The organism is Rariglobus hedericola (assembly GCF_007559335.1).
GTDB lineage: Bacteria > Verrucomicrobiota > Verrucomicrobiia > Opitutales > Opitutaceae > Rariglobus > Rariglobus hedericola.
Genome location: NZ_VMBG01000004.1, coordinates 57,024 through 154,240 on the forward strand (window position 1 = coordinate 57,024; position 97,217 = coordinate 154,240).

The window sequence follows — 97,217 nt, forward strand, 5'->3', positions numbered from 1 at the left end:
CGTGGGCGGCCATGTATTCGCCGGCAGCAGTGTGCAGCGCTACGCGGAAAAATTTGGCCAGACGCTTCCCGCCGAGGCTCACGTATCGACGGAAGAGCAGGGGGGCGACGTGTTGTTGCGCGGCACGGTGTTCGCGCATTATCCGCAGCGGGAAAACTTCCTGATCGCCGCCGCCTGGTGGCGGAGCCACGGCCTGCGCGAGACGGCGCTCTATGCCGCCGCGCAGTCGTTCAGCCTGGGCGAACACCGTCTCGCCCGCGTCACCGTGCGCGACGGCGTGACGTGGTGGAACGACTCGAAGGCCACGAATTTCCACGCAGTCGAGGCGGCGGTGGCGGGCTTTGCCGCACCGGTGATCCTGATCGCCGGCGGCAAATCGAAGGGCGGCGATGTCGCTTCTTTCGTGCGCCGGCTTGCGCCCCAGGTGAAGCATGCTTTTTTTATCGGTGAAACGCGCAGTGTGCTGGCGACCTTTGCGGGCGCGAGCGGACTGCGTCACACCGTATGCGGTGATTTAAACGAGGCCGTCCGCCGAGCGGCGGCCCTCGCTGTCGCCGGCGATAACATTCTGCTCAGTCCGGGGTTCGCGAGTTTCGATCAGTTCAAAAACTACGAGGACCGTGGACGGCAGTTCGTTGCGCTTGTGAATAGTGTGGGCGCAACCGTCGTCTAAGTCTTATCTTCATCTCAAATTTCCAAAACCAAACTCATCTATGAAACTCGTTAAAATCTTCGGCGTAGTCATGGCCGTCCATGCCGCCGTATTCATGTTCGTCTTCGCCATTCCCGGCTGCCGTTCCACCGGAAAAAAGTCCGCCATCGCATCCGCACCCGTAACCGGTTCCGACGCTTCGCCGATCGGTGCTTCCGATAATCTCTCGCCCGTTTCCGAGCCCGCGCCGTCTTCCGATCTCGCAGCGGTGCGCTTCAGCCCGACGCGTCCCGGCTCTACCGCCGCCACGACCATTGAAACCGCTCCGGTAGAAACTCCCTCCGCGACCTACACCGTCGTCAAGGGCGACAACCTCTGGTCCATCTCGAAGAAGCACGGCGTCACCGTGAAACAGCTCACCGCCGCCAATAACATGCGCGCCGATTCGACGCTGAAGCTCGGCCAGAAGCTCACGATCCCCGGCAAGTCCGGTGCCGCGCCCTCGGCCGCCACCGCTCCCTCGGCTGCCAAGACGGTGGCTCCCGCAGCTTCCGCTCCGGCCGCTTCCGCCGCGGTCACGCATGTGGTCAAGGCCGGTGAAACCCTCGGCGCCATCGCCAAGAAATATCAGGTCAAGGTCGGCGAGATCGCCACGGCCAACAACATTGCCGATCCCACCAAGCTCCGCGTGGGCCAGTCGTTGAAGATCCCTGGCTGGCAGGCTCCCGCCGCCAAGGCCGGCGCCACCGCCAAGCCCGCTCCGGCGATCAGCGCTCCCGTGACGACTCCGACTCCCACACCCGCAGCTCCCGCTGCGCCGATCTTCAGCTCGCCGTTGCTCGAGTCTTCGCCGGCTCCCGCCGCCAGCTCGCCTTTCATGACTCCGGCTCCCGAGTCTGCCGACGCTCCGATCATTCGCGTCGAAGAATCCGGTGCGCCCAAGATCGAATAAGGCATCCGAGTCTGATTAACCCGACTATCACGCTCCACGGAATCCGCCCAGATGGCCCACGACGTTTCTGCGCCCGACCTGCATCGCGGTCGTTTCGCATTCAATCCGGCAGCCATCATCGTCGTCTGTGCCATCGGGCTGGTTTTCCTCGGACTCACGATTCTGTTTAGCGCGACGATTTCGTTTCGTGGCGGACCGTATTCGTATCTGACCAAGCAAATCATCGGGGTGGCGATGGCCGCGACTGCGGCGTTTGTGGTGAGTCGCATGGACCTCGAATACGCCCGCCGCCATGTGTGGGTGGTGGGTGGCGTGGCCATCTTCGGTCTGTTTTTGGTGCTGATTCCCCACATCGGAATCGAGGTCAAAGGCAGCCGTCGCTGGTTGGGACTGGGGCCGCTCCGCCTCCAGGTTTCCGAACTCAGCAAAGTCGCGATGGTCTTCTGTCTGGCGCATTATCTGGCGCTTAACCAGACGCGCATCGGCCATTGGAAATTCGGTTTCGCGCTACCGATCGGCATCGTGGTGGCGTTCGCGGCGCTCGTCGCGAAGGAACCCGACCTCGGCACGGCCGCGCTGATTTTCGCGGTCGGCGTCCTGATGATTTTTTTGGCGGGTGGCAGCTGGCGCTACATCGTGCCGATCGTGATCGTGGCGATGGCAGTGTTGACCGTCGTGGTGATCTTGATCCCGAACCGGCTCCAGCGTTTCACGGCCTATCTGGATGTGGAGGCCAACCGCCAATCCGGCACCTATCAGCTTTGGCAATCGTTGCTGGCCTTCGCAGTTGGCGGCAAAGACGGCGTCGGTCTGGGGCAGGGCAGACAGCAGATGAGTTTCCTGCCCGAGGCGCACACGGATTTTATTTTCGCGGTCATTGGTGAGGAACTGGGGATGGTCTTCACGCTCGGCGTGGTCGGCGTGTTCACGATCATCTTCATCGCCGGGTTTATGCACCTGCGCCGTGCACCCAACATGTTTCAATACCTGCTGGTCTCGGGTGCGATCCTGATGATCTGCCTCCAGGCGATCATCAATCTCGGTGTCGTCACCGGCGTGTTCCCGACGAAGGGCATGTCGCTGCCGTTCATCAGCGCAGGCCTCTCCAATCTGCTGCTCATGGGCGTGCTCATCGGCATCATTCTTAACACGCAACGCACGTGGTCGCGCACCGGGCTCGGCTCCGGCCGGCGGTCGATGGAGGAACTTTCTTGAGCACCTATCTCATCTCTTGCGGCGGCACGGGCGGACATCTTTCTCCGGGCATCGCGCTCGCCGAGGGCCTCGCCAGTCGTGGACACAAGGCCACGCTGCTCATCAGCCAGAAGCGTGTCGACGCGCGCCTGATCGAGAAATATCCAGACCTGAATTTCGTGCCGATTCCCGGCGCGCCTTTCACGCTTCAGCCCGGTGGCTTCGTGAAGTTCATCGTGTCGCAGACGAAAGGTTTTTTCGTCAGCATGAAACTGGTTCGCACGCTGAAGCCCGCCGGCATCGTCGGATTCGGCGGCTTCACGACGGCGGCAATCATCGTGGCCGGCCGGTTGCGCGGCGTGCCTGTCGCGTTGCATGAAGCCAATCGCGTCCCCGGTCGTGCCATTCGCACGCTCGCCCGTTTTTCGCGCCGCGTTTATCTGCCGCCCGGCATCAATCTGCCGGGTTTGCGCGAGGGTGTGATTCGTCACGCCGGTCTGCCGGTGCGCCGTGAGATCACCCGTCTGCCGCGCGAAGAGGCGTGCCGCCTGCTCGGTCTCGATCCGTCGAAAAAAGTGCTCTCGATCTTCGGCGGAAGCCAGGGTGCGACTGTGCTCAACGACTGGGCGCGTCGCGAGCTGCCGCAACTCGCGCTTGAAGGCATCCAGCTTTATTGCGTCACGGGTCTTGGGAAGGGCATGGCGGAAGTGCAGACGCTGACCGCGGCCGATCGTTCGAAAGTCACGGCGGTGTTTTCTCCCTTCTGCGATCAAGTGGCCGCGCTGCTCTCGGCCTCCGATCTCGTCATCGGTCGTGCGGGCGCGGGATCCATCGCGGAGCTGATTCGCTGTGAGACGCCGGCGATCGTGCTGCCGTATCCGCACGCAGCCGATGATCATCAACGCGCCAACGCCGTGTGGTTCGAACAGCAGGGCGCGGGACTCGTGATCGAGCAGACGAAGCTGCCCGAACTGACGGCCGCCGTGTTCTCCTTGCTACGGGATGACGCACGCCGTCAAAGCATCCGCGCCCACCTGAACCGTCTCGATCACGAAGCCACGCTGACGCTGATCCTCGATGATTTAGAAAATTTGAATGCCGGCGCCAAGCCCGCCGCATGAGCACGGTGTTGCCGCATCTTTTTGGTCATGAAGTGACCGCGATCCATTGCGCCGGCGTGGGCGGTATGGGCGTGGGGCCGCTGGCCATTTATCTGGCGCGACGCGGATTCCGCGTGAGTGGCGAAGATGACGCGATGGTCGATGCGATGCGCGTGCAGTTGCAGCGTGCCGGAGTCGTCATCACCGGCGCGGGGGAAATTCCTGCGGATTGCCACCTGGTCGCCTGTTCGTCGGCCATCGGCCCCGCTCATCCGGTGATGCTGGCGGCGAAGGCGCGCGATCTGCGCGTGGTGCGGCGCGGCGAACTGCTGGCCGAGGCGACGCGCGACCGCCGCCTCATCGCTGTGTGCGGTTCCCATGGAAAAACCACGACCACCGCGATGGTGATCGCGGCGTTTCGCTCGGCCGGTTTCCCCGCAGGTTATGTGCTCGGCGGATTGTTTGCGGATGACGCGATCGCGCCCGCCAGTGCCGGCAGCAACGACTGGGTCGTGGCCGAGATCGACGAGAGCGATGGCACGATCGCGAGCTTCTCTCCCGAAATCACGGTGGCGGTGAATCTCGATTGGGATCATCCCGATCACTACCGCACGGCGGCCGATTTGGAGAGGGCGTTTCATTTGCTCTTCACGCGCACGAAGCGCGCGGTGCTGGTGAACTCAGGCTGCGATTTTACACGCAACGCGACGCGGCAACTCAGCCAGCAAGCCATCACCTTCGGCGAAACGGGCGATTATCGTGGCGCGCTCGGTGCGGCGCTGGGTGCGCATACCGAACTCAGCTTGGGCGGAGGGTTTCCTTTTCCGGCCGCCACGGTGCAGGCCATGGGAGATTTTAATGTGTTGAACGCGACGGCTGCGCTGGCGGTCGCCCACATCGTGGGCGTCGAAGGACTTTCCGGACGGGCTCTGGCGGATTATCCGGGCGTGCGCCGGCGTCAGGCCGTGCTGCATGCGGCGAAGGATTTGACGGTGATCGAGGATTACGCGCATCACCCGGCGGAGATCCGCGCGTTGCTCGGCAGCTTGCGCACGCGCGGCGACGGCCGGCTTGTAGTTGTTTTTCAACCACACCGCTTCAGTCGCACGGCTCAATTCAAAGAGGCGTTTGCCGCCGCGCTCGCGTTGAGCGACGCGGTTTATCTGCTCGATGTATATGGTGCGGGCGAAGCTCCCATCGCCGGTGGCACGACCAGGGATCTAGAGAACGAGCTCAAGCGAACCGCGCCGGCACTGCCGGTGGTTTACCACGAAGGCGATCCTGGGGCGACGTTGTCGGCGCTGAGCGCCGGACTTAAGCCGGGTGACTTCGTGGCCTTTGTTGGCGCGGGCGACATCGATGGGATGGCGCGCGGCTGGCTTGCGGCAATCGAAGCGGCGCGCTGGGACGCAGTGGCGGCGGCGCTGCGCGAGGTGGTTTCACCGCAGACCAAGGTGAAGCGTGAAGAATCGCTCGCTCGCAAAACCACTATTGGTCTCGGCGGTGCGGCGCGCATTTATGCGGAGCCGGCGGACATGGCGGATTTGCAAGCGCTGGTGAAGACGGCGAAAGCGCGCGCGTTGCCGCTGATCATCCTCGGCCGCGGATCCAATCTGGTCGTGCCGGACGAGGGCGTGGACGGACTCGTGATCAGCCTGCGCCAGCCGGCGTGGGAAATATTTGAACCGCGGGCCGATGGGCACGTGTGGGCGGGCGCGGGACTGCGTTTGAAAAATCTCTGCGGGCTTGCGGCCAAGGCGGGCTTGGTGGGCTTCGAATTTTTGGAAGGTATTCCGGGCAATCTGGGCGGTGCGTTGCGCATGAATGCGGGAGCGATGGGCGGCTGGATGTTTGACGTGGTCGACTCAGTCTCGGTGATGACCTTCGACGGCGAAGTGCGCACCTTGAAGAAGTCGGAGATGCACGTGGACTACCGGCATTGCGCGGAGTTGCATGACGCCATTGCTCTCGGGGCGTTGCTCAAACCGGCTTCGCAATCCGAAGCCGCCTCCATCGCGAAGCAGATCGAAGCCTACAAAGAAAAGCGCCAGAAGTCGCAACCTCGCGAGCCGAGTGCGGGCTGCATTTTCAAGAACCCGCCCAATGATTCCGCCGGCCGTTTGATCGATGCCAGCGGGCTCAAAGGCGAGCGGGTGGGGGATGCGGAAGTGTCGACCATTCACGCTAATTTTATCGTCAATCGCGGTGATGCCACGGCCGGCGACGTGATTGAACTGGTGCGTCGGGTGCGCGCCCGCGTCGAGCAGGCGCAAGGCGTGACGCTCGAACCCGAGGTGCTGCTTTACGGCAAACAATGGAAGGACGTTTTATGAACATGAAAGAACCGATCATCGCCGTTTTTAGCGGCGGCACCTCATCCGAGCGCGAGGTTTCACTCGGTTCGGGCGCCGCTTCGGCCCTCGCGCTCGCCCGCAGTTTTCCCACGCGGTTGTTCTCGATCGATGCCGATGCATTGCCTGCGGGGCTCGACCCGGCCCGGCATGTGGTATTTTCCACGCTTCACGGCACGTTTGGCGAAGATGGCGGTATGCAGCGCTTGCTGGATGCGGCAGGTGTGACCTACGCCGGCTGCGATGCCGCCGGCAGTGGGTTGACCATGGACAAAGCTGCGACCAAAGCCGCCGCCGCCGCGCAAGGTGTCGGTGTGGCCAAGGGACTGACTTTTTCCGCCGCGCAAAAACCGACGGCGGACGCGGTCATCGCCGCTTTGGGTGATCAGGTCGTGGTGAAACCCAACGATCAGGGCAGCAGCGTGGGCCTCACAATGGCGACCGACCGGACTGTCTTGGCTCAGGCGCTCGACGGTATCACGGCGGGCAACTGGCTGATCGAGCAACGGCTGGTTGGACGTGAGTTGTCGGTGGGCGTTTTGAACGGCAAAGCGATGGGCGTGGTTGAGATCCGGCCGAAATCGGGCGTCTATGACTTCGCCAGCAAATACACCAAGGGCGCGACCGAGTATTTTGCCCCGGCACCGCTTTCCGATGAGCTTACCAAAACCATCCAAAAGGCCGCTGAAACTGCTTTTGCGGCGTGCGGTTGCCGCGACTATTCGCGGGTGGACTTCATCCTCTGTGAGCAAAATGTGAATAACCCCCTTTATTTGCTCGAAATCAACACGCTGCCCGGCATGAAAGAGACCAGTCTTTTGCCCATGAGCGCGCGCTGCGCCGGGCTGGATTTTACCGCGTTGGTCCGTGAATTGGTGAGTCCTGCCTTGCAGCGTTTTAGCAAGGGTGCCTGACCTTCTGTTTTTTTCATGAGCCAGTCCCATTTAAATCCTCCTTCGACCCGCTCCTGGCGCGATATTCCGCAGCCGGTGCGTCCGCGTGCGATGGGTCGGGAAGGCAAGAAGCGTCTGGTGATGGCCGTGGGCAACATCGTCGGCCTCGTGCTCGTGCTCGGTGCCGCCGGCTGGGGCGTTTTCGAAATTATTCATCTGTGGGAAACCAACCCCACGCGCATCACCGCGCCGACCAAGGGCGTGCCGGTCCGTGATTTCGCGGTGCGCACTGACGGTGTGCTCGACAAGGCCTGGGTGCAGCGGACGCTTGAGCTACCCAAGGCCTCCAGCCTGATGGAGCTCGATCTCGTGGATCTCAAGCGCCGCCTCGAGGAGAGCGGGCAGGTGAGCAAGGCGGTCATTGAGCGCAAGTTTCCCGACGTGCTCGTCGTCACCTTGCAGGAGCGCACGCCGGTTTCCCGTGTCATGGCGCGCATCGGTGATGCGGTGCCGGTCGCCTTTATGGTGGCCCGCGACGGCATGGTGTATTCGGGATTTGGATATGATCCCGTGATGACCGAGGCGCTTCCCTTTATCGATGGCGTGAAGCTCGTTCGCGAGGGTTCCGGCTTTGTGCGGATTGAGGGCATGGATGCGGTGGCCGATCTGCTCGGCACGGCCCAGGCCGCGGTGCCGGCGATCTATCACAGTTTCAAGATCGTCTCGCTTGCCCGCTTCGGACTCGACCGAACGCTCGTGGTGAAATCGACCGAGGTCGAGGTGATCACCTTCGGTTCTTCACAGGACAGTTTTTACCGCCAGCTCGCCCGGCTTGATTACATCCTCGGTGAAACCCGCCGCCAGAACGCCACCGGCCAGCTGAAGTCCGTCAACCTCGCCATCGGCGACAAGCAGGTGCCGGTTTCCTTCGACACCACGCCTGACAGCTCTGCGGGCTCCCGTTCCTCGACCGCTGCAGTGATCAGGCCCGGACAGACCTCGGGCACAGCGCTCTTCTCCCTTCCTCCTCGTAACTCTTCTCCCACGAAACGTGATTTCTAGAACCAAGTTTATCGGCGCCGTTGAAATCGGCACCTCCAAGGTCACCGTCCTCATCGGCGAGCTCACCCAGGGCCGCACGCTTCACATCATCGGAGTCGGCGAGTGCCAGTCGCGCGGCGTCATCAAGGGCGCCGTCGCCGATTTTAAGGCCGCCAGCGAGGCCACTCACAGCGCGCTCATGGCTGCCGAGCAGAGCGCCGGCACGCGCATCGACGAAGTCTATCTCGCACAGACGGGCGGACACCTTGAGGGCTTCTACAACGAGGCGGCGGTCAACGTTTCCTCGGCGGACAATCTCGTCAGCTCGCCCGACATCGACACCGTCTGCCGTCTGGCCAAGGCCAAGAATCTTCCCGAAGGCCGCATGGTGGTTCACCACCTCCGCCGTCCCTTCCGTCTCGATGGCCGCAACGTGCCCGATCCCGAGCATCTCGTCGGCCAGCGCCTTGAGGCCGGCTACTGGACTGTGCACGGTCAGGAAGGCAAAATCGCCGACAACATCCATGTCATCCGCGGCTTCAACGTCCGCGTGGCCGAGCTCATTCTCTCCAGTCTCGCCTCGGGCACCATGCTCGCCTCCGCCGAGGACAAACAGAACGGCGTGCTCGTGATCGATGTCGGCGCAGGCACCACGGATTTTGTGCTCTACCGTGATGGTTGCGCGCAACTCACCGGCGTGCTCCCGGTCGGCGGCGTCCATCTCACCAACGACCTCAGCCTCGGACTTCGCGTGACCGAAGGTCAGGCCGAGAAACTCAAGCTGCGTTTTGGCCGCGGCACGGTGGTCACCAAGGACCGCTCAGAGAAGGTCTGGCTCAACGGCGATTTCGCCATCGGCGACCGCCAGTTCCCGCGCCACGCCATCGAGCAAATCACCGCGGCCCGCACGACCGAATTGTTCGAAGTCGTTCGCAAAAAACTCGGCGCCGCTTTCTCGCCCGAAAAAACCGCCGCCGGTATCATCCTCACGGGTGGAACGTCCAAACTGCCCGGCATCGATGAAGCCGCCGCGCGCGTCTTCGGTGTGCAAGCCCGCCTCGGTGAAGCACCGGGCTGGGTTGCGGAAAATCTTCGCGATCCCGGTTTCAGCAGCGTGCTGGGCCTTCTCCAATACGGACTCAGTTCCCGAGCCGATCTCGCCGCGCCCCGCGCCGCATCACGTGCGACCGGCTGGGTTAAGAAACTCTTCGCCACCGCCTGAACCCAACCCACGAGGATCACGTCATGAATCCCAACGAACTCCCGCTCAGCCACGAAATCCTCACCGACCGCACGATTGCGATCAAGGTCGTGGGCATCGGCGGCGCCGGCGCCAACGCGGTTGACCGTCTCAAGATGGAGAACCTCGACCGCCTGCAGATGGCGGTGATTAACACCGACCACCAGGCGCTTTCGAACTCGCCGGTGCAGGACAAGATTTTCATCGGCGCGTCGATCACCCGCGGACTGGGCGCTGGCGGAGATCCCGATCTCGGCCATGATGCCGCCGAGGCTGATCGCGAAAAAATCGCCGCCGTCGTTAAAGACTGCGACATGGTTTTTCTTGTAGCCGGCATGGGCGGCGGCACCGGCAGCGGCGCGGCTCCCACCGTGGCGGAAATCGCCGCCGAGTCCGGCGCGCTGGTCATCGCGTTTGTGACGATGCCGTTCACGTTTGAAGGCGGTCGCCGCGTCAAACAGGCCGAGGAAGGTCTGGCCGCTCTTCGCAAGGTGTGTGACGCGGTTATCCCGCTGCCCAACGACATTCTTCTCCAGCAAGCCGAGGAAGGTGAAACCGCGTTGGATTCCTTCGCGCGCGCCGACGAATGGATTGGCCGCGGCGTGAAATCGATCTGGTCGATGTTGTTCCGCACGGGCCTCATCAATCTCGATTTCGCCACGCTCCGTCAGGCCTTCCACACGCGCGGCGGGAAAACGCTTTTCGGTTTGGGCTCCGGCAGTGGTGAAAACGCCGTGGCCGAGGCCATCGAAGGTGTGAAACAATGTCCGTTGCTCGCCACGCCTGAGTTCGCCCGCAAGGCCGATCGCCTCCTCGTGAACATTGTGGGCGGCACCGATCTCACGCTGCCCAAGGTGAATGAAATCATGACGGCCGTGACCGAGCAGTTCGGCCGCGATTCCCATGTGATCATGGGTGCGGTGATCGACGAAGACATGCAGGGCAAGGTTGAGGTCGTCGTGCTCGGCACGAGCGACATCGGCGGTCGTTCCGGTGGTGTGCGTCGTCCGTCGACGCTGGCCCGCCCCACGCGTGCACTCACGCCTGCCGCCGCCCGTGCGTCCGGCGAGTTGCCAATTGAAGCCGAAACATTTGCCGCAGCGCCCGTGACGGCCGGCAAGGCCCCTGCGACGACCGCGACGGCGGTTGCTTCAGTCCGGGCATCGAACGGCGAACTCCCGCTGGTGACGGCGCCGGTGGCCCAGGACGAATTCTCCTTCAACGAGGTGGAAAGCCGCGGTCATTTCGACAAGACCGACCGTAATCTTTTCGAAGGCCAGGACCTCGATGTCCCCACTTATTTGCGCAAGGGCATCAAGCTGGCGCTGTAAGCACACGGAGGGCGGGAGCGGGCAGGGGTGCTGATTTGTAAAGCACCCCTTGGCAAGCGGTCTGCTTTGTGCACCATCGCGGCTTATGTTCGTAGACGAGTGTGTAATCAAAGTTCAAGCCGGTGACGGCGGTCGTGGAGCCGTAAGCTTCCGCCGCGAAAAATACGAGCCGTGGGGCGGTCCCAACGGTGGTGACGGTGCCCGGGGTGGCGACGTCATCCTGCTCGGCGATGACGACACCAACAATCTCATCGATTATAAATACAAGCCGCACTGGAACGCCAAGGCCGGCGAACCCGGTCGCGGCTCCGACCAGTTCGGCAAGGAAGGCGAACACTGCATTCTGCGTCTCCCTCTCGGCACGGTCGTGATTGACGAGGAAACCGGCAAGGCGGTCGCCGAGCTCATCGAAGACGGTCAGCGCATCGTTCTCTGCAAAGGCGGCAACGGCGGCTGGGGCAACACGCATTTCAAGACGCCCACCAACCGTGCTCCCAAACGCGCCAACGCCGGCCAACCCGGTGAAACCGGCAAGTTCCGCCTCGTGCTTAAGAGTATTGCCGACATCGGCCTCGTCGGTTTCCCCAACGCCGGCAAGTCCTCGCTTACCGCGCGCATTACCAAGGCCCGCCCAAAGACCGCCGCGTATCCGTTTACGACGCTGCATCCGCAGATTGGCGTTATCGAGTATCCGGAAACCTTTGATCGTCTGCTGATGGCTGACGTGCCGGGTATCATCGAGGGAGCCAGTGAAAACCGGGGCCTCGGCCACCGTTTCCTGCGCCACATCGAGCGCTGCACACTGCTCATGTTCCTCATCGACATGGCCGGCACCGACGACCGCGATCCGCGCGACGACTACAAGACCCTCGTCGATGAACTGAAGCTCTACGACAAGGCGCTCCTTAAAAAGCCCCGCGTCGTCGTGGCCAACAAAATGGACGTCGCCGCCTCCGCCGCCAACTTGAAGAAATTCAAGACGAAGCATAAGGTGGACATCATCAAGATTTCCGCGCTGACCGGCACGGGGCTTGCAGAGCTCACCCAGGCGTTGCGGAAACGCGTCATCAAACACGGCGGAAAGCCCCGTCTCATCAAAAAAACCGGCGCCGTCGGATCGTCCCTTTAGTCCTTCCTTATGAGTCTGAGCCCCGAACATCGTTCGCTGTTGATGCGTGCCAACCGTCTGTTGGGAGCGAATCTCGTCGAGGCTAATCTCGTTAAGATCGACAACCTGGAGGCCGCCAACGAACGCCTGCTCGAGCTCATCTCAACCGGCGATTACAAGAAGGGCTCCGTCCTCGCCGTCCTCGCTTACGAACTTCAGGTCGTCAAAGAGAGCGACGTGCTCCAGCACGTCATGGATGAACACGGCGTGGGTCTCGTGGATTTGCGCGCTTACGAAGTGCCGGATGATTTGCGCGCGACGATCGATCTTGGCGCCTGTTGGGCGACGTGGTCCGTTCCGTTCGATCGCGAGGAGGACGTCTATTTTATCGCGACCGCTTATTACCTGAGTCCGGCGGTTCGCATGTATTGGGAGAAACAACTCGGCAGTTCGATCGTGTGGTTCGGCACGACGCTGGAGATGCTCTCTGATTATTTTGAGAAACAAGAAGCGGCCCGTTCCGGTGCCCCCGCCAATCCCTAAGCCGCCATGCCTCTCGGAAAAATCCAGACCCTGATCGTCGGCAAACTCGTGGACATGGGCCGTCTCAGCGACGGCCAGCGCGAGATACTGGTGAACAACCCCGTCGATCTGAACGGCGACGCCTTGGACAAGCTGCTGATCGACGATTATCGCGTCACGCCGTTCCAGATTTTCGTCGCCCGTGCCAAGGCGGTCGGCATGGCTCCATTCAACGTGGCGCGCTGGCGCGTGACCCCGCAGACCTTCGAGCGCATTCCGCAGGATTTCTGTCAGGAGCATCTGGTGCTTCCGGTCGGCCAGGTCGGCGAAACGCTGCTCGTCGCCTTTGCCAATCCCTTCGAGGTCTCCATCCCGGCGAAAATCCAAGAGATGACCGGCATGCGCGTGGCGCGGTTGCTGGGTCGTGAAAAAGACATCAAGGAAAAGTTCTCCAAGGAGAACCAGCCGGCCGCCGGGTTTGAAGATGTCGTCAAACAGATCGGCAAAGAGTTCGGCTCGATCGGCGCGACCGAGGCCATCGAGGTCGATAATGTCACCGAGGATTCCGGTCCGATCATCCAGCTTTCCAACCGCATTATCGAGGATGCGTATTTCGCGGGCACGTCCGACATCCATATCGAACCGTGGGAAAAAGAGGTCATCGTGCGCTACCGCATTGACGGCGTCTGCCAGGAAAAACTGCGTCTTCCCGGCAAGGTCGGCCCGTCCCTCGTCGCGCGTCTCAAGATCATGTGCAACCTCGATATCTCCGAGCGCCGGTTGCCGCAGGACGGACGTATCGTTTTCAAGCAGTTCACGAAAAAAGGCATCGATATCGACCTTCGTGTTTCGACCGCACCGCTCAATCACGGCGAGGGCGTGGTCATGCGTATTCTCGACAAGCAGAAGTCCACCCTGCCGCTCACCGCGCTCGGTTTCTCCGACGAGAATCTGGCCAAATATCGCGAAGCCATCCGTCAGCCCTACGGCATGATCCTGCACTGCGGGCCGACCGGCTCGGGTAAGTCGATGACGCTTTACTCCGCGCTCGGCGAAATCAACGCGCCCGACATCGTCATCCGCACCGCCGAGGACCCGATCGAATACACCCTTGCCGGCATCAACCAGATGCAGATGCACCGGCAGATCGGCCTCACGTTTGCCAGTGCGCTGCGTGCCTTCCTTCGTCAGGATCCCGACATCATCCTGGTGGGCGAAATTCGAGACAAGGAAACCGCCAATATTTCCGTCGAAGCGGCGCTTACCGGCCACTTGCTCATCTCGACGCTGCACACGAACGATGCGCCCAGCACGATCGCCCGTCTCACCGACATGGGCATCGAGCCATTCATGATTTCGTCGTCGATTCTCTGCGTGTGTGCGCAGCGACTCATGCGCCGCGTGTGCAAGACCTGCAAAGTGCAGACCGATCCGACTCCGCGCGAAAAGGAGCTGCTCGAAAAAGCCCTTGGCTGGAGTGGGCCGATCTACAAGGCCGCGCCCAAGGGTTGCCCCAAGTGCGGTCAATCCGGCTACAAGGGCCGCGTCGGTATTCACGAACTGATGATCACCACCGAGGAGCTGATCGAGGGCATCAACAAGGGCATGGAAACGGCGGAAATTAAAAAAATCGCCATGCGTGCCGGTATGAAAACCCTGCACCAAGATTCGCTGCTCAAGGTCAAGGAAGGCCTCACGACCATGGAAGAAGCGATCGCCAACGTGCCGCCCGACCTTTGATTTTCCCCACTATGAAGAAATTTTTCACCCTGCTGGCCTGTGCTGCTCTTTTGGTTTCCGCCGGCTGCTCGAAGAAGCCCAAGGAAGTGCCCGCGGCGATCAAGGCCGAGGCCGCCACGCTCATGAGCGAGGCCCAGTTCGCGATGCAGATCCGCGAGTATTCCCGTGCGGAAGAACTGACCCAGCGCGCACTCAAGCTGCGTGACGACGTGCCCGAGTATTGGGTGTCGCTCGGCATGGTGCGCCGCAAGCAGGACAACAAGGATGGCGCCCGCAAAGCCTACAAACACGCGCTGGAGCTGCACATTGACCGTTACAAGGCGGACAAGAAACCCGAGGAACTCGCCCAGCAGGCGTTTGTTCTTGGACTGCTCGGCAAGACCGAGGATGCGGTCAAACTCTTGGAGAAAGGGCTCAAGGAATATCCGGACAGCGACATCATGAAAAAGATGGCCGATCCGCGCGGTCTGCAACGCACGTTCAAGTCACCCGAGTTCAAAGATCTGTCGGTGTAACCGGCGGATGGGTGTTCATCGCCAGCGTCATCGCGCGAAGCTCGGTGGCGATCTTGGCGAGCTGCGTGTGGATCAAGTGAAGGCGGGCGTCGTCGCTCGTGCCTGTGATTGAATCGAGTGCGGTGATCTGGCTGCACACTTCATCCGAAGCGGATGCATCGGCCTCCACGCCTTGGGCGAGCGAGGAGAGTGCGGTGCGGATTCGGACGGACACCTGGATCAGCCCGGGCGCGGACAGGGATTGACCGTCTTGCAAGTGCAGGGTGAGCGCGGTGATGGCGCGGGTGATGCGTGTGTTGCCATGAAGCAATGCGCCGCCGCGTTCGATGTTGCTTTGCCGGCGCGCAGGCTCGCCGGCCATGCGTTGCAATGAAGCGGCGGCGATACTGTTGGCGGTTTCGGCGCGACGTTTGGCGTGCAGCGTATCGGCGTTAAATGGGTGGCCGTTCACCAAGCCGTCGATCACGGCGGCGAGGTAGTTGTCGCCGGCGCGCAATGCCCCGGCCATCGCGACTGGGAACCGATCGCGTTCCCAACTCGGCCAGAAGAGCAGGGCGGATACGAGTGCGAGCACGCCACCGGCCAGATTGCACAACAAACGGGAGATCGTGAAATCGAGGTGAACGGCGCCGGCGGTTTCCGTCAGCAACACGAGCATCAGCGTCACAAAAAACACCGCGAGCGCGTAGCGTTGTTTTTGATAATACGCGAAGCCGAAGACTGTCACGGCGATAAGTGCATCGAGCACCGGCAGCGGCATGCGCACCCACAGGAATGCGCTCGCGACCGCGCTGCCCGCGAGCGTGCCGAGGATACGCTGTCCGGCCTTTTGACGGGTCGAGCCATAATCGGGCTGGAGCACGACGATGAGCGTGAACGCGATCCAGTAGCCGCGATGAATCCCGAGGCCTTCGTAGAGTGCGATCGCGAACATCGTCATCGCCGCCATGCGCAGCGTGTGGCGCACAAGCAGCGGATCGATTTGCGCGGCGGGATTGATCCACGAGAACAGCGAGCGCGGAGACAGCGTGCTCAACTCCGGCAGACGCAGTGGAAACCCTTCCCGCACCGCGCCGCGATCCACGGTGTCGTGGAGCATGACTTTTAATCCGGCTAATAACTCGTGCAGCTGACGCAGGGTTTCGAGCAGCATGCCGGTTCCTTCCGGCGGAAGCGCGCGCACTTGTTCGGACAGACCCTCTATTAAATGCAGACACCGAGTGAGGCGAACCTCGGATGCTGAAAAATGAACGGGGCGGTGGGAGATCACCGTGAGGGCCACCGAGCGCGTGAGGTTGGTGAGGGCGAGCAGCAGGGAATCGAGCGAAGGCGCAATGCGCGCAAAACAACGATGAGATGCCAGCAGCTCGACGGATGCGTTGAGCGCGGCCGCGCGGTTGCCCAGTCGGGCTGCTTCGACGCGCAGGTCTTCCAAGTGATCCATGAGCGCCGAGGTGCGGCGTGTGCGTGCAGCGGCGAGCACGGCCTGCGTGCGATCAATCGCGGTGCGCAGATCGCGTTCACATTGCGCGAGGCGTTCGTGGCGCGCCTTGGGATCGTCGGCGGTGGGATTTTTGAGCGCGGCGAATACGTCGGATACGGACACCCAGGTTTCAGCGACGGCCTGGCGCAAGGCATGTTGCGGGCGGAACGGCCAGAGCAGGGCTTGCAAGGCCACGCCCCACAGGCCGCCCGCGAAAGTGAACGCGGCGTGGTGCCACCACGGCTGGTTTCCCGAGGGAATTGCCAGCGCCATGATAAACAGCAGGGCTGCCACGATGCCGAGGCCCGGCCCGTAATCGCCGCTCAGGTGTCGGGCGGTTCCGGCCAGCACCGCCAGTGCGGCGATGGATAAAACCGAGATCACCAGATGGCCTGATGCGAGCGTTCCCATGAGTGCGGCGGCGGTGATGGCGGCCGTGACGATGAGCAAAATGACGAAACGAAACCGGTAGGCGCCGCGCACATCGGTGAGTGCCACGACCTGTGCACCGACGGCCGCGAATGAGATTTCGGCGGGGATTTTAAAAATCTGGGCAACGATCAACGGGACGACAAAACCCACCGTCCCCCGCAGTGCTCGGGTGAGTGCGGGGTTGAGCGATTCTTGCTGAAGCAATTCGCCGGCACGGGAGGAAAGCGGGGCGGGAATCATGCGGTTCCGGTGCGGAGACCTTAAATATAGACGCCACCGCCGAGCAGGCGCTCGCCGTCGTGAATTGCGAGGATTTGGCCGCTGGCGAGTCCACGTTGTGGCTCTTCGAAACGCACGAGTGCGGTGTTGCCGCCTTCAGGAATGAACTCGATGGCGACGCGCGGATCACGGTAGCGCACGCGGCCTTCGAGCCGTTGCACTGACGTGACGGGCGAGGCGTTCCATTGGAGTGAATGCACGCGCACCTCGGTTTGAAAAAGTCCCGGTGCATCGGCGGCGTCGAAGGCGACAAGGAGCGCGTTGTCGTCGGCCCGTTTGCCCACGACGACGTAGGCTTGGTTGTCGGTGTTGGACGGGACGCCGATGCCTTTGCGCTGGCCGATCGTGTAATAGTGAAGGCCCGGGTGCCGGCCGACTTCGCGACCGTCGGTGGCTCGCAGAATGGGGCCGGGCTGATCGGGCACGTATTGGCGGAGGAAGTCCTGCATCTTCACCTCGCCGATAAAACAAATGCCCTGGCTGTCTTTTTTAGCGGCGGTGGGCAGGCCGGCCTCGGCGGCGAGGCGGCGCAAATCGGGCTTGGGAATATGGCCGATGGGAAAACGGGCGTCGGCCAGCTGGGCCTGATTAAGCAGTGTAAGGAAGTAGGACTGGTCCTTGTTTTTGTCGGCGCCTTCGATGAGGGCAAACTGACCGTCGGCGAGTTCGGTGCGGCGGGCGTAGTGGCCGGTGGCGACGGCATCGAAGCCGTGATCGCGCGCCCACTGGCGGAAGACCCCGAACTTGATCTCGCGGTTGCACATGATGTCGGGGTTGGGCGTGAGCCCGCGTTTGTAACCATCCAGCAAATACGAGACGACACGCTCACGGTAGTCTTGCATGAGGTTGACCACGCGGAATTCGATGCCGAGGCGGTCGCAGACGGCGCGGGCGTCCTCGATGTCCTGCATCCACGGACAATGACCGATCACGTTGTCCTCATTGATCCAGTTCTTCATGTAGGCGCCCACGATGTCATGGCCCTGCTGTTTGAGCAGCAGCGCGGCGACGGAGCTGTCGACTCCGCCGGACATGGCGACAAGGGTTCTGGAAGAAGCTGACACGGTGCATGACGACGTGTCCGGAGCGTGGGTTTTGTCAACCCATCGCAAGGCGTGGCGTCCCGCAACCAACGTGGAGCATAGGCACGCAACCCGCCTACATTGCGACCGGCCCGAGGGGCCCGGATCATGGAGCGACATGAAACCATCCGATCGGTCCGGTTCCTCACTCTATGACTCCGACGTTTTCCGCATGGCTTGCCGCCAATTCGACCTGGCGGCCGACCTCATTGACCTGGATCGCGACGTGCGCGAGCGCACCAAGCTGCCGAAGCGCTGCCTCACCGTCACCGTGCCGGTGAAGCACGACGACGGGGTGGTGCGTATCTACGAGGGTTACCGCGTTCAACATCACCTCTCACTGGGGCCGACGAAGGGCGGGATTCGGTTTCATCCGGGCGTAACCATCGGAGAGGTCGCGGCACTGGCGATGTGGATGAGTTGGAAATGCGCGCTGGCCGGTCTTCCTTACGGCGGGGCGAAGGGCGGCGTGGCGGTTGACCCGCATGCCTTGTCGCGGCGGGAACTGGAGGCGCTTTCGCGTCGCTACATGCAGGAGATGATTCCGTTTGTCGGCCCGAGTATCGATGTAGCCGCGCCTGACATGGGCACCAACGAGCAGGTCATGGCGTGGATGATGGACACCTATTCGAACCAAGTCGGCAACTCGGTGCCGGCGGTCGTCACGGGCAAACCCATCGCGGTCGGCGGGTCTGAAGGCCGGCGCGAGGCTACGGGGCATGGCGTGGCCTATCTTATCAAGAGGCAACTGGAGTCGATGAGCCTTCGCCCGCAGGACGCGACTGCGGTGATTCAGGGATTTGGCAACGTTGGTGCGGAGGCGGCGCTGGCATTGCGCGGCTACGGTGTGCGTATCGTGGCGATCAGCGACGTGTCGGGTGGGTTTCATAACCCGCGTGGCATCGACCTCGAAGCGGCGCTGCTGCACCAAGCCAAGCATCGCACGCTCGCGGGTTGGGCGGGGGGTGACGCGGTCTCCAACGTGGAGTTGCTGGAGTTGCCCTGCACGGTGCTGGTGCCGGCGGCGATGGAGCGCGTGATCACGGCGGATAATGCCGGCCGGCTGCGGTGCCGTGTGCTGGCCGAGGCCGCAAACGGGCCGACGACCAATGATGCCGACCTGATTCTCCAGGCTCGAGGCGACGTAGAAATCATCCCTGACATCCTCTGCAATGCGGGCGGCGTGGTCGTGTCGTATTTCGAATGGGTGCAGGACTTGCAGAGCTTGTTTTGGACGCGCGCCGAAGTGTTGGTGAAACTGTGCGCGATCCTTGACCGTGCGAGTGAGGCGGTGGAACGCCAGCGCGTGAGACTCGGTTGCCCGCGGCGCCTCGCGGCGCTGGCGCTGGGCATCGGACGGGTGGCGGAGGCCAAGGCGTCGCGAGGATTGTTTCCTTGAGGAACCACGGGCGGACCTTTGAGAGGTTGCGTGGTATTACGCCATGGAAGGGCCTTGCGCGAACGGGTGTTTGCCGATGACCTCCCTCTATGACTGCGAAGGCTGTTTCAGCGGGTGGCAGCGTCCGCTCCTTTGTTTTAATCGATGACACCGCCACTCTGCGCGAGCTGCTCAAGGATGCGCTCACCCGGCGATTCGCGCCCTGCGAGGTGCGGGATTTTGTCGATGGCAAGGACGGGCTCAAGGCCTGCATCGAACGCGCCCCCGACCTGTTGATCGTCGATCTCTACCTGCGCGATACTGATGGGCGGGATGTGATTCGCGAACTGAGGCGGCAGGGGTTGCAGTTAAAAATCATCGTGCTCACGGCGCATCCCGATGCGGGCCTGCCCGCGGAGTTGGTGGGACTGGGCGTGGCCGGTTTCGTGGACAAGAATTCCCCGCTGGAGCAGATCGAGCGTGCGGTGCAACGCGTGCTTGAAGGCGGCATGTTTTTCTCGGCGGCGGTGCCGCCACCCGTGCCGACGGTGGGCAGCGAACCGGATCTGCCGCGCATCGGCGCGGAGGCGCTCTCCGAGCGTGAAAAAGAAGTGGTGCGCATGGTGGCGCGCGGATTTTTGTCCAAGGAGGTTGCCGACAAGCTGGGCCTGAGCACGCGGACGGTGGAAAAACACCGGTCGCGCATCCTGGCCAAGCTCGGCCTGCGTGATGTGCCCTCGCTGGTGCGCTGGTGCCTGCGCAACGGGCTCGGTTAAGGTGGGGCGGGCGGTCCCCGCATGGCGGACTTCTACGCAACGACAAGGGCGCGGGATCTGCGTTATCCTAAACCATGCCAGTTCTCACCCTCAGCCCTTGGTGGCTGCTTCTTTGCGCTCCTCCCGTGCTGCTGCTGGGCGAGGCGATCCTTCGTCGCGCGCCTTGGTTGCGTCGCTATAACATTCCCGAGCCGGTGGTGGGCGGGTTGGTGGTCGGGTTGCTGGTGCTTGCGTTGAAGATCAGTGGCGTGGTGGACATCCGCTTCACCACCCAGGTGACGGCAGCGTGGTGGACCTGGCTGGTGACACCGGAGATCGAGTGGGTCACGAGGCCGGCCAAGGGCGTGAACATGCCGTTGCTGCTGGGGTTTTTCACCTGCATCGGACTCAACGCAACGTGGCGCGTGGTGCGGCAGGGCAGCTGGCAGCTGCCGCTTTTTCTGGGGCTCGCGACAGTCCTGGCGGTTTGCCAGAACGCGATCGGTGTGGTGCTCGCCAAGCTGATGGCGCAATCGCCTCTGCTCGGCCTCGTGTGCGGAAGCCTGAGCCTGACGGGCGGGCATGGCACGGCGCTGGGATTCGCCCATACGCTGGAGCAGTCGGGCTTCGCATCGGCGGCGACGCTGGGTGCCGCGGCGGCAACCTTCGGTCTCGTGTTCGGCAGTCTTATCGGAGGACCGGTGGCGACGCGGTTGATCCGCAAGCATCGGCTGGGCACGGTGACGGCATTGGAAGCGACAACGGGACATGCCACCGAGGAAATTGGCCTGTGGCCCAATGTGAAGGCCTTGGCTTCTCTTGGCACGGTGGCGGTGCGCCATCTGGTGTTGCTGGCGGTTGTGATCAAGGCGGGGGCGTGGCTGAGTTGGGCGATGCAGCTGGCCGGGGTGGTTTTCCCGGCTTACATGGGGGCGATGATCACGGGCGTCGTGTTGCGCAATGTGATCGATTTTTCAGGTGGCAACTGGATCGACAGCCGTGTGGTGGACCTGATCGGTGCGCTGCTGCTGGGCGTTTTTCTGGCGATGGCGATGATGGGGCTGAACCTCTCCGAACTCGCGGGAAGCGCCGGCCCGATGCTGGTGATTTTATCTGTGCAGGTCGTCTTCATCGCGTGTTTCACGACGTGGGTGACGTATCGCTTCATGGGACGTGACTATGATGCCGCGGTGATGGCCGGCGGGCACTGTGGTTTCGGGCTCGGAGCGACCCCGAACGCCGTGGCCAACATGGATGCGCTCGTGCGCCGTTATGGAGGCGCCCCGCGCGCCTTCGTGATCGTGCCCACGGTCGGAGCGCTGCTGATCGATCTGACCAATTCTCTTAATATCACGTGGTTTCTTAATCTTCTCAAATGATCTCATCACGTCTGCTTGTTACCTTGTTATCTTTCGTCCTGCCGCTGGCGGGACGCGGCGCAGCGGAGGTGGTGACGACCACCCGCGGCATGGTGGTCGCGGCCGAGCCGCTCGCGGCGGAGGCGGGGGCGGCGGTGTTGCGCAGCGGAGGCAACGCGGTGGACGCCGCCGTGGCGACCGCGCTCACGCTGGCGGTGACCTATCCGCGCGCGGGCAATCTTGGAGGTGGCGGCTTCATGCTGGTGCGCATGGCCGACGGCACGGCCAAGGCGATTGATTTCCGGGAGACGGCGCCGGCCGGAGCGACGCGAAACATGTATGTGGACGCCGCGGGCCAGGTGGTGGAGGGGCTTTCGACCCAGGGATACCTTGCGTCCGGAGTGCCCGGCACGGTGGCCGGTCTCGCGTTGGCGAGGCAGCGGTTCGGATCGGGTAAATTGTCCTGGTCTGATCTGGTGGAGCCGGCGCGACTTCACGCGGAGAAGGGCTTCACGGTGTCGCCGGTTTTCGCGGAGGATCTGCGCGCGAGTGCCGACCTGCTCGTAGCCAACCCGACGGCGCGGCGGATATTCCTGCGCGAGGGCCGTTATTACGAGGGAGGCGAAACGTTTAAACAGCCTGAGCTGGCCGCAACCCTGGCGCGATTGCAGGCGGAGGGGCCGGGTGAGTTTTATGCCGGACGCACGGCGGTTTTGATCGCCGACGACATGGCGGCACACGGCGGCATCATCACGCGGAAGGACCTTGCCGATTACCGTCCGGTGGAACGCGCGGTGTTGCGCGGACGTTATCGCGGTTATGATTTGCTCACCATGCCGCCGCCAAGCTCGGGCGGCATCGCGTTGCTGCAAATGCTGTCGATGCTGGAGCCGCGTGACGTGTCGTCGCTGGCGCCGACGGGCGCGGAGAAGATCCACCTGTTTGCTGAAGTTATGCGCCGGGCCTACGCGGATCGCGCGGAGTTTTTGGGCGATCCTGATTTTACAGCGATACCGGTGTCGGCGTTGTTGGATCGAGACTATCTCGCACGGCGCGCCGGAACCATCGATGAGAAGCGCGCGACGCCGAGCAGCGAGATCAAGGGCGGCCCCTTGCCCGCGAAGCCGGAGTCGATGGAGACGACGCACTTCTCGGTCATGGACGCGGCCGGCAATGCCGTGAGCTGCACCTACACCCTGAACGGTCTTTACGGCAGTGGAGTGGTCGCGAGCGGAACCGGCGTGCTCCTCAATAATGAGATGGACGATTTCTCAGCGAAACCGGGTGCGGCCAATGCCTATGGTTTGGTGCAGGGAGAGGCCAACGCGGTCCATCCGCACCAGCGTCCGCTTTCGTCGATGACGCCCACCATCGTGTTGCGCAGCGGCAAGGTGGTGATCGTCACAGGCAGTCCGGGCGGGGCGACGATCATCAACACCGTGTTACTGATCATCACCAACGTGATCGACCACGGCATGACACCGGTCGATGCGGTGGAGGGGAAACGGTTCAACCAGCAGTGGCTGCCGGACGAGATCACTCATGAGCCGGATTTTGCCTCGGCGGAGACGATGGCTGCGCTGCGTGCGAAAGGGCACAATTTGCGGGTGCGGAAACTCTATTCGAACGAACCGACGCGCTGGGCGGGCTCGCAGGGCAGCGCCGAGACGATCATGGTCGATCCGGTCACGGGTGTGCGCACCGGAGTGCCTGATCCTCGCCGGCCGGAGACCACGGCGTCGGCCGAGTAAACTGCGCCCGGTTGGAGCGGTATTACGATTGTGTCGTATCGTCGGCCAAGGGAAGCAGCACACGGAATGTGGCTCCCTGGCCGGGTTGGGATTCCACCTCGAGCAAGCCGTTATGCATGGAGACCAACTCTTGCGTGATGAAGAGCCCGAGTCCGTCGGAGCTTTCCCGAGCGGTGGGCGTGGCCGAGAGCGACTGGAACGGCTGGAACATCCGGGCGAGATCCTCGGGTTTAAGGCCGGGCCCGCTGTCGCGCACCTCGGCAAACAGCCAGCGGCCGGACTGCCCGAGGACGACTGCAACGCGTCCGCCGGACGGCGTGAACTTAAGGGCGTTGATGATGAGGTTATCCAGGATTTGGCGCAGTCGGGCGGCGTCGGCGAGGACGCACGGAAGCGGGACGCCGCCGGTGTCGGGAAGTTCGCAGGTGATGGATTGTTGCTTGGCCTCGGCGAGCGACCGGTAGGTTTCGACGGTATCGCGGGTGATCGCAGTCAGGTCCACGGGTGAGCGCTGAAGCTGAAGACGGCCGGCCTCGATGGCGGCTGAGTCCAGGAACTCGCGCACGAGCCCGCCCATGTGGGCGGCGTCGGTGCGGATGTGGCGGGCGAGATCGACGACGGCGGCGGTTTCTTCCGGACGGGTTTCGATGCGTCGTGCCGAAGCGGATACAGCGGAGAGAGGCGCCTTGAGGTCGTGCGCGGCGATCTGGAGCAGGCGGGATTTGAGACGGGCGGCCTGCTCGGCCTCGGCGCGGGCGCGTTCGTCGGCAAGGTGCGCGGCGTGTTCGGCGCGGAGACGGGCGCGCTGGGTGAAGAAGACAACCAGGCCGAGGCCAAGGACCAGGGCGAGGCCGCCGGAGAGCAGCACGGTCTGCTGGCGGCGGCGGGCGATCTCGGCCGCCTTGGCTTCCTGGTCGAGGCGCAGAAGGCGGATGTCGTTGTCGCGACGCTCGGCCTGGAAACGCGCGTCGAGTTCGATCACGCGCAGGCGGATCTGTTCACCGAGGATGGACTCGCGGGTGGAGGCGTAGCGGCGTTCGTAGTAGAGGGTGGAGCGCAATTCGCCGCGCCCCTCGTGGGAGCGGGCGAGTTCGTGGTAGATCTCGGCCAGCACGGGCGCGCTGCCGAGCGGTTCGGCGATGGCGAGGGCGATACGCAACTCGGCGATGGCCTCGTCGAGCCGGCCCAGGCGGCGCAAGGCGGCGGCGACGCGGCGATGACCGCGCGCGATCCGGCGCGGCTGGTCGATGGATTTGTAGATCGCGAGTGCTTTCTGATAGGCGACGAGCGCGGAAGCGGGGTCGCCGGTGAGTAGATCGATGGTGCCGAGATTGGTGGAACTGTCGGCCGCGCCCACGCGATCTCCGATGCTTTCGCGGATTGCTAGGGCGCGCGCATAAAGTGAGCGGGCATCGGCGTATTCACGCCGGGCGAGTTGGTTGTTGGCCGTGCCGTTGAGGACGTAGGCGATGCGGGCCTTGTCTCCCAGGATTTCGGCGTGGCGCAGGGCTTCCTGGAAGGTGCGCTCGGCGGCGTCGTAGTCCCGTGTCTGCGTGTAGGTGACACCCAAGGCATGCTGTCCCGCGGAGATGAGATCGTGGTCGCCGAGTTTTTCGGAGAGGCGCACCTGTTGCTGGAGGGTTTCAACGGCGGCGGGAAAGTCGCCCACAATCCAGTAGGTGCGGCCAAGGAGAAAAAGAAAACCGGCGTGGGCGGCGTCTTCGCCGGAGGCCGCGGCATCCTCGGCGGCGGCACGACCGTCGATCAACGCGTTGGCGTAGTCGCCGCGTTCCTGCAGCCGGAGAATGGTGGCGAAACGCCGGCCGAAATCCGCGGATGAGGGGGTTCGGGCCAGTCGTTCGCCGAGACTGCCGGCACCGGAATAGGCGATGTCGTCGCCGCGGCCGGTTTGATCGATGGAGTCGGAGTCGGCGCGGTCTTCGCTCTGTGCAAAGACGGCGGTGTGCACGAGGAGGAAAATCGTAAGAAAAGCGGAGAACGTCGTTACGCGTCGTGGGAGCACGTGGAGAAGAATCGGCCGTCGTTGTGACGGTGGCAAACCCGCGATGGGGATGGCGTAGATATACGCACTGCAGCGGCTTTGCAGTCCATGGGGAAACGCTCCATTAAAAGGGACATGAAATCACTTTTCGCGTGGGTGGGTGCGCTTGGCTTGGTGGCGACCTCGGTATTCGCGATGCCGATGCCGGTGCAAGTGGCGGAGGGCCGGAGCGGGATGGTGGCGGCGGGGCATCCCGACGCGACGGCGGCGGGGGTCGAGGTGCTGCGCTCGGGCGGAAACGCGGTGGATGCGGCGGTGGCGGTGGCGTTTGCCCTGGGCGTGACCGAGCCGTATGGCTCGGGACCGGGCGGGAAACTGGCATTGGTTTATCGCGAGGCGAAGACCGGGCGGGTGTGGGTGGTGGAGGCCTTGGACGAATCCTCCCGTCATCTGGATGCGGCGGCATTCATGGCTTTGCCGGCGGGCGAACGCCGCGCGGGAGCCCAGTCGGTGGCGGTGCCCGGGTTGGTGGCTGGTATCCTGGAAGCGCATACACGCTGGGGATCGCGTCCGCGTGCGGAACTCATGGCGCCGGCGATCAAGCTGGCCGAGGACGGTTTCGAAGTGCGCCCGGCGCAGGTGAAGTTTTTCAAAGCGCAGGAGAGCAAACTGCAGGCGAACGAGGAGCTGGGGCGGATCTACCGGCCGGATGGGAAATCGGTGGTGGCCGGGCAACGGGTGAGCAATCCTGACCTGGCGACCACGCTGCGACTGGTGGCGGAAAAAGGTGCGGACGGCTTCTACAAAGGGCCGGTGGCGGAGGCGATCGTGAAGTCCCTCGCGGATGCGGGCAGTCCGCTGCGGATGGATGATCTGGCGAGCTATCGGGCGCGAGTGACCGATCCATTGCGCGTGAAGTTCCGCGACATCGAGGTGTTTTCCGCGCCGCCGCCGGTGTCGGGAGGCGGCGTGTTTCTGCTGGCGATGAAGGCGATCGAGACGGAGCGGCTGGAGGGCGGCACGGTGTTGAAGGCGGCGTCGATGAACCGCGTCATGCGGTTGTATCTGGAGGCCGATGCGGAGAGCCGTGAGGTGTTGGGCGACCGGGATGATTCGCGCCGCGCATGGGAACGGTTGCTTGAGCCCGCACGCATGGCGGAGTTGCGGAAAGCCTCGTTGGTGGCGGCGGCCGAGCCGGTGGTTCAGGACGATAGATTCGAAGCGATGGCGGCGGAGACGACGCACTTCGTGGTGGTGGACAAGGCGGGCAATGTGGTGAGTGCCACGCAATCCCAGAGCAATCACTTCGGCTCGGGCCTGGTGCCGCACGGCACGGGAGTGGTGCTGAACAACAGCCTGAGCAATTTCAACCGCACACGGGGGAATCCGAACGAGGCGGCTCCCGGGCGGCGTCCGCGCACGACGATCGCCCCGACGGTCATTGTTAAGAACGGCCGGTTGATGGCGGGAATCGGTTTGCCGGGCGGCAGTCGTATCCCGAGTGCGATGGTGCAGGTGACGACCGACTATCTCTTCTGCGGGCGTTCGCTGGAAGAGGCGATCGCGGCGCCGCGGTTTCATCCGGTGACGCGTCGGAGCGGAGATACGGTCAACCGATTTGAGACGGAGAAGGAAACCGACTACCGCTTGTCCGATGAATTGAAGACTTCGTATGGCTGGAAGGACGGCACGGATTCGGAGACGGAGTCGTTTGGCGGCTTCAATGCGGTCGAGGTGATGCCCGACGGACGCTTGCGCGGTTACGCGGACCAACGCCGTTCGAATACGGCGATGGGGTATTGAGCGGGCTGGGATCGAACAAGGCCGTGAGCCGCGTGTGGACGCGAGACTCACGGCCTTGTTGCGTTTACAGGTAGCTTATACGGTCTGGCTGAAAGCTCTCATTATTGTTGCGCCAATGGTCTTGGATTAGGGACTGCGTGTGACTCTGCTTGCGGTGTCATTGGCATATCATGACTCGCATTGGCTTAGGCTATTCCAACGCCAGTATCGGCGCCGTGCTATGGGCACGAAAAAGCCCCGCCGGAACATCCGGACAGGGCTTAAGCGGAGCCAGTGAGCTGTCTGCTAATTAGGCGGACTGACGACGGCGGCGAAGGCTTGCACAGCCCAGTGCAACGAGTCCGGAGAGTCCGGCGAAAGTAGAAGGCTCGGGAATGGCGGAGCTGGTCACGATGAGGTCGATGGTGGTTCCTGCATTGCCGAAGGCCAGGACGACGTTGAGACCGCCCAGCGTGCCGGTGACATTGGAACCGAAGCTACCGACGACGCTCGAACTGCTGGAGAAGAGCGTGTAGGTGCCGGCGGAGTAGCCCGTCACCGTGGTGAAGACCAGGTTGCTCAAATCAAAGACCCCGTTGCTGATGTTCAGCGAACTGCTGGCTATCAGGTCGCTGGAGCCGGGGGCTGCGAGGTCGATGAGAAACGTGCCGCCGTTGATGGTAAGACCGTCGTTAAAGGTCATCGCGCCGATGGCCGCGGTCTGTGCGTTGGCGGCGTAGGTGCCGACGTTGACGGTCGAGCCTGCGGCGAATGTGGAGTTGCCGTTAAAGGTGCCCGAGCCGCGCAGAGTGGCCCCGCTGGCAACCGTGATGCCGGCCACGCTTGAGCTACCGCCGACGGTAACGCCGTTAACGGTGAGGGTGCCGGCGTTGACCAAGGTGCCTCCGGTGTAGGAGTAGGTATTACCCTCGAGTGAGAGATTGCCGAGCCCCGCTTTGGTGAGCACGCCGTTCTGGCCGGAGATGTTGCGGACCGAGTTTTGCAGGCTCAGGTCGACCCCGGAGTTTTTGACGTCGATGACGCTGGACTGGTCTCCGACGCGTATGCCGCGGTTGGCACTGTTGTTAAACGAGCCCGAGGATGCGGTGAGGCGCAGGGTGCCGTTTGCGATGACAATCGCGTCAGTGTTCGCGATGGCCACGCTACCCAGTCGCGTGGCGCTGTCGAACTCCACGGTGCCGCCGGAGATGGTCAGTCCACCGGCGAAATCGTTGGAAACCCCCGAAAGAACCAAGGTGCCTGCACCGGTTTTATTGATACCGCCGGTGCCGGTGAGCATAGCTGCCGCGTTATTGGAACCGTCGAAGGTGAGCGTGCCTCCGCCGGCGACCGAAAAGTTGGCCTGTCCGGTGTATCCGAGGTTAATGGTGAGGTTGGCGGTCGAGGTGTTGGAAATAAAGGTGACGGTGGGTGAGGAGCCGCCTTGGAACTTGATCGCGTCTATGGCAGCGGTGTTGAAGGTCAGGGTGTTGCTCGTGGGAGTGCTGAGCGTCGAATTACGGATGAACAAGCCGCCTGTGGGGAATAATCCACTGGTGTTGTCGAGCGTCAGGGAGCGGATCGTGTAGGAAGCGTTTATACCCATCATGCCGCCGATTGCGGTGGCGGAACCGCCCAATGCTCCGGTGCCGATGGAAACATCGTCACCGGTGGCGATGGCGGTATTGGGATTCCAGTTGGAGGCGGTGTCCCAGCCGCGATTGGTTCCGCTGCTGCCACCGTCCCAGACGGGCGTGGCTGCTTCGAGCGTGACAAGCGAGGCCAAGAGGATGGATCCGAGTGCTAATCCGCGGCGGACCGGAGTGCGGTAATGATTTTTCATGATGCTGATTTGGAAAGGGTGTGAAAACGCGTGAATTGTTTTTCGGCCGGGCTGTGGATTACGGATTCGCCGGGAGGTCGGCGGCTTTGCGGAGCTCGACGTGTCCGTCGAAGAAGGCGTAATTGCGGCCTCCGCCATGCGGCATGGGAACCTCATCGGCTGCGCCGGCGGCGGGGATGTAGGACGTGGAGTTGCTGTAGTTCACACTGTCCATGTCCGAGATCATCCAAATGTTGGATCGCCCGGTGTAGGTGTTCCAATAGCGGCCCGATGAGGTCTGGCCGGAGCTGGTGGCAGCGGCGGCGGCACCATTATCAATTTCGAGCAGCGTCTTGGGGCGGAGCTGTTCGGGAGTGCCCGCGTCGTTACCGAAGAAATTCTCCGGGGCGGTTTTCGAGTTGGTGGCGAATCCCTGGCCGCGGTTGTTGAGCAAGTAGCTCATGCGGTTGTTGGGTGAAGCGCCGTCCTGGGTGGTGGCATCCTGGACCGCCGTGTTGCCTGGGCAGAGCCAGATCTGGGAGCTTCGGCCGATTTCGAGGTAACGGGCGATGAAGTTAGAAAGCTGGCGGCTGGTGTCGCTGAAGGACACGGCGGCCGCACCGGGCGAGGGATCGCGAATGCCACGAACAAGACCGCTCCACGCACCCGACGACGTCCGTGCCGCGGGGAGCGTGCCGCGGTTGTCCTGCGCGTAAAGAATCACTGCGAGGGAGAGTTGGCGCAGATTGGCTGCACAGGCCGAGGTCTGCGCACTTCTGCGTGCGGAGCCGACGACTGGAATGAGGATGGCGGCCAGAATGCCGATGATGGCGATCACGGTGAGGAGCTCGACGAGCGTGAAACCGTGTGATGCATGAGGTGCGGACTTTCGTGCGTTCATTTCTGTGGTGGATATTTGCAGTCATCGTGCCCGCCGGGGGACGTAGAACTACGCCATGCGCGCGGGGCTGTGGTGAATGGGGAACGGCGCAGGTTGCTCCATCGCGCCAACATCATGGCTGGCAAATTGTTGGTTGCTTAAAAAGCGGCGACCGAAGCGTTTTAAGTGCTTCAAAAATGGTGCGTCCGATGATGAAAAAAACCAAACATTGAGCGAAATTTTCCGAGGCAAATTCATTGCGGGAAAAATTCGCGCAGACACGTGGGGTGCGACCCGCGGAACGCACAAGAAAACGCCGGTCACTGGCATCATGTTCATGATGTCGGAACGGCGATCGCGGGATCGGCGGAAGGGTAACCCTTGATGTGCTCAGGGGTGTTGAGCGCGAAGGCGAAGCCGGACATCAGGCGGACGATCTCGGGAACGGGAATTCTGAAAATACCTTCATTAACCGCGTATCCGTTGACCAAGCCCGGCGTGCCTTTGGGCGAAAAATTTTGCCCGTGAGGATCGCGAACCGTGACGAGATCGGTGGCCTCGTCGTAACCGAGAACGGCGTAGGCGTGATTGGCGGCGAGCGAGGGAACCTTGACGGTCTTCGACGAAGTGCCCGCGGTCATGAGACGCTTTTCACGAGAGGCGGAGCGAAGGAGTTCGCGGAGTTCACCGAGCTTGCGTTCCGCTTCGACGGGCGGGGTGGTGGCGGACTCGAGCCATGGTTTGCAGGAGAAGCGCCGGATGGACCGGCCGGTGAGCACGCTGAGCATGGTGCCGGCGGAACCTCCACGCGTCGCGTTGGCGTAGGGAGTGGCGGGTGACGCGACGGGCTTGGAATCGAGGCGGAGTTTGCCGACGGCTTTTTCGTAGGTGGCGGCCCAGAGACCGTTGCCGCCGGTGTCGGTGCCGAGAGCGATTTCGCCATCGGTGAGAGCAACGATCTCAACCGGGTTGTCCTGTCCGAACGTCACCGTGATGCGCGATCCGTCCGGCGAGGATTTAAAAAGCGCGGGGATGGCGGAAGGGTCGGAGTAGGCGAGCGCGGTGAGAGGCGCGAGGCAGAAGCAAGTGCCGAGGCGTCCCTGGCGAAAACGATCGAGGCGGGGTTCGCCCACAAAAAGAGCGCGGGGCCGTGCATTGATTTTTCCAAGGGCGGAATCGTAGTAACGCTCCAGGTTGGATGTCGTGGAGCGGACCGGATCGGGAGATTCCTCGGCATCGCGGGAGTCGGTAATTTTCAACGTGCTCGCGAGCCGTGGAATGTTGTCGCGGGTGAAGGCGTCGATGGGTTGCTTTTTATTACGCGCGGCCCGGGCCAGCGCGGCGGCTGCGGCGGCGGCTTCGCCTTTGACGGAAGGCGAGGCGACGGCAGTGTCCAACTCGGCAGTGGTCAGCGCGCCGTCATGGTCGGCGTCCCACGCGTCGAAGCCTGCGAGCGCAGACTCGACGAACGTCGGCGCGGTCTTGGCGAAGACGGAGCCCGATATCGTCAGCAGCAGCAGCAGGATCAGAAAATGAGGTTTCATGACGATGTAGTCGCCGGCGGATACGGATTGCGCCTGAATCCCGACGAGGCTCAGGCGCAGGGAATAAGGGAGACGGTTATTGGGCGGGCGATCCGGCGGCCCAGAGCAGGGCGCGCGGGATCATGTTTTCCAAGCCGGGGGTGTTTTCGGGGTGGGGGCTGGAGATGAAGACACGACCCTTGCCGAATGTGCTGATGGCCTGGGCGGGGCTGCCGACCTGGATGCCGGCGGGCGTGTCGTTTTCGGCGACCTCGGTCAGGAAGGTGGCCACCGTGGTGTAGCTGGGGAGGTCCTCGCGACCGGCGGGCTTGATGATGGGGCCGTTGTTGTAGCGGATCTTGAACGTGTTTTCAACGGGGCCGAACAAGGTGCGTCCATCGTCGGACATGCGCAGGTCGAGGAATCCGCGCCCGCGTCGCCATTTTCCGGATACGGTGCGGGCATTAACGATGCCGAGGCTCCAGTCGAAGTTGGTGCAGGCGAGGTAGGCGCCGGCGCAGACGCCGACATAACCGCCGCCGTTGCGGACGAATTCGCGGACTTTTTCACGTCCGACCGGGCCAATGGAATTACCCTGCTTGGAGCCGCTGCCTCCTGAAAAAACGATGACATCAAAGCGCGCGCCCAGATCTGCGGTGCTCACCTCATCGGGAGCGAGCCGGGTGACCTTGGCTCCTGGAATCTGATGCGCCCGCTCCTCGACGTTCTGAATGCCGGAATCGCCTGAGCCGGTGCCGTCGTAGATGGCGACACGGAGTGGACGGGTTTTCTCCGGAGCGGCGACGATGGTTTTGAAACCGTTTACGTCGGGCGGAATCACCGCTGACTTGCTGGAAGGCGGACTGTCGTCTTGAGCCAGCAGCGAGGGTGGGGACATGACTGCCGTTGCAAGGATGGTCGCAACGAACAGGCCTGCTCGGGAAGAGCAGCCGGAAAACATCGGGAGGAAAGGCTTCATATGAATGTGGAGAATGAGGGTTGTTGCTAGAACAGCAGCCGGACGGCCGATTGCATGGCGTGGAACTACGCCCTGTAATCGGCGAGACGGATGAGGGACGTGTGGACCTAGTTGCGTGCGCTTGGCGTGGGCCCACTATATCTGCAAACTCAGGGAGGCGGCAGGGGTGAGTTCTCCGCCGGGGTGCGGCGTAAGGTTACGCCATTGATCGGGGCGGGGTTGCTTTCGGTCTTGTGCGGGAACTGGCACGCCAAATGATGATCTGCACTGCTGCATGCCTTCCCGTGCCAAAAAAATCGCCCGCGCCTGGTTGGAATCACCGACGCAGGGTGTCATCGAACTCACCCATGACTGGCGCGCCCGCCACCTGCCTCCACTGACGTTGAGCGGCGGGGTTCATTTTGCCGCGTTGCATCGCGTGCCTGATTACACGTTTGGTTGCGAAAGCACCTACTTCGTTAATCGAAAGGACGTGATCTGGTTTTTCATTCGCCTGGACCAGCATCCGGAATTATTGGCGACCGGGGAACGGGTATATCTCGCGGGTGATTTTAACGGCTGGCACGACGGCATTTCAGGCGACGAATGGTTGCTGAAACCAGGCACGATGGATGGTAGTGCCGCGCTCATCTGGTCGGGAAGTTCGGACCGTTTTAATTCGTTCCCGCATCAACGTTATAAATTCGTGACGGACACGGGCCGGTGGCTTCCGGCCGTGGCTACCGCGCCCAATGCGGTGCGCGATAATCAGGGCAACGTGAACTACTCCATCGATCCGGAGCGCACGGGGCAGCACTTGTTCAAGTTTGAACTCTCCAAGCCGCTGAACCTTTCGGAGTCGTGGTCGGTGGTCTGGCCGGCGAGCGAGGAGGTCCAGTCGGTGCCGCTCATGCCGGGCGATTTTTTCTATCAGCTGGGGACGGATCTGCCGATGGGCGCGAGAGTGCAGGGGGGCGAAACGGTTTTCCGGTTGTTCGCGCCGCGGGCCAAATCAGTCGAATTGTGCGTGTGTGCGCAGCTGGCCGATCAGGACAACCCGCACCGCTATCCGTTGAAAAGCACGGGCGAGTCCGGTGATCCGGATGCCGGCGTGTGGGAAGTGGTGCTCGAGCAAAACCTGCACGGCTGGCTCTACTGGTATCATGTCGATGGTCCGCGTGACGCTTTCGGGTTGTTTGACCCGACGCATCGCGTGCTGGACCCTTACGCACTGGCAACGGTGACGCAGATCGGGCCGGCCATCGTGCTCGACTCCGCCTGGATGGGGCAGGCTGATCGTAGTTTTAAAACGCCCGCCTGGCAGGATCTGGTGATCGCCGAGGCGCATGTGCGCGATCTCGTGGCGCGGGCTCCGGTCGCGTTGGGCGCCGAGGAACGGCGCGGGTTCTCGGGGTTGCGCAAGTGGGTCGAGCATCCGGATTTTTATTTGCATCGTCTTGGTGTGAACTGCGTCGAGCTCCAGCCCATTCAGGAGAACGACGCAAAGACGCCCGATGAGTATCATTGGGGCTACATGACGAATAACTTCTTCGCGCCCCACAGCGGTTATTCGGTCGATCCGGAAAAGGCCAGTGGGGTAAAGGAATTCCAGGAGTTGGTGGCGGCGTTTCACGCGCGCGGCATCGCGGTGGTTCTGGATGTGGTTTACAACCATGTCGGTGAACCGGCGCACCTGATGTTTGTGGACCGGCTTTATTACTTCGAACAGGACGGCACGGGGCAGTTGTCCAACTGGAGCGGCTGCGGCAACGACCTGCGGTGCGGTGCTGCCATGACGACGCGGCTCATCATCGACAGCTGCCGCCATCTGATCGAAACGTATGGCATCGATGGATTTCGTTTCGACTTGGCGGATCTCGTGAGTGCGCCGGTGCTCAAGCAAGTCGAGATGGCGCTCAAGCGCGTGAAGCCGGATGTGATTCTCATCGCCGAGCCGTGGAGTTTTCGCGGACACATCGCGGGCGAACTGCGCGACACCGGCTGGGCGTCATGGAACGATGGATACCGGAATTTTGTGCGCGACTACGTGCGTGGCGGCGGCACCCGCGAAGGCTTTGAATATGCCTTGAAGGGATCGCCATGGTATTACGCCAAGTGGCCGGCGCAGACGGTCAATTACACCGAGTCGCACGACGACAAAACGTGGATCGACAACATTACCGAGAATTCCAACGGCAACGGCGACACGCCCACCGCCAATGATCGCCGTCGCACGCATTTGATGGCCGCCACGCTGTTCATGTCGGTCGGAATTCCGATGCTATCGTCGGGGCAGGATTTTATCCGCTCCAAGCAGGGCATCCATAATACCTACCAGATGGGCGAGGTGAACGCCCTCGATTACCGGCGGATTTACCGGTTTCCCTCCACGCACACGTATTTCGCCGACTGGATCGCGTTCCGCCGCTCGGATGCCGGGCGGCTCGTCCGCCATTTTTCACGGGCGAGTGAGTTGTTCTTCCAGTTTTATTGGGCCTACGACACGGCTGCAGCCGCGGTGATTTACAATGCGGATCTATCCCAAGGTCCAACCCAGCTGTTGTTTACGATTAATAACACGCTTAACGACGTGACGATCCACCTCGGCGAAAACGTGCCTCTGTCGGGCTGGCGGCAATTGGCGGATCACGAGCGTTTTTTCCGGGGAATCCATCGCGATACACTGGTGCAAGCGGTGACGTCGGAGCTCTTCGTGCCGGCCTTGGGCTGCGGTTTGTGGGTGCGTGAGACCATGTAGACCCGGTCGACTCGCAATAAACGCAGGGGATTTGCCCGCAGATGCACAGCCAAAACCCTTGCCAAGCCCATTGCCGCCACCTTCCATAGTCATCCCGTGTCTGCATGGCACGGTTAACCTGTAACAGTAATCAACTCATAGAAACGGATCCCTCCCATGGCAGTAAAAGTCGCAATCAACGGTTTTGGTCGTATCGGTCGTCTCGTGTTCCGCGCCCTTGTTGAACAAGGTCTGCTCGGCACCACCCTCGACGTCGTCGCTGTCGGTGACATCGTCCCGGCTGACAACCTCGCCTACCTCGTCAAATACGACTCTACCCAGGGCAAGTTCCAGGGCACCGTTTCGTCCAAGAAATCTTCCCCCGACAAGGCCGAAGACGACGTGCTCGTGATCAACGGCAAGGAGATCCTCGTGGTTTCCGCCCGCACCCCGGCCGAGCTTCCCTGGAAGGCTCTCGGCGTCGATCTCGTCATCGAGTCCACCGGTCTCTTCACCGAGGCTGACAAGGCCAAGGGCCACATCACCGCCGGCGCCAAGAAGGTCATCATCTCCGCTCCTGCGAAGGGCGAAGACATCACCGTCGTCATGGGCGTCAACGACGACAAGCTCGACCTCGCGGTCCACAACATCATCTCCAACGCCTCCTGCACCACGAACTGCCTCGCGCCGCTCGTTCACGTGCTCCTCAAGGAAGGCTTCGGCCTCGAGGAAGGTCTGATGACCACGATCCACTCCTACACCGCCACGCAGAAGACTGTGGACGGCCCGTCGAAGAAGGATTGGAAGGGTGGCCGTTCCGCCGCCATCAACATCATCCCCTCCAGCACCGGTGCCGCCAAGGCAACCGCGCTCGTTCTCCCCGAGACCAAGGGCAAGCTGACCGGTATGTCCTTCCGCGTTCCGACGCCCACCGTCTCGGTGGTCGATCTGACCTTCCGTTCCACCAAGGAAACCTCCCTCAAGGAAATCAACGCCGCCATCAAGAACGCGTCCGAGACCTACCTGAAGGGCATCCTCGGTTACACCAACGACGAGGTCGTCTCCTCCGACTTCATCCACGACAAGCAGTCCTCGATCTACGACGCCGGCTCCTCCATCGAGCTGAACTCGAAGTTCTTCAAGCTCGTGTCCTGGTATGACAACGAGTGGGGCTATTCCAACCGCGTCGTCGACCTCACCAAGGTCATCGCTTCCAAGCTCTAATCGTTCAACTCCCGAACTATCTTAACCACGGATAGCACGGATTTACACGGATGAGGTTTCATCCATCCGTGTTCATCCGTGTAATCCGTGGTTAATTTTTTCCCTCTATCATCATGGCCAAATTCAAAACCATCCGCGACCTCGACCTCGCCGGCAAACGCGTGTTCATTCGCGTCGATTTCAACGTCCCCCAGGACAAGAAGACCGGTGCCATCACCAACAACGCCCGCATCGTCGCCGCGCTGCCCACGATCCAATACGCCCTCGATAAAGGCGCGTCCGTCGTCCTCGCCAGCCACCTCGGCCGTCCGGATGGCCAGGTGATCGAGAAGTTCTCCCTCAAGCCCATCGCCGCCGAACTCGAAAAAGTTCTCGGCAAGCCCGTGGTCTTCGCCGCCGATTGCGTGGGTCCCGTCGCTGAAGCCGCTGCCGCCGCGCTCAAGCCCGGTGAGGTTCTCCTCCTTGAAAACCTCCGCTTCCACATCGAGGAAGAGGGCAAGGTCAAGAACGAGGACGGCACCTCCACCAAGGCCGATCCGGCCAAGGTCACCGAGTTCCGCGCCGGTCTCTCCAAGCTCGCCGATGTTTACGTCAACGACGCCTTCGGCACCGCCCACCGCGCCCACAGCTCCATGGTTGGCGTGACCCTGCCGATCAAAGCCGCCGGTTTCCTCATGGAGGCCGAGCTCAAGGCTTTCGCGAAGGTCCTCGAGACCCCCGATCGCCCGCTACTCGCCATCCTCGGCGGCGCCAAGATCGCGGACAAAATCCCGCTCATCAAAAACCTCATCGATAAAGCCGACAAAATCATCATCGGCGGCGGCATGGCCTACACCTTCCACAAGGTTCTCCGTGGCACGCCAATCGGCGCCAGCCTCTACGATCCCGAGGGTGCCAAGATTGTCGAAGAGCTCGTCGCCAAGGCTTTTGCCCGCAACGTCGAGCTGATCTTCCCGATCGACTTCATCTGCGGCGACAAATTCGCACCGGACGCCAACACCCAGCCCGCTGATCTCGCCACCGGTATCCCCGATGGTTGGGAAGGCATGGACGCCGGCCCGAAGTCCATCGAGCTCTACCGCAACGCCATCCTGTCCTCCAAGACGATCATCTGGAACGGACCTGCCGGCGTGTTCGAGTTCGACAAGTTCGCCGGTGCGACCAAGGCCATGGCCGATGCCATCGCCGAGGCGACCGCCAACGGCGCGACCACGATTGTCGGCGGCGGCGACACCGCCACGGCCGCCAAGAAATTCGGCGTCGCCAAGAAAGTCACCCACTGCTCCACCGGCGGCGGCGCTTCCCTCGAATACCTCGAAGGCAAAGCCCTCCCCGGCGTCGTGTTTTTGGAAAACTGAGTTTTCCAAAACACGACGAGTTGAAGTTGGAAGTTGAAGTTTAAGGCCCGCATTTCGGACTGAATTCTGCTCTTCCAACTTCAACTTAAACTTTCCTCTTAAATTTTATTACCATGTCCATTCGCAAAAAACTCATCGCCGGTAACTGGAAGATGAACAAGACCTCCGCCGACGCCGCCACGCTCGTCGCTGAGATCGTCGCCGAGGTCGGCAAACAGGCCGACGTCGATGTCGTTGTCTGTCCTCCGTTCACCTCGCTCGAGACCGCTGGCAAGGCCCTCGACGGCTCCAGCATCAAGCTCGGTGCGCAGAACCTGCACCCCGAAAAGAACGGCGCCTACACCGGCGAAATCTCCGCCGAGATGCTCCGCGCGCTCTTCGTGAACTTCGTCATCGTCGGCCACAGTGAGCGCCGCACCTACTTCGGCGACACCGATGCCTTCGTGAACCAGAAGGTCCTCGCCGCGCTGAAAAACCAACTCAAGCCCATCCTCTGCGTTGGCGAAACCCTCGCCGAACGCGAAGGCAGCCAGACCCTCAAGGTTGTGCAGACCCAGCTCGAGGCCGGTCTCGAAGGCGTCTCCAAGGAACTCGCGACCAGCGTCGTGATCGCCTACGAACCCGTCTGGGCCATCGGCACCGGCAAGGTCGCCACGACCGAGCAGGCGCAGGAAGTGCACGCGTTCATCCGCAGTCTCCTCGTGAAGCTGTTCGGCGAAGCCGTCGCGCAAAAGGTCCGCATCCTCTACGGTGGTTCCATGAAGCCCGCCAACGCTCCCGAGCTTCTCGCTCAAAAGGACATCGACGGCGGCCTCATCGGCGGCGCCGCGCTCGAGTCCCGCAGCTTTGTTGAGCTCATCAAAGCGGCCGCTGCGGCCAAGTAACCTGATACCCGGCGCGTTTATCCCGCGCTTGAGTAATTAAAAAGGCGGTCCTGAAAAGGACCGCCTTTTTTAATGTCCGCTTGGGGAATCCCCCGAGGGTTAGCGCACGGGTTCGGCGAGGTTGAGCGAGGTCCAGGCGGTGAGCGTTTCCAAGAGCGTCTGGCTTTCTTCGTTTTCGCGCAGTTTGCTTAGCAGCCGTTCGTTTTCCGGCGTGGTGCGAAGTTCTTGGGAGAAGGCGGCGATCACGCTGTCCTGGCGTTGGACCACCTTGTTTTGCTGAATGACGGCGCGGGTCAGATCTTCGCGGATGGCATCGCCGAGATTCGCTTTCAGGCTATTGCGGTAGGCTTCCACCGTGCCATTGGGTCCGAGCAGTTTATTGCGCTCATTGCCGATGACGCGGCCGGCATTTTGCAGACCGAGCGTGCTGAATTCAGGGCCGTTGCGCACACCCTTCAGTTGAGGATAGAAAGGCTTGAGTTCATTGCTCGGCTCGACGCCCACGATGGCGGGCAGCCAGCCACTGGCTTCGGCGAACAAGCGGTTGCCACGCTGGGAAGTCAGGAACTGCAGGAAGTCGACGGCGATTTCGGGATACTTGGACTGGCGCGTGAGACTGAAAGTCGCGCTGGTGGAGACACTACCTTCCGAAGGTTGCCCAAGCACGAACTCACCGTAGCCGCTCGTGCCGGGCGCGGGCACCGGCAGGTCGAATACGCCGAGATCAAATGCGGCCTGATCCTCGAAGCTGCCGTAATCCCAGCTACCGGTGTAGACCATGAGGGCACCGCCTTGGAGGAATTTAAATACGCAGTCTTCGCGGGAGATCGCTTCGTAGCCGGGCTGAAAAAGCGTGCTCACGTCGCGCATGATTTCGAGGCCGGAGACGATCTCGGGCGTGTCCATCGACCACCGGTTACGAACGTAATCCAGGCCAAACTCGTTATTGGTGACGCTATGCAGGGGGCTGCCGTAGAGTTGGGTAGTCAGCTTCTGCGTCTGGCTGCTGCTCAGGCGCTGATAGACGGCGTTGGCGTGGTAAACCGAAGAGAGAAAAGGCACGACTTTACGCGTGGACTTCTTCGCCTCGGCGGTGAAACGCTGGCACACTTCGACCAGTTCGGCGTAGGTTTTGGGCGGGGGCGTATTGCCCAGCAGCTCGCGCCACAACGTGCGGTTGTAAATGAAGCGGTTGGTGAACTGCGAGACGGGCACGCCGTAGTAATCGAGCAATTGGGGGTGGTAAGCCGCGTCGTTGTCGAGGCCGTCGATAAACGTGTTGCGCCAGGAGAAGTCGGCGATCGGGTTGCCGGCATTGTAGGGATTGGGCTTTTCGATCCAGTCCGTGAGCGGGATGAAGTAACGCGAGATGATCGCGGAATCATTGTTGCGCATCTCGATGAGATCAGGGGCAAACCCACCGACCAGACGCGTCATGAACCACTGGGCGTAAGTGCGCTCCGGCACGGCGATGATCTCAATCGTTACGCCGGGGTGTTCGGCCATGTAAACCTTGGCGATTTGCTCAAAGGCTTTGCGAACGGGGGGCTCGAGCTGCCAGTGGGCCAGACGGATGATCTGCTGGTTGGGATTGGCCTCGTTGGCCGAGCGGCGCCAGATATTGAGACTGGCGGCGGCGAAAGTGAGGATTAGCAGGCTGAAGCCTGTGATCATGAGGAGATTTTCGCGTTTCATGATTTTTTGTTCAGTTCGACGAGGAAGCCTTCGACCGTCGAGCGGCGGTCGGTGCGGGGGAATTGTTCGAGAAAGAGGGTGTAGTATTTGATCGCGACGTCCTTGCGGCCTTCGAGGCGGGCGAGATCGCCGATGCGCACGAGCACTTCGACCAACAGGCGGCGCTTGGTCACGCCGGCTTCGTAGGCGGCCAGCAGGTGGGCGAGTTCCTCGGCGTTGCCGTATTGGAGCCGACGGGCGGCTTCACCGAGCAGCAGGTGCATCTGGACCTTGATGCCGGGATCGGTGATCTGGCCGGCATCCCGGGTAAAGGCGTCGTAGCGATCACGGCGCTCGGCGGGCGAGACAGGGGCATACAGGCGGGTTACCGCGAGTTTAACCCGTGCGCGCTGGCCGACCAGTTTTTCGGGGTGGTCCCGAACCAGCTCGGAGAAAATAGCCTCGGCCTTGGCCAGATCGGGGGTGGGGCGCTGAACCTGTTCGATACGGCCCTGAAAATACCGGGATTCCATGCCGATATCATCACCGGGAGTAGCCGTGCGCAGTTCTTCCAAAATGGCGTAGGCGCGGTCGATATTCGACGAGGTGCGGGGCTGGACGTTGAGCAGCGAGACGGCCTCGCCAAAACGCAGCGAACGCAGGTCGGCACCGGGTGCTTTCTCCTCCTTGGAGAACGCGGCGTGGGCTTCGTTAAAAAGGCCAGTGGTCATCTCGTCCCAAGGTGAGGCGGCCGCAGTCAGTGCGACCGAAAAAAGCACGGCGCCCAGACTCCGGCGGGCAAGCACGCAGGCTCGCGGGTGGCGTTTAAACAGGGTAGTCATCATAATCGCGAATCAGCTAGACGAACACTTGAAACGCAGATTGCAAGCGAGAGAGTCGCGAGGGGCTCGCCAACAGCCGCAGTTCGAGTGAGCCGTATTCATCTCGTGCATTGACGCGGACTTTCGCCCGACCTTTCCTTCGACGCATGAGTGACAATCCGGTGACCAACGCGACGACCAAGTATAAACGCATCGTGCTCAAATTGAGCGGCGAAGTTCTGAGCGGGAAATCCAACAACCCCATCGATGCCGGTGTGCTCGAGCGCATCTGTGCGCAGGTGAAAGAAATCCGCGACATGGGCGTCGAGGTCTGCGTCGTGATCGGTGGCGGCAACATCTTCCGCGGCCTGCAAGGCGAGAAGCGCGGCGTCGATCGCACCACCGGCGACTACATGGGCATGCTTGCGACGGTGATCAACTCCCTCGCGCTTATGGATTGTCTCGAAAAAATGGGTGTGCCCACCCGCGTGCAGAGCGCCATCCCGATGAACCAGGTCGCCGAGCCGTTCATCCTTCGTCGTGCCATGCGCCACCTTGAAAAGGGCCGCGTTGTCATCTTCGCCGCCGGCACCGGCAATCCGTATTTCTCGACCGACACCACGGCGGCCCTGCGCGCCTCGGAGATGCATGCCGACATCATCATGAAGGCGACCAAGGTCGACGGCATCTACGACAAGGACCCCAAGAAGCACACTGATGCCGTCAAATACGACGAGATCACCTACATCGATGCGCTCCGTCAGCGTCTCAACGTGATGGATTCGACCGCGTTCTCTCTTTGCTTGGACAACAACGTGCCGATTCTCGTGTTCGACCTCAACGATCCGCATGCCATCGAGAAGGCCGTTACCGGCCAAAAGGTCGGCACGCTTGTTCACGGCTGATTTTGCGTTTCCGGCTCTCAGCTCCAGACTCTTAGCTCTTAACTTTCCGCTCCCATGTCCCATCCCGTCCTAAACGAAACTCAGGTTAAAATGAAAAAAGCCGTGGACCATACGCTCCACGAGTTTTCCAATATTCACACCGGCAAGGCCAATCCTTCCATGGTCGAAGGAATCATGGTCGAGGCTTACGGCGCGATGGTTCGCATCAAGGACTGCGCGGCCATCTCGACGCCCGATGCCCGCCAGATCTTGATCCAGCCGTGGGACAAGGGCCTCACCCAGGCCATCTCCAAGGCGATCATGATCGCCAACCTGGGCTTCAATCCTGCCGTTGACGGACAATTCGTCCGCATCCCGCTGGCCGACATGAGCCGCGAGCGCCGCCAGGAGTTCGTCAAGGTCGCCAACCGCCTCGCCGAGGAAGGCCGCGTGCATGTCCGCAACGTCCGCCGCGACGGACAGGATACGATCAAAAAAGCCAAGCTCCCCGAGGACGAAGTGAAGCGCGTGGAAAAGGAACTCCAGACGCTTACCGACAAATCCATCGAGGAAATCGCGAAGCACCTCGCTTCGAAAGAAAAGGATCTGCTCACGGTCTGAGGTCGCCGCCGGCCCCGCGTTTCGTGCCCCTGTGAAAACCACCGCGCCCAAGCGTGTCGTCATCAAGCTCGGCACCGGCGTGCTCACGTCGGGTATCGGCCAACTGAATACGGAGCGCATCGCCGCGCTCGCCGCCGGCGTGGCCGGACTGCGCGCGGCCGGCACCGAGGTGATTGTGGTTTCCTCCGGTGCGGTCGGCCTCGGCATGGGCCGTCTCGGCCTGAAGAAAAAACCCGCCGACGTTTCCAAAAAACAGGCGTGTGCCGCCATCGGCCAGTCGTTGCTCATGCAGATCTGGCAACGGGGCTTTGATCCCCATGGACTCACCGCCGCCCAGGTCCTGCTGACTCATGAAGACTTGCGGGGGCGGGATCGTCATCTCGGCGTGAAGGCGTGCATCGAGGAGCTGATCGCCTACGGCACGATTCCTGTCATCAACGAGAACGACACGGTCAGCGCCGCAGAGATCAAGTTTGGCGACAACGACACGCTTTCCGCGATGGTAGCCAGCCTCACCGGTGCGCAGCACCTGCTGATCCTTTCCACCGCTCCCGGATTGATCGACATGAAGGGCACGGGCCAGATCGTTCCCGTCGTTGAAAAAATCACGCCAGAGATCGAGGCGATGGCCGGTGGCACCACCGATATCACCGCGACCGGCGGCATGATCTCCAAGATCACCGCAGCCAAACTCGCCGTGCGCGCCGGTTGCGGCGTGTTCATCGCCAGCGGTGCCGAAACCGACATCATTGCACGTCTACTCGGCGGCACGGGGCCCGGCACGTTTTTTGTGCCGAGCGGCATTCCGCTCGATGCCAAAAAACGCTGGATCGCCTATTTTCAGCGGCCCACGGGCGGCATTCAAATCAACGCCCGCGCCGTCCCTGTGCTGATGGATGAGGGACGCAGTTTGCTCGCGATCGGTGTGACCGGCGTGACCGGTTCGTTCTCGGAAGGCGACATCGTCAACATCCTTGCCCCCGACGGTAAAATCCTCGCGCGCGGCGTGGCCACGTTTGATTCACATCAAGTGAAAGCCATTGCGGGCAAAACGAGCGATGAGGTGAAGCCGCTTTATCCCGGTCGCAAACGCTTCGAGGTCGTCCATCGCGACAATCTGGTGTTGCTGACCTGATTTCAGGAATCGTTTTCCGTGGCTTCGGGTTCGGGGCGCACGGTGACCGATATCTCCATGTCTTTAAACGCTCCGGCCTTGCCGTAGTAACTTCCGGATACAGGCATCACGCCGCGCGGGTGATTGCTCACTCCGGTGACGACATGCCGCGACGTGGTTTCCTCCCCGATCGACGGGTCGTAGCCGGACCAGCCGCGGCCGGGATGATAGATCTCCGCCCAAGCATGCGTGGACGCTTCGCCAAGAATCGCCGCATGGCATTCCAAGTAACCGCTGGCGAAACGTGCGGCGATACCCAGTGAACGCGCCGCTTCGAGCATCAACGTGGCAAGATCGCGGCAGGAACCTCCGCCGGTTTGCAGCGTTTGCGCGGGAGTGAGCACGCCTTTTTCCTCGCGACGAATATATTTCAATTCGTCGTAAATGTATTCGTTGAGGTTGCGCGCAACGTCCTCTGCGAAGTCGGGTTTTTTGATACGAAAGTTTTCCAGCCACGTTTTAACCGCAGCCGCATCCTTGGGGTAGGAAAGGCGTTGATACGGCTTTACGGCCACGCGCTCCAGCGAGTCATAAACCGGAGGCCACGGAGTGATACTGGAAAGTCGTTTACGTCGTTTGACGACCGGGGACATGCGAACCACCAGCGCATTGCTTTCGATCAGGAGCTCCTTCGAAGGCTTCTCGAATTCCACGGTGGCGACGGAGTTGCCGAACACGTCGCGGCTCCAAGTGAGGTGGGCGGCGGGTTCTATTTTAACGTTCATGGATTCGACGCGCAGGTCGTGTCCTTCACGGGGACGCAACACCAGCCGATGAGGGCCGAAATGCACTTTTTTTGAATAAAGGTAGCGGGTTTGGTGCACGATACGGAGTTTCATGGAGGAGAGCGAAAAAAGTTGAGGGTAACGGCGGTGAATCTCCGCCGCGCTGCTCCGGCGGGCGCCGGATGCCGACCGCACGCGCGGTGTGTTAGCATTAAATAGTGGCGTGTTTTCGGACGGGGTTCCGTGGCGTATGTGTGAAGCTAACTCATGGAACCATTTCGTTCGCGGCACCTCCATGCCAGTGCGTGGGCACACCACGTTCTCCCATTTTTAAAACTACCGTAATGAATACTCAAAGCTTGGTCCCTCATGATCTTACAGTCCGCGTTGGCTGCAGTCTTGCTTACGAAACCTCCGTCGAGGTGCCTTTGTTGCTCAACTTGAAGCCGCGGCGCGACCCGCACCAATCGCTTCAAGAAGAGAAATTGGTGCTAGGGCAGAATCTGCCGGCCGAAGAATTCGAGGATTCCCACGGTAACATCGTTTACCGATTTATGCTTCAGCCGGGTCTGAACGAGATCTGTCATGACGCGATCGTCAGCGTGCCGTCGGTGCCGGATAATCAGGAGTTCGCCCAACTCGGGCATTACAAGCCGGTTTCTTTGGTGGAACTGCCGCCCGAGCTGTTGCGCTATACGCTGCCGAGTCGTTACTGCGATTCCGATAAACTGCTGCAATTTGCCTGGCAGAAATTCGGTTCGCTTGAGCCAGGTCTTCCTCAGGTCGATGCGATCAGCAACTGGCTTCACACCAATATCGAATATCGATTCGGCTCGGGCCGGCCCGATATTTCCGCGTTCGAGGTGATTGAGCGTGGCTACGGGGTCTGCCGCGATTTTGCGCATACCACGATCGCGCTTTGCCGCGCGCTGAATTTGCCGGCGCGTTATGTGACCGGACACTTGCCTGACATCGGCTATCTCGATCCGGGTTCGCCGATGGATTTTCATGCTTACAGTGAAGTCTACATCGGCGGGCGTTGGTTTACCTATGATGCGCGTTACAACGTGCCGCGCATCGGTCGCGTGAAGGTCTCGTGCGGACTCGACGCGGTGGATGGCGCATTCTCGACGATCTATGGTGCAGCCCGCCTGACAAACTTCCAAGTCTGGGCCTATCAAGTCCCGCCCGGTTCAGTGCAAGTCGGCTCGCCGATCGATCTGTCGATACGTCTCGACGGCACGACGGAGATCCGCGGACTCGCCGGCTCCACCTGAAGCGCGCTTATTCGGCCGCGGCGCTTTTGCGGGACGCTTTCGACGGCCGCGCCTTCGCGGGCGCGGCTGAAATGTCGGAGGCGATGAAATCCGCAAACGGTGCGATCTGAGACGGAGGAATACGCACGTGCATGCGCACGCGGTCTTCTTCCTGTTCCTCGCTTTGCACGTGTCCGATCGCGTGCAGGCGTGCAATCAGGTCATAGCGGCTGTGCGGGATCACGAGCTCAAGGGAACCAAAGGAATCGGCGATGAGCTCGAGGCACTGGTCGATCAATGTATCGAGACCCTTGCCGGTGTGCGCACTGATGAAGATGCCGTCCGGGGTAAGCAAATGGGCGGTGTTGATCTGCGCTTCGGTGGCGGCGTCCACTTTGTTGAAGACGGTGAGGATGCGCTTGTTGTCGGCACCGAGCTCCTTGAGCACCGACAGGGTGGTCTCGTGATGGGCGGCGACATTGGGCGCGGTCACGTCGAGCACGTGTATCAGGAAGTTGGCGACAAGAGCTTCCTCGAGCGTGGCTTTGAAGGCTTCGACCAGACCGTGGGGCAGCCGGCGGATGAAACCGACGGTGTCGGTGACGAGGAGCTTCTGGTTGCCGCGCAAGAGGAGCTGGCGGGTGGTGGGGTCCAGCGTGGCGAAAAGCTTGTCCTCGGCGAGCACGGTGGCGCCGGTGAGGGCGTTGAGCAGCGATGATTTGCCGGCATTGGTGTAGCCGACGATCGCGCAGGTGGGGACGGGGACGCGCTGGCGTTTGTGACGCTGCACGCTGCGTTGTTTGCGCACGTCGACGAGTTCGCGTTTGAGACGGGTGATGCGGTCGTTAACGAGACGGCGGTCCTGTTCGAGCTGGGTTTCGCCTTCGCCACCCATGCCGGCGCCGCCACCGCCACCCTGGCGGGACAAATGCGTCCACGCACGCGTCAGGCGCGGCAGGGAATATTCCATGCGCGCCAAGGCGACCTGAATGACGGCTTCGCGGGTTTGGGCGCGGTCGGCGAACACATCCAAGATGACTTCCTGACGATCGATGACGGCGATGCCGGAGAGTTTTTCCCAGTTGCGCTGTTGAGCCGGAGAAAGGGTTTCGTCGAAGACGATCACGTCACAGTTGAGCGACTTGGCGGCTTCGATGATCTCCTCGGTCTTGCCGCTGCCGATCAACGTGGCGGGCGTGGGGGCGCGGAGGTTGACGAGATTGCGACCGACGATGCCGATGTGGAGATTCTCGACGAGTTCCTGCAACTCGTTGAGGAGTTCCTCGGCCTCGCCTGCCGCCATCTTGGAAGTCTGCACGCCCACGAGGTAGGCGCGTTCAACACGTTTCGGATCTTTTTGCGGGGTATTGTCGAGGAAGTCGGCCATCAATGAAGGGGTGGAAAGAAGCGCGGACACGACGGCGAGTCAAACGTGACGGCAAAACGTGAAATTTCGGTGGAGTTTTCGGTTGCACCGGCGGCGAACCGCTTTGCACTAACGCCCAGTGTCCTCGTCCTACCAAGTCATCGCGCGCAAGTGGCGCCCCCAGACGTTTAACGACGTCGTCGGGCAGGATCACGTGGTGCGGACGCTCAAGAACGCCATCGCGCGCAACCGTATCGCGCACGCCTATCTGTTCGTGGGGCCGCGTGGCACGGGCAAGACCTCGACCGCCCGTATTTTTGCGAAGGCTTTGAATTGCACCGACGGCCCGAAAGCGGATTTCGATCCGAAGGATCCCGCCGTGCAGTCGATCACCGAAGGCACCTCGATGGACGTGATCGAAATAGACGGTGCGTCGAACAACTCGGTCGATCAAATCCGTGATTTGCGCGACGACGTGCGTTACGCGCCGACGCAGGGTAAATACAAAATCTACATCATCGACGAGGTGCACATGCTCTCCAATCAGGCGTTCAACGCCTTGTTGAAGACCCTCGAAGAGCCGCCCGAGCACGTGAAATTCGTTTTTGCGACCACCGATGTGCAGAAGGTGTTGCCGACTATTTTGTCGCGCTGCCAGCGCTTCGACCTGAAGCCGATCCCGGCCGAGCTGATCGTGGGCCGTCTGCAAACGATCGCCGACGAGGAAAAGATCAAGGTCACGCCCGAGGCGCTGGCCTGCATCGCCCGTATGGCCGATGGCGGCATGCGTGATGCGCAGTCGATTTTTGACCAGATGATTTCGTTCTGCGGCACGGAGATTTCCGAGCCCGACGTGCTGGATGTTTACGGCCTCGTGGCCGGCGAAAAAATCACCGCGCTGGCGGGAGCCGTCGCGGCGGGAGATCACCAGAAGATCATCGCGATTGTCGATGAGTGCGATGAAAGCGGCCGTGATCTGGTGCGCTTGCTCACCGACATGCAGGCGCTGGTGCGCCAGGCATTGCTGGATGCGATTTCCAAAGGCGGCCGCAGCGACAAGCTCGGCGGAGTTTCCATGACGACGGAGCAGCTCACACGACTCCTCGACGGCCTGCGTGAAGGTGAAGGCGGCGTGAAGCTGGGACTCGCTGAGAAGATCAATTTTGAAGTAACGCTGTTGAAGGCGGTCGATGCGAGCCGCTCGCGGGCGATTGATTCGCTCATCAAAGAACTCGCCGCGCTCGCCGAAGAGGCGCCCGTGGCCGACAGCGAAAAAAAAAAGGACTGATTGACCGGTTGGAATCGCGACTGGTGCTGGCCATCGAGGTGAGTCGCGCCGCGCAACCCCTGATCGAAACCGCGGGTGATCCCGATGCTCCGGATGAAGACAGCGGCGAAGTGACGCAGGCAAATATGGCCGCGGTCGAGGTGGCGGCGATTGCGGCCGCGGCGGCAACGGCCGGGCAAACGGGGGCACCCTCATTTGACGAAGACGGTCCGGTGTGGCCGGATGAATCGGCCGAGTCGGCCATACGCGCTGAGGTGGTGGAGCGGGGAGAAACCCTGTCGTCGAAAGCGGCTCGCGAGTTGTCGGAGGCTGCGGCGGAAGCCGCTGCGGAAAAGAAAAACCTACCTTCGCTGGATGCCCTCGTGGCCAAGATTCCCGCTGATGTGCGCGAGACGTTGGAAGATCTGTTTCGTGTGAAATTCGTGAAGGTCGCCCGTGCGCCTAAAAAATCGCTGAAGGAGTAACCGCAGCTGCCGGGGCCGCGGTTTTTTATTCGGTCCACGTCGTGCCGATTACGGCACAACCCGCGGTGGCGCGTGCGTAAAGATAAGTGTGCGCAGACGCAGTTTCGGATGCGGTTGTGTTCACGAGATTGATGGGCGCACGCAGATAGAGTCCTTCGTTCACGCCCTCGAAGTCATCAAGGTGGGTGAGCGCGCGATCATCGACTTCCCAGAGTTCGCCCGTCACTCCGTCACGATCATCGGGAGCGGCGACCATCCCCGGGTAATCGCCAAGGTCATAGAGGCGATAGCCGCCGGCAGTGCGGGCCTCGCCGAGGTAGGTTTGGCCGGCGATGTGGTGGTGGTTTTTGCAACCACGCTTGAGCGTGCCGTAAACGAAAAGACGCGTCATGGCACGGCGGTCTCGCGAATCTCGATAACGACTGCGGTGGTGTTGTCGGCGCCGGAGTTTTCCACCGCTTGCTCGACGAGGCGGCGGGCGGGTTCGTGGCTGGCGACGGCGGCTTCCGGCGAGCGAACGAGTTCCTCGATGTTGTGATTCCAAAGGCCTTCGACCAGACCGTCGGAGCAGATCACAAACCGGTCGCCGGGACGGTATCCAACGGCGCCGAGATGGGGATCGATGAATTGGTTGCCCGCGCCAAGGGCTTGTTGAAGGGCATTGCGCCGGGGGTGGTTGCGGGCCTCACGCTCGTTGAGCTGGCCGGCGCGGCGCATCCAGCCGACTTGGCTGTGGTCGTGGCTGATTTGAGTGATGCCGCCGTCCTTGGGCAGATAGTAGATGCGACTGTCGCCGATGTGCGCAAAATACATCCATTGCGGCGTGAACCAGCACAAGCTGAGCGTCGCGCCCATGCCCGCGCATTCCTCGTAGGATGAGCCGAGCTTGATCAACTCGTGGTGAATGGAGGCGATCAGTTCCTCGAGCAGATCGGAGAAACCACTGGCCATGCCGTGGGCCGAGAGGCGAAAGCCCTTGGGCAGGAGCTTGGTGATCTTATCGAGGGCGATACGGCTCGCGAATTCACCTGATTTGGCGCCGCCCATGCCATCGCTCACGGCAAAAACGAAGTCCGCTTCCGAGAGCGAGGACTCGCCAATTTTGCCCAGATAGCTGACTTCGCGGCCATTGACGGTCACGCCCAGAAACGAATCTTCGTTATTGGCGCGAACTCGTCCGACATGAGTCATGCCGGACCAATGGATAAAGGGAATGGGACTGGAGTCGTCCGGGGAGCGGGGAGGGACCATCGTGTCTAAATCTAAATAAAAAGAGAAGGGGAGTGGGCGAAATTAACCACGGTTGCCTTCACCGGGCATGGGCGGGTGGTTGCTGCCATCAAGCAACGTCGCGAATTCGAAATCGATAATGCAGAACCGGCCGTCGGTGTTCCGGTAGGTGATGTTGCGCATGAATGCATCGTCATGGCGCACGCCGAATGGCTCTAATTCGGCGAAAACCTCCTTAACGCGTTCCTCGCTAATGTGATCAACGCGAGTTCCGCAGTTGTCAGTCACGATTTTCAAGGTCGCTGGATCGCACTCCAAAAGCCGGGGGACGAACGTGCAGCCATGTTTTTCAAGATGCTTAAGGACAAGCACTTCATTGTCGAAGCGCTCTTTGGCTTGGTGTCCGCGAAAGCTCTTGTGGACGCGTCCGTCGTAGCCAATGCGGACTAGGGCGCGGGCGGTGTCTTTGACCTCATGCATTGGTGTTCAGGGACCATTCCTCCGGCGGCCCCTTCTGGCAAGAGTGAGCTCGGGGTTGCGGGGTATTTGGGGTGAAAAAAATTCATCCATAGTCCAACTTCCGATTGCCAGTGGCATGACAGGTGCTCATGCAAGACTACGGTTTCGGGCTGGGCATTATTATCAAATCACCGCCTTCCAGATACCGCATTTCCAGACCCGCACAAACTACCTACTCATGGCCAAATACAAATTGGAATACATCTGGCTCGACGGCTACAAGCCCGTTGCCAGCCTCCGCAGCAAGACCCAGATCAAGGAATTCGCCAGCTTTCCCAAGCTCGAAGAACTTCCCCTTTGGGGCTTCGACGGCAGCTCGACGCAGCAGGCCGAGGGCCGCAGTTCCGACTGCGTGCTGAAGCCCGTAGCCGTCTATCCCGACAGCACCCGTAAGAACGGTGCCCTCGTGATGTGCGAAGTCATGATGCCGGACGGAAAGACCCCGCATATCTCCAATTCCCGCGCCACGATCGTGGACGACGCCGACACATGGTTCGGCTTCGAGCAGGAATATTTCCTTTATCAGGACGGTCGTCCTCTCGGCTTTCCCGAGGGTGGCTATCCCGCTCCCCAGGGCCCTTACTACACGGGCGTGGGTTACAAGAACGTGGGCGACGTCGCCCGCCAGATCGTCGAAGAGCACCTCGACCTCTGCTTGGACGCCGGCATCAACCACGAAGGCATCAACGCCGAAGTGGCCAAGGGCCAGTGGGAATTCCAGATCTTCGGCAAGGGCTCCAAGAAAGCCGCCGACGAGGTTTGGGTCGCCCGCTACATCCTCCTCCGTCTCTGCGAAAAATATCAGATCGACGTCGAATTCCACTGCAAACCGATCCTCGGCGCCTACCAGCAGGCCCTCGATTGGAACGGTTCCGGTATGCACGCCAACTTCTCCACGAAGTTCATGCGCGAAGTCGGTGGCAAAGACTACTTCGAGAAGCTCATGGCCGCGTTCAGCAAATATTGCGCTGAGCACATCGCGGTTTACGGCCCCGACAACCACCTCCGCCTCACCGGTCTTCACGAGACCCAGTCGATCGATAAGTTCTCCTACGGCCTCGCTGACCGTGGCGCTTCGGTGCGCGTGCCGCACAGCTTCGTTAACGCGGGCTACAAGGGTTACCTCGAGGATCGCCGTCCGAACTCCGCGGGTAACCCCTACGAGATCGCGTCCCGCATCCTCAAGACGATCCAGACCGTCCCGACCGCCTAAAAACCGATCCTGTCTGCGGGACTGGCCGACTCATCACGAGTCAGCCGGTTCTTTTAAGCGAAGCGGCTCCACCTTCACGGGTGGGCCGCTTTTTTTACGCTTAGGATCAGGCGTAGCTGTAGCTGAAAGTTTACGACGATTCAGCGTCTCAGGTCGGTGGTCCGGCGTGACGGGACGATGGCAACAGACGCAAAAAAATCGCGACCCCTGAAGGTCGCGGTTTTTTAAAAGGATACGGGATCCGTTGAAGAGGCTTTAGACCTTCTCGACGAGACCGGCCTTGATGGCCTTGACCGAGACGAGGACGCGCTTCGTGCCGCCGTTGGCGGTGCGGATGCGGATCTTCTGCAGGTTCGGACGGAACTTGCGCTTGGTGATCGTCGTGATGTGCGTGCCGATGCCGCCGCTCTTCTTGGACTGACCCTTGCGGTGAATGATGGAGCCCTTGGTGGGACGTTTGCCTGTGATTGCGCAGATTCTGGCCATATAAAAGGTTGTTAAAGGGTCAGAGATAAAAGTCGGCTCCGGCCCGAAGCAAGGGCAAAGTTAGGACTTTTCCCGGCGAGCATGCAGGACCTGGAATTTTTGTCCCATGTGTGATGGGTGGAGCAGTTGCATCAACGCGAGTTTGCGGGGACTTACGCGTGAAGCCTCGGCGGCCATCGCCGGTGCGAGGAAGTTGCCGGCGTGATGAATGAAGAACGACTCCTGGGATTCCACGGTGGTGCCGTGGAATCCCGCGCGATTGAGTGAATCGGCCAGCCAATCCCAACACACATGTCCGGTGAGATCCTGCTCTCCGGGACGGGCGAGTAATTCGTTGGATTGCGTATGCTGAAAATACGCCCGCGCCGTGCCGGCTGGGGTGGCGGTGGCCAGTTCGACGAGGGATTTTCCGTAATCGAATGCTACAAACAATCCGCTCCACGGCTGGACGGCGAGGGTATCGGCGAGCGTCGCGGCTGCGCGCGGTGCATCAAAAATATAACCCTCTCCGGCATCCGCTGGCAGCCAAGGCTCGGATGTTTCGGTGAGCTCCACTTCTTGCAACACGCCGTCGTGAAGGCGGACACCGAGTTCGCGCCAGGCGTCTCCACGGCAGACAAAACGCCGGAGCGGTTGCGCATCGAACAGTTCGTTGGAGAACACGATGCAGCGGCCGCCAAGTTCCAGTGGTTCACCGATGCGGATCGTGCGGGCGGATGCAAACGGATGCGTTACTCCCGCAAGCACGCCGCCGCCGGGCTCGGCGCCGATTTCGACGAAGGAGTGGTTTTTGGCCTCGGTTTCGCCACCGAGCAAGTTGACGCAGGCCGCAGTGACCATCTCGCCAAAAACAGCGCCTGAAGTGGTCGCGGTATAAAAATCGGTGCCGCGGGCGTAGCCGACGCGTGCCTTGTTTTGGCGATAGTAGCCCAATTGCGGGTGAAACAGCGCCAGATCCATGAAGTCGGCAAACGTCAGTGTGCCGTTTGCGCCGGCACGGGTCAGGAAAGCGGCGGTGAACTCAGGTGAAAGTGTGGACGATGATCCCATTTACAAAAGCGATGAGTTGGCCACAGTGCCCCAGATGCTCAAACGCATTCTCGTTATCGCCTCCGGCGTAGTCCTCGGTGTCGTGCTCTCCGTGGGCGTGGCGCGCACGGCTGCGGCGTGGGGTTGGTGGCCGAATCGCGACTTGGAGAAATCGACACGCTACGTGCGCGAAGTTCTCAAGGTTGTGAATGAGAATTACGTCGATGGCACCCAGGCCGATTTGCCCAAGCTGACCGAGGCGGCGCTGCGAGGCATCGTGGGTTCGCTGGATCCGCATTCTGAATACATGAATGCGCGCGACTATAAAACGCTGGAGGAGGAGATCAGCAGCGAGTTTGGCGGCATCGGCGTGCAGGTCGAATTGCGCAAGGGTAACATCGTGGTGATCGCTCCGCTGCCGGGCACGCCCGGTGCGCGGGCGGGCATGTTGCGCGGTGACATCATCGCGAGCATCGATGGCACCAAGCTCGATAAACCCACGCTCGACGAAACGGTCGGACGGTTGCGTGGCAAGCCGGGCACCAAAGTCACGATCGGTTTCACCCGCCCATCGAACGGGAAAGAGTTCGAGGTCACCGTCAAACGTGAGCGCATCAAAGTGGAAAGTGTGCGCGACGTGCGGATGCGCCCGGATGGCATCGGCTATGTGCAGATCACCCAATTTTCCGAACGCACGGGCGAAGAATTTATCGAGGCACTCAACACGCTCAACGGTCAGAATATGCGCGGACTCATTATCGACCTGCGCGACAATCCCGGCGGTTTGCTCAACTCCGCCGTCGAGGTGGCCGAGCCGTTTTTCAACAAGGGTGAGCTCATCGTTTATACGCAGGGTCGCAAAAAAGAAGATCGCGACGAATACCGGGCCGCCGCTCCCGAACCGCGCCTCACTATCCCGGTTGCCGTTATTATCAACGCGGGCAGCGCCAGTGCGGCCGAGATCGTTTCGGGCGCACTCAAGGATACGCGTCGCGCCGTCATCATTGGTGAGCGTTCGTTTGGCAAAGGCTCCGTGCAATCGATCCTGCCGTTGCGCGAGGGTGAGGGACTGCGCCTGACGACGGCGCGTTATTACACGCCTAGCGGAGTGACGATTCACGAGAAAGGCGTTTCCCCCGATGTCGAGGTGGTGATGTCGGCCGAAGAGGATGAGAACGTGCGTCTGCAACGCTGGCGCGACGACGTGTCCGACGCCGCGGAATTCAAAGAGCGCTTTAACCTGGATCCGACTCCCGACCGGCAACTCGAGGCGGCGGTGTCGGTGTTGCAAGCGGCATTGATTTTGGAGACGCGTGCAAATCGTTCAGTGACCGGTCCGGTCGCTGCAAAGCAGCCATGATTCTGGCGATTGAGAGTTCCTGCGATGAGACGGCTCTCGCGTTGTTTGATCCCGCAACGGGAATCACCGGCGAGTGGATTCACAGCCAGATCGCTTTGCATGGTCGTTATGGCGGCGTAGTGCCCGACCTGGCCACGCGCGAGCATCTGCGGAATTTGGGGCCGTTGCTTGAGCGTGTGCGCGAGTCGCACGGATTCGCCGGTATTGATCGCGTGGCGGTTACACATGGGCCGGGACTGGCCGGTTGTCTGGCCATTGGCGTCGCGTCGGCCAAGTCATTGGCCCTGGCCTGGCGGGTGCCGTTGGTGGGAGTGAACCATCTGCGGGGGCATGTGTTTTCGCCTTTCATCGCGATGCATGCGGAGGCGCCGGCGGAGTTTGATGCGCGGTTTGAGCAACTGCTGCCACATCTCGGCTTGGTGGTGTCGGGCGGCAACACCTTGCTCTTCATGCTTGATCGCTCACGACGCATCACCGTCATCTCGTCGACCAAAGATGATGCGGCGGGCGAGGCGCTGGACAAAGGAGCCAAGTTGCTTGGGCTCGGTTATCCGGGCGGGCCGTTGATCGAGCAACGTGCGCTCCAGGGGAATCGGGAGGCTTATGCGTTTCCGCGCGGCATCGGTCCGCGGGCAGATCTTGATTTTAGTTTTTCGGGTTTAAAAACGAGCCTGCGCTATCAGCTGGAAAAAATGACGCCCGCTGAAATCGCAGAGCGCATGGATGATTTGTGCGCGAGTTATCAGCAGGCGGTGGTTGATGCGTTGGTGCGCAAGACCACGATTGCGTTGGAGCGCGAGCGATTCCGCAGCCTGGGATTGTCGGGTGGCGTGGCCAACAACCAGACGCTGCGCGCGGCTTTGGGACGCGTGGCGAAGGAGGACGGGATTCCGTTGCTCGCGGCGCAGCCCAGGCACACCGGTGACAATGCGGGGATGATCGCGTTTGCCGCGTGGGTGGATCCGCACGTGCACGCGCTGGCTTCGCTCGGAATCGAGCCCGGGCTGGCGTTGTAAGCGAACGCGGAGACCGGGCACAAAAAAGGCCGCCTGTTAAAAGGCGGCCTTTTTTAGCGAACCAATCGAAAACCTTAGAGGGTTTCGATGTAACGACCGATGGACTTGATGGTGTAGGTTTCCTCGGACGTGCCGATTTTGACCTTCACGCTGTCGCCGGATTTTTTGCCGAGGAGGGCAAGGCCGAGCGGTGTCTTGTAGGAGAGGATGTTTTTCTCCGGAACGCTGTCCCACGCACCGAGGAGCGTGTATTTGGCGGCTTTGCCGGCGCCGACGGTGACTTCGACGATGCTGCCCACGCTGACCTGCTCGGAGGTGGCCTCCTTGAAGTCGGTGATACGCGCGCGGCTGAGTTCCTTTTCGAGCTGCGACTTCTGCGCCATGAGGATGCTTTGATCCTGCTTGGCCATCTTGTATTCGGAGTTTTCCTTCAAGTCGCCGTGTTCGCGAGCGGTCGCGATGGCCTTGGAGTTTTCCGGGATCTTCTTGGAGACGATCGTCTCGTATTCGACGCGCTTGGTCTCGTAGCTGTCGCGGGAGACGAGGAGCTGTTCCTCGTTGGACTCGGCGTCCTTGGCGACGATCGACTGGATGCCGGGGAAAATCTTGATGAAGCGGGCGAGCAGGGACTTCTTCGTGAGCTCCTCGAAACCCTGGTTGAGCATGAGGGCGTTCGCGAGGTCGCGGGCGGTCTCAGGATCGGCGGTGGAGAGGAGGTCGGCGATGAGGTCGGTGTCCTCGGAGAGGATGTCGCCGAGCGGAATACGACGGGCGCTGGCGGCCTGAAGCGCCTCGTAGTCGATCGCGAAGAAGATCGCGCTCAACAAGCGGGGGGTGATCAGGTCGTTGAGCAGCTTGGCGAATTTCTTCGAGTGGCGGTTCTTGACGATCCAAAGAAGGACGGGGGCGCGCAGGTTCTGCTCGATCTGCCAGCGCTTGAGGGCGGTGGCGAGCTCGTCGGAGTGGCCGTTCTCAACGAGGAAGTTGATGCATTCGGTGGTGAACTTGCCCTGGCTCGTCTTGAGCAGCGTGAAGGCGGCGTCGCGGTATTCGATCGGGTGCGTGTCCTTGACGAGGTCGAGGAAGCGGCCCTGAAATTGGACGGGGATCTTTTCGGCAATATCCACGAGGTCGCGGACGTTGGCGATGAGCTCGGCTTGCGAAGGGGCCAGGGTGGCGGGGTCAACGCCGACCTGCTTGGCGAGGGCGTCGCGGATGAAAGCACCGTAGAGACGCTCGGCGGCGTCGAGCTGGTTGGAGTCCTTCACGGACTCGGAGAGACCGGTGAGGATGGCATTGAGGTCACCTTTGACTTCCTTGGAGCCGGAGGCGGCCACGAGGTCTTCGGCGAGGGCAATACGGCGGCGGGCGGAACGGGTGCCGTTAAATTGTTCGATGATTTCGTCTTCAGCGGAGACGGGGGTCTCGCGGAGAATGTAGCACTCGGTCTTCTTGGCAGGGACGGCGATGCGCGGGTCCTTGGCGATGGCCTTCTTGGCGGTGGACCACCATTTTTTGAATTTTTCTTCGCCGAGGACCTGGGCGAGCGTGATCTCGATCTCGATCGCGGTGGCGGCGTTGTTGGGGTAGGACTGAAGACCTTCGACGAGGAGCTGGGCCGGGTCGTTGGCGATCAGCTTGTTGATGACCTCGGGTTCGGTCTGCTTGCGAACCAGCAGGTGGTTGGCAGGGAGAATCTGCAGCGTGCCGATACAGAACGCAGGGTCCATCGGGTGGGCCTTCTTACCAGTGAAGTCGATGATGAGCTTCTGGGAAGCTTCATCGTAGGACTTGATCTGGCCGAAACCCCAACTGCGATGGATACCGTAGGAACCGGGTTCCATGGCTTCGAGTTGGGCTTTGGATGCCTTAAGGGAGGGATTTTTAGCGATGAGCGCAGAGACGGCTTCCGAGTTCATAAATGGGTTATTCGAGTCGTGAATTGGTGAGTTGAACGCATCCAAGGCGGTTATGTCAACCAACGGGTTTGCAGGTAACCGAGGTGTGTAAACGACAAAGCCCGCTCAGGAGAACGGGCTTTGTCGCTGGTTGCGACGGACTGGTCGCGTGGCCGGCCGGTCAGTGCTTGGGGCCGAGCCCCTTTTGCAATTTATCGATTTTGGGTTTGATGACGTAAACGCAGTAACCGTCGTTGGGATTTTTGGCGAAATAGTCTTGGTGATAATCCTCGGCGGGCCAGAATTTTTTGAGCGGCACGATCTCGGTCGTGATGGGTTTGGAGAACGTCTTGGCTGCTTCGTCGCGCGATTTCTCGGCGGCGGCCTTTTGGGCCTCGTCGGCATAGAGGATGATCGAACGGTATTGTGGGCCCTGATCGTTACCCTGTCCGCCGACTTGGGTCGGATTGTGGACTTTCCAGAAAAAGGCCAGCAGCTCGGCGAGCGTGATCTTGGCCGGATCGTAGTCGATTTTGATCACCTCGGCGTGACCGGTGTGTTCGTGGCCGATTTGCTTGTAAGTCGGATTTTCGGTGAAGCCGCCTGCATAACCGCTGGTGACGGCTGTCACGCCGAGTTTGATTTCGTAGGCGGCTTCAGTGCACCAGAAGCAGCCGCCGCCCAGCACCAGCGAATCGGCGCGGGCGAGGGCGGGCAACGCGGCCAGCCCGAGAGCGGCGAGGGAAAAGAGAATGCGGGGCGACATGGTGGTCTTCTGGTTAAGAGGTGGGTGACGGTGCGGGGGCGGAGGCGGTCTTTTGTTTGGCGACCCATTCGTCGTATTCCTTGCGCGGCATGAAGCGGAGCGAGGCGGAGTTGATGCAGTAGCGTTTGTAGGTCGGCGCCGGACCGTCGCTGAACACATGGCCGAGGTGCGCGCCGTCATTGGCGACGTGGACCTCGGTGCGACTCATGCCGTAGTTGGTGTCGGTTTGCTCAACGATGAAGAGCGGTTCGATCGGCTTGGTGAAACTGGGCCAGCCGGTGCCGCTCTCGAACTTGTCCTTGCTGTCGAAGAGCGGGGTCTCGCTGCACACGGAAAAATACACGCCGTCGGCGTGGTGATTATAATACTCGTTTTGAAATGGCGGCTCGGTGCCTTGCTGGCGGGCGACCTTGAATTGGATGGGGGTGAGGATTTTTTTCCACTCGGCATCGGTGCGCTGCACCTTGGCCTTGGACATATCGATGATGACCTTGGAGGGGAGTCCGCAGGCGGACGTGCAATCGAGATCGGAGCTGGCGGCGGGCGAAGTGGTTTTCATAGGTGCTTGAGAAAAAAGGTAGGAGGCTGCGACGAGCGGGAAGCAGAGGAGTAGGGCGGGCCATTTCATATGAGGTGAGAGCAAGGAGACGACGGATTATTCCCGAGGTTCCCAACTCTGCAAAACACCGGTGATAACGCAAACGAGACGGAAGGGTTCGGGCTTGCAAGCGGGGCGCACGCCTTGAGCGTGGGGCGTTATGACAAAACCTTTCAAGCCAGGCCTATCGGTCGATGCCTGGGCCCTCGCCGTCGAATTGCTGGTGCGCTGGCTCGAAAATAACGAGCGTGTCGACGTGCTGCTCGACAGTTTGCCGCGCTCCCTGGGGCGCGCCGAGCGCGGTCGCTGCCAGCATTTGTTGTTCGGCGCGGTGCGTAATCTGGGGCGGATCGAAGCGATTTTTACCCCGATGCTGGCCCGTCCGCCCCGCACGGCGGTGAAAGCGATTCTGTTGATCGCAGGTTATGAGCTGATCGAAGGCGGCAACGACGGCCACACGGCGCGCGTGGTTCATCATGCGGTCGAGCAAACCAAGACGCTGGCAAGCCAGCCGGAAGCCAAGATGGTCAACGCCGTCGTGCGCAAGATATCCGCGGCGCTCGATGCGCAGACCGTGCCGGCGGCGCTGGCGGGTGCGACGGAACTCGCGAATTATTATTCGCACCCCGAGTGGCTGGTGCGCCGCTGGCTCGCGCAGTTTGGTGCGGCGGGTGCGCGCGAATTGTTGGAATGGAATCAAAAGCCTGCGCCTGTGTATGCGCGTTGGCGGGCCGAAGGTGCGCCAGCCGGTGAAGACGCGGCGCTGTTCGTGGCGACTCCGTGGAAAGGGTTTTATGAAGTGAAGTCCGGTTCGTGGGCACGCGTGGAAACCCTGGTGAACGACGGAACGTTGTTCTTGCAGGATCCGGCGACGCGCCACGCGATCGACCTGCTGGCCCCGAAGACGGGCGAAGCGGTGCTCGATGCGTGCGCCGCGCCCGGTGGTAAGAGCCTCGCGATCGCCGATCTCATGGGCTCGGGACGCGTGGTGGCGGTGGATCTGCCGAGCCCGCGTATCGATCGCCTTAAGCAAAATCTGTCGCGCGCGAAGATCGATGTCGCGCTGGTGCAGGCTGATTTATTGCAGATCGAACGCCTGGGGGTTCTGGAGGAATGCAATCTGCCGAAAGCCTACGATGCGGTGCTCCTCGATGTGCCCTGCTCCAACACCGGAGTAATGCGCCATCGCGTGGATGTGAAATGGCGTTTGCAAGTTTCGGACTTCGCCAAGCACGCGCGCCAGCAAGGTGATTTGTTGAGCGCGGCGGCACGCCTGGTGGTGCCGGGCGGGCGACTGGTTTATTCGACGTGCAGTCTCGATACCGAAGAAAACATGGACGTGATCAGCACGTTTTTGGAAAAGACCCGCGGCCGTTTCACGCTGGAGGCGCAGCGTATCAGCCAGCCCTGGGTGGACGGTCACGATGGCGCGGCGGCATTCGTGCTGCGCAAAGCGGTGGGTTGAGCCCTCAACCCGGCCGGAGATTATTTTTCCGGCTGGGGCAGGCGGGTGCCGGCGATCCAGGCGCCCGCAGCCAGCACGGCGGCACCGATGAACACGGCCTTCGCGCCGAGCGTCCAGAAAACGATGCCGGCGGTGATGGGCGTGATCGCGCGGGAGAGTGAACCCAGTGAGCGAAAAATGCCGAGCACGCGGCCTTGTTCGTTGGCTCCGGCGTAGAGCGAGATGAGTCCGCTGGTGGAGGGATTGACCAGGCCCGAGCCGAGTGCGAGCAAGCCGACGCCCGCGTAGAGCCACGCGGGCGCGGGCGCGAAACCGATCAACAGGAGGCCGATGCATGAAGCGACCAATCCCATGCCGAGCACGCGGGTCTCGGGCGTGCTCACCAGCATCTTTCGCACGATATAGCCCTGCGTGATGATCGAACACACGCCGAGGAAACCCATGAGCAGACCGTTTTGTTTCGCGGTGTAGCCGAAGCGTTCGGCGCTGAGGAAAACCAAGGATGCTTCCATCGCGACGAAGGCGATCGAGTAAACGAACGCGACCAGATTGACGCCGCGAATACGAGCGTCGGAGAGATTCAGAATGGCGCGGAGCGGATTGCGCAGGCGCGTCTCGACGGGGACGATGCGCATTTCCGGCGGGCGGGTCTCGTTGAAGCGGCGATAAATCCACACGAGGTTGACCACACTCATCGCGAGTGAGAGCAGCGCGGGGACCGAGAACGGATTGATGCCCCACGCGGCGAGTCCTGCGCGCGGGAAAATTTCGAGCAAGTTGATGTGCGCGGTGAAGGCGCCGATCATCGGGCCGGTGACGAGGCCGAGGCCGAACGCGGCGCCGACGATGCCCATCGCTTTGGAGCGTTCGGCGCGCGTGGTGACATCGGCCACGGCGGCGGTGGCGACGGAAAGATTGCCGCCGAATGCGCCGGCCACGAGACGGGCGACGAGGAAGAGCCAGAAGGAACCGCTGACGACCCAGAGCAGATAACTGAGCGCGGTGCCGGCGACGGTGAGCAGCAAGATCGGACGGCGTCCGCGTTTATCGGAGAGCGTGCCCCAGAACGGTGCAAAGATGAATTGCAGGATCGAAAACAGGGAGCTGATGACGCCGCCAAACAGCACCTCGGGGAGGTGGGTTTCGTTACCCAGATGACTAGCGACTGCGTTGATGTGCCCGAGGAACCAGCCGAGCAGTCCGGCCTGGCCGTCGACGGCGAGGTAGTGTTTGAGCAGGTCGGGCCCGAGCGGGAAGATGATCGAGAAGCCCACCAGATCGATGTAGAGCGTGAGGAAGATCACGCCGAGGGACAGGGCGCGTTTGGGCTGGTTGGGCTCGGTGGTGGACACGAAGGCGACAGGCAAACCATTTGGAGCGGCAGAGCCAAGGCGCGAATGGCCCCGATGGTCGAATCGCCGGAATGGCTAATGACGCCCGCCGAGTTACCTAATATCCGGCGGCGCGTTCAGGCGCTCAGCCCAGCATCTTGCTGATTTGTTTTCGCAGGGCCTGAAGCGAGAACGGCTTTTGCAGGAAGCTCACGCGGTCATCCGTCCCGAGTTCGGGCACGGCGCTTTCGTTGTAGCCGCTCATGAGGATGACGGGGAGTTGCGGGGCGAGCACTCGTAGTGCCCGCAAGGTATCGACGCCGCTCAGACGAGGCATGGTCAGGTCGAGCAGGACGAGCGCGACATCGGATTGGTGGGCTTTGAATAATTCGATGCCTTCGATGCCGTCGGCGGCGGTGAGGGTCTTGAGTCCAAAGGTGCGAAACATCTGTTCGGCCACCGCGCGGACACCGGTTTCATCGTCGATGAGCAACACTGTGCCGGCGAGCGGATGTGCGCGGGCTTCGAACGGCTGCCGGCTTTCGCGGACGACTTGCGGCGAGGAAGCCACCGGTAGCAGCAAGGTGAACGTGGAGCCGGCTCCGGGCGTGCTGGTGACGAGGAGGCTGCCTTGATGGCTGCGCACGATGCCGAGCACGGCGGCCAGGCCGAGTCCGCGGCCGGCAAATTTGGTGGTGAAGAACGGGTCGAAAATTTTGCTGATGGTTTCGGCACTCATCCCGGTGCCGGTATCGCGAACGCGCAGGCCGGCGAAGTCGCCGGTCCCCGGCGGAGGCGCGAGCACGGCATGGGCAACCTGGGGGTCGGTGCGGCGCATCGTGCAGGTTTCGACGGTGATGAAACCATCGTGATCGCCGATCGCGTCGGAGGCATTGACCACGAGATTCATGATGATCTGGCGGATCTGCGTGGCATCGACTTCGACGTCGGGCACGCCGGGGCGGAATTCGAAATGAAGGCTGGCCCGCTTGCTGATCGAGTGCTCGAGGAGGGGAGTCGTGTCGCGCACGAGTTTCTCAAGGCTGGCGCGCTCCACGAGGAACCGTCCGCGACCCGCGTAGGCGAGCATCTGCTGGCACAGTTCGCCGGCACGTTGCGCACCGCATTCAATTTGTTCGAGGTGTTCCTGAACCGCGGTCTGGCGGGGAAGATCGAGCCGGAGAATGCTGGCGTGGCCGACAATCGTCGTGAGCAGATTGTTGAAATCGTGCGCGATGCCGCCCGCGAGGACACCCAGGCTTTCCAGTTTTTGAGATTCGAGGAGCTTGCGGTCCAAGGCGCTCCGGTCGGCTTCGGCCTGTTTGCGGCCGGTGATGTCGATCGCGAGACCTTCGATGAACAACAGCTGGCCTTCGCTGGAGTAAATGCCCTGGCCACGGTCGAGCACCCATTTGATTTGGCCGTCTTTGTCCCGAAGCCGGTATTCGCTTTCGTAGGCGGCCTGGTGCGCCAAGGCGTTGTCGACCAGCGCACGATGGTTCTCGTGGTCTTCGACCAAGATCAAGTCGTCGAAACAAATTTTCCCGGAGGTGAAATCATGCGGGGTGTAGCCGATGATCTCGATTGATCCGCGGCTGATGAACGTGGCGGAGCACGGTTTTTGATGGAGATAGCGATAAGCCATGCCGGGCATCTGTCCGAGCAGGCTGTCGAGCTGACGGCGGCTTTCGCGCAACTCGGCCTCGGTTGCCTGACGTTTGCCGATGTCGGCTTCGAGCAGTCCCTGTGTGTGGCGCAATTCGGCGGTGCGTTCTCCGACCTGATGTTCGACCAGTTCGGCGCGACGGCGCACGCTCAGAAAATAAGCGCCGAGCACGAGCGTGAAGATCAGGCTGCCCGCGAAAACTATGCGAGGTGTGGCGCTGATCTGACTGTCAATCCAGCCGTTTGTGGGGGTGTAATAACAGTTCCAAGTGCGTCCGCCGATGCTAAGCTGATCGGAGTGCATGATGCCCGGAGGCAGATCGGCGAGGCTTTGCAGCGCGTGATTGTCGGGATCGCGAACTGCACGGCGGCTGAAGAGAAAAGGGTCCGGTTCATCCGTATGGGTGATGTCCAAAATCAGGGCATCGAGCGCGTAGGCCGGATAACTGATCCAGGACTGCCCCAGCATGTCATCAATTTTGAATACAATCTGGACGTAGCCGACCAGTTGGTCGGCACCACGCACCGACTGGAAAACCGGACAGGCCATGATGATTCCGAAACGCTTCGCGCCGGAGTTTTCCTGCACGAGGCGGATCTTCCGCGTCATGACGAATCCGCGGGTTTTCAGACTGCGATCCAAGTCGCTGCGCGAAGGGCCGACGGTGAGGTCAAAACCGAGGGCGGGTTCGTTGCCTTCGAGCGGCTCCGTATAAAGAATCGGATTATACACCGGCCGGCGTGAGGCCGGCACGAGCTGGCCGTCGGCGTTGCGTTCGGTGAAGGCGTAATAAGGGACGATCTCACGCCGGCCCCAGGCTTCGACCTCGGCCCGGCGGGAATCGGGAACGACCGGAACCCATTGAAGCGCCTGGATGCCCTGATGGCGGGCGCGGATGTCGCGGGCCGTGGCCAGAAACTCGGACGGGGTGACATCGTCGGAACTGGCGAAGAGATTGCGCAGGTTATACAGGCACTCTTCGTAACCGTGGATACTCTCGCTGATGAGGGCGTGGCGGACGGCTGCGCGGCGGAAAAATTCGTTTTCTATACGGCGTTGCTCGGTGTAGTGGGCAAACCGATACAATATCAACGAGGCGGCGAAGCCGGCGAGCAGCACGATGACCAACCCCAACTGCCGGCGCATGATTTTTTTCCCGGAGGTGAGGTGGGGCTTCATAGTCACAACTTCCAAGCTGCAAGCATGTTGCACGCGGGTGGTGGCGCGAGGTTGTTTTTCGAAAAAAAAGCCCGCCTCGGGCATGCGAGGCGGGCTTGTGATGACGCTCAAGAGCGTGAGCGGTCGTTGAGGTTTATACTCAGAGCTTGTAGGGCAGCGGGTATTTGGCGGCGAGTTTGGCGGCGCGCTCCTTGGCGGAGGCGAGGGCGGCGGTTTCGCCGTCGGTGCCGATGGCCTTGAGAACGGTGTCGATGGCGGTCGCGATTTCGTCCATGTCGGATTCAACCAAACCACGCGAAGTGATCGCCGGCGTGCCGATGCGGAGACCGGAAGCCTGGAAAGGCGAGCGGGTCTCGAAGGGCACGGTGTTTTTGTTGAGCGTGATGTGCGCGAGATCGAGGGTCTCCTGGGCTTTCTTCGCGGTCAGTTCGGGGAGGTTGTGGCGAAGATCGATCATGAAGAGGTGGTTGTCGGTGCCACCGGAGACGAGCTTGTAGCCGCGGGCGACGAACGCCTTGGCGAGGGCCTGGGAGTTTTTCACGACCTGCTGCGCGTAGGTCTTGAAATCGGGCTTGAGGGCCTCGGCGAAACACACGGCCTTGGCGGCGATGACATGCATGAGCGGACCGCCCTGGCCGCCGGGGAACATGGCGGAGTCAATGGCTTTGGCGTGCGCGGCTTTGCACATGATGAGACCGCCGCGGGGGCCGCGCAGGGTTTTGTGCGTGGTGGTCGTGACGAAGTCGGCGTGCGGGAAAGGCGACGGGTGGACGCCCGCGGCGACGAGACCGGCGATGTGCGCGATGTCGGCGAAAAGGAGCGCGCCGACGGAGCGGGCAATCTCACCCATGCGGGCGAAGTCGATGACGCGGGAGTAGGCGGAAGCGCCGACGGTGATCATGGCGGGCTTCTCGCGCTCGGCGATGGCGGCGAGTTCTTCGTAGTCGATCAGGCCGGTGTCTTCGCGGACGCCGTATTGGACGAAGTTGTATTGTTTGCCGGAGAAGTTGGCGGGGTTGCCGTGGGTGAGGTGGCCGCCGTGCGAGAGATTCATGCCGAGGATCTTCGCGCCGAGGGGCAGGCAGGACGTGTAAACAGCGAAGTTGGCCTGCGAACCGGAGTGCGGCTGGACGTTGGCGTGTTCGGCACCGAACAGGGCTTTGGCGCGGTCGATGGCGAGGGTTTCGATCTTATCGACGAATTCGCAACCGCCATACCAACGCTTCGCGGGGTAACCCTCGGCGTATTTGTTGGTGAGCACGCTGCCCTGGGCCTCCATGACGGCCGGGTAGGTGAAATTCTCGGAGGCGATGAGCTCGATGTGGCTCTGCTGGCGGGCGAACTCGGACGAGAGGGCCGAGTAGATTTCAGGATCGAGGGTGCGGAGCGGCGTGGCGTTGATCGACATGGTGAAGTGAAATTTGGAAAGGAAGAGTCGGAAGGGCAAACGGCGCGGGGACAAACCGAAAAACGACCGACCCCCTCTGAGCACCGCGCAATAAAGCCGTCGGATCATGAATGGATCACGTTTGTAACTTATTAAGTTACAAATTCGATTTTTTTATAACCAACTGCCGATGAATGGTAAATCGGTATTTGTAACCTATTAGGTTACAAATGGGATTGCCGGATTACCTGTCGAAAACCGAAAGCAGGGCTGCGAGGCTGCTAGGCGGTGGGGGCGAAGGGACCGTGAAAGCGCGAAGAATTCCTTATTGGGCGGTCTGCGACTTGAGGAACTCCATCAGCGAGGGGATGGCTTCGACCATTTCGTCGCGGCAGGCTTCGTATTCGTTGAGGGGGCCACCGTAGGGGTCGCCGATTTCTTTGTCGGCGGCGCGGGGCATGAACTCACGGAAAAGATAAACATTCCGCGGGACGGGATTGAAGCTGATCTGAATCATGGCCCGGTGGCTTTCAGTCATGCAGAGAACCACCACGGCTTCATCCAAGAGCTGCTTGGTAAGAGGCTGGCTCTTGTGGGCTTTGATATCGAGACCGACTTTTTTCAGCGCGACGACGGAGTTTTCCGAGACGCGGTCACCGGAGCGGGCGGCCACGCCGGCCGAGACGATCTTCAATGATTTCAACGGCTCGGGCTGCGCACTGAGCGCATGGCGGAGGAGCGCCTCGGCCATCGGGCTGCGACAGATGTTGGCGGTGCAAACAGTGACGATGGTTCCGGGCTTGGCCATACGAGCGATGAGTTGAAGGGATAACGTTTGAGTGGAAAGGCAACCGTCGAGGTCTACAGTTGCTTGAGTGCGACGAGGCCGCGGTGGATTTGCACGGCGCGTTGCAGCACGGCATCAACCGGGAGCGGCTTGGGCTTGTCGGCGGTCTCGGAAGCACTTGCGGATTTAACGGCTTCTGCTGGGGCGGGAGTCTCGACGCCGGTTTCGTGCTCGTGGATCAAAGTGGCTTCGTCGAAACGCGATTTGTTGACGTTTTCGAGGACGAGCTTCGCGGGCGAAGTGTCGGCGACCAAGGCGTCGAAGGCGCGTTTGTCGGCCTCGGCAGTAGTGGTTACGATGATGTCGGTTTTGTAGTCGGCCGAGGCGCGTCCGATCGTGATGCAGCCGGGAATCGTGACGCTGAGTTCGTTGCGGGCGGCGCCGGAGGTTTCTGGCGAGAGGAGGACCAGCACGATGCGTTTCGGATGGGTGCGAAACCCTTTCACGCCGGACAACGTGGCCGCTGCGGTCTTGGTGCTGGCGTAGCGGAGATCGAGAACGACCGAGCCCGTTTCCAAGGCTTTGGCGAACGTCGCACTATCGGCGGCACCGGCGCGCAGGTAATCGAGGCCGGGCGATAATTCCACGGCTCGCGCGGAAACGACGAGCGCGAGAGCAAAAACGAGGAAGTAGCCGAGGCGTTTCATCGACGATTGAGTTGTTTCGCGCCGATGTCGCGCCGGTAAACTTTGCTGGTGCATTCGATCTGTTCGCAAGCGGCGTAGGCGGCGTCGGCTGCGGCGCGCAACGTCGGGGCGACTGCGGTGACTCCGAGGACGCGTCCACCGGCGGTGACGACTTCACCGGCGGCGTTTTTGGCGGTGCCGGCGTGGATGATCTGGACGTTGTCGGCCAGCTTGGCGGGGAAACGAATCACGTCACCCTTGGCGTAGGCGTCAGGATAACCCTTGGCGGCGATCACCACGCAGATGGCGTGCTCGGGTTTGATGGCGAAGCGGATGCCGGCGAGCGTTCCCTTGGCGGCGGCCCAGAGCAGGGCGAGGACATCGGTGTCGAGACGGGGGATAACGACCTGGGTCTCGGGATCGCCGAACCGGGTGTTGTATTCGAGCACGCTCGGGCCGGTGGGGGTGAGCATGATGCCGATGAAAAGCGTGCCGCGGAAATCGATGCCTTCGTCGGCGATAGCATCGACGGAAGGTTTAACGATCTCGCGTTCGATCTGGGCGAGGAGTGCGGGGGTAACGACGTCGGCGGGAGAATAGGTGCCCATGCCGCCGGTGTTGGGGCCGGTATCCCCGTCGCCAATACGTTTGTGGTCCTGCGAAGTCGGGAGGATGATGTAATCGCGGCCGGAGGTAACGACGAGGATGGAGGTTTCTTCGCCGGTCATGCAGTCTTCGACGAGGATCTGGCTGCCGGCGGAACCGAATTTATTGCCGGCGAGCATGTCGAGCACGGCAGCCTCGGCTTCGGCGAGGGTTTGCGCGACGATCACGCCTTTGCCGGCGGCGAGACCGTCGGCTTTGATGACAATGGGCGCGCCGCGCTGGCGGACGTAGGCGAGGGCGGGTTCGATCTCGGTGAAGATGCCCGAGGCCGCGGTCGGGATGCCGTATTTGAGCAGGATCTGCTTGGTGAAAACCTTGGAGGCTTCGAGACGGGCGCCGTCGGCTTTCGGGCCGTAGGCAGGAATGCCGATTTTGTTGAGGGCATCGACGAGGCCGAGTGAAAGCGGAACCTCGGGGCCGACGATGACGAAGTCGATTTTTTCGCGTTGGGCGAGAGCGACCAGACCGTTGATGTCATCGGCTGCGACGGGGAACGTCTGAACATCAGCCGAGATGCCGGCGTTGCCGGGTGCGGCGATCACGCGCGGTTTCGCGGGCGAGGCGAGCACGGCTTTGACGAGCGTATGCTCGCGACCGCCGGCACCGACGATGAGGACGTTCTGAGGGAGTGAGGTGGGCGCAGAGGATGCGGAAGACACGACGGAAAAGGAGAACGAGTAAGCGGACGAGAACGAGAACGATTTTTTAGAGGACCTGCAGGGTCTTGCGATAGAAGGCCACGACCTCGTCGGGATCGTCGGTGAACAGGATGTATTCGATCACCCAGGCGGGCATGCGTTTCGATTGAACCATGACTTCGAGTTGTTGGCGCAGATCGGCCCAGTAGGTGGAGTTGAAAAACACGTAGGGCACGCGCGGACGGATGCCGAGCTTGAGGTTGCATAGCTCGATACCGATCTCCTCAAGCGTGCCGACGCCACCGACGTTGAAGACGCAAAAATCGGCGACCTCGAACCATTTTTGACGATAGTGGCGGGCGGTTTCCTGGAAGGTGTTGAAGAAATCCACGCCGAGTTCCGGAGGCTGGGCTTCGAGTTCAAGGAAGCACGCGCCGGTGAGCGCGCCCTTGTTGCGGGCCTGATCGGTCGCGAGGCGCATGACGCCGCCGCCGCCGCCGGTGAGCACACCGACGTTGGGTCCGATGAAGCCGGTGAGTTTATCGATGAGGCCGGAGATGCGGTCGGTGTCGGCTTTTTCGAGGCCCACGGCGGAACCGTAGAAGGCGAGGATGGTGGACTCCTGGAATACGCGGCGCAGTTCTTCGCGCACGAAGAAGCCATGGCTCTTTTTATACGTGTGGCGGTAGAGATCCTTCATCGCGACGTTGAACCAGTAAACGTCGATGCCGAGGTCATGGTAACTTTCGAGACGGCCATGGGCGTTGTTCGAAAGGAAAAAACCGTGGGTGCGCGAGGGCTGGCGGAAAATAATGCGACGTAGCTTCAACTCGGGCAGACGCGTAAGCAGTTCGATGTGTTCGAGCAGATTCGGGAAGTAGTCGATGAGCAGCGTATCGGCGCCCGCGGGCGCGGCGGCCAAGGACTCGACCATGGTGCGGTAACCACATTTCTGGAGCAGGGTGGCCTTGGTGACGGTGCGTCCCGTGGTGTTCAGCAAAAGACTGAAGTTTTCCATCGATGCGCTCTGGCCCTTCACGGTGATGCGAGTGCGGGGGCGGGCGGCGGGATTGGTCTTTGGCGGGTTCGCGTCGATGCACTCGAACAGATCGGTCGCGGTGGTCAGCAGACGCGTGCGGCGGCGGCGGAGGGATTTGAACTCGGGGTCGTCGGGCGTGTTGCCCGCGATGGCCGAAGGCGGGGCGCGAAAAATTTCCACCGACACCATGGGATTCACCACCGGCTGGGTGCCCGTGTTGTAGATTTCCAGCATGATGTTCGTGCCGAAAGTCTTGATCGGATCGAGCAGCACGGCGCTCGTGTGGATGCCGAAATTGCCTTCGCCGCGGTTGAGCAAGACGTAGTGCTCTTTTAGATACATCGAGCAGCTGGTGAGGACGCCGGAGCTGGGCTCGATCGTGAGCAGGTGGGTGTCGTGGCGCACCTGGACCTTGTCGAGGTAGTTGCGGCCGGCTTCGCCGCTGGTGAGGCGCTCGAAGTCATTCTGTTTCAGGCGCGGGTTGAGCGTGTAGCGGACGTGGTGCGGCGTCAGGAAAACGCGGCCGAGGCGGTCGATGCTGATCGTGTTGGGCAGCTTGAGACGGTTGGTCTGCACGGCCTCCCAGATTTCGGCAGTTGAAAGCTTGGCCTTTTCGGGGGCGTAGAACAGGCGGCCGACGGGCGTGCCGGGGCGGAGGAGCTTGGCCCAGTAACCGGCATTGGGAAAACTGTCGTCGTAGAGAAAAGCCTCGGCGGTGACCACAAAGCGTCCGGCTTCGATGCTCACCGGTTTAATGGTGAACATCTCGATGCCGATGCGGGCGAGGGTGCTGCGTTCCGTGAAATTGAGCAGGGCCGTGCGGGTTTTGAAAAAGTCGAGTTCGGCCGGTGTGCGGGGCGAGAATGCCAGCTTAAGTTTTACGGTGCGGGCGTCCTTTTTCTTGATCGTGAGGATCTCGCCGTCCTGGCTCGTCCAAAATTGGTCTGAATGCATGAGGTGGATTGGGGCTGAATAAATCCGCATGGGGCGTCTGATACAAGTAACGAGTAAGAAGTTGCCAAGGGACTGCGGTGCAGGCAGGAAACTTTTCTTTTCACGGCACAAAAACCAATACGCCGTTTCTAGTCTCACCTCCAACCCATGAAACTCACCTCTACGTTCAAGGCTGCATTGCTTGCCTTCGGCACTGTTGCCGCGGTCACCGCCCAGGATACTCCCAAGGCTGTCGAGACGACCCCTGTCGCCGCTGCCGCTCCCAAATTCACCGAGCCCCAGTTGCTCGAAACCTTCGGCTGGTTCGTAGGCCGTCGCATGGGCCTGAGTGAACTCGGTTTCACCCCCGAGCAGACCGCCGCCATCATCAAGGGCATCCAGTCGTCGGCCACGGGCGCCGAAGCTCCTTACAAGATCGATGAAATCGGGCCCGAGCTCGATAAATTCATGCAGGCCAAACAGGCCGACTACACCGCCAAGCAGCGCACCAAGAGCGATGCCGCCAGCGCGAAGTTCTTCGCCGACATCAAGGAAAAGAAGGGCATCAAGTCCCTGACGGTTGATACCGCCAGCGGCCCGGCCACGCTTTATTACGAAATCCTCAAGGAAGGTTCCGGCGAATATCCGAAGGCCTCCAACGTCGTGAAAGTTCACTACACCGGCACGCTGGTGGACGGCACGGTGTTTGACAGCTCTGTCGAGCGCGGCGAACCCATCGAGTTCCCTCTCGGCGGCGTGATCAAGGGTTGGACCGAGGGCGTGCAGAAGATCAACAAGGGTGGTAAGATCAAACTCTACATCCCTTACCAGCTCGCCTATGGCGAAGAGGGTCGTCCTCCGACCATTCCTCCGGCCTCCACGCTGGTGTTCGAAGTCGAGCTCCTTGATTTCAAGGATGCTCCTTCCGCTCCGGCCGAGGCTGCTCCCGCCGCCGAGGCTCCGGCTTCGACCAACGGCATGTAATTGGCCAAACGCGGCGGCAACGCCGTGCCTTTGCTGAAGATCAGCCCTCCGCCGAAAGGCGGAGGGCTTTTTGTTACGCTCCTGTCACGCCGGCGAATCGGCTCGCTCACGCCGGCCGCTCCGTTTCGATCCTGATTTTTCATGAACATTGCGCTCGTCACCGAAACGTTTCCGCCGGAAGTGAACGGCGTCGCCATGACGCTCAGCCGTCTGGTGGGCGGGATGCGCGCGCGCGGACACACCGTCGACGTGGTGCGGCCCCGGCAGAAAGTAGAGGTCGCCGCCGGCGTCACGGACGCGGGTGAACTCGACTATGTGGTGCCCGGCGTGCCGATCCCGTTTTACAGCGCCTTGCGCATGGGACTGCCGGTAACCGGACAGTTGAAAAAACGCTGGCGTGAGCGTCGGCCCGACGTCGTCCATGTCGCGACCGAAGGACCGCTGGGCTTGGCGGCGTTGCGCGCGGCGCATCTGCTCAAGCTGCCGGTGACGTCGAGCTTCCATACGAATTTTCACCAATACGGCGGGCATTACGGCCTCACGCTGGGGCGCGATTTGGCGCTGCGCTATCTGCGATGGTTTCACAATCGCACGCGGTGCACGATGGTGCCGGCGTCCGACCTCCGCGCGCAATTGGCAAGCGATGGATTCGAGCGCCTCGTGGTGCTGGCGCGTGGTGTCGATGCGAAGTTGTTTTCGCCCGCGAAGCGCAACGATGCGCTGCGTGCGGAGTGGGGCGCTGCGGCGGACGACCCCGTGATGATTTATGTGGGTCGCATCGCGGCGGAGAAAAATCTCTCCCTCGCGGTGGAGGCGTTTCTGGCCCTGCAGGCAAAGTTACCGCGTGCGAAGTTCGTTCTGGTGGGCGACGGGCCGGAAAAGGCGTCGCTGGCAAAACAGTATCCACAATTCCACTATGCCGGCATGCGCCGGGGCGAGGAATTGGCGGCGCACTACGCGTCGGCCGATGTGTTTGCCTTTGCCAGCGTGACGGAGACGTTTGGCAACGTGGTCACCGAGGCGATGGCCAGCGGATTGGTGGTGCTGGCTTATGATTACGCAGCGACGCGCGAGCATGTGCGTGATGGCATTAACGGCTTCGCTGCGGCGTTTGCGAAACGTGAGGCGTTTCTCGCCGGCATGGATTTATTGCTGGCACGGCGGGGCGACTGGCCGCCGATTCGACTGGCGGCGCGAAAGACGGCGGAGGATATCACGTGGGATGCGATTTTCGATGTTTTTGAGCGCGAATTGGGCGCGGCGGCGACTCGCAGTTTGTAATATATTACAAACGCGCCGCTGGCATTTTTAAGGGCCCGCGCTATGGTCTGAGTGTGGTCACGGGACCACGTGATAGCTGACGGGTTAGTTCGCTGACAGGCTAGTTGAACAGGTCAGTGTCAGAGCCAGTGAAAGGTCAGTCCGATAGCTGGTCAGATGTCAGTCAGTGCAAGGTTAGGTAGTAGTCCAAAAGCTTAAAACTCAGTAGACTCCGCCACAACCCAGACGAAGATAAGCGCCATTGCCGCGCGAGCGGGTGCGACCCGCACTATGATGAGCCTCCCCGGACCATTCGAGGAGGCTCAACTGTTTTTGGGGTTCAGCCGGATGCGGGAAAAACGAATGCGCGCCCCGCTTTCTCACCACGGCTGGCGGAGGAGATTTTAGCGGGCCTGCCTTCAGCGCGCCTGCGCGGAATAACGGCGCAGATCGAGCGTATGCCGGCCTTCGGGTGGGAAATCGACTTTCTGGATGAGTCGGGGTTGGCCCAACGTGTGCGGCCAGGTTTCCCAACGCTCGGTGAAACGTTCGATGGCGTCGGCGGGTTTGGCGGGGCGCGATGTGTAGGGAACGCTGCGCGGGTTCCACACGTGCCAGCGCGCGGCGGCTGTCACGGCGAATGTGGATTTATCGATCCACTCGATGAGTAACGGCGCATGCACGGGAATGTGAGGATGGAGCGCGGGGTTGAGGAAGAACGCGCGATAACGCACGCCACCGGCCGCGGACGGCGTGCCTTCGAGCGGGCGGAGTTCGCAGGGGAGTCCGTTGACGAGGAGGAAACCGGTTTCGAGAATCGCGACGTCGCTCACGCTGACCTCGATGCGGTCCATACTGGCGTCGACACAACGCGAAGTGCCGCCGCCGCCGTTGGGCTGTTCGCCGAGGAGCGGCCAGGCTTCGAGCGCTTGACGGAAGGTGATCGTGTGAGTGACCGGCTTTTTCTTGGATTTGGCGGGGGCCGGCGCAGTGAAGGTGAATTCGCCGAGTTTGGGGAAGCGGAATTCCCAGAGAGGGCGGAGCCACTCGGTTTCAAACGGGATGCCGTGTTCGCGGAGATCGGCGCAGATCGCGGACAAGTCCTGCCACACGAAGGCGGGCAGGAAGAATTTGTCGTGGAGCTCGCCATTCCAACGAATGAACGGGGCTTTGTAAGGATCGGCCGCGAGACGGGCAAAAATGGCGCGAATGAACAACGCGACGACCGACATCGCGGGGCGGTCGGGATGCGTCTCGAAGGCGCGCAACTCGACGAGGCCGGCGCGGCCGTTGCCGGCGAAAGGATTCCAGAGCTTGTCCACGCTGATCTCGGCGCGGTGGGTGTTGCCCGAGCGATCCATGAGCAGGTCGCGGAAGAGCAGGTCGAAGAGCGCGAAGTTGTGCGGCGAGCCGAATTGCTCGGCGCCTGCGCAGGCGATTTCCAGTTCGTAGAGCGCTTCGAACGTGGATTCGTCGATACGCGGAGCTTGCGAGCTCGGGCCCATGTATTGGCCGGTGAAGGCGTAGCTGAGTCCGGGGTGATGCTGAAAATAACGGATGGCCGACGGCAGCAACGCCGGGAAGGCGAAGAAGGGCGAAGCAAAGCCGAGCGGGCCGCCGAACACGAGGTGGGCGCCGCCACCGGTGCCGGTTTCGCGTCCGTTGAGCTGGAGTTTGCGCGCGGTCATGCCGATCGCGGTGGCGGCGGTGTAAACGTGATCGAGCTGGCGATCGTAGGCCGCCCAGTTTTCGCAGATGGCGAGGTTGATCTCGATCACGCCGGGGTCGGAGGCGAAGCCGATGGTGGGCAGGCGCGGATCAAGCGGCGGAGCGTAGCCGGCTAGGACGGCGTCCTTGAGCTTGGCGGCGGTGAACACGCTTTCGATCGCGGAGATGAGTTCTAGGTAAGCCTCGAGGGAAAGCGGCGGGATGAAGATGGTGAGGGCGCCGGATTTGACCTCGACGGTGAGGGCGCGGCGGAGGTTTTTCTCGCCGAGGCTGGCGAGGGGGAGACGGAGGCCTATCAGGCTGTCGCCGGGGAAGAGCGCGGCGGAGTCCTGTTTGAGAACGGAAGTCCAGTCGTCGGTGATCCAGGTCGAGCCATCGTGGTCGAGAGGAAGGACGTAGCCGGCGTTGGCATCGGGATTGGCCGTGTCGTGTGAGGGCAGAATGCCGGCGGTGGAGACGGAAAGTTTTTTCGCGAGACGGTTGATGATGTCCGCGGCGTGTTTGTTGGTGTGGCGGCCCTCCTTGGTGTCACCACGCAGGCGGGTGATGTCTTTCCAGAGCGGCTGGCCGTCGGCACGCCATTGCACTAGCAGCGCCCAACGGGGCAGGGGTTCGCCGGGGTAATGTTTGCCGGACGTCTCGAGGATCATCGCGCCGGGATAGGCGGTTTCAATGAGCTGGCGGGCAAAGCGCCGGGCGTAATCGAGCTTGGTGGGGCCGAGGGCGGCGGTGTTCCACTCGGGCCCCTGCGGGTCGTGCGGAATGAAGGTGGGTTCGCCACCCATCGTGAACAGCATGCCGGTTTTGGCGAAGGACGCTTCGACCGCGTCACCGCATGCGAGGATGGATGACCAGGTGCCGGCGGAATAGGGGGCGGGGGCGCTCATGTGATTTTCTCGACGATGATGCTATGGGCTAATTTGGAGGGAACGGGGTCCGGTGAATAGTAGGAGCCTTGAATGGGATTTACGCTTTCGGCAATGGCGGCGTGGGCCACGGGGATAAACGAATCGTCGCAGAACATGCCATTGGTCGGGTCGAGGCCCTTCCAGCCGGCGCCGGGCAGGTAAACCTCGGCCCAGGCATGCATCGCGCCATAGGCCGCGGAATCAGGCGACGGATCGTAAAGGTAACCACTGACAAACCGCGCGGCGAGCCCGAGCGTGCGGCACAGTTCCACGAAGAGCACGGCGTAGTCGCGGCAGGAGCCGGTGCCGAGGGCGAGGGTCGTAGTTGAAGGCTGGATACCTTTTTCGTAGCGACGGTTGTAGGTGAGCGTCTGGTGGACGAGGGTGTTGAGGGCGACGAGGAACGGCAGGGTTTCCTTGGGGCGGTCGACGAAGTGTTCATCGAGCCAGTTGCGCAGGATGGCCTGGGTTTCGTCGAAGGGCGGTGTGATGTAGGGTGTGAGGTTGAACTTGTGCAGCGCCTCGTATTCGAACGGGAAAGTGAAGGCGTAGGGCTTGAGAATGAAGTCGAACGGATTGGTATCCAGCGTCTCGACCTCGAATTCGGCGCGGATGCTCAGCGTGGCGGAACGCTCCCAAAAATGGGCCCAGGCGAGGAGGTTGTCGTAATAGTCGCGGGTCCAGACGATCTTGGAGTCGGGCGAGATATTGAAGTGAAAGTGGTTTACCCGCAGCAGGGCGCTGTCACGCGGCCGCATATAAATAAGGTGGGGCGAGTAAGAGACTTCGCGGTCGTATTCATAGCGGGTGAGGTGGGAGACTTTGAGCTTCATTCAGGATGGAAAGGGGAGGGTGCGGGAAGGTTTAGCAAGTAGCGGGCCGCAGCACGGTTTTCGCATGAGTTGGGCGAGCAGAGCAGCAAAGCGGGTGGAGTTAAGTCTTTTTCGGGTTTGGCAATGAAGCCCGCCGGCCCTTGCGTGTGTATCTGCGCAATGCAATCCAGCGACGTTAATCTCTATTTGGTAGGCTTCATGGGCACGGGCAAGACCACCATCGGTCGCATCGTGGCCCACCGGCTGGGCTTTGCCCTGCTCGACAGCGACCACGAGATCGAGCGCAAGCAGGGGAAATCCATCCCGCAGATCTTCGCAACCGACGGGGAAGCGGCATTTCGAGCGATGGAAAAAGAATTCGTGGACGGTGGTCATCAGCGCAAACGCACCGTCGTGGCCTGCGGCGGCGGACTGGTCGTGCAGCCCGGAAACTTGGAGGTGTTGCGCGAATCGGGCGTGGTGATCTGCCTTCATGCTTCTTTGGACACGATTTTACGCCGGACGCAGGGCAATCGCAACCGGCCGTTGCTCGATGTGGACGACCCAATGGAGCGCATCCGCACGCTCTACGCGATTCGTGAACCGATCTACAATCAAGCGGGCACCGTGATACTGACCGACGGGCGTCCGATGCTCGATATCGTGCAGCATGTGTTGCGTGCCTACCGCCGTGAAGCGTCGGAATTTGCGCGTTCGGCGGCGGCGAAGGCGAAGCATGGCCGTTGATCGCGAGGTGGTGCGGGCGCGGTTGCAGGCGCTCGGGTTCGACGAAGTGCGGTTTGCCCGCGTGGAGCCGGGCTTCGGCCCGAAGCTGAGCGCGTGGATCGATGCCGGTTATCATGCCGATATGAATTGGATGGAGCGCACGGTGCCGAAACGCAGCGATCCGTCGCTGGTGCTGCCGGGTGCGCGCTCGGTGATCATTCTCGGGGTGAATTATCTGCCGCCCGGCATGAACGGGACCGACGGATTAAACCGCGCAAAAGAAGGCCGTCCGGCCTGGGCGCGGTATGCACTGTATTCAGATTACCACGACACAATAAAAGAGGCGCTGGTCGGCGCGGGTCGGCTGCTGGAAGAGCTGGGTGGCCCCCGGGTGACGGCGGCGGATTATCGTTACTACGTCGACACGGGACCGGTGATCGAGCGCGGCTGGGCGGCGAAGTCGGGCCTCGGATTCATCGGTAAGAACGCGATGCTCATCTCGCGCACGCACGGCAACTGGCTGTTTCTTGCCGCGGTCCTGACCACGTTGGAGTTCGCTCCCGACGAACCGGTTCGCAAGGATTCGGCCGGTCGCGAGACGGAGCCGGGTTTGTTGTGCGGCAAGTGCACGCGCTGCATGGATGCGTGCCCGACCCAGGCATTGCCTCGGCCGGGCGTGCTGGATGCGCGACGATGCGTGTCGTATCAGACCATCGAAAACAAAGGGATCATTCCGCGTGAATTACGCGCAGGCATCGGTAATCGTATCTACGGCTGCGACACCTGCCTGGAGGTGTGTCCGTGGAACCGGTTTGCCCAAGCGGGGCGGCAGGTGCTGCTGGCGGCGCGCTACGGCATCGGCGACCTGCCGTTGCGTGAAGTGTTGTCGCTGACGCCGGAGCGGTTTGCCGCGGTCTTCAAGGGAACCGCGATCAAACGCGTCAAAATCTCCGGCTTGCTCCGCAATGCCTGCATCGTGGCTGCCAACACCGACGCGCAGGAATGCCTCGATGTGCTCGTCACGCTCACCGGGCATGTCTCACCGGTTGTGCGGGCGCATGCCGTTTGGGCGGTGCGCAAACTGGGCGGGGAGGGGAGGCTGGCCGAGGCGCGAGGCGTCGAGCAGGATGCGGCAGTGCTCGCCGAATACCAAGCTTTGGACGTTTAACCGGTGGCGAACACCTTATCGATCATAGTCACGAACGCGGCGGGAGGGCGCACCGGTTTGCCGGCGCGGTCGATGAAGGCGTGGAGCGAGGTCGCAGTGGCGATTTTTTCAGCACCACGAAAAAGTTCATATTCCATGCGGATGCGCAGGGAGGGTTTTTCGCGGAGGAAAGTCACGATGGTAACCTCGTCATCGTATTTGGCGGGGCGCAAGTAACGCAGGCTGACCTCCAGCACGGGCAAGAAGAATCCTTCGGCCTCCAGTTCGCGGTAGGGCAGGCCGTGTTCCTTGAGCAGGTGGGTCCGGCCGATTTCCAACCAAGGCAGGTAACTCCCGTGGTAAACGACTCTCATCATGTCGGTTTCAGCGTAGCGAACGGAGACGGAGGCGCGGGACGTGATCATCGGCTTGTAAAATCTGCGTGACCACAGCGCAGAAGGGGAGGCGTAACAAGTTTCTTTGCGTTCGGCTTGCCGAATGCTCAACCGAGAGGCGGGCTTTGTCCTATTGAATGATTAGCAGTAACGAGCTTTGAGGGCGTTCTGACTAATTATCTGTGCGGATAAGGCCTGTTTGTAGAATTTTTGTTTTACTTTGGAAAAGCCGGACCATTCCTTCACCGGCTGACTTTGACCACTTTAACCTGACCAACCTGTGAGCCACCAACACTCGCGAAAAACATTCTTCGCCAAGTTGCTGGGCCTTTTCGCCGTCGCTGGCGTGGCCCCTAAACTCCTTGCGAGACCGTCTGCATCGCCTGCCGATGCCCCGGTTTCAAAGACGGCGCCTTTCAAGGTGAGCCAGGACTCCCGCACCGTGGCGCGCTCCGCCGACACGGTCTAACCCGAGCAATTTCTTCCGCTTAGCGAAGATTCTTTCGGCATATGTCCAAACTCTTTCCCAAATCGGCCAACAAGCTCCCGCTGCAGATCATCCTTCTGGTGTTCGTGCTCGGTGGCATCGTGACGGCTGGAACGACCTACTACGCGACCAACAAGTATATCAATGTTGGTTACGCTCCGGTGCAGCCCGTGCCGTTCAGCCATGCGCTGCACGCCGGTCAGCTCGGCATCGACTGCCGCTATTGCCACGTTGGCGTGGACAAGAGCGCGACCTCGTCGATCCCCGCCGCGCAGACGTGCATGAACTGTCATAATCAGGTCAAGACCGACAGCCCGCTGCTGCAGGTCGTGCGTGACAGCTACGCCTCCGGCGATCCGGTGCCTTGGGTGAAGATCCACCAGGCCCCCGATTACGTTTACTTCAACCACTCCGTGCACATCACTCGCGGCATCTCCTGCGTGGAGTGCCATGGCAAGATCAACGAAATGGATGTCGTTCACCAGGCCAAGCCCCTCTCGATGGGCTTCTGCTTGGAGTGCCACCGTGCCCCTGAAAAATTTATCCGTGATCCTAAACTCGTCACCAATCTCGACTGGAAGCACCCCGAGGGTGCCGAAGGCCAACTCCGTGACGGCAAGAAGTTCGTTCACGATTGGAACATCAAACCTCCGCAAAGCTGCTCCGGCTGCCATCGCTGATACATACCACCGATGAAACGCAAATTTGACCATCCCGCCCCGTCCGAACGCGAGCTGACCGGCCCGAAATACTGGCGCAGCCTCGACGAACTCGCCGAGACTCCCGGCTTCAAGGCCCAGGCCGAACGCGAATTCCCCGCGGACGCCTCGAACTTGAACGGCGTTGACCGCCGCCAGTTCTTCAAGCTCATGGCCGCTTCCTTCGCCCTTGGTGGCGTGGGCCTCGCCGCCGGCTGCCGCCGCCCCGAGAAGCATATCCTCCCTTACGGCAAGTCCGTCGAGGAAGTGATCCCGGGTCTGCCGCTCTACTTTGCCTCGTCGATGCCGACGCGCAAGGGAGCCGTCCCGATCCTGGCCGAGACCCATCAGGGCCGTCCGACCAAGATCGAGGGTAATCCGACCTACGCCGCCTTCGGTGGCGCCACCAACGCGTTCGTGCAGGCCTCGGTGCTCGACCTCTATGATCCGGATCGCTCCACGGTTTCGACCGTGAAGGGTGCGGGCGTCAGCCAGGCCGCTGTGCAGGATCTTCTCGCGAAGATCGGCACCAACGCTGCAGCCGATGCCGGTGCGAGCCTTGCTTTCCTGGCCGGTCAGTCCGGTTCGCCGACGCGCGCCGCTCTGGTCGCCGGTCTGCGCAAGAAGTTTCCCAAGGCCATCTGGGCCGAATACGAAGCCGCTCAGGATGAGGTTTCCGCTTCCGCCGCCCAGGCCGCCTTCGGCCAGAGCGTCAAGCCGATCTACCAGCTCGCCAAGGCCAAGCGCATCGTTTCGATCGACGCTGATTTCTTCCACGCCGAGTCCAACTCGCTCTACTACACCCGCGAGTTCACCAAGGGTCGCAAGGTCGTCAAAAAAGACGATGCGATGAACCGTCTTTATTCGATCGAGAGCGGTTTCTCGCTCGTTGGTTCGATGGCTGATCACCGCCTGCGTCTCGCGAGCAGCCACATGCTGGCCTTCGCCGCCGCACTGGCCGGCAAGGTGAGCGGTGACTCGACGTTTGATGCCCTTTCACAGGGTCTCAATTTCAAGGATCAGGACAAATGGCTCGATGCCTGCGCCGCCGACCTCCGCGCCCACAAGGGTGAGAGTGTCATCATCGCCGGCAGCCATCTGCCTCCGCAGGTTCACGCCATCGCCTATGCGTTGAACGTAGTCCTCGGCAACGTGGGTAAGACGGTCGACTTCGTCGCGATCCCCGCTGGCAACACCGCGACCATCTCCACGCTCGCCTCCGCCATGAAAGCCGGCTCCGTCAAGACGCTGGTCATCCTCGGCGGCAATCCCGTCTATGATGCGCCCGCCGATCTCGGTTTTGCCGAGTTGATCAAGAGCGTGCCCGATGTTGTTCGCTACGGCTACTACGTTGACGAGACCTCGGTCGTCTCCGGCACGCATATCCACGCCGCTCATTATCTCGAGTCGTGGGGCGACGCCCGCACGGCCGATGGCACCATCGTGCCGGTTCAGCCGATGATTCAGCCCCTGTTCAACGGTCTCACTGAGATCGAAGTTCTGGCCCGCATCTCAGGCGAAAGCGTAACCGATCCTTACACACAGGTTTACAACACCATCACGACCCTCATCGGTGGTGGCAACGCCGACCATGTGTTCCGCCAGTTCCTTCACGACGGCGTGCTTCAAGGCACCGCTTACAAGAAGTCGATCGTGCGCTTCAACGCCGGTGGCCTCGCCCCGATCTTCGCCCTCGCGCCGAAGTTCACCGAGCTCTCCGCTGAAAACCTCGAAGTGCGTTTCACCTTCGACGCGAAGGTCGATGACGGCCGCTTCGCCAACAACGGCTGGCTGCAGGAGTGCCCTGATCCGATCACCAAGATCTCTTGGGACAACGCCATCCTGATCAGCCCGCGCCTCGGCAAACACCTTAAGATCGATCCGGAAGGCTCCGTCCTCCAGGTCGCTCGTAAGGAAAATGCCCACTTCAAGCAGGGCAAGGAGCAGGCCTTCATCGGTGAAGTCACCCTTAACGGTGTCACCGTCCGTGGTCCTCTGCACATCCAGCCGGGTCTTTCCAACTTCACGATCGTCCTCCCGCTCGGCTACGGTCGCACGGTTTCCGGTCGCGTGGGCAAGGGAGTCGGCCACAACTTCTACCCGCTGCGCACGACCAGCGGCATGGCCTTCGCCACCGGCGCCACGCTCAAGGTCACGTCGGAAGTCTACGCCCTCGCCAACACCCAGGAACACTGGTCGATGGAAGGTCGCGAAATCGTCCGCGAAGAAAACTTCAAGGAAGACGGCACCACCGATCTCGGTTTCGTCAACAAGTTCGGCACCGAGTCTCACGCCCCGTCCAACCTCGGCGAAGAAGACTCCATTCAGGCTCTCGCCGCGTTGTCCCCCGAGGATCGCGCCAAGCGCAAGGCGATCATCGCCGTCGAGACGCCGCGCGGTCAGTCGCTCTACGATCACCCTGATTTCAAGGGCACCCACCAGTGGGGTATGTCGATCGATCTCAACACGTGCATCGGCTGCAACGCCTGTATCATCGCGTGCCAGGCCGAGAACAACATCCCCATCGTCGGCAAGGACCAGGTCCTCCGCGGTCGTGAGATGCACTGGATCCGCCTCGATCGCTACTACTCCGATGGCAACATCGAAGGTGCGGCGTTCGGTGGCGAAGGCAACAAAGTCATCCCCGAGGATCCGCAAGTTTCCCTCCAGCCCGTGGCCTGCCAACACTGCGAACTCGCCCCGTGCGAAATCGTGTGCCCGGTCAATGCCACAGTCCATGATGACGATGGCCTCAACACGATGGCCTACAACCGTTGCATCGGCACGCGTTACTGCGCGAACAACTGCCCTTACAAGGTTCGCCGTTTCAACTTCTTCGACTGGAACAAGCGTTCCATCGACGAGCTTTACATGGGACCGCTCGGCCAGTCCGGCATGCCCGAACTCGTCAAGATGGTGAAGAACCCGGACGTCACCGTGCGTATGCGCGGCGTGATGGAGAAGTGCACCTATTGCGTGCAGCGTATCCAGCAGGCCAAGATCAAGCAGAAGGTGAAGGCCGGTGCCTCCAGCGACGTCGAGATTCCCGACGGCACGATCAAGACGGCCTGCCAACAGGTTTGCCCTGTCGATGGCGTCAGCTTCGGCAATATCAAGGATCCGACCAGCGCTGTCTCCAAGGCCAAGGCTCAGGAGCAGGATTACGCGCTCCTCGGTTACCTCAATGTGCGCCCCCGCACCACCTACCTCGGCAAGCTGCGCAACCCGAATCCGGCGATGCCCGATTACGCTGCGCTCCCGCTCAGCCGCACCGAATACGAAAAGAAGAACAACCCGCACTTTGGCCACGAGCCCGCCCACGGTGGCGAGTCCGGTCACGGTGAACACGCCCCGGAGGGCGAGAAGAAGGAAGGCCACTCCTCTTTCTTCAAAGGTAACAAGCTCTTCGGAGGACTCAGCTAATGGCCGCCCACGCACATTCCACCGCCGCCCAGCCGGCCATCCTTAACGAGGTCAAACCGACTCCGTTCCCCCGCGCCACTCTGGTTGAAAACAACCGGAGCTTTGGCTGGGTGACGGACAAGATCTCCGGTATCATCGAAGGCAAGACCCCCACGTGGTGGTGGGTCTGCTTCGTCCTCGCCTGCTGCGTGGCGTCCTTCACGGTCGCCGGCATCACCTACCTCGTTTCGACGGGCGTCGGTGTCTGGGGCCACGCCAACCCGGTCAACTGGGCCTGGGACATCGTGAACTTCGTGTTCTGGATCGGTATCGGTCACGCCGGCACGCTGATCTCCGCGATCTTGTGCTTGCTGCGCCAGAAGTGGCGCACCTCGATCAATCGCGCCGCCGAGGCCATGACGATTTTTGCCGTGGTTTGCGCCGGTATCTTCCCGGTGTTCCACGTCGGTCGCGTCTGGTTCGCTTGGTATCTGTTCCCGATCCCGAACAGCAACGACATCTGGCAGAACTATCGTTCGCCGCTCGAGTGGGACGTGTTCGCCGTCTCGACCTACGGAACGGTGTCCGTGCTGTTCTGGTATGTCGGTCTGCTCCCTGACTTGGCCGTCCTCCGCGACCGCTTCTTCAAAGCCGGCAACAAGGTTCGCTCGTTCTGCTACGGTTTCTTCGCCCTCGGCTGGCGCGGTTCCAACCGCCATTGGAGCAACTACGAGATGGCTTACCTGATCCTGGCCGGCGTTTCCACGCCGCTGGTGCTCTCGGTGCATACCATCGTGTCGTTCGACTTTGCCGTGTCGCTACTCCCGGGCTGGCACACCACGATCTTCCCTCCTTACTTCGTGGCCGGCGCTATTTTCTCCGGCTTCGGCATGGTGCTCACGCTGATGCTCCCGCTGCGCGCCATTTATGGTCTGCAGGACCTGATCACGCAGTATCACATCGACTGTATGTGTAAGATCGTTTTGGCGACGGGCACTATCGTGGGTTACGCCTACGGCATGGAGTTCTTCATCGCTTGGTATGGTGCGAACCCGAACGAAGGCTTCGCTTTCATCAACCGTGCCTTCGGCCACTACGCTTGGGCCTACTGGATCATGATCAGCTGCAACGTCATCACGCCGCAGTTCTTCTGGTTCAAGAAAGTCCGCGAGAACACCTCGTTCGTCTGGATTCTTTCGATCTTCGTCAACGTCGGCATGTGGTTCGAGCGCTTCGTGATCATCGTCACGTCGCTGGCTCGCGACTTCCTCCCGTCCTCGTGGGGTTACTACAGCCCCTCGATCGTCGAAATCTTCACCTTCTTCGGCACCTTCGGCGTATTCAGCGTGTTGTTCCTCCTGTTCATCCGCTTCCTGCCCGTGATGCCTATGGCCGAAATCAAATCCGTCATGCCGCAGGCCGACGTCCATGGTCACGACGACCACGGGACCGACGCCCTCGCCAAGGCCCACCACTAAGTTCCAGCCGACGACCTACTGACCATGTCTGCAAAATCTTACGGCCTGATCGCCACCTTCGAGACCACTCCTTCCGTTTACCACGCGGCGGAGCAGGTGCGCGATGCCGGCTACAAAAACTGGGACTGCATCACGCCGTTCCCTGTCCACGGACTCGACAAGGCCATGGGCCTTGGACGTTCCAAAGTTCCTCGTTTCTCGCTGTGCGGCGGCATCCTCGGTTTCACCACCGGTATGTCCCTGATCATCTACACGAGCTACTTCAACTATCCGTTGATTGTGGGCGGCAAGCCCTACTTCAGCCCGTTGTTCGCCTTCCCGGTGTCCTACGAGCTCACCATTCTTTTCACCGCGTTCGCGACCATCGGCGGCATGTTGTTCCTCAACGGCCTCCCGATGCATTACCACCCGGTGCTTAAGAGCGACAAAATCCTCTCCGGCATGGACGACAAATTTCACATCGTGATCGAGTCCAGCGACCCCAAATTTAACCTCGCCCAGACCAAGGCCCTGCTCGAGAAGGCCGGCGGCAAAGACATCCAGGAGCTGGAAGCCTAAGCCATGCGTTACGTTTATCTCATCATCTTCTTCGTCGTGGTGCTGTCGGTTTCCATCCTCGGATTCCGCGGCTCCCTCTCGACTCGTTCGCCGCTTGAGGTGTTCCCCGACATGGATCACCAGGCCAAATACAAGCCGCAGGCCGAGTCCAAGTTCTTCGCCGACGGCCGTGCCGATCGCCCCCGTGCCGCCGGCACGGTTGCGTATGGTCGCACCGTCGATGCCCCCGACGCTCATTTCCTCAAGGCCGACACCGTCCTGTTCGAAGGCAAGGATTCCAAGGGTGCCTGGGTCGCCGGTTATCCGTCCGCGGTGACCATCGATCCTTCCAAGCTCCTTGAGCGCGGCCAGGATCGTTACACCATCTACTGCGCACCCTGCCACGGTGCGGTCGGCGATGGTAATGGCATCACCAAACAATACGGTATGGGCGCCACGCCCACCTACCACGACGAGCGTCTTCGCACCGTCGCCAACGGCGAACTTTTCAACGTCATCACCCACGGCAAGGGCAACATGCTTTCCTATGCGGACAAACTTTCCGCTGAAGATCGCTGGGCGGTCATCGCCTACGTCCGCGCCCTCCAGCGCGCCGCCCACGCCACCGCCGCGGATGTTCCCCCCGGCCATAAATCCGAGCTTGGTATCAAATGAGCACTCACGCTGCCACCGCGCCCGCGGCTCTCTCTTCTGAATCGAAATCGTCGTCCTGCGCCTGCTCCGGCAAGGCGCTCGTTGTCGGCATCGCCGGCATCATCCTGACGATTATCGGTCTATTCGTGTCCGACGGACACGCCGTCGCCCTTTCGTGGCTGGTCGGCGTCACCTTCTGGACTGCCATCGCCATCGGCATGCTGATGCTGGTGATGATCCACCACATCCTCGACGCCTCGTGGTCGGTGGTGCTCCGCCGCCAGTTCGAACATGGTCTCGCCGCCTTCCCGTGGCTGGCCCTGTTGTTCTCGCCGCTCGTGATCGTTTCGCTGACAGGAACGCACGACTACATCTGGCACTGGATGAATCCCGATTACGTCATCCACGGCGGCCACACGGTCGGGCACGACCCGCTCTACGTGAAAAAGGCCGGTTTCTTGAATATCCCCATGTTCATCGCGATGACCGCTCTCTGCTTCATCGTCTGGATCTGGCTCTCCGCCCGTCTTCGCAAGGCCTCCTTCAGCCAAGATGCCGATGGCGACCTCAAGTGGACGTTCATGAACCGCAAGACCGCCGCCTTTGGTCTCGCCCTCGGCGCCGTCACCCTGACGCTCGCCTCGATCTACTGGATCAAGAGCCTCGAGTATCACTGGTTCTCCACGATGTTCGGCGTGTGGTTCTTCGCCAACTGCGTGCGCGGAGCCCTTTCGATCGGCGTGCTCTGGATGCTGCACCTCTACAAGCGCGGCGACCTCAAGGGCATCTTGAACACCAACCACCTTTACTCCGCGGGCATGCTCATCTTCGCCTTCACGGTGTTCTGGGCCTACGTGACGTTCTCCCAATACTTCCTGATCTGGAACGCCAACGTTCCCGAGGAAACCTTCTGGTATAACCTCCGTGAAATCACGAAAGAGGGCGCTCCGAGCCAGTGGAAATACGTCGGCATGTTCATCCTGTTCGGCCACTTCCTGGCCCCGTTCCTCTACCTGCTTTCCTACAAGAACAAGATCGTTCACAGCCGCATCAAGCCGATCGTGATCTGGATCCTTTTCGTCATCGTCATAGACCTGATCTACAACATCGCTCCCGCCCTCAAGGCCGACCACGGCCATGGCGATCCGTTGCCTTTCCTGTCCCTCAACCTTCTCTGGACCGCCACCTCGATCATTGGCGTGGGCGGCGTATTCTTCTGGGCCTATTTGAAGAGCTTCCCCAAGGCCAAGCTCATCCCGATCCGCGATCCGCGCATCACTGAATGCCTCACGCACCATGAGTGATTCCACGAAAACTCCTTCCTCGTCCGGCTCCTTGCTGACGGTTGCGGCCGCCATCGGTGGCTTCGCGATCTTCGCACTGATCGTCTTCATCGCCTACCTGCCGAAGAAGCCCGATCCGCTCCCCGACGGCGTTCGCACGCCCGAGCAGCGCAAGGCCGCTCTTGCCGATCTGCGCGCCAAAGAAAAGGCCGCCGCCACCAGCTACGGCTGGGTTGACCAGAATGCCGGCATCGTTCGCATTCCGATCGACGAAGCCGTCGCAATCACGATCAAGGAGATCAACGCCAAGAAGTGATTCCACCGGCGGCTCAGCAGGCCTTTGTGCCTCGCGACCGCCGGTTCCTCTATTTCGTTTTCCGGCTTAAACCCAACGATGGCCAAAGATCCCAGTCCCTCCTCCGAGCTGACGCCCGAACGCGCCTCCCCGCATTCGGCCGAAGCCCCTGTCATTGACGCTTCGCTGCGCACTCCGCTGGTCGTTCTCATCGGCTCCGCGCTTGTGTGGCTGCTGATCGCCAGCGTGCTCGGCCTCGTGTCGGCGTGGAAACTCCACACTCCCGCGTTTCTCGATAGCTGCGAATTTCTGACTTACGGCCGCATCCAGCCTGCGCAAAGCAACGCCTTTATCTACGGCTGGAGCTTCAACGCCGCGTTCGCAGTCAGCCTCTGGCTCATGGCCCGCCTTTCGCGCGGCGCGCTGCCCGGCTGCGGCGTGCTCTTGATTGGCACCTTGTTCTGGAATGCCGGCGTCACCCTCGGCATCGGTGGCATCCTGACGGGCTTCTCCACCTCCATTGAATGGCTCGAACTGCCCGGTTTCGCGACGCCGCTCCTCCTCGTTGCCTACGCCTTGATTGCCGCCTGGACCCTGGTGGTTTTCCGCGCCGGTCGTTCCCATGAGATTTACGCGTCGCAATGGTATATCTTTGCCGCGCTGTTTTGGTTCCCTTGGATCTACTCCATCGCGCAGGTGATGTTGGTGTTCTCGCCCGTGCGCGGCACCGTTCAGTCGGTTGTGCAGGCTTGGTTCGCCTCGAACTTGTTTCTGCTCTGGTTCGCCTCGATCGCACTGGCGGCCATCTATTATTTTCTGCCCAAGCTGCTCCTTAAGCCGGTCTCCAACTACTACCTCGCTTCCCTCAGCTTCTGGTGGTTCGCCGTGTTTGGCAGCTGGGCCGGTATCTCCCGCCTGATCGGCGGACCGGTTCCCGCTTGGGTGCAAACCGTGGGTGCGGCCGCCAGCTTCATGCTCATCGTGCCCTTGGTCATTCTTTGGATGAACTTCTTTGGCACGCTTTCCAACCGCTGGTCCTCGCTCAAAGGTGACATCACCCTTCGTTTCATGGGCTTTGGCATCGTGGCGTTCATGCTCGTGCTCGCCGTCTGGGTTCTGGGTGCTCTCCACGGCGTCGCCGCCATTACGCAGTTCACCTATGTCACCGTCGCCGAGGCGCAACTCGGCCTCTATGGCTTCTTCAGCATGGTCGTGTTTGGTGCCCTCTATTACATCGTGCCCCGCGTGCTCAACACCTCGTGGGCCAGCAAGCCGCTGATCGGTCTCCATTTCACGGCGTCCGCGGTCGGTGTGGTGCTGCTCGTCGGTTCGCTCGCTGTCGGTGGTATCAGCCAGGGTCGTCTGCTGGCCGATGCGAGCGTCGCCTTTGCCGACGTGACCAAGGCAACGCAGCCCTACCTTTTTGCCGCTAACATTGCCTTGGTGATTCTGGCCGTCGGCCAGCTTGCCTTTGCCCTTAACTTCTTCTGGACCCTGGGCCGTGCCGCTGCTCCCGCCGTGCGCTCTGCCAAAGACCTGCTGTCCGTCCAACCGGAGGCCGCCCGATGAATCGCGCTCCCTTTATCTTCCTCGGCGTTTTTTGCGCCCTCGCATTCTCCTTCGTCGGCCTCGTGCTGACCAACCAGCTTACCTACGGCTCCTTCACGACCCACGTCGATGAAGACGAGGGCAAGGCCTTCCCGCTGCAGTCCCCCGGTCTCGCCGCGCAAGGCAAGCTGGTCTATCAAGACCTCGGTTGCGTCGCGTGCCACACCCAGCAAGTCCGCCGTCCCGGTTTCGGTTCCGACACCGGTGAAGGCAGCCGTGGTTGGGGCGAACGCCAGAGCGTGGCCCGCGACTACTTGCGCGAGTCCCGCGTTCTCATTGGTTCGCAACGCGTGGGTCCCGACCTCCGTAATTTCGCTGCCCGTAAAAACGCCGCCGGCACCGAGCCGACCGCCGAGTCGCTTTATCACTACCTCTTCGATCCCACGCTTGTTTCGAAGGATTCGGCCATGCCCCGCTACGCTTTCCTCTTCAAGTCGCAGCAGATCCTCGGCGAGCCCTCCACCAAGGCGCTCAAGCTGACCGGCACTCACGCGGCCCAGCCCGGCTACGAAATTGTTCCCACCGCCCGCGGCGAAGCACTCGTTGCCTATCTGCTGAGCCTCAAGGACACCTACGCGTATCCCGAGACCAAGAACGTTTACACGCCTCCCGCGCCCCAGAAGAAAGCCGGCGCCCCCCACGGAGAGACCAAGGTTGAAGAAAAGAAGGAGGGCCACCAATGAGCGCCGATAAGAATAAAAATTTCTCCGCCGACCAGAACGGCGCATCCGACGAAAGCATCCAGAAGGTTCACTCCAAGCTGGTCAGCGAAAAGCCCGAGCCGAAAGAAGGCTACAAGGCGATGCCGCTGTTCCTGCTCGGGCTGGTCTCCGCGATGATCTTCGTCACGAGCATCTACGTGGTGCAGCACCGCGGCGGCTTCAGCCCGATGGTTTACGACGAACGCTTCGATCCCAAGACCGCCGCCGCCGGAGCGGGCAAAAAAGAACTCACGCCCGAGCAGATCATTGCTGCGGGTAAGAAGGCCTACCTGTCGGGCGGCGCCTGCGTCACTTGTCACCAGACCAACGGTCAGGGCGTCGCCGGCACCTATCCTCCGCTGGCCGGTTCCGAGTGGGTCCAGGGCAACGAAGAACGCGTCATTCGCATCGTGCTGCACGGCCTCAACGGCCCGCTCACGGTTCACGGACACACCTATAACAGCGCGATGCCAGCCTTCGGCAAAGTCGTTGGCGGTGGTTTCAACTGGAACGAAGAAAAGGTCGCCCAAGTGCTGACCTACGTCCGCCAAGAGTGGGGTAATACTTCTGCCCCGATCACCAAGGAAAAGGTGGCCGAGGTTCTCGCCGCCGAAAAAGCCCGCGCCAAACCCTGGACGCAGGGCGAGCTTGAAACCTTCAAGTAAGCCTTCTGCGCCAGACGCCAGTCACAAAAAAGCCCGACCTCAACAGGTCGGGCTTTTCGTTTCGAAGGTAAGGCAAAGCGGAGGGAAGGGGAGCGCGGGCAATATGCCGCTTTGATTAAATAAATATACCTTGGGCAAAGGTCCAAGCCGCTTGCGCCCTAAGCAGCCGGAGAGCGGCAAAGTTGCCGCTCGACCGATTGTGCATCCGCATTCAGATCATTGCTGTAACGACTGGTTGGGCTCTGTGGATTTCATAACGAGCTGACAAATGTCAGAATATAACCTGCGGTGATGAAAATAAGGAATGTTAGCAAAGCGCCAATGATTCCGGCCAAATTTCCGATCTTCGTCTTTAAAATATATCCTATGATGATCGTGTTAATCACCGAGAAGCCAATGTTCGCAACGTGCTTCCAAGGCTCAACATGAGGCGGATGTGCGGATGCTTCTGCAGAGAACACAAGCCAAGCTCCACATAGCACGAGGTATTTAGCTTTTGGCCTCATTCTGCCGAACGCTTTAGATAAGGGATTTCGTGCGGTGGCACACAAAGCGGCTCCGCCGCGACTGTGACACTGCACGAAATTGTCTGTAACGCCTGGTTCGGCGTCTTTTGGGGTTCAGGATGCAAGTGGCGTAAAGGCTAAGATTACCGAGATGGCTCCGGCGATAAAACTGGATCTAACGGTATGTCCCAGAAGAAAAAAACCTTCTTCGGAATCTTCTTTCGGAATCGTCTCGCCCAAGATGGATGCAAGAATCGAGTAAAATAACATTCCGAAAAATCCTGCGACAAACGGTAGTCCAAATATAGCGACTGGAATAAAGAACATCGCGCCATCTGGACCGCTACTACTGCTGCGCACGATGCTGAATCCAAGGCGCGCCGCCAACAAAGATGCTGCCGCTAAAACGGCGAATAGTAGGAACTCGATGGCCTTGGTTTTCATTTTTGCCGAACGTTTGAGGTGAGACGTGACAGCTGTGGGCATTGTCTGTAACGACTGGTTCGGCTCCGTTTTATTTATAGCCATACGTTTTTTCTTATAAACCAAAATACGCTTAGGCAGAAGAATGCGACGACGCTTCCGGCGAAATAGACGGCTCTGAACCTAAACGCTTTCTCCTTTGATGCCATTAGCAAACAGAGCATGAATAATGACAGAAGAAAAAACCAGAACCTCAATGTGAGGCTATTGGTATTGAATCCGCTAACGCAGCCACAACCAAGTCCCAGTGTGTCGACAAAGAAATACTTGTGAGCATTTAGGTAGGTGTAAGTTAAAGCCAATAATGCGGCAATAAAATGGGGGAATAATAGCCGAGTAGCGTTTTTCATGTTTGCCGAACGTTTGAGGTGAGACGCGGCTATGGCTGGCGCGGGGCGTGCGCAGCACGACACGTGACAGCTGTGGTCATTGTCTGTAACGACTGGTTGGGCTCCGTGTTATTTTGCATTAGGGGGGTAAGATGGCTTCCATAATGGCGCTCAGGATTTTGAATTCATGGACGCCAATCCATTCTGACGAACCATCCGGAAAGGCCAAATAGTAATTTCCGCAATCCCAGCTAAATGATGACTCGAAAATCATCTGATTCCTAGAATAAAGTCGGATTCCGTAATTTGGATTATGGCAAAAGGGTCCATCAGAATAATTCTGCTGCTTCATAATCCGCTTGATCTCGGATATTAAATCATGGGTTTCCGCCTTAGATAACTGCTTCCTTTTAATTATTTCTACAGCTCGATCATCCGGTCGAATAGGGAACTTATATTGAAGTTCAGAAAATGGATCGGATAATCTGACTCCTTCCTCTGTCGATGGATTCAGTAGGAATAAAGTGGCGCTATCAGCCTTATCAATGTCCGCCAAGGTGGCTCTAAATACATTTCTTTATTTGCGATTAATGCACGCATGTAAGCTGCGTCTTTTGGGCTTTTGGGCGCTACACATGCCGATAGAACGCATAGCATGAAGAGAGCGATGATGGATTTCATATTTTTGCCCAACGTCAAAGATCAGACACGACCGCAGCTGGCGCGGAGCGTGCGACAGCACGATCCGTGACAGCTGTGGTCGTTGTCTGTAACGCCTTGTTGGGCTCCGTTTTAGTAATGTATAGCATGTGCTCGGTCTGAAATTCCTGCAGCTATTTCCTTCGGTGTGATTGAGATCAATAACGATTCGAGTTCTGATCCAACCGGAACAATAACTGCGTCTTCATTCTTCGTGCCAAAAACCAGCATGAATGCGTTCAGGTTCGGTTCTAGTCCTTTGCCTTTTTTTGCGACGATGCACAGATCCCAAAGCTGAATCTTTCTTTTCTCGGGTGTAGAAAAAATATAAACATGAGATCCGCCATCCAATCCTATATCCTTTCCTTCATATATTAGCGACACGCCGTCATGAAGATCGGAGATATCGGCAAATGGGTAATCGAGCGCCGGATAATGATTGGGTCGGACGGGCCTCTGCGTGCATCCGAAAGCAACCAAGACAAAGAGTAGTATGAGGGTTTTCATTTTGCCCAACGCTTTAGATCAGACATTTCGTGCGGTGGCACACAAAGCGGCTCCGCCGCGACTGTGACACTGCACGAAATTGTCTGTAACGACTGGTTCGGCTCCGTGGTTTTTGTTTCTGGCTCCAGAGATATTCATGCGCGTGGGTTCGATTTTCTTCAGGCTGATGTTTTTTCTTTTCGTATCTACAGCTTCGCCCCGTCGCTTCCGTATATCAGCGACATGGTTTTAATTTTTCGGGCTGATGGTTTACCGCGTAACCTCGGTCTTATATTGCCGAACGCTTTAGATCAGACATTTCGTGCGGTGGCACACAAAGCGGCTCCGCCGCGACTGTGCCACTGCACGAAATTGTCTGTAACGACTGGTTCGGCTCCTTTTTTCATCGTTTTAGTGTCATAGTGATAATGGGTGAAATGGCTAATAAAACCAGCAATCCGCCTTCTGAAATGATTCGGGTCCGCAATATGATCGGATCTTTTTCTTTCCGGACCTCGGAAAACCTGAAACTTGCATTCCCAGTCCTGAGCATCCGGATATAATGCCACGCAAAATAACTTACCCCAGAATACCATAATACAGCACAAATGATTAGCCGTGGTTCGTTCATTTTTGCCGAACGTTTGAGGTCAGACACGAATCGCGCTGGCGCGGAATGTGCGGCTCGGAGCACATTCCGTGACAGTGCGATTCGTTGTCTGTAGTGACTGGTTGGGCTCCGTGGTTTTCATTCTTTGGTATTCTTTTTGGATATCCAAATTTGACCAGCAGCCAATAGCAACCCGGCTGCCGCTATCCCAATTGCTGGCCATGATAGTCGTGTGTGAATAGCTGAAATCCCCCACAGCAGACCACCTAAGCTCAATCCAAGACCTAACTCTTTCTTTTTTCGTATGGCAGCGACGCACCCCGCGATGGCAAGGCCTGTTCCCATACCGAGCCATAGCCAGCCGAAGATAACATAAGGCAAACCACCATGTGCGAGGATTAGCATATTTTTGCCCAACGCTTTAGATCAGACATTTCGTGCGGTGGCACACAAAGCGGCTCCGCCGCGACTGTGACACTGCACGAAATTGTCTGTAACGACTGGTTCGGCTCCGTGGTTTTCATTTTATTCCAGAAATATTGAGATTTACGGCGGCGCGTCGAACTTGGAATTCCGTCCTCAAATCGCCGCCTAATATAAATACACAAACAGCATCGGGATATCCGTCATCAATCATTCCGCATAGCCAGAGAAATTCGAATGCGTTATCAAGCGATTCTTTGTCGTGCCAAGTCGTCATGACAAACTTCTCATCTGGTGGTGTAAAATTAGGATCTGTCTCTAGAAAAGCACAATCGACTGAGCAATCCCAAGTGCTGCATTCGTGTCCCCATGCTGCAACATAGCGCGCCCGTGATGCGATAATCTGCCTGGAAATACTAGTCTGCTCTTCCGGCGTAACATCGTTGGCAACTACAACTAGCAGTAATGCGTAATCTTCATAAATCGGTGGTGGCACGAAACGGAATGGGCGCTCGTGGCAGCTTGTGATGTATAATTGCCGACTCATTTTTTGCCGAACGCTTTAGATCAGACACGACACGCGCTGGCGCGACGGGTGCGAAGCAGCCGGCGTGACAGTGCGGGTCGTTGTCTGTAACGCCTGGTTCGGCGGTATGGTTTTCATTTATGGGATAATATTAACCAACAATACTACGCAAAGTGAAACCTCGATTCGATGCTTCAGCAGGTATTATTTGAGCAATCTCACGAACTGAGGGGCCCTCCAGTGTGAGGCGGGCAGTCCATCCACCTGAGAGGCAATCTACACTACGGCGATATATCATTATTTCTTGAATTCGGCACTTGATCGCAATTCGACGCACAATCTCGCTTTTGATATTAAAGCTACCATCTGTGTTTTTCTGGGGAGACATACGCGTCTCCACCAGCTCAGTAAATTCCGTTCCAACTAAAAGATCACAGTCATGATTCCGTCCAATTACATGTGATGCACCTTCAAACCATGAAACACCAAATTGAGGAATCGCTGGCATTTTCGAAGAGGGGGTCATTTTTTGCCGAACGTTTGAGGTCAGACACGAACCGCGCTGGCGCGGAATGTGCGGCTCGGAGCACATTCCGTGACAGTGCGGTTCGTTGTCTGTAGTGACTGGTTCTGCTCCGTCTTTTTTCTTAAACTGGAAAGATTCATGCGCGTGGGTTTGGTTTTTTAGTGATGGCTTCGCCCCGTCGCTTCCTCAAACCAGCGACTTCTTTCTTTTTTGGGCTTTCATACGCATACCGATAATTCGCTGACCAAAACTCTATATTCCGGGATTCCGTTTTGCAGAACGCTTTAGATCAGACATGACCGCAGCTGGCGCGGGGCGTGCGCAGCACGACACGTGACAGCTGTGGTCATTGTCTGTAACGCCTGGTTCGGCTCTTTATTTCTGATCTTTTTCATAAAAGCCTAGCAGAAGATTCTCATCTGGCTCATCTTTCATGGACTTCCCTTCAAGCCATACGCTCATAAGACGATAAAGCCCATTTTTATCTACAGGCGGAGAGCGGTATCCATCTGAAAAATAGTCTGATCCTGTTTTATATTTTTGAGTGGGTGTATATGTGGAGATGTAGGAGCCGCCTCTTGCCTTCCCGTTTAATGCGATGATCACTTTGAATCGCACGCTCTTTTCGGTCGTAAGCAGAAATGAGCCGTCAGGAATAAGACAAAATGTAATAATGTTCGGCTGATCTTTCTTTAGTTCGTCTGGGTAAAAATGATTGAATGGTCCGACGCCATCCCATCCTGATTTTCCAATTCCGAAATCGACTACTAGCACTTTGTCTTTGGCGGTCGTAATTTCGAAATCCCATCGATAACCGCCGACTAATTGGACAAACGCATCAGGCGCTTCAATAAAGTGAATCCTTTCAACTGGAGGGATAGAACGGTATTCCGAACTCGGATTAGCGGAAGCGGTCAAGGCTCCGGCGAGTGTAGTAATTAACAATATTATAGATATACGCATAATTTTTTTGCCGAACGCTTTAGATCAGACATTTCGTGCGGTGGCACACAAAGCGGCTCCGCCGCGACTGTGACACTGCACGAAATTGTCTGTAACGCCTGGTTCGGCTCCGTGGTTCATTTTATTTCTGCTGGATGAATTACTGTAAGCGTGCGCCATTTCTCTGGGGATACGTCGTCGATCATAACCTCTGGCTTTGGGAGGAAACCTACAAAGCACTCTTCAATTCCGAGTTCCTTTGCCGAATCTTTTGCGTAATCGCCGCCGCCACTACTCCAGCAATACAATACCCATCCGGCTTCTTTCATTTTCCGGACGTGCGCAATCGTGCCAACCATCGGAATGCGCTTCGTTCCGACTGATCGGACAAGAGTATCATCAACATCTATGTAGGCGATTTGTGGCATTTTATTTTTGCCGAACGCTTAAGATCAGACATTTCGTGCGGTGGCACACAAAGCGGCTCCGCCGCGACTGTGACACTGCATGAAATTGTCTGTAACGACTGGTTCGGCTCCGTGGTTTTTGTTTCTGGCTCCAGAGATAGTCATACGCGTGGGTTCGGTTTTCTTCAGGCTGATGGTTTTTCTTTTCGTATCTACAGCTTCGCCCCGTCGCTTTCGTATATCAGCGACATGGTTTTAATTTTTTCGGGCTGATGGTTCACCGCGTAACCTCGGTCTTATATTGCCGAACGCTTTAGATCAGACATTTCGAGGGCTGGCCCACAAAGCGGCTCAGCCGCGACTGGGACAGTCCTCGAAATTGTCTGTAACGACTGGTTAGCCTCATTTGATTTTATTCGTTAGATTTTCCTTTGCTGCCAATACCGCACTGTCCATTTCTTTCCGATTCTCAGCGCCCATTTCGAAAAGCTTTTTAAAATATTCCTTTCGTTCTTCCGTAGAGGCCTCGATCCGCAATCTGTCATTCTGAATCGCTATCAATTCAAACTCGGATTGAAACCTTATCTGTTTGGTCAAATCTACAAGGGCCGCTATTAACTCGATGTCTGCTAGTGATTTATTTCTTATCAAGCGGACAAATATTTCCTTTGCGACGGCTTCATCGCGGATTTCGGCGCTTATATCAATGAAATGCATAATTTTCGACTCTGCGCGAATAAGTGGACGCCACTCGGCTTCGGTGATGGTGCCGGCTAACATACCAGCCGACCTCCAAGATTCATACTCTTTGTAGGTAGAGCCGTTAAAAGTCGGCATGCCAATTAGTGGAAGCGCACTTAGCGCAAGCATGATTAGGTATTTCATTTTTGGCTAACGTCAAAGATCAGACACGACCGCAGCTGGCGCGGAGCGTGCGACAGCACGATCCGTGACAGCTGTGGTCGTTGTCTGTAACGCTTGGTTAGCCTCCGTTTCTTCTTCGATTACATACGAAATAGT

84 protein-coding genes (1 of these 84 only partly in view) are annotated in these 97,217 nt (G+C 60.4%); 46 read left to right on the top strand and 38 right to left on the bottom strand.

The features are described from left to right. From murD to FPL22_RS16890, 13 genes are all read left to right on the top strand, one after another. Positions 1-673, top strand: the 3' portion of a protein-coding gene (gene murD, locus FPL22_RS16830; protein ID WP_144354204.1) for a UDP-N-acetylmuramoyl-L-alanine--D-glutamate ligase. 620 nt of this gene lie to the left of the window's left edge; the window shows 673 of its 1,293 coding nt (coding positions 621-1,293); its start codon lies off the left edge, out of view; it ends in the stop codon at positions 671-673. 40 nt (positions 674-713) lie between these two features. Then, the gene (locus FPL22_RS16835; protein WP_144354205.1) at positions 714-1,604 is read left to right on the top strand and encodes a LysM peptidoglycan-binding domain-containing protein; all 891 of its coding nucleotides are present in this window, start codon (positions 714-716) and stop codon (positions 1,602-1,604) included. A gap of 51 nt (positions 1,605-1,655) precedes the next feature. Continuing rightward, positions 1,656-2,819, top strand: a complete 1,164-nt coding sequence (locus tag FPL22_RS16840; RefSeq protein ID WP_144354206.1) for an FtsW/RodA/SpoVE family cell cycle protein — start codon at positions 1,656-1,658, stop codon at positions 2,817-2,819. Continuing rightward, complete coding sequence (locus FPL22_RS16845; protein WP_238991460.1) at positions 2,816-3,919, top strand: UDP-N-acetylglucosamine--N-acetylmuramyl-(pentapeptide) pyrophosphoryl-undecaprenol N-acetylglucosamine transferase; 1,104 nt, start codon at positions 2,816-2,818, stop codon at positions 3,917-3,919. Before FPL22_RS16840 ends, FPL22_RS16845 begins: the two co-directional genes overlap by 4 nt. Continuing rightward, positions 3,916-6,231: a UDP-N-acetylmuramate dehydrogenase gene (murB, locus tag FPL22_RS16850; protein ID WP_144354208.1), complete on the top strand. Its 2,316-nt coding sequence runs from the start codon at positions 3,916-3,918 to the stop codon at positions 6,229-6,231. Before FPL22_RS16845 ends, murB begins: the two co-directional genes overlap by 4 nt. Positions 6,232-6,233: 2 nt before the next feature. After that, on the top strand, positions 6,234-7,163 hold the full coding sequence (locus FPL22_RS16855; RefSeq protein WP_144354209.1) for a D-alanine--D-alanine ligase family protein: 930 nt from the start codon (positions 6,234-6,236) through the stop codon (positions 7,161-7,163). A 15-nt stretch (positions 7,164-7,178) separates the two neighbouring features. Further along, positions 7,179-8,204, top strand: a complete 1,026-nt coding sequence (locus tag FPL22_RS16860) for a cell division protein FtsQ/DivIB (RefSeq protein WP_144354210.1) — start codon at positions 7,179-7,181, stop codon at positions 8,202-8,204. Beyond that, positions 8,194-9,405, top strand: coding sequence for a cell division protein FtsA (ftsA, locus tag FPL22_RS16865; RefSeq protein WP_238991461.1), 1,212 nt, complete (start codon positions 8,194-8,196; stop codon positions 9,403-9,405). The genes FPL22_RS16860 and ftsA overlap by 11 nt, the downstream gene beginning before the upstream one ends. 23 nt (positions 9,406-9,428) lie before the next feature. After that, positions 9,429-10,754, top strand: a complete 1,326-nt coding sequence (gene ftsZ / locus FPL22_RS16870; RefSeq protein ID WP_144354211.1) for a cell division protein FtsZ — start codon at positions 9,429-9,431, stop codon at positions 10,752-10,754. An 85-nt stretch (positions 10,755-10,839) separates the two neighbouring features. Further along, positions 10,840-11,883 (top strand): GTPase ObgE, encoded by a 1,044-nt coding sequence (obgE, locus tag FPL22_RS16875; protein WP_144354212.1) that lies wholly within the window; start codon positions 10,840-10,842, stop codon positions 11,881-11,883. A gap of 9 nt (positions 11,884-11,892) precedes the next feature. Next, a complete protein-coding gene (locus FPL22_RS16880) occupies positions 11,893-12,405 on the top strand; it encodes a GspE/PulE family protein (protein ID WP_144354213.1) in 513 nt (170 codons plus the stop codon). A 6-nt stretch (positions 12,406-12,411) separates the two neighbouring features. Continuing rightward, a complete protein-coding gene (locus FPL22_RS16885) occupies positions 12,412-14,124 on the top strand; it encodes a GspE/PulE family protein (protein ID WP_144354214.1) in 1,713 nt (570 codons plus the stop codon). Positions 14,125-14,135: 11 nt separating this feature from the next. Beyond that, positions 14,136-14,639, top strand: a complete 504-nt coding sequence (locus FPL22_RS16890) for a tetratricopeptide repeat protein (RefSeq protein WP_144354215.1) — start codon at positions 14,136-14,138, stop codon at positions 14,637-14,639. On the opposite strand, the gene FPL22_RS16895 is transcribed toward FPL22_RS16890, so the two are convergent. Together FPL22_RS16895 and mnmA are read right to left on the bottom strand one after the other, a co-directional pair. Then, the gene (locus FPL22_RS16895) at positions 14,620-16,794 is read right to left on the bottom strand and encodes an FUSC family protein (protein WP_144354216.1); all 2,175 of its coding nucleotides are present in this window, start codon (positions 16,792-16,794) and stop codon (positions 14,620-14,622) included. The two genes, FPL22_RS16890 and FPL22_RS16895, sit on opposite strands and share 20 nt — an antisense overlap. Before the next feature lie 20 nt (positions 16,795-16,814). Beyond that, positions 16,815-17,897: a tRNA 2-thiouridine(34) synthase MnmA gene (mnmA, locus tag FPL22_RS16900; protein ID WP_338050339.1), complete on the bottom strand. Its 1,083-nt coding sequence runs from the start codon at positions 17,895-17,897 to the stop codon at positions 16,815-16,817. A 190-nt stretch (positions 17,898-18,087) separates the two neighbouring features. Here mnmA and FPL22_RS16905 point away from each other — a divergent pair, with 190 nt between their 5' ends. The 4 genes from FPL22_RS16905 to ggt all read left to right on the top strand — a co-directional run bounded on the left by FPL22_RS16905 (position 18,088) and on the right by ggt (position 23,157). Further along, entirely contained in the window at positions 18,088-19,314 is a 1,227-nt protein-coding gene (locus FPL22_RS16905) for a Glu/Leu/Phe/Val family dehydrogenase (RefSeq protein WP_238991462.1), read from the top strand. A gap of 89 nt (positions 19,315-19,403) precedes the next feature. Beyond that, on the top strand, positions 19,404-20,069 hold the full coding sequence (locus FPL22_RS16910; protein ID WP_144354219.1) for a response regulator transcription factor: 666 nt from the start codon (positions 19,404-19,406) through the stop codon (positions 20,067-20,069). 74 nt (positions 20,070-20,143) lie between these two features. Beyond that, the gene (locus tag FPL22_RS16915) at positions 20,144-21,427 is read left to right on the top strand and encodes a sodium/glutamate symporter (protein ID WP_144354220.1); all 1,284 of its coding nucleotides are present in this window, start codon (positions 20,144-20,146) and stop codon (positions 21,425-21,427) included. Further along, on the top strand, positions 21,424-23,157 hold the full coding sequence (gene ggt, locus FPL22_RS16920) for a gamma-glutamyltransferase (RefSeq protein WP_144354221.1): 1,734 nt from the start codon (positions 21,424-21,426) through the stop codon (positions 23,155-23,157). The genes FPL22_RS16915 and ggt overlap by 4 nt, the downstream gene beginning before the upstream one ends. A gap of 22 nt (positions 23,158-23,179) precedes the next feature. Here the strand turns inward: ggt and FPL22_RS16925 are convergent, their stop codons facing one another. Further along, complete coding sequence (locus FPL22_RS16925) at positions 23,180-25,180, bottom strand: ATP-binding protein (protein ID WP_238991463.1); 2,001 nt, start codon at positions 25,178-25,180, stop codon at positions 23,180-23,182. Between the two features lie 114 nt (positions 25,181-25,294). Between FPL22_RS16925 and FPL22_RS16930 the strand changes: the two genes are divergently transcribed. Then, complete coding sequence (locus FPL22_RS16930; RefSeq protein WP_144354222.1) at positions 25,295-26,962, top strand: gamma-glutamyltransferase family protein; 1,668 nt, start codon at positions 25,295-25,297, stop codon at positions 26,960-26,962. A gap of 289 nt (positions 26,963-27,251) precedes the next feature. Here FPL22_RS16930 and FPL22_RS16935 read toward each other — a convergent pair whose 3' ends face one another. The 5 genes from FPL22_RS16935 to FPL22_RS16955 all read right to left on the bottom strand — a co-directional run bounded on the left by FPL22_RS16935 (position 27,252) and on the right by FPL22_RS16955 (position 32,064). Continuing rightward, positions 27,252-28,784 carry an autotransporter-associated beta strand repeat-containing protein gene (locus tag FPL22_RS16935; RefSeq protein ID WP_162525361.1) on the bottom strand — a complete coding sequence of 511 codons (1,533 nt, stop codon included), beginning with the start codon at positions 28,782-28,784 and terminating at the stop codon, positions 27,252-27,254. Positions 28,785-28,842: 58 nt separating this feature from the next. Next, entirely contained in the window at positions 28,843-29,664 is an 822-nt protein-coding gene (locus FPL22_RS16940; RefSeq protein ID WP_144354224.1) for a prepilin-type N-terminal cleavage/methylation domain-containing protein, read from the bottom strand. Between the two features lie 48 nt (positions 29,665-29,712). Then, complete coding sequence (locus FPL22_RS16945) at positions 29,713-29,901, bottom strand: hypothetical protein (RefSeq protein WP_144354225.1); 189 nt, start codon at positions 29,899-29,901, stop codon at positions 29,713-29,715. A 77-nt stretch (positions 29,902-29,978) separates the two neighbouring features. Then, positions 29,979-31,187, bottom strand: a complete 1,209-nt coding sequence (locus FPL22_RS16950; protein WP_144354226.1) for a C2 family cysteine protease — start codon at positions 31,185-31,187, stop codon at positions 29,979-29,981. 76 nt (positions 31,188-31,263) lie between these two features. Further along, entirely contained in the window at positions 31,264-32,064 is an 801-nt protein-coding gene (locus tag FPL22_RS16955; protein ID WP_144354227.1) for a BPL-N domain-containing protein, read from the bottom strand. A gap of 355 nt (positions 32,065-32,419) precedes the next feature. Between FPL22_RS16955 and FPL22_RS16960 the strand changes: the two genes are divergently transcribed. The 4 genes from FPL22_RS16960 to tpiA all read left to right on the top strand — a co-directional run bounded on the left by FPL22_RS16960 (position 32,420) and on the right by tpiA (position 38,327). After that, on the top strand, positions 32,420-34,882 hold the full coding sequence (locus tag FPL22_RS16960) for an alpha-amylase family glycosyl hydrolase (protein WP_144354228.1): 2,463 nt from the start codon (positions 32,420-32,422) through the stop codon (positions 34,880-34,882). Between the two features lie 156 nt (positions 34,883-35,038). Then, complete coding sequence (gene gap, locus FPL22_RS16965) at positions 35,039-36,085, top strand: type I glyceraldehyde-3-phosphate dehydrogenase (RefSeq protein WP_144354229.1); 1,047 nt, start codon at positions 35,039-35,041, stop codon at positions 36,083-36,085. A 113-nt stretch (positions 36,086-36,198) separates the two neighbouring features. Then, positions 36,199-37,443, top strand: coding sequence for a phosphoglycerate kinase (pgk, locus tag FPL22_RS16970; RefSeq protein WP_144354230.1), 1,245 nt, complete (start codon positions 36,199-36,201; stop codon positions 37,441-37,443). A 113-nt stretch (positions 37,444-37,556) separates the two neighbouring features. After that, positions 37,557-38,327: a triose-phosphate isomerase gene (tpiA, locus tag FPL22_RS16975; protein WP_144354231.1), complete on the top strand. Its 771-nt coding sequence runs from the start codon at positions 37,557-37,559 to the stop codon at positions 38,325-38,327. Between the two features lie 99 nt (positions 38,328-38,426). Here the strand turns inward: tpiA and FPL22_RS16980 are convergent, their stop codons facing one another. Both FPL22_RS16980 and FPL22_RS16985 read right to left on the bottom strand, forming a co-directional pair. Continuing rightward, positions 38,427-40,022, bottom strand: coding sequence for an ABC transporter substrate-binding protein (locus tag FPL22_RS16980; protein WP_144354232.1), 1,596 nt, complete (start codon positions 40,020-40,022; stop codon positions 38,427-38,429). Further along, positions 40,019-40,846: a hypothetical protein gene (locus FPL22_RS16985; RefSeq protein ID WP_144354233.1), complete on the bottom strand. Its 828-nt coding sequence runs from the start codon at positions 40,844-40,846 to the stop codon at positions 40,019-40,021. The genes FPL22_RS16980 and FPL22_RS16985 overlap by 4 nt, the downstream gene beginning before the upstream one ends. A gap of 143 nt (positions 40,847-40,989) precedes the next feature. Here FPL22_RS16985 and pyrH point away from each other — a divergent pair, with 143 nt between their 5' ends. Genes pyrH through proB form a run of 3 tightly spaced genes read left to right on the top strand, consistent with a single transcriptional unit; the run spans position 40,990 to position 43,462 of the window. Continuing rightward, positions 40,990-41,727 carry a UMP kinase gene (gene pyrH, locus FPL22_RS16990; RefSeq protein ID WP_144354234.1) on the top strand — a complete coding sequence of 246 codons (738 nt, stop codon included), beginning with the start codon at positions 40,990-40,992 and terminating at the stop codon, positions 41,725-41,727. Between the two features lie 54 nt (positions 41,728-41,781). Further along, positions 41,782-42,327: a ribosome recycling factor gene (gene frr / locus FPL22_RS16995; protein WP_144354235.1), complete on the top strand. Its 546-nt coding sequence runs from the start codon at positions 41,782-41,784 to the stop codon at positions 42,325-42,327. 31 nt (positions 42,328-42,358) lie between these two features. After that, positions 42,359-43,462, top strand: coding sequence for a glutamate 5-kinase (gene proB, locus FPL22_RS17000; protein WP_144354236.1), 1,104 nt, complete (start codon positions 42,359-42,361; stop codon positions 43,460-43,462). A 2-nt stretch (positions 43,463-43,464) separates the two neighbouring features. On the opposite strand, the gene FPL22_RS17005 is transcribed toward proB, so the two are convergent. Next, positions 43,465-44,340 carry a transglutaminase family protein gene (locus FPL22_RS17005; protein WP_162525362.1) on the bottom strand — a complete coding sequence of 292 codons (876 nt, stop codon included), beginning with the start codon at positions 44,338-44,340 and terminating at the stop codon, positions 43,465-43,467. Between the two features lie 230 nt (positions 44,341-44,570). Here FPL22_RS17005 and FPL22_RS17010 point away from each other — a divergent pair, with 230 nt between their 5' ends. Continuing rightward, a complete protein-coding gene (locus FPL22_RS17010) occupies positions 44,571-45,503 on the top strand; it encodes a transglutaminase-like domain-containing protein (protein ID WP_144354238.1) in 933 nt (310 codons plus the stop codon). Between the two features lie 7 nt (positions 45,504-45,510). On the opposite strand, the gene hflX is transcribed toward FPL22_RS17010, so the two are convergent. Then, complete coding sequence (hflX, locus tag FPL22_RS17015) at positions 45,511-46,899, bottom strand: GTPase HflX (protein WP_238991465.1); 1,389 nt, start codon at positions 46,897-46,899, stop codon at positions 45,511-45,513. Positions 46,900-46,987: 88 nt separating this feature from the next. On the opposite strand from hflX, the gene dnaX reads away from it, so the two are divergent. Next, on the top strand, positions 46,988-48,136 hold the full coding sequence (dnaX, locus tag FPL22_RS17020; protein WP_144354239.1) for a DNA polymerase III subunit gamma/tau: 1,149 nt from the start codon (positions 46,988-46,990) through the stop codon (positions 48,134-48,136). A gap of 23 nt (positions 48,137-48,159) precedes the next feature. Continuing rightward, positions 48,160-48,600, top strand: coding sequence for a hypothetical protein (locus FPL22_RS17025; RefSeq protein ID WP_144354240.1), 441 nt, complete (start codon positions 48,160-48,162; stop codon positions 48,598-48,600). A gap of 25 nt (positions 48,601-48,625) precedes the next feature. Here FPL22_RS17025 and FPL22_RS17030 read toward each other — a convergent pair whose 3' ends face one another. The 3 genes from FPL22_RS17030 to FPL22_RS17040 are packed head-to-tail and all read right to left on the bottom strand — an operon-like array spanning position 48,626 to position 50,310. Then, the gene (locus FPL22_RS17030; RefSeq protein WP_144354241.1) at positions 48,626-48,991 is read right to left on the bottom strand and encodes a gamma-glutamylcyclotransferase family protein; all 366 of its coding nucleotides are present in this window, start codon (positions 48,989-48,991) and stop codon (positions 48,626-48,628) included. Then, positions 48,988-49,851, bottom strand: a complete 864-nt coding sequence (locus tag FPL22_RS17035) for a PP2C family protein-serine/threonine phosphatase (protein ID WP_144354242.1) — start codon at positions 49,849-49,851, stop codon at positions 48,988-48,990. Before FPL22_RS17035 ends, FPL22_RS17030 begins: the two co-directional genes overlap by 4 nt. Before the next feature lie 42 nt (positions 49,852-49,893). Beyond that, positions 49,894-50,310, bottom strand: a complete 417-nt coding sequence (locus FPL22_RS17040) for a protein kinase family protein (RefSeq protein ID WP_144354243.1) — start codon at positions 50,308-50,310, stop codon at positions 49,894-49,896. A gap of 217 nt (positions 50,311-50,527) precedes the next feature. Here FPL22_RS17040 and FPL22_RS17045 point away from each other — a divergent pair, with 217 nt between their 5' ends. Next, on the top strand, positions 50,528-51,562 hold the full coding sequence (locus FPL22_RS17045) for a glutamine synthetase beta-grasp domain-containing protein (RefSeq protein WP_144354244.1): 1,035 nt from the start codon (positions 50,528-50,530) through the stop codon (positions 51,560-51,562). A 255-nt stretch (positions 51,563-51,817) separates the two neighbouring features. On the opposite strand, the gene rpmB is transcribed toward FPL22_RS17045, so the two are convergent. Continuing rightward, positions 51,818-52,048, bottom strand: coding sequence for a 50S ribosomal protein L28 (rpmB, locus tag FPL22_RS17050; protein WP_144354245.1), 231 nt, complete (start codon positions 52,046-52,048; stop codon positions 51,818-51,820). 60 nt (positions 52,049-52,108) lie between these two features. Continuing rightward, positions 52,109-53,098 carry an SAM-dependent methyltransferase gene (locus FPL22_RS17055; protein WP_144354246.1) on the bottom strand — a complete coding sequence of 330 codons (990 nt, stop codon included), beginning with the start codon at positions 53,096-53,098 and terminating at the stop codon, positions 52,109-52,111. 25 nt (positions 53,099-53,123) lie between these two features. Here FPL22_RS17055 and FPL22_RS17060 point away from each other — a divergent pair, with 25 nt between their 5' ends. Continuing rightward, the gene (locus FPL22_RS17060) at positions 53,124-54,437 is read left to right on the top strand and encodes a S41 family peptidase (RefSeq protein ID WP_238991466.1); all 1,314 of its coding nucleotides are present in this window, start codon (positions 53,124-53,126) and stop codon (positions 54,435-54,437) included. Then, positions 54,434-55,453, top strand: a complete 1,020-nt coding sequence (gene tsaD, locus FPL22_RS17065) for a tRNA (adenosine(37)-N6)-threonylcarbamoyltransferase complex transferase subunit TsaD (RefSeq protein ID WP_144354248.1) — start codon at positions 54,434-54,436, stop codon at positions 55,451-55,453. Before FPL22_RS17060 ends, tsaD begins: the two co-directional genes overlap by 4 nt. A gap of 74 nt (positions 55,454-55,527) precedes the next feature. Here tsaD and FPL22_RS17070 read toward each other — a convergent pair whose 3' ends face one another. The 3 genes from FPL22_RS17070 to msrB all read right to left on the bottom strand — a co-directional run bounded on the left by FPL22_RS17070 (position 55,528) and on the right by msrB (position 58,676). After that, a complete protein-coding gene (locus FPL22_RS17070; protein ID WP_144354249.1) occupies positions 55,528-57,372 on the bottom strand; it encodes a GreA/GreB family elongation factor in 1,845 nt (614 codons plus the stop codon). Positions 57,373-57,532: 160 nt separating this feature from the next. Beyond that, complete coding sequence (msrA, locus tag FPL22_RS17075; protein ID WP_144354250.1) at positions 57,533-58,117, bottom strand: peptide-methionine (S)-S-oxide reductase MsrA; 585 nt, start codon at positions 58,115-58,117, stop codon at positions 57,533-57,535. 13 nt (positions 58,118-58,130) lie between these two features. Further along, the gene (msrB, locus tag FPL22_RS17080) at positions 58,131-58,676 is read right to left on the bottom strand and encodes a peptide-methionine (R)-S-oxide reductase MsrB (RefSeq protein WP_144354251.1); all 546 of its coding nucleotides are present in this window, start codon (positions 58,674-58,676) and stop codon (positions 58,131-58,133) included. A 199-nt stretch (positions 58,677-58,875) separates the two neighbouring features. On the opposite strand from msrB, the gene FPL22_RS17085 reads away from it, so the two are divergent. Next, positions 58,876-60,180 (top strand): RsmB/NOP family class I SAM-dependent RNA methyltransferase, encoded by a 1,305-nt coding sequence (locus FPL22_RS17085; RefSeq protein ID WP_144354252.1) that lies wholly within the window; start codon positions 58,876-58,878, stop codon positions 60,178-60,180. Positions 60,181-60,200: 20 nt separating this feature from the next. Here FPL22_RS17085 and FPL22_RS17090 read toward each other — a convergent pair whose 3' ends face one another. From FPL22_RS17090 to FPL22_RS17120, 7 genes are all read right to left on the bottom strand, one after another. Continuing rightward, entirely contained in the window at positions 60,201-61,532 is a 1,332-nt protein-coding gene (locus tag FPL22_RS17090) for an MFS transporter (RefSeq protein ID WP_144354253.1), read from the bottom strand. A gap of 124 nt (positions 61,533-61,656) precedes the next feature. Next, positions 61,657-64,356: a CHASE domain-containing protein gene (locus FPL22_RS17095; protein WP_162525363.1), complete on the bottom strand. Its 2,700-nt coding sequence runs from the start codon at positions 64,354-64,356 to the stop codon at positions 61,657-61,659. A gap of 139 nt (positions 64,357-64,495) precedes the next feature. After that, positions 64,496-65,764, bottom strand: coding sequence for a serine hydroxymethyltransferase (locus FPL22_RS17100; RefSeq protein WP_144354255.1), 1,269 nt, complete (start codon positions 65,762-65,764; stop codon positions 64,496-64,498). Between the two features lie 304 nt (positions 65,765-66,068). After that, a complete protein-coding gene (locus tag FPL22_RS17105) occupies positions 66,069-66,551 on the bottom strand; it encodes an arsenate reductase/protein-tyrosine-phosphatase family protein (protein WP_144354256.1) in 483 nt (160 codons plus the stop codon). Positions 66,552-66,604: 53 nt separating this feature from the next. Continuing rightward, a complete protein-coding gene (locus tag FPL22_RS17110) occupies positions 66,605-67,237 on the bottom strand; it encodes a hypothetical protein (protein ID WP_144354257.1) in 633 nt (210 codons plus the stop codon). Further along, positions 67,234-68,541 carry a phosphoribosylamine--glycine ligase gene (gene purD, locus FPL22_RS17115; RefSeq protein ID WP_144354258.1) on the bottom strand — a complete coding sequence of 436 codons (1,308 nt, stop codon included), beginning with the start codon at positions 68,539-68,541 and terminating at the stop codon, positions 67,234-67,236. The genes FPL22_RS17110 and purD overlap by 4 nt, the downstream gene beginning before the upstream one ends. Positions 68,542-68,587: 46 nt before the next feature. Continuing rightward, positions 68,588-70,513 carry an LOG family protein gene (locus tag FPL22_RS17120; RefSeq protein WP_144354259.1) on the bottom strand — a complete coding sequence of 642 codons (1,926 nt, stop codon included), beginning with the start codon at positions 70,511-70,513 and terminating at the stop codon, positions 68,588-68,590. Between the two features lie 147 nt (positions 70,514-70,660). On the opposite strand from FPL22_RS17120, the gene bamJ reads away from it, so the two are divergent. Next, positions 70,661-71,476: a BamJ family beta-barrel-assembly machinery protein gene (gene bamJ / locus FPL22_RS17125; protein ID WP_144354260.1), complete on the top strand. Its 816-nt coding sequence runs from the start codon at positions 70,661-70,663 to the stop codon at positions 71,474-71,476. A 141-nt stretch (positions 71,477-71,617) separates the two neighbouring features. Further along, positions 71,618-72,757, top strand: a complete 1,140-nt coding sequence (locus FPL22_RS17130) for a glycosyltransferase family 4 protein (protein ID WP_144354261.1) — start codon at positions 71,618-71,620, stop codon at positions 72,755-72,757. A 398-nt stretch (positions 72,758-73,155) separates the two neighbouring features. Here FPL22_RS17130 and FPL22_RS17135 read toward each other — a convergent pair whose 3' ends face one another. Further along, positions 73,156-75,351 carry a transglutaminase family protein gene (locus FPL22_RS17135; protein ID WP_144354262.1) on the bottom strand — a complete coding sequence of 732 codons (2,196 nt, stop codon included), beginning with the start codon at positions 75,349-75,351 and terminating at the stop codon, positions 73,156-73,158. Continuing rightward, positions 75,348-76,205, bottom strand: a complete 858-nt coding sequence (locus tag FPL22_RS17140; protein ID WP_144354263.1) for a transglutaminase family protein — start codon at positions 76,203-76,205, stop codon at positions 75,348-75,350. Before FPL22_RS17140 ends, FPL22_RS17135 begins: the two co-directional genes overlap by 4 nt. 159 nt (positions 76,206-76,364) lie before the next feature. Between FPL22_RS17140 and FPL22_RS17145 the strand changes: the two genes are divergently transcribed. Together FPL22_RS17145 and queG are read left to right on the top strand one after the other, a co-directional pair. Then, positions 76,365-76,931: a shikimate kinase gene (locus tag FPL22_RS17145; protein ID WP_144354264.1), complete on the top strand. Its 567-nt coding sequence runs from the start codon at positions 76,365-76,367 to the stop codon at positions 76,929-76,931. Further along, on the top strand, positions 76,921-78,078 hold the full coding sequence (gene queG / locus FPL22_RS17150; protein ID WP_144354265.1) for a tRNA epoxyqueuosine(34) reductase QueG: 1,158 nt from the start codon (positions 76,921-76,923) through the stop codon (positions 78,076-78,078). Before FPL22_RS17145 ends, queG begins: the two co-directional genes overlap by 11 nt. On the opposite strand, the gene FPL22_RS17155 is transcribed toward queG, so the two are convergent. Next, complete coding sequence (locus FPL22_RS17155; protein WP_144354266.1) at positions 78,075-78,482, bottom strand: acyl-CoA thioesterase; 408 nt, start codon at positions 78,480-78,482, stop codon at positions 78,075-78,077. The two genes, queG and FPL22_RS17155, sit on opposite strands and share 4 nt — an antisense overlap. 480 nt (positions 78,483-78,962) lie before the next feature. On the opposite strand from FPL22_RS17155, the gene FPL22_RS17160 reads away from it, so the two are divergent. The 10 genes from FPL22_RS17160 to FPL22_RS17205 all read left to right on the top strand — a co-directional run bounded on the left by FPL22_RS17160 (position 78,963) and on the right by FPL22_RS17205 (position 90,260). Then, on the top strand, positions 78,963-79,619 hold the full coding sequence (locus tag FPL22_RS17160) for a cytochrome c3 family protein (RefSeq protein ID WP_144354267.1): 657 nt from the start codon (positions 78,963-78,965) through the stop codon (positions 79,617-79,619). A 12-nt stretch (positions 79,620-79,631) separates the two neighbouring features. Beyond that, the gene (locus tag FPL22_RS17165) at positions 79,632-83,060 is read left to right on the top strand and encodes a TAT-variant-translocated molybdopterin oxidoreductase (RefSeq protein WP_144354268.1); all 3,429 of its coding nucleotides are present in this window, start codon (positions 79,632-79,634) and stop codon (positions 83,058-83,060) included. Then, on the top strand, positions 83,060-84,517 hold the full coding sequence (gene nrfD, locus FPL22_RS17170) for an NrfD/PsrC family molybdoenzyme membrane anchor subunit (RefSeq protein WP_144354269.1): 1,458 nt from the start codon (positions 83,060-83,062) through the stop codon (positions 84,515-84,517). The genes FPL22_RS17165 and nrfD overlap by 1 nt, the downstream gene beginning before the upstream one ends. A 24-nt stretch (positions 84,518-84,541) precedes the next feature. Then, positions 84,542-85,075, top strand: a complete 534-nt coding sequence (locus FPL22_RS17175) for a DUF3341 domain-containing protein (protein ID WP_144354270.1) — start codon at positions 84,542-84,544, stop codon at positions 85,073-85,075. 3 nt (positions 85,076-85,078) lie between these two features. Then, entirely contained in the window at positions 85,079-85,729 is a 651-nt protein-coding gene (locus FPL22_RS17180; RefSeq protein WP_144354271.1) for a c-type cytochrome, read from the top strand. Beyond that, on the top strand, positions 85,726-87,012 hold the full coding sequence (locus FPL22_RS17185; protein ID WP_144354272.1) for a hypothetical protein: 1,287 nt from the start codon (positions 85,726-85,728) through the stop codon (positions 87,010-87,012). Before FPL22_RS17180 ends, FPL22_RS17185 begins: the two co-directional genes overlap by 4 nt. Next, entirely contained in the window at positions 87,005-87,307 is a 303-nt protein-coding gene (locus tag FPL22_RS17190; protein ID WP_144354273.1) for a hypothetical protein, read from the top strand. The genes FPL22_RS17185 and FPL22_RS17190 overlap by 8 nt, the downstream gene beginning before the upstream one ends. A gap of 78 nt (positions 87,308-87,385) precedes the next feature. Continuing rightward, a complete protein-coding gene (locus tag FPL22_RS17195; RefSeq protein ID WP_144354274.1) occupies positions 87,386-88,855 on the top strand; it encodes a cbb3-type cytochrome c oxidase subunit I in 1,470 nt (489 codons plus the stop codon). Then, positions 88,852-89,577: a cbb3-type cytochrome c oxidase subunit II gene (locus FPL22_RS17200; RefSeq protein ID WP_144354275.1), complete on the top strand. Its 726-nt coding sequence runs from the start codon at positions 88,852-88,854 to the stop codon at positions 89,575-89,577. Before FPL22_RS17195 ends, FPL22_RS17200 begins: the two co-directional genes overlap by 4 nt. Beyond that, on the top strand, positions 89,574-90,260 hold the full coding sequence (locus FPL22_RS17205; protein ID WP_144354276.1) for a c-type cytochrome: 687 nt from the start codon (positions 89,574-89,576) through the stop codon (positions 90,258-90,260). Before FPL22_RS17200 ends, FPL22_RS17205 begins: the two co-directional genes overlap by 4 nt. Before the next feature lie 620 nt (positions 90,261-90,880). Here FPL22_RS17205 and FPL22_RS17210 read toward each other — a convergent pair. From FPL22_RS17210 to FPL22_RS17245, 8 genes are all read right to left on the bottom strand, one after another. Continuing rightward, positions 90,881-91,210 carry a hypothetical protein gene (locus FPL22_RS17210; RefSeq protein WP_144354277.1) on the bottom strand — a complete coding sequence of 110 codons (330 nt, stop codon included), beginning with the start codon at positions 91,208-91,210 and terminating at the stop codon, positions 90,881-90,883. Positions 91,211-92,370: 1,160 nt separating this feature from the next. Continuing rightward, entirely contained in the window at positions 92,371-92,784 is a 414-nt protein-coding gene (locus FPL22_RS17215) for a hypothetical protein (protein ID WP_144354278.1), read from the bottom strand. A gap of 727 nt (positions 92,785-93,511) precedes the next feature. Further along, a complete protein-coding gene (locus FPL22_RS17220; RefSeq protein ID WP_144354279.1) occupies positions 93,512-93,778 on the bottom strand; it encodes a hypothetical protein in 267 nt (88 codons plus the stop codon). A 115-nt stretch (positions 93,779-93,893) separates the two neighbouring features. Beyond that, positions 93,894-94,343: a DUF7684 family protein gene (locus FPL22_RS17225; RefSeq protein ID WP_425502750.1), complete on the bottom strand. Its 450-nt coding sequence runs from the start codon at positions 94,341-94,343 to the stop codon at positions 93,894-93,896. A gap of 130 nt (positions 94,344-94,473) precedes the next feature. Next, positions 94,474-94,830, bottom strand: a complete 357-nt coding sequence (locus FPL22_RS17230; protein WP_144354281.1) for a hypothetical protein — start codon at positions 94,828-94,830, stop codon at positions 94,474-94,476. A gap of 393 nt (positions 94,831-95,223) precedes the next feature. Continuing rightward, positions 95,224-95,766 (bottom strand): hypothetical protein, encoded by a 543-nt coding sequence (locus FPL22_RS17235; protein ID WP_144354282.1) that lies wholly within the window; start codon positions 95,764-95,766, stop codon positions 95,224-95,226. A 161-nt stretch (positions 95,767-95,927) separates the two neighbouring features. Next, positions 95,928-96,218 (bottom strand): hydrolase, encoded by a 291-nt coding sequence (locus FPL22_RS17240; protein WP_144354283.1) that lies wholly within the window; start codon positions 96,216-96,218, stop codon positions 95,928-95,930. Between the two features lie 381 nt (positions 96,219-96,599). Beyond that, positions 96,600-97,082: a hypothetical protein gene (locus FPL22_RS17245; protein WP_144354284.1), complete on the bottom strand. Its 483-nt coding sequence runs from the start codon at positions 97,080-97,082 to the stop codon at positions 96,600-96,602. Positions 97,083-97,217 lie beyond the last annotated feature (135 nt).

What these genes read in the sequence shown, in the direction of transcription:
- FPL22_RS16835 (WP_144354205.1), top strand. Translation starts at nt 714, where the DNA reads ATGAAACTCGTTAAAATCTTCGGCGTAGTCATGGCCGTCCATGCCGCC.
- FPL22_RS16840 (WP_144354206.1), top strand. Translation starts at nt 1,656, where the DNA reads ATGGCCCACGACGTTTCTGCGCCCGACCTGCATCGCGGTCGTTTCGCA.
- murB (WP_144354208.1), top strand. Translation starts at nt 3,916, where the DNA reads ATGAGCACGGTGTTGCCGCATCTTTTTGGTCATGAAGTGACCGCGATC.
- FPL22_RS16855 (WP_144354209.1), top strand. Translation starts at nt 6,234, where the DNA reads ATGAAAGAACCGATCATCGCCGTTTTTAGCGGCGGCACCTCATCCGAG.
- FPL22_RS16860 (WP_144354210.1), top strand. Translation starts at nt 7,179, where the DNA reads ATGAGCCAGTCCCATTTAAATCCTCCTTCGACCCGCTCCTGGCGCGAT.
- ftsZ (WP_144354211.1), top strand. Translation starts at nt 9,429, where the DNA reads ATGAATCCCAACGAACTCCCGCTCAGCCACGAAATCCTCACCGACCGC.
- obgE (WP_144354212.1), top strand. Translation starts at nt 10,840, where the DNA reads ATGTTCGTAGACGAGTGTGTAATCAAAGTTCAAGCCGGTGACGGCGGT.
- FPL22_RS16880 (WP_144354213.1), top strand. Translation starts at nt 11,893, where the DNA reads ATGAGTCTGAGCCCCGAACATCGTTCGCTGTTGATGCGTGCCAACCGT.
- FPL22_RS16885 (WP_144354214.1), top strand. Translation starts at nt 12,412, where the DNA reads ATGCCTCTCGGAAAAATCCAGACCCTGATCGTCGGCAAACTCGTGGAC.
- FPL22_RS16890 (WP_144354215.1), top strand. Translation starts at nt 14,136, where the DNA reads ATGAAGAAATTTTTCACCCTGCTGGCCTGTGCTGCTCTTTTGGTTTCC.
- FPL22_RS16895 (WP_144354216.1), bottom strand. Translation starts at nt 16,794, where the DNA reads ATGATTCCCGCCCCGCTTTCCTCCCGTGCCGGCGAATTGCTTCAGCAA.
- FPL22_RS16905 (WP_238991462.1), top strand. Translation starts at nt 18,088, where the DNA reads ATGGCTTGCCGCCAATTCGACCTGGCGGCCGACCTCATTGACCTGGAT.
- FPL22_RS16910 (WP_144354219.1), top strand. Translation starts at nt 19,404, where the DNA reads ATGACTGCGAAGGCTGTTTCAGCGGGTGGCAGCGTCCGCTCCTTTGTT.
- FPL22_RS16915 (WP_144354220.1), top strand. Translation starts at nt 20,144, where the DNA reads ATGCCAGTTCTCACCCTCAGCCCTTGGTGGCTGCTTCTTTGCGCTCCT.
- ggt (WP_144354221.1), top strand. Translation starts at nt 21,424, where the DNA reads ATGATCTCATCACGTCTGCTTGTTACCTTGTTATCTTTCGTCCTGCCG.
- FPL22_RS16930 (WP_144354222.1), top strand. Translation starts at nt 25,295, where the DNA reads ATGAAATCACTTTTCGCGTGGGTGGGTGCGCTTGGCTTGGTGGCGACC.
- FPL22_RS16935 (WP_162525361.1), bottom strand. Translation starts at nt 28,784, where the DNA reads ATGAAAAATCATTACCGCACTCCGGTCCGCCGCGGATTAGCACTCGGA.
- FPL22_RS16940 (WP_144354224.1), bottom strand. Translation starts at nt 29,664, where the DNA reads ATGAACGCACGAAAGTCCGCACCTCATGCATCACACGGTTTCACGCTC.
- FPL22_RS16945 (WP_144354225.1), bottom strand. Translation starts at nt 29,901, where the DNA reads ATGAATTTGCCTCGGAAAATTTCGCTCAATGTTTGGTTTTTTTCATCA.
- FPL22_RS16950 (WP_144354226.1), bottom strand. Translation starts at nt 31,187, where the DNA reads ATGAAACCTCATTTTCTGATCCTGCTGCTGCTGCTGACGATATCGGGC.
- FPL22_RS16955 (WP_144354227.1), bottom strand. Translation starts at nt 32,064, where the DNA reads ATGTCCCCACCCTCGCTGCTGGCTCAAGACGACAGTCCGCCTTCCAGC.
- FPL22_RS16960 (WP_144354228.1), top strand. Translation starts at nt 32,420, where the DNA reads ATGCCTTCCCGTGCCAAAAAAATCGCCCGCGCCTGGTTGGAATCACCG.
- gap (WP_144354229.1), top strand. Translation starts at nt 35,039, where the DNA reads ATGGCAGTAAAAGTCGCAATCAACGGTTTTGGTCGTATCGGTCGTCTC.
- pgk (WP_144354230.1), top strand. Translation starts at nt 36,199, where the DNA reads ATGGCCAAATTCAAAACCATCCGCGACCTCGACCTCGCCGGCAAACGC.
- tpiA (WP_144354231.1), top strand. Translation starts at nt 37,557, where the DNA reads ATGTCCATTCGCAAAAAACTCATCGCCGGTAACTGGAAGATGAACAAG.
- FPL22_RS16980 (WP_144354232.1), bottom strand. Translation starts at nt 40,022, where the DNA reads ATGAAACGCGAAAATCTCCTCATGATCACAGGCTTCAGCCTGCTAATC.
- FPL22_RS16985 (WP_144354233.1), bottom strand. Translation starts at nt 40,846, where the DNA reads ATGATGACTACCCTGTTTAAACGCCACCCGCGAGCCTGCGTGCTTGCC.
- pyrH (WP_144354234.1), top strand. Translation starts at nt 40,990, where the DNA reads ATGAGTGACAATCCGGTGACCAACGCGACGACCAAGTATAAACGCATC.
- frr (WP_144354235.1), top strand. Translation starts at nt 41,782, where the DNA reads ATGTCCCATCCCGTCCTAAACGAAACTCAGGTTAAAATGAAAAAAGCC.
- FPL22_RS17005 (WP_162525362.1), bottom strand. Translation starts at nt 44,340, where the DNA reads ATGAAACTCCGTATCGTGCACCAAACCCGCTACCTTTATTCAAAAAAA.
- FPL22_RS17010 (WP_144354238.1), top strand. Translation starts at nt 44,571, where the DNA reads ATGAATACTCAAAGCTTGGTCCCTCATGATCTTACAGTCCGCGTTGGC.
- FPL22_RS17030 (WP_144354241.1), bottom strand. Translation starts at nt 48,991, where the DNA reads ATGACGCGTCTTTTCGTTTACGGCACGCTCAAGCGTGGTTGCAAAAAC.
- FPL22_RS17035 (WP_144354242.1), bottom strand. Translation starts at nt 49,851, where the DNA reads ATGGTCCCTCCCCGCTCCCCGGACGACTCCAGTCCCATTCCCTTTATC.
- FPL22_RS17040 (WP_144354243.1), bottom strand. Translation starts at nt 50,310, where the DNA reads ATGCATGAGGTCAAAGACACCGCCCGCGCCCTAGTCCGCATTGGCTAC.
- FPL22_RS17045 (WP_144354244.1), top strand. Translation starts at nt 50,528, where the DNA reads ATGGCCAAATACAAATTGGAATACATCTGGCTCGACGGCTACAAGCCC.
- rpmB (WP_144354245.1), bottom strand. Translation starts at nt 52,048, where the DNA reads ATGGCCAGAATCTGCGCAATCACAGGCAAACGTCCCACCAAGGGCTCC.
- FPL22_RS17055 (WP_144354246.1), bottom strand. Translation starts at nt 53,098, where the DNA reads ATGGGATCATCGTCCACACTTTCACCTGAGTTCACCGCCGCTTTCCTG.
- tsaD (WP_144354248.1), top strand. Translation starts at nt 54,434, where the DNA reads ATGATTCTGGCGATTGAGAGTTCCTGCGATGAGACGGCTCTCGCGTTG.
- FPL22_RS17070 (WP_144354249.1), bottom strand. Translation starts at nt 57,372, where the DNA reads ATGAACTCGGAAGCCGTCTCTGCGCTCATCGCTAAAAATCCCTCCCTT.
- msrA (WP_144354250.1), bottom strand. Translation starts at nt 58,117, where the DNA reads ATGTCGCCCCGCATTCTCTTTTCCCTCGCCGCTCTCGGGCTGGCCGCG.
- msrB (WP_144354251.1), bottom strand. Translation starts at nt 58,676, where the DNA reads ATGAAAACCACTTCGCCCGCCGCCAGCTCCGATCTCGATTGCACGTCC.
- FPL22_RS17085 (WP_144354252.1), top strand. Translation starts at nt 58,876, where the DNA reads ATGACAAAACCTTTCAAGCCAGGCCTATCGGTCGATGCCTGGGCCCTC.
- FPL22_RS17095 (WP_162525363.1), bottom strand. Translation starts at nt 64,356, where the DNA reads ATGAAGCCCCACCTCACCTCCGGGAAAAAAATCATGCGCCGGCAGTTG.
- FPL22_RS17100 (WP_144354255.1), bottom strand. Translation starts at nt 65,764, where the DNA reads ATGTCGATCAACGCCACGCCGCTCCGCACCCTCGATCCTGAAATCTAC.
- FPL22_RS17105 (WP_144354256.1), bottom strand. Translation starts at nt 66,551, where the DNA reads ATGGCCAAGCCCGGAACCATCGTCACTGTTTGCACCGCCAACATCTGT.
- FPL22_RS17110 (WP_144354257.1), bottom strand. Translation starts at nt 67,237, where the DNA reads ATGAAACGCCTCGGCTACTTCCTCGTTTTTGCTCTCGCGCTCGTCGTT.
- FPL22_RS17120 (WP_144354259.1), bottom strand. Translation starts at nt 70,513, where the DNA reads ATGCATTCAGACCAATTTTGGACGAGCCAGGACGGCGAGATCCTCACG.
- bamJ (WP_144354260.1), top strand. Translation starts at nt 70,661, where the DNA reads ATGAAACTCACCTCTACGTTCAAGGCTGCATTGCTTGCCTTCGGCACT.
- FPL22_RS17130 (WP_144354261.1), top strand. Translation starts at nt 71,618, where the DNA reads ATGAACATTGCGCTCGTCACCGAAACGTTTCCGCCGGAAGTGAACGGC.
- FPL22_RS17135 (WP_144354262.1), bottom strand. Translation starts at nt 75,351, where the DNA reads ATGAGCGCCCCCGCCCCCTATTCCGCCGGCACCTGGTCATCCATCCTC.
- FPL22_RS17140 (WP_144354263.1), bottom strand. Translation starts at nt 76,205, where the DNA reads ATGAAGCTCAAAGTCTCCCACCTCACCCGCTATGAATACGACCGCGAA.
- FPL22_RS17145 (WP_144354264.1), top strand. Translation starts at nt 76,365, where the DNA reads ATGCAATCCAGCGACGTTAATCTCTATTTGGTAGGCTTCATGGGCACG.
- queG (WP_144354265.1), top strand. Translation starts at nt 76,921, where the DNA reads ATGGCCGTTGATCGCGAGGTGGTGCGGGCGCGGTTGCAGGCGCTCGGG.
- FPL22_RS17155 (WP_144354266.1), bottom strand. Translation starts at nt 78,482, where the DNA reads ATGATCACGTCCCGCGCCTCCGTCTCCGTTCGCTACGCTGAAACCGAC.
- FPL22_RS17160 (WP_144354267.1), top strand. Translation starts at nt 78,963, where the DNA reads ATGTCCAAACTCTTTCCCAAATCGGCCAACAAGCTCCCGCTGCAGATC.
- FPL22_RS17165 (WP_144354268.1), top strand. Translation starts at nt 79,632, where the DNA reads ATGAAACGCAAATTTGACCATCCCGCCCCGTCCGAACGCGAGCTGACC.
- nrfD (WP_144354269.1), top strand. Translation starts at nt 83,060, where the DNA reads ATGGCCGCCCACGCACATTCCACCGCCGCCCAGCCGGCCATCCTTAAC.
- FPL22_RS17175 (WP_144354270.1), top strand. Translation starts at nt 84,542, where the DNA reads ATGTCTGCAAAATCTTACGGCCTGATCGCCACCTTCGAGACCACTCCT.
- FPL22_RS17180 (WP_144354271.1), top strand. Translation starts at nt 85,079, where the DNA reads ATGCGTTACGTTTATCTCATCATCTTCTTCGTCGTGGTGCTGTCGGTT.
- FPL22_RS17185 (WP_144354272.1), top strand. Translation starts at nt 85,726, where the DNA reads ATGAGCACTCACGCTGCCACCGCGCCCGCGGCTCTCTCTTCTGAATCG.
- FPL22_RS17190 (WP_144354273.1), top strand. Translation starts at nt 87,005, where the DNA reads ATGAGTGATTCCACGAAAACTCCTTCCTCGTCCGGCTCCTTGCTGACG.
- FPL22_RS17195 (WP_144354274.1), top strand. Translation starts at nt 87,386, where the DNA reads ATGGCCAAAGATCCCAGTCCCTCCTCCGAGCTGACGCCCGAACGCGCC.
- FPL22_RS17200 (WP_144354275.1), top strand. Translation starts at nt 88,852, where the DNA reads ATGAATCGCGCTCCCTTTATCTTCCTCGGCGTTTTTTGCGCCCTCGCA.
- FPL22_RS17205 (WP_144354276.1), top strand. Translation starts at nt 89,574, where the DNA reads ATGAGCGCCGATAAGAATAAAAATTTCTCCGCCGACCAGAACGGCGCA.
- FPL22_RS17210 (WP_144354277.1), bottom strand. Translation starts at nt 91,210, where the DNA reads ATGAAAACCAAGGCCATCGAGTTCCTACTATTCGCCGTTTTAGCGGCA.
- FPL22_RS17215 (WP_144354278.1), bottom strand. Translation starts at nt 92,784, where the DNA reads ATGAAAACCCTCATACTACTCTTTGTCTTGGTTGCTTTCGGATGCACG.
- FPL22_RS17220 (WP_144354279.1), bottom strand. Translation starts at nt 93,778, where the DNA reads ATGCTAATCCTCGCACATGGTGGTTTGCCTTATGTTATCTTCGGCTGG.
- FPL22_RS17225 (WP_425502750.1), bottom strand. Translation starts at nt 94,343, where the DNA reads ATGAGTCGGCAATTATACATCACAAGCTGCCACGAGCGCCCATTCCGT.
- FPL22_RS17230 (WP_144354281.1), bottom strand. Translation starts at nt 94,830, where the DNA reads ATGCCAGCGATTCCTCAATTTGGTGTTTCATGGTTTGAAGGTGCATCA.
- FPL22_RS17240 (WP_144354283.1), bottom strand. Translation starts at nt 96,218, where the DNA reads ATGCCACAAATCGCCTACATAGATGTTGATGATACTCTTGTCCGATCA.
- FPL22_RS17245 (WP_144354284.1), bottom strand. Translation starts at nt 97,082, where the DNA reads ATGAAATACCTAATCATGCTTGCGCTAAGTGCGCTTCCACTAATTGGC.